The 90,136-nt window shown below is 54.7% G+C and carries 86 protein-coding genes and 2 tRNA genes (1 of these 88 only partly in view); 53 read left to right on the forward strand and 35 right to left on the reverse strand.

The window, feature by feature from the left end; translation table 11 throughout:
* On the forward strand, positions 1-530 hold the 3' portion of the coding sequence (locus ACRBB0_RS07760; RefSeq protein WP_431373836.1) for a sel1 repeat family protein. Its footprint begins 31 nt before the window's first position; only the last 530 of its 561 coding nucleotides appear in the window; its start codon lies beyond the left edge, outside the window; it ends in the stop codon at positions 528-530.
* Between the two features lie 22 nt (positions 531-552).
* Here the strand turns inward: ACRBB0_RS07760 and ACRBB0_RS07765 are convergent, their stop codons facing one another.
* Positions 553-1,320, reverse strand: coding sequence for a polysaccharide deacetylase family protein (locus ACRBB0_RS07765; RefSeq protein WP_431373837.1), 768 nt, complete (start codon positions 1,318-1,320; stop codon positions 553-555).
* 22 nt (positions 1,321-1,342) lie between these two features.
* Here ACRBB0_RS07765 and ACRBB0_RS07770 point away from each other — a divergent pair, with 22 nt between their 5' ends.
* The 3 genes from ACRBB0_RS07770 to ACRBB0_RS07780 all read left to right on the forward strand — a co-directional run bounded on the left by ACRBB0_RS07770 (position 1,343) and on the right by ACRBB0_RS07780 (position 1,778).
* Positions 1,343-1,492: a hypothetical protein gene (locus tag ACRBB0_RS07770; protein WP_431373838.1), complete on the forward strand. Its 150-nt coding sequence runs from the start codon at positions 1,343-1,345 to the stop codon at positions 1,490-1,492.
* 98 nt (positions 1,493-1,590) lie between these two features.
* Positions 1,591-1,667, forward strand: a tRNA-Asp gene (locus ACRBB0_RS07775).
* Between the two features lie 34 nt (positions 1,668-1,701).
* A tRNA-Asp gene (locus tag ACRBB0_RS07780) sits at positions 1,702-1,778 on the forward strand.
* Positions 1,779-2,295: 517 nt separating this feature from the next.
* On the opposite strand, the gene ACRBB0_RS07785 is transcribed toward ACRBB0_RS07780, so the two are convergent.
* Positions 2,296-2,865: a YcbK family protein gene (locus ACRBB0_RS07785; RefSeq protein ID WP_431373839.1), complete on the reverse strand. Its 570-nt coding sequence runs from the start codon at positions 2,863-2,865 to the stop codon at positions 2,296-2,298.
* Positions 2,866-3,204: 339 nt separating this feature from the next.
* Here ACRBB0_RS07785 and ACRBB0_RS07790 point away from each other — a divergent pair, with 339 nt between their 5' ends.
* The 4 genes from ACRBB0_RS07790 to ACRBB0_RS07805 all read left to right on the forward strand — a co-directional run bounded on the left by ACRBB0_RS07790 (position 3,205) and on the right by ACRBB0_RS07805 (position 7,696).
* The gene (locus ACRBB0_RS07790; RefSeq protein ID WP_431373840.1) at positions 3,205-4,926 is read left to right on the forward strand and encodes a L,D-transpeptidase family protein; all 1,722 of its coding nucleotides are present in this window, start codon (positions 3,205-3,207) and stop codon (positions 4,924-4,926) included.
* A gap of 174 nt (positions 4,927-5,100) precedes the next feature.
* Entirely contained in the window at positions 5,101-6,192 is a 1,092-nt protein-coding gene (gene lpxD / locus ACRBB0_RS07795; RefSeq protein ID WP_431373932.1) for a UDP-3-O-(3-hydroxymyristoyl)glucosamine N-acyltransferase, read from the forward strand.
* Positions 6,193-6,230: 38 nt separating this feature from the next.
* A complete protein-coding gene (locus ACRBB0_RS07800) occupies positions 6,231-6,491 on the forward strand; it encodes an acyl carrier protein (RefSeq protein WP_431373841.1) in 261 nt (86 codons plus the stop codon).
* Positions 6,488-7,696, forward strand: coding sequence for a beta-ketoacyl-[acyl-carrier-protein] synthase family protein (locus tag ACRBB0_RS07805; RefSeq protein ID WP_431373842.1), 1,209 nt, complete (start codon positions 6,488-6,490; stop codon positions 7,694-7,696). The genes ACRBB0_RS07800 and ACRBB0_RS07805 overlap by 4 nt, the downstream gene beginning before the upstream one ends.
* 340 nt (positions 7,697-8,036) lie before the next feature.
* Here ACRBB0_RS07805 and mnmA read toward each other — a convergent pair whose 3' ends face one another.
* Positions 8,037-9,179: a tRNA 2-thiouridine(34) synthase MnmA gene (mnmA, locus tag ACRBB0_RS07810; protein WP_431373843.1), complete on the reverse strand. Its 1,143-nt coding sequence runs from the start codon at positions 9,177-9,179 to the stop codon at positions 8,037-8,039.
* 122 nt (positions 9,180-9,301) lie between these two features.
* Here mnmA and ACRBB0_RS07815 point away from each other — a divergent pair, with 122 nt between their 5' ends.
* The 4 genes from ACRBB0_RS07815 (at position 9,302) to recG (ending at position 14,665) form a co-directional block, all read left to right on the forward strand.
* A complete protein-coding gene (locus ACRBB0_RS07815) occupies positions 9,302-9,580 on the forward strand; it encodes a DUF1153 domain-containing protein (protein WP_431373844.1) in 279 nt (92 codons plus the stop codon).
* A 92-nt stretch (positions 9,581-9,672) separates the two neighbouring features.
* Positions 9,673-10,389 (forward strand): response regulator transcription factor CtrA, encoded by a 717-nt coding sequence (gene ctrA / locus ACRBB0_RS07820; protein WP_431373845.1) that lies wholly within the window; start codon positions 9,673-9,675, stop codon positions 10,387-10,389.
* A 74-nt stretch (positions 10,390-10,463) separates the two neighbouring features.
* Positions 10,464-12,578 (forward strand): NAD-dependent DNA ligase LigA, encoded by a 2,115-nt coding sequence (gene ligA / locus ACRBB0_RS07825; protein ID WP_431373846.1) that lies wholly within the window; start codon positions 10,464-10,466, stop codon positions 12,576-12,578.
* The gene (recG, locus tag ACRBB0_RS07830; protein ID WP_431373847.1) at positions 12,575-14,665 is read left to right on the forward strand and encodes an ATP-dependent DNA helicase RecG; all 2,091 of its coding nucleotides are present in this window, start codon (positions 12,575-12,577) and stop codon (positions 14,663-14,665) included. Before ligA ends, recG begins: the two co-directional genes overlap by 4 nt.
* A gap of 388 nt (positions 14,666-15,053) precedes the next feature.
* Here recG and ACRBB0_RS07835 read toward each other — a convergent pair whose 3' ends face one another.
* Both ACRBB0_RS07835 and ACRBB0_RS07840 read right to left on the reverse strand, forming a co-directional pair.
* Positions 15,054-16,457 (reverse strand): methyl-accepting chemotaxis protein, encoded by a 1,404-nt coding sequence (locus tag ACRBB0_RS07835; RefSeq protein ID WP_431373848.1) that lies wholly within the window; start codon positions 16,455-16,457, stop codon positions 15,054-15,056.
* 57 nt (positions 16,458-16,514) lie between these two features.
* Positions 16,515-16,967 (reverse strand): iron-sulfur cluster assembly scaffold protein, encoded by a 453-nt coding sequence (locus ACRBB0_RS07840; protein ID WP_431373849.1) that lies wholly within the window; start codon positions 16,965-16,967, stop codon positions 16,515-16,517.
* 68 nt (positions 16,968-17,035) lie between these two features.
* Here ACRBB0_RS07840 and hisI point away from each other — a divergent pair, with 68 nt between their 5' ends.
* The gene (gene hisI, locus ACRBB0_RS07845; protein WP_431373850.1) at positions 17,036-17,392 is read left to right on the forward strand and encodes a phosphoribosyl-AMP cyclohydrolase; all 357 of its coding nucleotides are present in this window, start codon (positions 17,036-17,038) and stop codon (positions 17,390-17,392) included.
* Here hisI and gluQRS read toward each other — a convergent pair.
* The 3 genes from gluQRS to ACRBB0_RS07860 form a co-directional block, all read right to left on the reverse strand.
* A complete protein-coding gene (gene gluQRS, locus ACRBB0_RS07850; protein WP_431373851.1) occupies positions 17,389-18,240 on the reverse strand; it encodes a tRNA glutamyl-Q(34) synthetase GluQRS in 852 nt (283 codons plus the stop codon). The genes hisI and gluQRS overlap by 4 nt on opposite strands.
* 8 nt (positions 18,241-18,248) lie before the next feature.
* Positions 18,249-19,613, reverse strand: a complete 1,365-nt coding sequence (gene trmFO, locus ACRBB0_RS07855; protein ID WP_431373852.1) for a methylenetetrahydrofolate--tRNA-(uracil(54)-C(5))-methyltransferase (FADH(2)-oxidizing) TrmFO — start codon at positions 19,611-19,613, stop codon at positions 18,249-18,251.
* A 69-nt stretch (positions 19,614-19,682) separates the two neighbouring features.
* The gene (locus ACRBB0_RS07860) at positions 19,683-20,468 is read right to left on the reverse strand and encodes an enoyl-CoA hydratase (protein WP_431373853.1); all 786 of its coding nucleotides are present in this window, start codon (positions 20,466-20,468) and stop codon (positions 19,683-19,685) included.
* A 56-nt stretch (positions 20,469-20,524) separates the two neighbouring features.
* Here ACRBB0_RS07860 and ACRBB0_RS07865 point away from each other — a divergent pair, with 56 nt between their 5' ends.
* Positions 20,525-20,947, forward strand: a complete 423-nt coding sequence (locus ACRBB0_RS07865; RefSeq protein WP_431373854.1) for a PaaI family thioesterase — start codon at positions 20,525-20,527, stop codon at positions 20,945-20,947.
* A gap of 59 nt (positions 20,948-21,006) precedes the next feature.
* Here the strand turns inward: ACRBB0_RS07865 and speE are convergent, their stop codons facing one another.
* The 3 genes from speE to ACRBB0_RS07880 form a co-directional block, all read right to left on the reverse strand.
* Entirely contained in the window at positions 21,007-21,873 is an 867-nt protein-coding gene (gene speE / locus ACRBB0_RS07870) for a polyamine aminopropyltransferase (RefSeq protein ID WP_431373855.1), read from the reverse strand.
* Positions 21,870-22,379, reverse strand: a complete 510-nt coding sequence (gene speD / locus ACRBB0_RS07875; protein ID WP_431373856.1) for an adenosylmethionine decarboxylase — start codon at positions 22,377-22,379, stop codon at positions 21,870-21,872. The genes speE and speD overlap by 4 nt, the downstream gene beginning before the upstream one ends.
* Positions 22,380-22,639: 260 nt before the next feature.
* Positions 22,640-22,867 carry a DUF1127 domain-containing protein gene (locus ACRBB0_RS07880; RefSeq protein ID WP_431373857.1) on the reverse strand — a complete coding sequence of 76 codons (228 nt, stop codon included), beginning with the start codon at positions 22,865-22,867 and terminating at the stop codon, positions 22,640-22,642.
* Positions 22,868-22,962: 95 nt separating this feature from the next.
* Between ACRBB0_RS07880 and ACRBB0_RS07885 the strand changes: the two genes are divergently transcribed.
* The 4 genes from ACRBB0_RS07885 (at position 22,963) to ACRBB0_RS07900 (ending at position 26,627) form a co-directional block, all read left to right on the forward strand.
* A complete protein-coding gene (locus ACRBB0_RS07885) occupies positions 22,963-24,375 on the forward strand; it encodes a PLP-dependent aminotransferase family protein (RefSeq protein ID WP_431373858.1) in 1,413 nt (470 codons plus the stop codon).
* Positions 24,376-24,558: 183 nt separating this feature from the next.
* A complete protein-coding gene (rplM, locus tag ACRBB0_RS07890; RefSeq protein ID WP_431373859.1) occupies positions 24,559-25,017 on the forward strand; it encodes a 50S ribosomal protein L13 in 459 nt (152 codons plus the stop codon).
* A gap of 3 nt (positions 25,018-25,020) precedes the next feature.
* Positions 25,021-25,509: a 30S ribosomal protein S9 gene (gene rpsI / locus ACRBB0_RS07895; protein ID WP_431373860.1), complete on the forward strand. Its 489-nt coding sequence runs from the start codon at positions 25,021-25,023 to the stop codon at positions 25,507-25,509.
* Between the two features lie 164 nt (positions 25,510-25,673).
* The gene (locus tag ACRBB0_RS07900; protein ID WP_431373861.1) at positions 25,674-26,627 is read left to right on the forward strand and encodes a hypothetical protein; all 954 of its coding nucleotides are present in this window, start codon (positions 25,674-25,676) and stop codon (positions 26,625-26,627) included.
* Here ACRBB0_RS07900 and ACRBB0_RS07905 read toward each other — a convergent pair.
* From ACRBB0_RS07905 to ACRBB0_RS07945, 9 genes are all read right to left on the reverse strand, one after another.
* Positions 26,624-27,241 carry a TetR/AcrR family transcriptional regulator gene (locus ACRBB0_RS07905; RefSeq protein ID WP_431373862.1) on the reverse strand — a complete coding sequence of 206 codons (618 nt, stop codon included), beginning with the start codon at positions 27,239-27,241 and terminating at the stop codon, positions 26,624-26,626. The genes ACRBB0_RS07900 and ACRBB0_RS07905 overlap by 4 nt on opposite strands.
* 24 nt (positions 27,242-27,265) lie before the next feature.
* Entirely contained in the window at positions 27,266-28,135 is an 870-nt protein-coding gene (ppk2, locus tag ACRBB0_RS07910) for a polyphosphate kinase 2 (protein WP_431373863.1), read from the reverse strand.
* Positions 28,136-28,201: 66 nt separating this feature from the next.
* The gene (locus tag ACRBB0_RS07915) at positions 28,202-29,152 is read right to left on the reverse strand and encodes a homoserine O-succinyltransferase (RefSeq protein ID WP_431373864.1); all 951 of its coding nucleotides are present in this window, start codon (positions 29,150-29,152) and stop codon (positions 28,202-28,204) included.
* Positions 29,153-29,212: 60 nt separating this feature from the next.
* Entirely contained in the window at positions 29,213-30,076 is an 864-nt protein-coding gene (locus ACRBB0_RS07920) for an ATPase (protein WP_431373865.1), read from the reverse strand.
* 55 nt (positions 30,077-30,131) lie between these two features.
* Positions 30,132-31,037, reverse strand: a complete 906-nt coding sequence (locus ACRBB0_RS07925) for a DMT family transporter (protein WP_431373933.1) — start codon at positions 31,035-31,037, stop codon at positions 30,132-30,134.
* Positions 31,038-31,149: 112 nt separating this feature from the next.
* Positions 31,150-32,403, reverse strand: a complete 1,254-nt coding sequence (locus ACRBB0_RS07930; protein ID WP_431373866.1) for an OmpP1/FadL family transporter — start codon at positions 32,401-32,403, stop codon at positions 31,150-31,152.
* Positions 32,404-32,511: 108 nt separating this feature from the next.
* Positions 32,512-33,387, reverse strand: coding sequence for a DMT family transporter (locus tag ACRBB0_RS07935; RefSeq protein ID WP_431373867.1), 876 nt, complete (start codon positions 33,385-33,387; stop codon positions 32,512-32,514).
* 65 nt (positions 33,388-33,452) lie between these two features.
* Complete coding sequence (locus ACRBB0_RS07940) at positions 33,453-35,327, reverse strand: phosphatidylglycerol lysyltransferase domain-containing protein (RefSeq protein WP_431373868.1); 1,875 nt, start codon at positions 35,325-35,327, stop codon at positions 33,453-33,455.
* Positions 35,328-35,535: 208 nt separating this feature from the next.
* The gene (locus ACRBB0_RS07945; protein WP_431373869.1) at positions 35,536-35,847 is read right to left on the reverse strand and encodes a DUF1476 domain-containing protein; all 312 of its coding nucleotides are present in this window, start codon (positions 35,845-35,847) and stop codon (positions 35,536-35,538) included.
* A gap of 219 nt (positions 35,848-36,066) precedes the next feature.
* Between ACRBB0_RS07945 and purC the strand changes: the two genes are divergently transcribed.
* The 7 genes from purC (at position 36,067) to ACRBB0_RS07980 (ending at position 45,817) form a co-directional block, all read left to right on the forward strand.
* The gene (gene purC / locus ACRBB0_RS07950) at positions 36,067-36,828 is read left to right on the forward strand and encodes a phosphoribosylaminoimidazolesuccinocarboxamide synthase (protein WP_431373870.1); all 762 of its coding nucleotides are present in this window, start codon (positions 36,067-36,069) and stop codon (positions 36,826-36,828) included.
* A gap of 69 nt (positions 36,829-36,897) precedes the next feature.
* Positions 36,898-39,069, forward strand: coding sequence for a trypsin-like peptidase domain-containing protein (locus ACRBB0_RS07955; protein ID WP_431373871.1), 2,172 nt, complete (start codon positions 36,898-36,900; stop codon positions 39,067-39,069).
* Between the two features lie 146 nt (positions 39,070-39,215).
* Positions 39,216-41,396 (forward strand): right-handed parallel beta-helix repeat-containing protein, encoded by a 2,181-nt coding sequence (locus ACRBB0_RS07960; protein ID WP_431373872.1) that lies wholly within the window; start codon positions 39,216-39,218, stop codon positions 41,394-41,396.
* Positions 41,397-41,601: 205 nt separating this feature from the next.
* Entirely contained in the window at positions 41,602-41,832 is a 231-nt protein-coding gene (gene purS, locus ACRBB0_RS07965; RefSeq protein ID WP_431373873.1) for a phosphoribosylformylglycinamidine synthase subunit PurS, read from the forward strand.
* A 164-nt stretch (positions 41,833-41,996) separates the two neighbouring features.
* Positions 41,997-42,662: a phosphoribosylformylglycinamidine synthase subunit PurQ gene (purQ, locus tag ACRBB0_RS07970; protein WP_431373874.1), complete on the forward strand. Its 666-nt coding sequence runs from the start codon at positions 41,997-41,999 to the stop codon at positions 42,660-42,662.
* Between the two features lie 46 nt (positions 42,663-42,708).
* Positions 42,709-44,475: a sensor histidine kinase gene (locus ACRBB0_RS07975; RefSeq protein ID WP_431373934.1), complete on the forward strand. Its 1,767-nt coding sequence runs from the start codon at positions 42,709-42,711 to the stop codon at positions 44,473-44,475.
* Between the two features lie 7 nt (positions 44,476-44,482).
* The gene (locus ACRBB0_RS07980) at positions 44,483-45,817 is read left to right on the forward strand and encodes a sigma-54-dependent transcriptional regulator (RefSeq protein ID WP_431373875.1); all 1,335 of its coding nucleotides are present in this window, start codon (positions 44,483-44,485) and stop codon (positions 45,815-45,817) included.
* A gap of 95 nt (positions 45,818-45,912) precedes the next feature.
* Here the strand turns inward: ACRBB0_RS07980 and gap are convergent, their stop codons facing one another.
* Positions 45,913-46,917, reverse strand: coding sequence for a type I glyceraldehyde-3-phosphate dehydrogenase (gene gap, locus ACRBB0_RS07985; protein ID WP_431373876.1), 1,005 nt, complete (start codon positions 46,915-46,917; stop codon positions 45,913-45,915).
* Between the two features lie 293 nt (positions 46,918-47,210).
* Here gap and ACRBB0_RS07990 point away from each other — a divergent pair, with 293 nt between their 5' ends.
* Positions 47,211-48,176, forward strand: coding sequence for a DUF808 domain-containing protein (locus ACRBB0_RS07990; RefSeq protein WP_431373877.1), 966 nt, complete (start codon positions 47,211-47,213; stop codon positions 48,174-48,176).
* 86 nt (positions 48,177-48,262) lie between these two features.
* Here the strand turns inward: ACRBB0_RS07990 and ACRBB0_RS07995 are convergent, their stop codons facing one another.
* A complete protein-coding gene (locus ACRBB0_RS07995) occupies positions 48,263-48,883 on the reverse strand; it encodes an invasion associated locus B family protein (RefSeq protein WP_431373878.1) in 621 nt (206 codons plus the stop codon).
* A 451-nt stretch (positions 48,884-49,334) separates the two neighbouring features.
* Between ACRBB0_RS07995 and ACRBB0_RS08000 the strand changes: the two genes are divergently transcribed.
* Both ACRBB0_RS08000 and ACRBB0_RS08005 read left to right on the forward strand, forming a co-directional pair.
* Complete coding sequence (locus ACRBB0_RS08000; RefSeq protein ID WP_431373879.1) at positions 49,335-50,876, forward strand: helicase HerA-like domain-containing protein; 1,542 nt, start codon at positions 49,335-49,337, stop codon at positions 50,874-50,876.
* 40 nt (positions 50,877-50,916) lie between these two features.
* Entirely contained in the window at positions 50,917-51,804 is an 888-nt protein-coding gene (locus tag ACRBB0_RS08005) for a hypothetical protein (protein WP_431373880.1), read from the forward strand.
* Positions 51,805-51,891: 87 nt separating this feature from the next.
* Here ACRBB0_RS08005 and ACRBB0_RS08010 read toward each other — a convergent pair whose 3' ends face one another.
* Complete coding sequence (locus ACRBB0_RS08010) at positions 51,892-53,652, reverse strand: PQQ-dependent methanol/ethanol family dehydrogenase (protein WP_431373881.1); 1,761 nt, start codon at positions 53,650-53,652, stop codon at positions 51,892-51,894.
* 210 nt (positions 53,653-53,862) lie between these two features.
* Here ACRBB0_RS08010 and ACRBB0_RS08015 point away from each other — a divergent pair, with 210 nt between their 5' ends.
* Positions 53,863-54,408, forward strand: coding sequence for a hypothetical protein (locus ACRBB0_RS08015; RefSeq protein WP_431373882.1), 546 nt, complete (start codon positions 53,863-53,865; stop codon positions 54,406-54,408).
* 68 nt (positions 54,409-54,476) lie between these two features.
* Here the strand turns inward: ACRBB0_RS08015 and ACRBB0_RS08020 are convergent, their stop codons facing one another.
* Positions 54,477-54,899, reverse strand: coding sequence for a c-type cytochrome (locus ACRBB0_RS08020; protein ID WP_431373883.1), 423 nt, complete (start codon positions 54,897-54,899; stop codon positions 54,477-54,479).
* A gap of 162 nt (positions 54,900-55,061) precedes the next feature.
* Between ACRBB0_RS08020 and ACRBB0_RS08025 the strand changes: the two genes are divergently transcribed.
* Positions 55,062-56,036 (forward strand): ABC transporter substrate-binding protein, encoded by a 975-nt coding sequence (locus tag ACRBB0_RS08025; protein ID WP_431373884.1) that lies wholly within the window; start codon positions 55,062-55,064, stop codon positions 56,034-56,036.
* A complete protein-coding gene (locus ACRBB0_RS08030) occupies positions 56,036-56,674 on the forward strand; it encodes an ABC transporter ATP-binding protein (protein ID WP_431373885.1) in 639 nt (212 codons plus the stop codon). The genes ACRBB0_RS08025 and ACRBB0_RS08030 overlap by 1 nt, the downstream gene beginning before the upstream one ends.
* Positions 56,675-56,692: 18 nt before the next feature.
* On the opposite strand, the gene ACRBB0_RS08035 is transcribed toward ACRBB0_RS08030, so the two are convergent.
* From ACRBB0_RS08035 to ACRBB0_RS08055, 5 genes are all read right to left on the reverse strand, one after another.
* Complete coding sequence (locus tag ACRBB0_RS08035; protein WP_431373886.1) at positions 56,693-57,484, reverse strand: ABC transporter permease; 792 nt, start codon at positions 57,482-57,484, stop codon at positions 56,693-56,695.
* On the reverse strand, positions 57,481-58,194 hold the full coding sequence (locus ACRBB0_RS08040; protein ID WP_431373887.1) for an ABC transporter ATP-binding protein: 714 nt from the start codon (positions 58,192-58,194) through the stop codon (positions 57,481-57,483). Before ACRBB0_RS08040 ends, ACRBB0_RS08035 begins: the two co-directional genes overlap by 4 nt.
* Positions 58,195-58,250: 56 nt before the next feature.
* Positions 58,251-58,700, reverse strand: coding sequence for a hypothetical protein (locus ACRBB0_RS08045; protein ID WP_431373888.1), 450 nt, complete (start codon positions 58,698-58,700; stop codon positions 58,251-58,253).
* Between the two features lie 49 nt (positions 58,701-58,749).
* On the reverse strand, positions 58,750-59,712 hold the full coding sequence (locus ACRBB0_RS08050) for a YVTN family beta-propeller repeat protein (protein ID WP_431373889.1): 963 nt from the start codon (positions 59,710-59,712) through the stop codon (positions 58,750-58,752).
* A 68-nt stretch (positions 59,713-59,780) separates the two neighbouring features.
* Positions 59,781-60,944, reverse strand: a complete 1,164-nt coding sequence (locus ACRBB0_RS08055) for an ABC transporter substrate-binding protein (RefSeq protein WP_431373890.1) — start codon at positions 60,942-60,944, stop codon at positions 59,781-59,783.
* 176 nt (positions 60,945-61,120) lie between these two features.
* Here ACRBB0_RS08055 and pedF point away from each other — a divergent pair, with 176 nt between their 5' ends.
* From pedF to ACRBB0_RS08085, 6 genes are all read left to right on the forward strand, one after another.
* Complete coding sequence (gene pedF, locus ACRBB0_RS08060; protein ID WP_431373891.1) at positions 61,121-61,819, forward strand: cytochrome c-550 PedF; 699 nt, start codon at positions 61,121-61,123, stop codon at positions 61,817-61,819.
* Positions 61,820-61,937: 118 nt separating this feature from the next.
* Positions 61,938-62,819, forward strand: a complete 882-nt coding sequence (locus tag ACRBB0_RS08065; protein WP_431373892.1) for a substrate-binding periplasmic protein — start codon at positions 61,938-61,940, stop codon at positions 62,817-62,819.
* Positions 62,820-62,906: 87 nt separating this feature from the next.
* Entirely contained in the window at positions 62,907-63,425 is a 519-nt protein-coding gene (locus tag ACRBB0_RS08070) for a CoxG family protein (RefSeq protein ID WP_431373893.1), read from the forward strand.
* Positions 63,426-63,503: 78 nt separating this feature from the next.
* Complete coding sequence (locus ACRBB0_RS08075; RefSeq protein ID WP_431373894.1) at positions 63,504-63,989, forward strand: (2Fe-2S)-binding protein; 486 nt, start codon at positions 63,504-63,506, stop codon at positions 63,987-63,989.
* 97 nt (positions 63,990-64,086) lie between these two features.
* Positions 64,087-66,450 carry a xanthine dehydrogenase family protein molybdopterin-binding subunit gene (locus tag ACRBB0_RS08080; protein ID WP_431373895.1) on the forward strand — a complete coding sequence of 788 codons (2,364 nt, stop codon included), beginning with the start codon at positions 64,087-64,089 and terminating at the stop codon, positions 66,448-66,450.
* Between the two features lie 104 nt (positions 66,451-66,554).
* Positions 66,555-67,340 (forward strand): FAD binding domain-containing protein, encoded by a 786-nt coding sequence (locus ACRBB0_RS08085; RefSeq protein WP_431373896.1) that lies wholly within the window; start codon positions 66,555-66,557, stop codon positions 67,338-67,340.
* Positions 67,341-67,432: 92 nt separating this feature from the next.
* Here the strand turns inward: ACRBB0_RS08085 and ACRBB0_RS08090 are convergent, their stop codons facing one another.
* Entirely contained in the window at positions 67,433-69,544 is a 2,112-nt protein-coding gene (locus ACRBB0_RS08090; RefSeq protein WP_431373897.1) for a 4Fe-4S binding protein, read from the reverse strand.
* A gap of 99 nt (positions 69,545-69,643) precedes the next feature.
* On the opposite strand from ACRBB0_RS08090, the gene ACRBB0_RS08095 reads away from it, so the two are divergent.
* On the forward strand, positions 69,644-70,405 hold the full coding sequence (locus tag ACRBB0_RS08095; protein WP_431373898.1) for an ABC transporter permease: 762 nt from the start codon (positions 69,644-69,646) through the stop codon (positions 70,403-70,405).
* Positions 70,406-70,526: 121 nt separating this feature from the next.
* Here the strand turns inward: ACRBB0_RS08095 and ACRBB0_RS08100 are convergent, their stop codons facing one another.
* Positions 70,527-71,291, reverse strand: a complete 765-nt coding sequence (locus ACRBB0_RS08100) for a PAS domain-containing protein (protein WP_431373899.1) — start codon at positions 71,289-71,291, stop codon at positions 70,527-70,529.
* Between the two features lie 201 nt (positions 71,292-71,492).
* Between ACRBB0_RS08100 and ACRBB0_RS08105 the strand changes: the two genes are divergently transcribed.
* The 5 genes from ACRBB0_RS08105 (at position 71,493) to ACRBB0_RS08125 (ending at position 75,835) form a co-directional block, all read left to right on the forward strand.
* Positions 71,493-72,383 (forward strand): YicC/YloC family endoribonuclease, encoded by an 891-nt coding sequence (locus ACRBB0_RS08105; protein ID WP_431373900.1) that lies wholly within the window; start codon positions 71,493-71,495, stop codon positions 72,381-72,383.
* Positions 72,384-72,386: 3 nt separating this feature from the next.
* Positions 72,387-73,040, forward strand: a complete 654-nt coding sequence (gene gmk / locus ACRBB0_RS08110) for a guanylate kinase (protein WP_431373901.1) — start codon at positions 72,387-72,389, stop codon at positions 73,038-73,040.
* Positions 73,037-73,558: a gamma carbonic anhydrase family protein gene (locus ACRBB0_RS08115; RefSeq protein ID WP_431373902.1), complete on the forward strand. Its 522-nt coding sequence runs from the start codon at positions 73,037-73,039 to the stop codon at positions 73,556-73,558. Before gmk ends, ACRBB0_RS08115 begins: the two co-directional genes overlap by 4 nt.
* Before the next feature lie 64 nt (positions 73,559-73,622).
* Complete coding sequence (locus ACRBB0_RS08120; RefSeq protein WP_431373903.1) at positions 73,623-74,798, forward strand: trans-sulfuration enzyme family protein; 1,176 nt, start codon at positions 73,623-73,625, stop codon at positions 74,796-74,798.
* Positions 74,798-75,835, forward strand: coding sequence for a sensor histidine kinase (locus tag ACRBB0_RS08125; protein WP_431373904.1), 1,038 nt, complete (start codon positions 74,798-74,800; stop codon positions 75,833-75,835). Before ACRBB0_RS08120 ends, ACRBB0_RS08125 begins: the two co-directional genes overlap by 1 nt.
* 14 nt (positions 75,836-75,849) lie before the next feature.
* Here the strand turns inward: ACRBB0_RS08125 and ACRBB0_RS08130 are convergent, their stop codons facing one another.
* Together ACRBB0_RS08130 and ACRBB0_RS08135 are read right to left on the reverse strand one after the other, a co-directional pair.
* Positions 75,850-76,599, reverse strand: coding sequence for a DUF6065 family protein (locus ACRBB0_RS08130; protein WP_431373905.1), 750 nt, complete (start codon positions 76,597-76,599; stop codon positions 75,850-75,852).
* A gap of 81 nt (positions 76,600-76,680) precedes the next feature.
* Positions 76,681-77,781, reverse strand: coding sequence for a VCBS domain-containing protein (locus tag ACRBB0_RS08135; protein WP_431373906.1), 1,101 nt, complete (start codon positions 77,779-77,781; stop codon positions 76,681-76,683).
* A gap of 449 nt (positions 77,782-78,230) precedes the next feature.
* Between ACRBB0_RS08135 and ACRBB0_RS08140 the strand changes: the two genes are divergently transcribed.
* The 8 genes from ACRBB0_RS08140 to tsf all read left to right on the forward strand — a co-directional run bounded on the left by ACRBB0_RS08140 (position 78,231) and on the right by tsf (position 86,485).
* Complete coding sequence (locus ACRBB0_RS08140; protein ID WP_431373907.1) at positions 78,231-79,271, forward strand: PstS family phosphate ABC transporter substrate-binding protein; 1,041 nt, start codon at positions 78,231-78,233, stop codon at positions 79,269-79,271.
* 111 nt (positions 79,272-79,382) lie between these two features.
* Entirely contained in the window at positions 79,383-80,870 is a 1,488-nt protein-coding gene (pstC, locus tag ACRBB0_RS08145; protein ID WP_431373908.1) for a phosphate ABC transporter permease subunit PstC, read from the forward strand.
* Positions 80,870-82,234 (forward strand): phosphate ABC transporter permease PstA, encoded by a 1,365-nt coding sequence (gene pstA / locus ACRBB0_RS08150; RefSeq protein ID WP_431373909.1) that lies wholly within the window; start codon positions 80,870-80,872, stop codon positions 82,232-82,234. Before pstC ends, pstA begins: the two co-directional genes overlap by 1 nt.
* Positions 82,235-82,249: 15 nt before the next feature.
* Positions 82,250-83,053, forward strand: a complete 804-nt coding sequence (gene pstB / locus ACRBB0_RS08155; protein ID WP_431373910.1) for a phosphate ABC transporter ATP-binding protein PstB — start codon at positions 82,250-82,252, stop codon at positions 83,051-83,053.
* Positions 83,053-83,787 (forward strand): phosphate signaling complex protein PhoU, encoded by a 735-nt coding sequence (phoU, locus tag ACRBB0_RS08160; protein ID WP_431373911.1) that lies wholly within the window; start codon positions 83,053-83,055, stop codon positions 83,785-83,787. The genes pstB and phoU overlap by 1 nt, the downstream gene beginning before the upstream one ends.
* A 2-nt stretch (positions 83,788-83,789) precedes the next feature.
* On the forward strand, positions 83,790-84,479 hold the full coding sequence (gene phoB, locus ACRBB0_RS08165; protein WP_431373912.1) for a phosphate regulon transcriptional regulator PhoB: 690 nt from the start codon (positions 83,790-83,792) through the stop codon (positions 84,477-84,479).
* Between the two features lie 233 nt (positions 84,480-84,712).
* Entirely contained in the window at positions 84,713-85,486 is a 774-nt protein-coding gene (gene rpsB / locus ACRBB0_RS08170; RefSeq protein WP_431373913.1) for a 30S ribosomal protein S2, read from the forward strand.
* Positions 85,487-85,609: 123 nt separating this feature from the next.
* On the forward strand, positions 85,610-86,485 hold the full coding sequence (gene tsf, locus ACRBB0_RS08175) for a translation elongation factor Ts (RefSeq protein ID WP_431373914.1): 876 nt from the start codon (positions 85,610-85,612) through the stop codon (positions 86,483-86,485).
* A 1,231-nt stretch (positions 86,486-87,716) separates the two neighbouring features.
* Here tsf and ACRBB0_RS08180 read toward each other — a convergent pair.
* Both ACRBB0_RS08180 and aroQ read right to left on the reverse strand, forming a co-directional pair.
* Positions 87,717-88,478: a helix-turn-helix transcriptional regulator gene (locus ACRBB0_RS08180; protein ID WP_431373915.1), complete on the reverse strand. Its 762-nt coding sequence runs from the start codon at positions 88,476-88,478 to the stop codon at positions 87,717-87,719.
* Positions 88,475-88,918, reverse strand: coding sequence for a type II 3-dehydroquinate dehydratase (gene aroQ, locus ACRBB0_RS08185; protein ID WP_431373916.1), 444 nt, complete (start codon positions 88,916-88,918; stop codon positions 88,475-88,477). Before aroQ ends, ACRBB0_RS08180 begins: the two co-directional genes overlap by 4 nt.
* Before the next feature lie 328 nt (positions 88,919-89,246).
* On the opposite strand from aroQ, the gene ACRBB0_RS08190 reads away from it, so the two are divergent.
* Together ACRBB0_RS08190 and ACRBB0_RS08195 are read left to right on the forward strand one after the other, a co-directional pair.
* Complete coding sequence (locus tag ACRBB0_RS08190; protein ID WP_431373917.1) at positions 89,247-89,444, forward strand: helix-turn-helix domain-containing protein; 198 nt, start codon at positions 89,247-89,249, stop codon at positions 89,442-89,444.
* Positions 89,431-90,072, forward strand: coding sequence for a hypothetical protein (locus ACRBB0_RS08195; protein WP_431373918.1), 642 nt, complete (start codon positions 89,431-89,433; stop codon positions 90,070-90,072). Before ACRBB0_RS08190 ends, ACRBB0_RS08195 begins: the two co-directional genes overlap by 14 nt.
* Positions 90,073-90,136 lie beyond the last annotated feature (64 nt).

Here is a 90,136-nt window from a genome sequence, read left to right on the forward strand (position 1 = left end):
CTGGGCCCGTGGCCGCCCAAACCTTCACCACAGAAAACTATGATCCAGGTGATGACGCCGGTGTTCTCAATCCCGAGGAGCTCTCCTTGCGCGGCGCGCTTGATCGCATGCGATACGGGGAAACCCATCCGATGATGGGCGTCATCGGCTATGGTGCCGCCAAGGAGGGAAATCACGCCGTCGCGCGCGAGATTTTTGACGAACTCTCACAGCAAGGCGACGTCCAGGGCATGACCTGGTTGAGTTGGATGGAGGACAATGGGCTCGGCGCGCCCGAAAATCCCGAAGCCGCCGCTGCTTTGGACCGCCGCGCCATGGAGCTTGGCTCCGAAGTGGCAGCCTTTAACCATGGGCTCAATCTTTTGCGCGGTCGCGGTGTGCCGATGGATCAGGATGCCGGACGCCAAGCCATTCGCGATGCCGCCGCTATGGGCGACACCTCGGCGCAACATCTCATCGACAATGACTACGACCTGGATTCCGTTACCCCGGATGCGGATAACTGGAAATACGAACAGCGCTATTTCTGATGCCCAATGGCAAAAGGGCGGCTTAGCCCTTTTTTGCCACCCGGCGGAATTTGCGTTTTTGCCAAAGCGGCCAGCCCATCATTTGGCTGACCGTGCCAAACTTGAGCCCGCGCGCCGTTAGCCCGTCAAAAGTACTGGGCATGGCGCGTACGGTGCCTTTTTGGATGTCATGGCTCAGAATAATCGCGCCGGGGCGCGAATGTCTCAGGATTCGCTTGGCCACAACGCTCGATCCGGGGCGACGCCAATCTTCGGGATCCACCGACCACAGAATCGTTGGCAAGTTGCGCTCATTATAAAGCATCAGGCGCTGGCGCTTGGTGAACGAGCCATAAGGCGGGCGAAAAGTAACCGGAGGGCGCCCGGTGACTTTGAAAATCGCATCGGTGGTGCGGTCGATCTCTGACAAAACCGATGTATTTGATCGTTTTGCAAGATTCGGATGCGACCAGCTGTGATTGCCTATCTCATGGCCTTCATCAGCGATACGTTTGACGATATCAGGCCAGGTCACCACACGATTGCCGATCAGATAGAACGTCGCGCGCAGGTTTCGCGCTTTGAGCATATCCAAAAGTTTTGGCGTCAGGCTGGGATGGGGCCCGTCGTCAAAGGTCATAGCGACCACAGGTGTGCTGGTCTTAACGGCCATCACTGTGGCGGCGTCTTTGCGCGCCACGTCTTTGGGCAACGAAATCGCAGGGGCTGCGGCTTCGGCCATGTGGGGCTGCGCCAATACGCACGCAGCCGTTCCTGCGGACACAAAGGCCCGGCGGGAGAAGTCAGTCATAAGGGGCCATCCTTGGCAGAAAATGGCAGAAAAAGCAGATGAAAAGACCAAAGCCTGCCATGCGCTTGATGCGCAAGGTAAATTTGTCAAAAATGTGGCGGAGGGTGACTATCGTGACACCGATGACACGGTGTGTAAGGGGCGGTTTTTGGCCCAACAGACGTCCAAGTGAAATTAGCTGCAAAAAGGTTGGGAAATCTGCTTGACGGCACATCGGCCTAACCCTAAAAGCGCTCTCACGCCACGGCCAATACGGTCAGGCGGCAGTGAGCGGTTGTAGCTCAGATGGTTAGAGTACCGGCCTGTCACGCCGGGGGTCGCGGGTTCGAGCCCCGTCAACCGCGCCACCACTGCCTCCGAAACCGGGCCAACGCATTGAGTGCGGTTGTAGCTCAGATGGTTAGAGTACCGGCCTGTCACGCCGGGGGTCGCGGGTTCGAGCCCCGTCAACCGCGCCACTTTCTTCGGAAAGTTGTCAAAGCACCCTTCGGGGTGCTTTTGGCGTTTTAGGGGGAATTTCTCGCCTAAGGCGGGATTCGGTCCCGCACCGAGGGCAAAGGGGCAGGAATACCTGACTGTCTCAGATCGGGCTGCATGGGATAAGACTATGTTCAAGTCTGCTGCTGCCTCTATCCCTTCTCCCGTTCGGCTCTCTTTCTGGCAGGCTGATTCTAACGCCGGGTTTTTGCCCGACATGCGACCCCGATAGGCGACTCGGAAACGATCGCAAAAGAACCATGTGTTGGTCATGCGCCGCCACAGGGGCTTGGCAATACGCATGCCAAAGCAAAAGCGCCCCGAAATATCGAGGCGCTTGTGAGACATGTGTCTATAGGGCATGTGCCAGCTCAGGCATGTGTGGGGTCAGGCAGGTGTTCGCACATCGGTCAGGCAGGACATCGGGCAGATGTCGTTAAAACAGGCTCTGTTCGGGGCTTGCTCGGAGTTTCCTGGTCAAAGTATCCTGGTCAGAGTTTACCGGCCCCAGCTGCGGACAGGGCCGCAATCCATATGGACAAAGTTTGACTTGGAATACCGGCCAACGCCGCCACCGCCGCAAGACTTCGCAGCTTGGTAGATTTGGTTTACCGAACGGGAGGCCAAACGCAGATCAGCAGCCTGACCGCGTAGGTGACGCGAGTTCTTGGCAACACCGCTCGAGCGCGAGCGCAGCATCGCATTGGTTTTCGGGCTGCGGTAGCCGGAAATTAGCATGTAGGGCTCAGACACATCCATAAGGTTGTGGGCCGCTGCCATGATATCGACGGTGCGCAGGTCGATCTTCTTGACGTCATTGGTGCGCCAATCGCGCATGAAGTAGTTGATTTCTTTGACCGCGTCGGCAAGGTATTTGCCTTCGATCCAATAGATCATGTCGATCCGTTCACCGGTGCGGCCCGAATACATGCGCACGCGGCGAATATCGCCACCGCCGCGCAGAAAACCCGCCGCATTGGTATATGTCGGTGCTGCTGCAACTGTCGTGGCGGCGAATGCGCCAAGAATGCCACGCCGCGTAAAGCTGCCCAAAGTGTTATCTGCCATGTTCGAAGCGCCTGTCCCGTCGCTATTACCTGTTCCGAGCCGGCCTGCGCACTTTGCGTACATCAGGCTGACCACCTGCCATCTATCCCCAGATGTCGGCAAAGGTATGACACGAATCGGATTGCCAAAAAAGAAACATTTGGGAGGTTTTTCATTTTCAAGGGGAAATGAGCAGGTTTCTGCCAGATCACTCTTGAACTGTGGCGAGAATGTGCGAACCGTGCTCGCATCGTCTCGGATACAATTCGTTTCGGCTCCTGTCACAAATGTGAGTAGACAGGGCAGGGCTTTGAATACAAAACAGAATAGATAAAAAGGCGCGTGTGACAGGGGTTTTTAATGAATTTTTCTAGGAATGCGACAGAGCGGAGACCAACCCGAGGATCAGCTCGGAACTTAAACCGGGGCTCAAACGGGGGCTCAACTCGGGCATCGAGACGTGGCTGGACAACAGCCCTCATCGCGGCGGGGGCGATTTGGCTCGCGGCGGGAACGTCTCAGGCCCAACAAAGCGTTGCGCAAACAACAGGGTTCTCCTTTCAGGTCACCGCCTACAAACAGGCCGTCGCAGAACAAATCGGTGAAAATGGCCAAATGGCTGCGTTTTATCGGGGCAGGGGATTCGAACCCATCTGGACCGGCGCCGGGCAAGAGGATCGCACCCGCCGATTGGCGCTGATCGAAGCGTTTTCCATGGCCGATGATCACGGCCTGCCGGTTCAACGCTATAATAAGGACATTTTGCTCGACAAAATGGCCCGTGTCCAAACCGATCGTGACCGCGGTTTGCTTGAGGTTGAGCTGTCCCAGACCTTCCTGCGCTTTGCCCGTGATCTGCAATCGGGCATGTTGGTGCCTTCGCGGATTGATTCGGACATCAAGCGCAAGCTGCCACATCGTGATGCGCAGGTTCTGTTGGAGCGTCTGATCACCGAAGATCCGCGCGCCGTGATGCGCAGCCTTGCGCCCACAAGCCCTGAATACGCTCGCTTGATGCGCGCCAAGCTCAAGCTTGAGCACCGGATCGAACATGGCGGTTGGGGCTCGGCCGTTCCATCGGGAAGCCTGAAACCCGGCAGTACGGGCAATGCGGTTGTCGCTCTTCGAAACCGTCTGACCAAAATGGGCTATATGCGCCCGTCGCTGTCCTCGAGCTATGATGACGCGCTGCAAACCGCCGTTCAGGATTTTCAGGCGGATCATGGTCTCAAACCTGACGGCGTCGCCGGGTCGGGCACCATGCGCCAGATCAACACCGATCCGGTCACCCGGTTGAAATCCATCATGGTTGCGATGGAGCGCGAGCGGTGGCTCAACCTCCCCGAAGGGCTTGGCAAGCGTCACGTCAAGGTCAATCTGGTCAATTATCACGCTCAGATTTTTGATGATAACAAACTGACCTATCAGACAAAATCAGTGATCGGCCATCAGGATCACGACCGTCGCACCCCAGAGTTTTCCGACGTGATGGAGCATATGGTCATCAACCCGTCATGGTATGTGCCGCGCTCGATCATCGTCAACGAATACCTGCCATTGCTGCGTGGCAACCCGGGTGCTGTGGGCCATCTCGAAATCATTGATGCGCGTGGCCGTGTGGTCAGCCGGGGCCATGGCTTTGCCAAATACTCCGCAAGCACCTTCCCATTTTCGATGCGCCAGCCACCCGGTCCGCGCAATGCGCTTGGGACGGTCAAGTTCATTTTCCCGAACAAATACAACATCTACCTGCATGACACCCCGTCGCAGCATCTGTTTGCGCGCGAAGTCCGCACCTTTAGCCACGGTTGTATCCGCCTCGATGATCCGCATGACTTTGCCTATGCGCTCTTGGCCAAACAAGAGGGCGATCCGGTCGGTTATTTCAAATCTGTGCTGAATTCCGGTCAGGAAACCCATGTGCCTCTGGTGGAGCAGGTGCCGGTGCATTTGATCTATCGAACCGCCTTTACGCAGGCCAAAGGTCAGATGAACTATCGCCCGGATGTCTATGGTCGCGATGGAAAAATCTGGAATGCGCTTGTCCAGGCCGGGGTCAATCTGCGCACGGGTAGCATCTAACCTGACGTCTCAATTGTGGTGACATTGTCGTAACAACGAACAGGCCCTCGGCGCATGCTGGGGGCTTTTTCTTTGCCGGGGCTTACATGCCAAAGGGGTTTCCACTTGGCCAAGAGAGGCTTACATCTGCCTCAGCACATCCCAAGCAAGTCGGAACCGCCCGTGTCTTATACCATGTCTTATACCATCGCAGAAATCGCAAAATCCTTGGGTGTCAGCTTTGAAGGCGACGGGGATCTGCGCGTCAAAGGCGTTGCCGAACCCGCTTCGGCCGGGCCAGATCAGCTCGCGATGGCCATGAAAGCGGAGTATGCGGCGGGTTTGCCCGAGGGCACGGCCCAAGCTGCCATGCTCTGGCAAGGCGCGGATTGGCAAAGCTTTGGTCTCAAGGCCGCGATTTTCGCCTCCCGTCCACGGTTTGTGATGTCGGGCCTGTCGGCCATGATGGATCACGGCCCCGGCTTTGGGGGCGGCATTCACCCCTCGGCGATCATCGACCCAAGCGCGCAAATTGGCGACAACGTCACCATTGGGGCGCTGAGCGTTATTGATGCCGGTGCGCAAATTGGCGACGGCTGTGTTATCGGCCCGCAATGCCATATCGGTTGGAACGCCACCCTCGGTGCCAACGCCTTGCTCCATTCCGGTGTCAAGATTTGCGCCCGTGTCAGCATCGGCGACGCTCTTATCGCCCATCCCGGTGTGGTTATTGGCTCCGATGGTTTTTCATTTGTCACCCCGGAAACCTCCGGCGTTGAAAAAGCCCGCGCCAGCCTTGGCGAAGAGGGCAATGACACCCCGCAATCCTGGGCGCGTATACATTCACTTGGTTCTGTAACCGTTGGAAACAACGTTGAAATCGGCGCAAACGCCTGTGTTGATCGCGGCACTGTGCGCGACACTGTCATCCATGACGGTTGCAAGCTCGATAACCTGGTTCATGTCGGCCATAACGTCGTGGTCGGAGAAGACACGCTGCTGTGTGGTCAGGTTGGGATTGCAGGATCATCCGTGATCGGAAGCAACTGTGTTCTTGGCGGTCAGGTCGGCATTTCTGACAATATCATCATTGGTGATCGTGCCATTATCGGCGGTGGTTCTGGCGTGCTTACCAATGTGCCGGCGGGCCGTGTGATGCTGGGCTATCCTGCGATCAAAATGGACAACCATGTCGAAAGCTACAAAGGCTTCCGCCGCCTGCCGCGTCTCTTCCGTGATGTTGCCGAGCTCAAAAAAGCTGTTTCAAAACTGACTGGGAATGACTAAGTCATCACAGACGCGAATTTAGGTGCAGGACGGGGACTATGAACGTCAAAGACCAAGTGATCGCAATTGTTGCTGAGCAGGCGCTCCTTGAGCCAAGCGACGTGACACTCGACAGCACGCTGGACGATCTGGGGATCGACAGCCTCGGCCTTGTCGAAGCGATTTTCGCCATCGAAGAAACCTTCGATATATCAGTACCTTTCAACGCAAATGACCCAAGCGAAAGCGACTTTGACATCTCATCGGTGGCCAAAATCATCGCAGGCATCGAAAAGCTGAAAGCCGAGCAATCGTCGTGAAACGTGTTGTTATCACCGGAGCAGGAACCATCAATGCTCTGGGCTGTGACGTGCCAAGCACGCTGGCAGCCATGCGCGACGGCCAATGCGGCATTGGCCCGCTCGACTTCCAGGACGTTGATCGTTTGGCGATCAAGATCGGTGGTCAGGTGCAGGGCTATGATCCCAAAAACCATTTTAACCGCCAACAACTGTCCCTCTATGACCGCTTTACCCAGTTCACATTGCTGGCGGCGCGTCAGGCTATGGCGCAATCGGGCATCGAATTTCACGGCGAACTGGCCGACCGCTCCGGGGTTATTCTCGGCAATTCCGGCGGCGGGTTGACCACACAGGATGAAAACTTCCGCGCCGTCTACGAGGATGGTAAAAACCGGGTGCATCCCTTTGTTGTTCCTAAACTCATGAACAATGCCGCCGCCAGCCATGTCAGCATGGAATTTAACCTTCGCGGCCCGACCTTTACGGTCTCAACTGCCTGTGCCAGCTCGAATCACGCCATGGGGCAGGCCTATCAAATGGTGCGCTCGGGCATGGCGCCTGCGATGATCACCGGCGGTTCCGAAGCGATGTTGTGTTTTGGCGGCGTCAAAGCCTGGGAAGGTCTGCGCGTCATGTCCAAAGACGCCTGCCGCCCGTTTTCGGCCACCCGCAACGGCATGGTTCAGGGCGAGGGAGCCGGTGTCTTTGTGTTCGAAGACTATGACCACGCCCATGCGCGGGGGGCTGACATTCTTGCCGAAGTTGTTGGATTCGCCATGAGTTCCGATGCGGCCGATATCGTTATGCCCTCCAAGGCTGGCGCGGCGCGGGCCATTGCTGGGGCGCTCAAAGATGGCAATATCGACAAGGAACGTGTCGGCTATATCAATGCTCATGGCACCGGCACCGCAGCCAATGACAAAACTGAATGCGCCGCTGTTGCAGATGTGTTTGGCGCCCATGCCGACAATCTGATGATCTCATCGACCAAATCTATGCATGGCCATTTGATCGGCGGCACGGGCGCGGTAGAGCTTTTGGCCTGTCTCATGGCCCTGCGTGACGGGGTTATCGCCCCGACCATCAATTACGAAGAGGCCGATCCCGAATGTGCGCTGGATGTTGTCCCCAACCAAGCCCGCGATGCCGAGGTTGATGTGGTCATGTCCAATGCCTTCGCCTTTGGCGGCTTGAATGCGGTGATGGCTCTGGCGCGGCCCTAGTGTCCAGACCCCGAGTTAGCCAACTCCACCTTTGCTCATCGCAGTTGCATTGGGCGGCAAATAGCGCGTTTCGGCCCCTTTTTTCAAACCGTTAAGCACATTCCCCAATCTCCCCCAAACTCGGGGTGTTTTGTACAGATTGCCAGAATCACCTCGAAAACTGAGGCAGTTTGGCCCCTAAGCAATCTCCCCCAAACGCAGAGGGTTTTGTACCAATTGCCTCGGGGAATGTTGCGCGTGCGCTTGGGTGACACTGTGGTAACCCAGCGGGCGTTGCGCCAAAGGTGTCATTCACAGGGGCAGAGTAGACACGTATAACGTGTCTACTCAACGTGGCGTTTTACTTCCCGCGCCAAATCCAGCCGCCGCCAAAAATACGAGAGCTGTCCGTATCATAGAAGACGCAGGCCTGACCGGGGCTGACGCCTTCTTCGGGGGTGAAAAGCTCAACCTCGGCTTCGGTATCCGAAATAGGCCGAATGATGGCCTCCCGTGGGGGGCGGGTTGATCGCACTTTGACCGCCACATGCCATTCGGGGCGTGACGTAAAAGGTTCGTCCCCTAACCAGTTGATTTCTCTAACAGGAATCGTTCTGGTCGACAGCATGCTTTTGGGGCCAACAACCACCTGTTTGGCGTCCACATCCAGACGGACCACATATAATGGGTCCGCCAGCCCGCCAATCCCAAGGCCTCGGCGTTGTCCAATCGTATAATGAATCACACCATTGTGCTGGCCCAACACTCGGCCATCCGCATGCACGATTTCACCCGGTTCCGCCGCGCCGGGGCGCAGTTTTTCGATCACACCGGCATAATTCCCATCGGGAACAAAGCAAATGTCCTGACTGTCCGGCTTATCCGCCACCGCCAGCCCATATTTCGCCGCCAGTTCACGCGTGGCATCCTTGGAAGGCAAATGCCCCAAAGGGAACCGCAGATAATCGAGCTGATCAGGCGTGGTCGAGAATAAGAAATAGCTCTGATCGCGATTCGCATCCGCCGCCGAATGCAACTGCGCGCCGTTTGCGCCCATTTTGCGCTGAATGTAGTGGCCCGTGGCCATGCAATCGGCGTCCAGATCTTTGGCCGTTTCCAAAAGATCCTTAAATTTGACTCTTTCATTGCAGCGAATACAGGGCACCGGAGTGGCCCCGCCAAGGTAGCTATCGGCGAATTCTTCGATCACGGCTTCTTGGAAAATGTTCTCATAATCCAAGACGTAATGCGGGAAATTCATCTCTTCTGCGACGCGGCGCGCATCGTGAATATCAATGCCTGCGCAACAGGCCCCTTTTTTGGCTAAAGCTGCACCATGGTCATATAATTGGAGGGTTACGCCCACCACATCATAGCCCTCATCCTTGAGCATGGCGGCCACGACGGAGCTGTCGACACCGCCTGACATGGCGACAACGACGCGGGTTTCCGAAGGGGGCTTGGGCAGGCCCAGCGAGTTGAGCGGGCTTGGATCGAGGGGCATTACGATTCTCCTGAAGACGCACAAGAATATAGGAAAAATCGAACTACTCTCAAGGGGCAGCTTTAGCCCCCGTTAAACTGCTCATGTCTTGATGACCTTAAATCGAGACTTGGAGTACAACAATGTTTCTCAAAAAGATTGAGGGGCCGCGCGCAGTTAAGCTTCCGGATGGCAGCATGATGACACGCGCCGATCTGCCTCCCGCAGAAACGCGCCGCTGGGTGGCGTCCCGCAAGGCATCTGTGGTAAAAGCAGTGCAATGTGGACTTTTGACACCAGATCAGGCGCAAGATCGCTATGGCTTGAGCGAAGAAGAGCTATTGGAATGGGTGCGTGCGGCAACCGAATACGGCGAAGACGCGCTCAAAGTGACGCGGGTACAGAAATATCGGCAACCATAGGTAGAATTTCGCAAGATCTGATCTATGTTAGTGGCGCGTTAACCTTTTTCTCTCAGAGTATTCTTAACACGTACTAATTTTGGAGACAGCACATGCGAATTCTTTTGGTGGAGGACGATCCGACAACCTCCAAGAGCATCGAATTGATGCTGAGCCATGCAAACCTAAACGTCTATTCGACGGATCTGGGCGAGGAAGGTATCGACCTCGCCAAGCTCTATGATTACGACTTGATCCTTCTGGATCTGAACTTGCCCGATATTAATGGGCACGAAGTTCTACGGCAGTTGCGAGTGGCTCGGATCGAAACACCGATCCTGATTTTGTCTGGTGATGACGATACCCAAAGTAAAATCAAGGGTTTCGGCTTTGGCGCAGATGACTATATGACCAAACCCTTTCACAGGGATGAATTGGTCGCACGCATCCACGCGATCATCCGACGCTCCAAAGGGCATTCGCAGTCTATCATTCGGACCGGCAAGATTTCCGTCAATCTTGACGCCAAAACCGTTGAGGTTGCAGGCAAGCCTGTACATCTGACTGGCAAAGAATACCAAATGCTGGAGCTGTTGAGCCTGCGCAAGGGCACAACACTCACCAAAGAGATGTTCTTGAACCATCTTTACGGCGGCATGGATGAGCCTGAACTTAAAATCATCGACGTGTTTATCTGTAAGCTTCGCAAGAAACTCTCGGAAGCGACAGGGGATGACAACTATATCGAAACTGTTTGGGGCCGTGGTTATGTTCTGCGCGACCCAGAGCCTTCGATGGATGAGACCAAGGCGATTGCCGCCAACGCCTGATTTCAGGCGCTGGACCTCTGCCTCGTGCATGCCTATCACAGTGTTTGTGAACGCGTGACCAAAGGGGCAAGGCGATGTCTGCAACACCGCTAGAGATGCTGAACGAAACAGAAGCGCGCGCCGAATTGGCGCGCCTTTCTGCTATTCTGGCGAAAGCAAACCGAGACTACCACGGACTCGATACGCCTGAGTTGTCAGATGCAGAATATGATGAATTAAAACGTCGAAATTCTGCAATAGAAGAGCGATTCCCCAATTTAACAAGGTCTGACAGCGCAAGTCATCAGATCGGGGCAGCTCCTGTTGATGGGTTTGGCAAAATCCAGCACGCCGTCCGCATGTTGTCTCTCTCTAATGCCTTTGACGACAACGATGTGTTTGATTTCGACGAGTCCATTCGCCGTTACCTTGGGCTAAGCGACGAAGCCGAATTACCCTATACGGCGGAACCTAAGATTGACGGGTTGTCTTTGTCGTTGCGCTATGAAGAGGGCCAATTGACTCAAGCCGCCACCCGCGGTGATGGGAGTATCGGAGAGAACGTGACGGAAAACGCTCGGACGATTTCCGATATTCCGCATGTGTTAGAAAACGCGCCTAAAGTGTTGGAAGTGCGCGGCGAAGTTTATATGAGCCACGCGGATTTTGCAGAATTAAACACACGACAAGAGGCCCGTGGCGGCAAAATCTTCGCAAATCCACGCAATGCGGCAGCCGGATCATTGCGCCAGTTAGATGCCGAAATCACCCGGAGCCGACCGTTACGGTTCTTTGCCTACAGTTGGGGCGAGTTGTCTGAGCCGATTGGTGAAACGCAACAGGAAGCCGTAGGTCGTCTCCTGGAATTGGGGTTTCAAACCAACCCATTGACCAAATTATGTAATGATCCTGAAAAACTGATAGCTCACTATCGCACGATTGAAGATCAACGCGCCACCTTAGGCTACGATATTGATGGCGTTGTTTACAAAGTGAACGACTTGGCGCTGCAATCGCGCCTTGGATTTAGGTCCACAACGCCAAGATGGGCGATTGCGCATAAGTTTCCGGCGGAACTGGCTTGGACAAGGCTCGAGGCCGTCGATATTCAGGTCGGTCGCACAGGAGCACTTTCTCCTGTTGCGCGATTGGCACCGGTTACCGTCGGCGGAGTTGTCGTCTCCAACGCAACGTTGCACAACGAAGATTACATCGCGGGTCAAGATTCTCAGGGAAACGACATTCGCGATGGGAAAGATATCCGGGTCGGTGATTGGGTGCAGGTCTACCGTGCCGGAGATGTGATCCCCAAAATCGCAGATGTCGATTTGTCCAAACGTGTCAACGGAGCTCTTCCGTTTGAATTTCCGACCAAATGCCCGGAATGTGGCTCTGATGCCGTCCGAGACGACGGCGATGCGGTTCGACGCTGTTCGGGCGGAATGATATGCCCAGCCCAAATTGTTGAACGGCTAAAGCATTTTGTGTCGCGATCTGTTTTTGACATTGACGGGTTGGGGGCCAAGCAGGTCGAACAATTTCATATTGATGGTTGGGTTCATGAACCGGCGGATATCTTCACTTTGGAAGATCGGTTTGGCACTGGGATACAACAACTCAAAAACCGCGAAGGCTGGGGTGAAAAGTCCGCGCTGAACCTTTTCAAGGCTATTCAAGAGCGGCGGAAAATTCCGTTGGGACGATTCATTTTTTCGCTCGGAATTCGCAATGTTGGAGAAACGGCGTCTAATTTGTTAGCGAGGCATTACGGGTCATGGGCAAAATTTGAGCAGGCTATGGTCGATGCAAAAGATCCAGAAAACCCTGCCTGGGAAGACGTGTTGTCTATTGATGGCGTGGGGCAGATTATGGCGCACTCTTTGGTGACGGCCATGAACCAACCTGCCGAACGTGCATCAATTGACCGATTGGTTGCGCATTTAGATATTCAGGAGGCTGCAAAGCCAGACACTGAAGGAAGCCCTGTGGCAGGAAAAACCGTTGTATTTACCGGATCGCTTGAGAAAATGACCCGTGCCGAGGCGAAAGCCCGCGCAGAGGCTTTGGGGGCAAAAGTGTCGGGATCGGTGTCCAAGAAAACGGATATCGTTGTTGCCGGGCCTGGTGCGGGGAGCAAGGAGAAAAAGGCAGTTGAATTGGGGCTGATGGTGCTGGACGAAGATGCTTGGCTGGAGTTGATCGCAACATGAGCGGGCGCCCCGAGGTTCTTTGGCCTTTGTTTGCCGATCTCAAGGGGCTTGATGGCATTGGCCCTAAAACGGCCCAGATTTTTGAGCAACTGGATATCCATGCGCCTCGCGATCTGTTGTTCACCTTGCCGCATTCTGGCATCGACCGCCAAGTTCGGGCCTCGGTTTTAGATGCCGATTTACCCGGTGTGGCCACTGTTATCGCGCAGATCGGTGACCATCGCCCGGCGCGTAACCGTGGCGGTGCGTACCGAATTGAAGCGACGGATAATAATACACGCTTTCAATTGGTATTTTTCCATGGTCGGAGTGATTATCTGAACAAAGTTTTGCCGAAAGGATCCACAAAACTTGTGTCTGGAAAGGTGGAATTATTTGATAACGTTCCACAAATGGTTCATCCCGACCATATTGTCGATCCAGAAGCGGCCGACACCCTGCCTCAGTATGAGCCGGTCTATCCGCTCACCTCTGGGGTCACTCAAAAACTTATGGTGCGCGCCATGCGGGATGCCCTTTCTCGCGTACCCAATTTGCCCGAGTGGATTGACGCGTCGCAGCTCAAACATGAAGACTGGCCAAGCTGGTCTGACGCAATGTTCCATGTTCACAACCCGGATGACGCAGGTGATCTTGCTCCGACGGCCTTAAATCGTGCGCGCTTGGCCTATGATGAATTGATGGCGCATCAATTGACTTTGGCATTGGCGCGCGCTGTGCAGCGAAAATCAAAAGGCGTTGAAACCAGCGGCACCGGAGTTTTGCGGGCCCGTGTTCTAGGTAACTTGCCGTATACGCCGACGGGCGCGCAACTGCGAGCAATGGAAGAAATTGCATCGGATATGGCACTGCCGGAAAAGATGAACCGGCTGTTGCAAGGTGATGTCGGTGCTGGAAAAACGCTCGTTGCGTTCATGGCGTTATTAGTCGCTGTCGAAGCTGGGGGGCAGGGGGTGATGATGGCCCCAACCGGCATTTTGGCTCAGCAACACTTGGAAGGTTTACAGCCCTTGGCAGAGGAAGCTGGGGTCGTTTTGGAGTTGTTAACCGGGCGAGACAAAGGGAGTGAGCGGCAAGCCAAGCTAAAAGCCTTGGAACGCGGGGATATTCAGATTTTGGTTGGAACCCATGCGGTGTTCCAAAAGGACGTGGCGTTTAACGATTTGAGGCTAGCTGTTGTAGATGAGCAGCATCGGTTTGGTGTGCGGCAACGTTTGGAACTGGGCCAGAAAGGCAAGGGGGCGGATGTGTTGGTGATGACCGCCACGCCCATCCCGCGATCGCTCGCTTTGGCTCAATATGGTGACATGGATGTGTCCGTTCTGGACGAAAAACCGCCAGGTCGAAAACCGATAAAGACCGCGCTGATTTCGACGGAACGTCTTGACGAAGTTATCGGGCATATGCGCAGGGCCGTTGATGAGGGACGCCAAGCCTATTGGGTCTGCCCCTTGGTTGAGGAAAGCGAAAACAGTGATTTGATCGCGGCAGAAGCCCGATTTCAAAAGCTGCGTGCGGCGCTCGGCGACGACAATGTCGGTTTGGTTCACGGCCAGTTGCCGCCCGCGGAAAAAGACGCCGCGATGGCTGCATTCGTGTCTGGAAAGACATCTGTTTTGGTGGCGACAACTGTGATTGAGGTCGGGGTAAACGTGCCCAATGCCACGATCATGGTGATTGAACGCGCGGAAACCTTTGGTTTGGCACAGTTACATCAGTTGCGTGGTCGTGTCGGGCGCGGAAGCGCAGAATCGACATGTTTGCTTATGTACCAACCGCCCTTGTCTGAAACAGGTTTACGTCGCTTGACCACGATGAGGGAAACGGAAGATGGGTTCCGGATTTCTGAAGTGGATCTGGAAATGCGTGGGGCTGGCGATTTGATCGGTGTTGCTCAATCCGGTTTGCCGAGGTTTCGCATCGCCGATCTGGAGCGCCAATCTAGCTTGATGGCCATCGCCCAAAGCGACGCCCGCAAGCTTCTCGCTGAAGATCCTGATCTAACCAGCGAGAGAGGCAAAGCCGCCCGATTGTTGCTTTGGTTGATGCGACAGGATGAGGCCATTGGGTTGATCAGCGTCGGCTAGAGATGCCTGAAACCTTATTTGTTCCCCTTTGTTCTCATTTGGTTCTTTACACATGGTTAATTGTGTGAGAACAAAGGTGCAACAAGATGGCGCGAACGGAGGACACACCATGCTGGAGACAGTTAAAACTGCAATGATCCGACAGCAAAATACACTTTGGAAAGATGGCCTTGGGGCCTTGTGTTTGGTGGTGATCCTTTACGGTGCGTTGCATCTTCCTATGCTTTGAATTTCTGCCTGCGTATTCTCATCCAAGGTTCATGCATCACTGTCCCGATGCCTGCCTGTCCCCTTTTCGGTTTCCTGCCTGTCACCGAGAAATCACCTTGGGTTTTGAATAAGACGCATGACTTGCCGCCACCTCCATCCCCGGAGCGTGGCGGCTTTTTTATATCTTATATCCGATGCGAAAACCGCCCCAATGACGACCACGAACCGTAATCGGAGCAGACAAATCCTTCATGAGCACAAAGTTTCCACCGCCCATATCCCGGCGGTAAACTTGCAAAAGGAAAGGAGCCTGGTTTTGACCGGCTTTCAAGCCAACACGATCATTAAAGATGCGCCGGTTTCGACAATTCCCAGCATTCCAAACCGGATCATTGCTCTGCGGTTGTGAAAACTTTTGGTTGTGGGTCGGAAGGTACCCGTTACGGTCAATCGCCGCGCAAAACGCGATATTGGGGTCGTTTTGCAAAACGGGTTCCTGGATCGCCGGTAGGAGGCTATCAGTCAATTTGGTGAAGGCTGTTGTCACTTGTTCGGGGTTCGTTCCGGGAATCGGCTGATAGGATTCATCAAATAATTGCTCAAAGCTGATGCGGCCGCGTGACAACGCAGATTCAAACACCTCGGAAATTCTTCCTGCCAAGTCCTGCACATGGGTAATCATTTCTGAATCGTCGCCATCCCCACCAAGCGCGACGGAGTGTTGTAGGATGTTTTCAGAGGTATCAACCAGCGTATTACAGCGCCGCGTCGCTTCATCGACACCATTGGTCACATCTTTGACCGACGTTATAATGGTTTGAATCGCGCCGCCGACCTGATCAACAGATTCTTTGGCCGCATCCGTTTCCGATGACAGCCCATGCGCGTCATCGCGTAGGCTTCCCATTCGCTGTTCGATTTCAGACAAGGCGTGGTCTGCCTCTGCTGAACGATCCAACACTTCGTCCGCTTTTTGAGACGTGGTTTGCGCCCCTTGATGTAAACGCGCCATCCATTCCGACAATCGGGCAACCGTTGCGGAAATCGTGTCTGCGGCATCGGCGGTCTTTTGACTCAACTCACTGACCGAATCAGCAACTATTGAAAACCCTTTGCCGGCTTGTCCGGCTCGGGCCGCTTCAATTTTGGCGTTCACGGCCAGGATGTGAACCTGCCAGGCAATATCCGAAATCTCGGTATTGGACAGGCGCACCGCCTGCAACATTTCTTCAACTGTCGTACTCTCGGAATGCACCGAGCGGACCCATTCAGCGAGCTCTTGGGCATTTTGACCGTTCCTTGCGATAAACGAGGTCGATTTCTCAACCCGGTCAATAGCTTCGTCCGCAGTTTCAGTCATACGTTGTACGGCCTGAACCATACGTTCGCTATTGGTAGCAAGGTTTTTGGTGTGATTTTGCACCCCGCCCAAACTGTCCAATTGGGCGTGGCACCGATCGTCTAAGTTCTGCAAAAAACCGCCGATATCAACGGTCTCCCGGCCTAGGGATGTCGCCGCGCGTGTTAAATGGCCAAGTTCCTCCGCTGCATTTGGCGCAGCGAGTTCCGGGGTGTGTTGCATGTAACCGCCTCAATTCACATTCACCGCTTTTGATAGACGATCTTTGCAAACGGAGGATTAAGCAGTTTTCGTTTCTTCAGCCTGACTTGCGGCTTCTGTCGCAGCATCCAGCGACAGAAGGATCGACGCGTGCCGGTTTTTATAGGCCGCTGCAGGGCGCAAGACTTCGAGACCTTCAAAGGGGGCTGGTGGCGTTGGCCCATCCTCTTTTAGCATGGCGCGAAGCGCATCTCGGGCCGAGGCAATCTGCTCCGCGCTACACCCCAGGATAGCCGCGCCGACAAGAGACGCCGCCGCCTGACCCAAGGCACAGGCTTTGACATCTTGGGCATAGTCAGAAACTTTGCCGTCCTGCATGCTCAGATCAACCGTTACGGTCGATCCACACAGCGGCGCACGTTTTTTCACCGAGGCACCTGGCGCATCCAATCGGCCGAGCCGCGGAATATCTGCCGCCAATTCCAAGATTTGGCCCGAATACAGCTTGATCAGATCGTTTTCGCCGGACATGGCTTTTCCTTTATCGTTATTCTCCATAAATAGGGGCCAAAGCGGCTCATGCAAAAGGTTTTTCGCCCATGTCCTTCGATCCTTCGACCTTGGTCTATGATGAACGCGGGTTGATACCCTGTATCGCTCAGCAAGAGGGGACCGGCGAAGTGCTGATGATGGCGTGGATGAACGCCGCTGCCGTGGCCAAAACTCTTGAAACCGGCCGGGTCACCTATTGGTCTCGCTCTCGCCAGGCGTATTGGATCAAAGGTGAGACATCGGGGCACACACAAGCTTTGGTCGATTTGCGTGTTGATTGTGACCGTGATTGTCTTTTAGCCATTGTTGATCAACAAGGCCCGGCCTGTCACACCAATCGGCGTTCCTGTTTCTATACATCTGTTGTGGATGGAGAGACCGAATTGATGGCACCCATGGTCTAAAGGCCGACCATGTGTCTGATATCGCCGGGGGTTGCCCCTTCGGCACGGTACTTGGCGATGGCGCGGGCGTCGTCGCGTTTGGCCAGACGTTTGCCAGCCTCATCTCGGATCAGTTTGTGGTGATAATAGGTGGGGCTCTGCACTCTCAGATGCCGTTGAAGCATGCGTTGAATAAACGTCGCCTCAAAGAGATCGGCACCGCGAATGACATGTGTCACCTGGGAAGCGGCATCGTCCAAAACCACAGATAGATGGTAAGAGGCGGCCATCTGGGCGCGGGCAATAACCGGGTCGCCAACCTTGGACTGAAGATAACCCATGGTCAGTTGGTGTTCACCGGCGTGCAATGGGCCAATTTCGGTGAAAGACGGCAATGGATCCAATTCGGCCTTGTCGATGTCAAAGCGTAGGGCATCCGTCGGGAGGCGATCTTCGTAACGCCTACCTTTACATGTACCGGGATAAACAAGCCCATCGGGGCCAAACCTGGGGGTGTTCCGGGAGCCGTCTTCCTGGGGGGCAGACAGCGCAGCCTCGATGTCCCTTCGTTTGCAGCGACAGGGGTAGATAACGCCTTGTTCGGCCATGCTTGCGATGACGGCTTTGTAGTCATCAAAGTGTTCCGACTGTCGGCGGACCGGTCCATCCCATGAAACACCCAACCAATCCAAGTCTTCGAAAATCTGATCTTCCCAAGACCTACGGGATCTTGATTGGTCCAAATCATCTATTCGCAACAGAAACGTACCACCGGCAGCGCGGGCTTGGTCATGTGCCAAGAGGGCAGAAAATGCATGACCAAGGTGAAGCGGGCCGGTGGGAGATGGTGCGAAACGGGTGACAAACATATTGTATGTCAGTCTGGTGCGCTGTGTTGTTCAGGTGATGGGTTAAGCCATTCAGACCAGACGTTTTTTGCACGATCCGTATAGGCTTTGTAGCGATCTTTGCGTCCTCGCCGTCCACCTTTGAGGCCATCAACCGGACGGAACAAACCGAAATTCACATTCATAGGTTGAAAGGTTTTCGCGTCAGCACCGCCAGTGATGTGATGGATCAAAGCACCATGGGCGCTGTCTTGTGGAACCTCACTCAAGGCGGCCCCGTTCAACTCAGCAGCGGCCATCCGCCCGGCCAATAGCCCCATAGACGCCGACTCGACGTATCCCTCAACGCCGGTGACCTGTCCAGCAAAGCGAATATTAGGTTTGGAGCGCAGACGCATTTGTGAATCCAACAGGGTCGGAGAATTCAGAAATGTGTTGCGATGAATGCCGCCCAAGCGCGCGAAAGACGCATTCTCCAAGCCGGGAATCATTTTAAAAACATCAGTTTGAGCGCCATACTTCATCTTGGTTTGGAAGCCGACAATGTTGAACAAGGTCCCCAGAGCATTGTCGCGACGCAGCTGCACAACCGCATAGGCTTTTTCATCCGGCTTGTGTGGATTGGTCAACCCGACGGGTTTCATCGGGCCAAATCGAAGGGTTTCACGACCGCGTTCTGCCATGACTTCTATCGGCAAGCAGCCATCAAAGTACTTGGCGGTTTCACCGTTGTGAAATTCGGTCTTGTCCGAGGCCAAAAGCGCGTCAATGAACGCCTCATATTGGTCTTTGGTCATCGGACAGTTTAGATAGGCTTTTTGCTCATCTTCGGTCTCGCCTTTGTCATAGCGTGATTGCATCCAAGCCACTGACATATCTACGCTTTCTGCGTATACAATCGGTGCGATGGCATCGAAAAAGGCCAAGCGATCCGCTCCGGTTTCGGCTTGTATCGCAGCGCCCAGTGCCTCAGAGGTCAACGGGCCCGTGGCGAAAATCCAAGTCCCTTGGTCAGGCAGCTCAGTGATTTCCTCAAAAGATGTCTCGATATTGGGATGGGCGTTTATGCGGTCCGTAATGGTTTGCGCAAAAGGATCACGATCAACAGCCAGCGCCCCGCCTGCGGGCAAGCGATGCGTCTTGGCGCTTTGCATGATCAAACTGTTTGCGGCCCGCATTTCCCAGTGCAAAAGCCCAACGGCATTTTGCTCATCATCGTCACTTCGGAAGGAATTGGAACACACCATTTCTCCAAAGTTTCCAGTACGATGCGCGAAGGTTTTCACCTGCGGTCTCATCTCATGCAGGACAACCTGCACACCCATTTCAGCGGCCTGCCAAGCTGCTTCGGATCCGGCCATTCCACCGCCGACGATATGTAACTTTTCTGTCATAACGCGGATGTAGAGCAGAGCGCGGCGGCTGCCAAGAGGGCGCAGGCCACGGCGCGAATTTCATCGTGATTATTCAGGCCAGTCTGGCGCACGTTTCTCCAAAAACGCAGAGATACCTTCGTTGGTGTCGCGCCAAAGCATGTTCTCTACCATAACGTCACCTGTGTATTCATAGGCTTGATCAAGAGACATAAGCGATTGTTCATAAAAGGCTTCTTTGCCGATGGCGACAACGGAACCCAGTTTTGACGCAACCTTTTCAGCCAAGTCCTGAGCTGCCGTTGCCAGGTCAGAGGCGGGCACGCTTTGGTTGATCAATCCGAAATGTACTGCTTGGTCGGCAGAAATAAACTTGCCTGTGGTCAGCATTTCAAAGGCTTGTTTTCGCGGAATATTCCGGCTTAGGGCCACCATGGGCGTTGAACAAAATAGCCCAATGTTAACGCCGTTGACGCCAAACCGGGTGTCATCTGCTGCGACGGCCATGTCACAGGTCGCAACAAGCTGGCAACCCGCGGCGGTCGCAATACCATGCACTTGGGCAATCACCGGTTGGGGCAGGCGTTGCAACCCTTTCATAACCTTTGCACAGCGGGTGAACAGGTCTTGAAAATAGGCGCGACCCTTGTCTTCAGCCGCCCGTCCAGCCTGCATCTCTTTGAGATCATGCCCGGCGCAAAACGCTTTGCCCGCGCCGGACAGAACGACAACTTTGGCGGTTTTGTCGGTTTTGAGGCTGTCAATTTGGCTTTGTAAGGCGGCCAGCATGTCGTCAGACAAGGCATTTAACCGCCCTGGCGCATTCATGTGCAGGTGAACAATTCCATTTGTGTCGCGACGTTCCAACATTTCCATCTTGTCCTTGCGCTGCCTCAGGGTAAGCCTATCGGTTCACGCACAAGGAGGAAAGTATGCAGATAGTCATTGATGCCGCACAGATGGATAGCTTCTTGAAGGAGGTTTTCCCACAGGTTGATGGGATGTTTGGCATTGATCGCCTTGATGAAGATCTGCTGGTTATGCGGCTTTTTGCGCATGAAAAACATCTGCGTCCGGGCGGCACTGTATCGGGACCCGCGATGTTTTCGCTGGCGGATGTGGCGGCATATGTTGCGACCATGGCCCGTGTTGGGCGCGAAGCGTTGGCTGTGACGACCCATTGCAGCATTGATTTTATGCGTAAACCGGTTTCGGGTGCGGATGTGCTGGCCGAGGCTCGGGTTTTGAAGCTGGGCAAAACCTTGAGCGTCACAGATGTGTTGTTGTTCAGCGAAGGCAAACCGGAGCCGGTGGCGCATGCGTCGCTGACTTATTCCCTCCCGCCAAAGCGATAAACTCCGACGTGGCTCCCTCCCAAGAGTGGCAGTCACCCGCAGCTCTTGGGAGGGATGTTTTAGGGGATCAGTTTCAGGACATAGCCGGGCAGGGCGAAGGCCCCTTGATGCACCTGTGGCGTGTAATAATCCGGCGCGAGGCCCGATTCCGAAAACCGTGCTTGCAAGGTCTCCAACGGCACTTGGCGCGCGGCGCTGTCTGTGCCCCAACCAAAGGCCATTGGGCCTCCTGCATAGGTCGGCACAGTCGCCAAATAACAGGTCGCATCCGAAAACAGGGCCTGAAACGCGCGCATTGTATTGGTAAGCTCATCCCCTTGCATAAAGGGAACGCCGTTTTGCGTAACCAGAATACCGCCGTCAGTCAGGGCGCGTTTGGCATGACCATAGAAGCTATCGGTGAACAAAACTTCGCCGGGCCCAATGGGATCGGTGCTGTCGACGATGATCACATCAAATTTGGCGTCGGTCTGTTTCATGAACGCCGCGCCATCATCAATCACCAGGTTAAGTCGCGGGTCGTCAAACGCGCCCTGTGATAACATCGGCAGGTAGTCTTTGGAGAAGGTCACAACACCGGCATCAATTTCGACCATGGTGACATGTTCAACGGTCTTATGGCGCAGAACTTCACGCGCCATGCCGCCATCACCACCGCCGATAATCAAAACACGCTTGGCCGCACCATGGGCCAGGATCGGCACATGGGTGAGCATTTCGTGATAGACAAAATTGTCGCCCTCGGTGGTTTGCACCACATCATCTAACGTCAGAATGCGGCCAAAGGTGCCGTTCTGAAAAACCCGCAGGCGTTGATGATCGGTCTCGCTGTCATAGAGCATTTCGTCAATGCGTAGACTTTGGCCGTAATCCGCATGCAGGGGTTCGCGCACCCATGTGCCGTTGCTCTTGGCGTCTGTGCTCATGCTGCCACCACATCGGTGATCAAGCCTTCGCCGCGGCGTAGGGATTTGGTCCGCACATCCTGGGTGCAGAACGCCTCTTTGAGAACATCAATCGCTAACCAAGGCTTGGCATCGCCACACATAAACACATCAAACGCGCCATACCCGATTTCGGGCCAGGTGTGGACCGAGATATGGCTTTCAGAGAGCACCGCAACTCCGCTCACCCCTTGGGGGCTGAACTTGTGGGTGTGGATATGCAAGAGCGTGGCCCCGCAAACCTCAATGATCTTACGAAAGGCGTTTTGGATGCGCGTTTCATCATCAAGACCGTGGCCATTGACCACTTCGATGATCACATGGTTGCCGGCAAAGATGCTGTCGCCTTCGCGAATAAAATGGTCATGCCTGTTCTCATCAAGAACATCGCACGCGTGATCGTTTGCAGGGACGGGTCCCTGTGTGTCTTCCTCTTGGGCGCCTGTCGCCAGACCGTACCCCAGTTGGAAGAGGCCTGCGTCTTTCATGGCGCTCCCCTTCGTTACCAGCAGTTCGTTCCAGTCGGTTCCTTAGCGCCCCCCAAAAGACTAATCGGGTTGGGATCGGTTCCGAAAGTGAGGCCCACTTAGGGCCTAGTTTTGAGTCGATCAAGGGATTTCATTTACCAAAACCCAAAAATCCGGATGTGGGGGACACCACATCCGGAAGTGACGCGCCGGGGATACGACGCGACGGGCGGTCCAACTGGAGATGAAGTGCCGCCCTAAATGCTGTTATCCCTGAGGAATTACCCTTGCCAGAAATGGCGTTGCGCTTCGGTCTTGGCTTGATCCAGAGACACGCCGATATCGCGCAATTGGTGATCGTTCAGGTGATGTAGCGCCGTTCGTGTGCGCTGTCGGATGGTCCACTTCGTCAACAGCACTGCCGCTTTGACCGCGAAACCAGCAAGTGTCGGCACATTGCGTGTCGATTCAAGATAGGCGAGGGCGGGGCGTAGTGATGTCTGTGTCATGGTTTCATCCTTTGAATTGTATTGACACAATGATGATCATTGCAATAATTGTTCTGATACATATTGAAGAACAAAAGGTCGATAGAAACATTGTAATGGATACAATTCAGCGATCATATGAATCCCAAAGCGATGGCCCCAAGTATCGGGCCGTTGCAAATGCTATCCGACAGTCAATCTCAGACGGGGCTTTGGCGATCGACGAAAAGCTACCGCCCGTGCGCGATTTGGCGTGGCGTTTGCAAATCACACCGGGCACCGTGGCGCGGGCCTATACTTTGCTGGTCGAAGAGGGGGCCCTATACGCCGAAGTCGGGCGCGGCACCTTCGTTGCCAAACCGACCCGGGTTGCCGCCTTGCGTGATGTGCATCGTGACCGCCAGTTTCAACGCCACGTTGATCCAATCGAAACCGGAACCGTTAGTATGTTCGCCCCCAAACTTCCCAATCTGGGGCAGGCGGGGTTGATCCATGACAGTTTCGCCCGGATGAGCCAGCGGCCCGAAGCTGAGTTGCTGTCCTATCCGGGGCGCAGCTTGTCGCTTGGTGCGCAAAAAGCCTCGCTGCGGTGGTTGTCGGGGGTCGAATTGGGGCCGGTGAACGAACAGGATTTGATTCTGTCACACGGCAGTCAAAACGGGATCGTGTTAATCCTACAGGCCGTTCTCAAAGGGGCCAATCCGGTCATTTTGGTCGAAGAACTGTCCTATCCTGGGTTCCGCCGAGCTGCACAATTGATGCGCGCCGAGGTGGTGGCGGTGCCGATGGATGATCACGGCGTTATTCCTGCCGAACTGAACCGATTGGCGCGAAAACACAACGCGCAGGTGTTTTGTACCTGTCCCGAGGTGCACAATCCGACCAATTTGGTCACACCAGCCTCCCGCCGTCGAGAAATTGCCGAGGTCGCCAAAGCGACAGGGCTGCATATCATTCAAGATGAATCCTATCAGCTCAGGCAACCCAGTGCGCCAAGCTATCGCGCGCTTGTGCCGGAAACCGGATGGTACGTCACATCGATCTCAAAGTCGCTGACACCCGCATTGCGTGTCGGCTTTGTCTTTGCCCCAAAACCGAATCGATCCGCGGTGCGCCAAGCGGCAGAGCATGGGTTTTTCGGTCTCGCAACGCCTCTGACCTTTGTGATCGAAGACATTCTCAGCCGTCCAGAAACCCAAGTTATGGCAGATGAAATCAGGGCAACCCTGCGCAATTATATCCATGCAGCCGTCAATGCGCTTGGCGGCTATAAAATAAGCTGGCATCCAGAGGTGCCATACATTTGGCTGTGTTTGCCCGAGGGCTGGCGCGCCTCGGCGTTTGCCCAAGCGGCCGAAGCCCATGGCGCTCAGGTTCGAACCGCTGAGGATTTTGTTCCGCGCAATGGCTTTGCCCCTCATGCGGTGCGTTTGTCGATCAATGCCGAAGTGTCGCTGGCCAGCTACGAATCCGCTCTTGCGCGGCTTCGGGAGCTTTTGGATCATCCGCCAGAAGCGATCATGGTTTAAGTCAAAACATAAGAGAAATATGTGGGGTATATAGATACCATATTTGTAAGCTATTGAAATGGAACTAAAAATACGGAAAACTTGTGATTGACTGTGCTGGTGAGGCGTTTATAACCCGTCCATCGGATTTCGGGCCGGGCCATATGTGGCGCGGCCTTTACTAATCAGACTGGAAACAGACCCATGAAAACCTTCTCTGCTACACCAGCAGATATCGAGAAGAAGTGGATCATCATCGACGCCGAAGGCGTGGTGCTGGGCCGTCTTGCCTCGATTATTGCTATGCGCTTGCGCGGTAAGCACAAGCCATCCTTCACGCCTCACATGGATTGTGGTGACAATGTCATCGTTATCAATGCTGAAAAAATCCAGATGACTGGTAAAAAGCGCGAAGAAAACTTCTACTGGCACACCGGCCACCCGGGCGGGATCAAATCGCGCACCAAAGCCGAGATCCTCGAAGGCAAGCACCCTGAGCGCGTTGTCACTCAGGCGGTCAAGCGTATGCTGCCAGGCAACCGCCTTTCGCGTCAGATCATGACCAACCTGCGCGTCTATGCCGGCACCGAGCACCCCCACGAGGCCCAGAGCCCCGAAGTGCTTGACGTCAAGTCGATGAACAAGAAAAACACGCGGGTATAAACCATGTCAGATCAGATCAATTCCTTGGAAGAGCTGGCCGGTGTTGCAGGTGTCGAAACCGCAGAAGCCGAAGTTGTTGCTCCTCGTGAGCCTGTTCGTGACGAACTGGGCCGCTCTTATGCCACTGGTAAACGTAAAGACGCGGTTGCCCGTGTTTGGATCAAGCCAGGTTCCGGTAAAGTCACCGTAAACGGCCGCGACATGGACAAGTATTTTGCCCGTCCGGTTCTGCAGATGATCCTGCGCCAGCCGTTCACTGTTGCCGGTCGCGAAGGCGAATTCGACGTTTATGCAACCGTCAAAGGTGGTGGCCTCTCAGGTCAGGCCGGCGCGGTTAAGCACGGCATTTCCAAAGCCCTGCAACTGTACGAACCCTCCTTGCGCGGCGCGCTGAAAGCGGCAGGCTTCCTGACCCGCGACAGCCGTGTTGTTGAGCGTAAGAAGTACGGTAAGCGCAAAGCGCGTCGTTCGTTCCAGTTCTCCAAGCGTTAATTTTGGCCCTTGGCCAGAAATTGCGAAAGGGCCCGTGATTCACGGGCCCTTTTCTTATGTGGCCTTTCGTTTTGGCGAGGTCGGTCTGTGGTTTTCTTTTGAGGCCAAAGGGGTTAAGTCAGCTGAGCCGCCCCAGTCATTCTCGCGCGAGGAAGCCGTCCCAGATGTCCGATCACTCTATCAATTTGGAACTGGTCTATCTCTCTAGGCAAAAGAATTACGGCAGTGTCGAGCTGCGGGTATTTCAACTGGCCAAGATTATCGAGCAACACACCAAAGGGGCTGTGTCGGTCAAGCTGGTCACATTCCCGTCTAAATGGCGGATTCGTCAGTTGATTTGGGCCATGACGCGGCCTAAGGGCTCGGTCCTGCTGTTTTCTAAATCCTGTTTGAAAGTGTTGAAACCGTCCATCTTGGCGCTGTGCAAAAGGCGCGGCTGTCAGACGATCATGGATTATGTGGACGGGGATTTGGACAATGCCCGCGACCTTGCGCCGGACATTCATCTGGCCTGCTCCTTTGAGGCGAAAGAAGAGCTAGAGCGGATCATCTCAGAAAAGAATGTGGGTGTCGGCGAAAACGTAGGGCTTCTGCATCATAACACCGACACGCGCCTCGAGCACGCCCGGGTCAAGCCAGCGAAACGCCTTTCACCAGCCTATATCGGCGATCTGGCCAATACCGTTCACGGGGCCGAGTTGGACGGGCTTATTCGCTATGTCCCGTTTGAGCGCGCGACCGAGATTTCTGATGTTGAAAAAGTCATCGAGGATACGAATTTCCACATCTGCGTACGCAACCCGAATGCAAAATATAAGGGCAATGTCCGCAAACCCTTTACCAAAGGGTTTCTTGCTGCCCATGTTGGCGCGCCGGTTCTCGCTTGGCGGTGCGATGTTGAGGCGCATAGTTTCCTAGGCGAGGATTATCCATTCTACGTGGACGAGCCGACGCCGGAGGCAATCGTCAAAACCATTGATTTAGCAAGGCAAAGCTTTGGCGGCCCGGTTTGGGCGCGCGCGCTTGATCGTATGGAAGAGATCCGCCAGCACGTGAGTAATCAGCAAATCGCGATGAGCCTGGTCGCTTTGTTGGCCAAGGATGAGTATCGGGATTAACTATCTGGCTCGATCAGTCCAAGCCCACGCAGATAGACGCCGATGCCTGTCTCAAGCAGATCTTCGGGGGGAAACGGGGCCTGGGTGCCGGGGGAATTTCTGGCGAAAAGCTCGACAACGCCGTGGCTCATCGCCCATATATGAGCAGAGAACATCGCCGGGGGCGGGCGTTTTTCGGGTGGAATATGCTCTGACAGTTCGGTGGCGGCCCGTTCCAAAACGCCACGAGCCTTGGCAGACACCGCAGCCAATTCTGGCGAATGCTGAACGCTGATGCCGCTTTCAAACATCGCAATATAGTGACCGGGATATCGGCGGGCAAAGGCTAAATAAGCGCGTCCGGTTGCTTCAAACGCGGCCAAAGCCGAAGGTTGGCCGCTGTCATAGGCGAATTTCATTACATCGGCGAAGATCTCATAGCCCTGACGCGCCGCCTCAGCGATCAAATCTTCACGGCCTGCGAAATGGCGGTATACGGCCGCCGGTGTGACGCCGGCCTGTTTGGCCGCTTCGGATAGGGTGAAGCCTGTTGGCCCCTTGGTTTCGATCAGGGTCAAAGCGGATTCAACAAGCGCCTGTCTGAGATTTCCGTGATGATATCCGCGCTTAGACATTGATCTTAATGTTCCACATCATCGTCATGCACCCCAAATATCCGGTCCGCCACAGATTTTGGGATCACGCTTTCCAACTGATTTTTGATCTTTGCGGGCATAGTCGATTTGGTTCAGAACGTGGCGAATAGCCTCAAGGCGCGCGCGTTTTTTGTCGTCTGAGCGGATCACCGTCCAGGGGGCGGTTTCTGAATGGCTGCGCTCAAGCGTTTCTTTGATGGCGTCTGAATATGCATCCCATTTCTTCAGACCTTCGACATCAATCCAACTGAGTTTCCACTGTTTGAGCGGATCGCTCTCCCGTTTTAGAAATCTACGCAATTGCTCAGCCCGGCCGACGTTGAGCCAGAACTTAAAGACAAGAATACCTTCATCAACCAGCATGTTTTCAAAGTCATTCACTTGCGCGAAGAAATGCTCGCGTTGCTTTGGCTTGCAAAAACCAAAAACATGCTCAACAACTCCGCGATTGTACCAGCTGCGGTCGAAGAAGACGATTTCACCACCTGATGGCAGGTGGTCGACGTACCGCTGGAAATACCACTGAGTGCTTTCGGTCTCGGTTGGTTTTGAAAGGGCGACCACACGGGCTCCGCGCGGATTTAGATTCATTCGAAATCGACTGATCGTGCCGCCCTTGCCGGCAGCGTCGCGCCCTTCAAAAACCACGGCGATGCGGGCGCCACTTGCCTTGGCCCATGCCTGCAACTTGACCAATTCAATCTGCAACGCATCCATTTCGCGCTCATATTCTTTGCGCTTCATCTGGTTTTCATACGGGTAGGTCGCGTCCAAGATGTCGTCTTTATCAGCAGCCGAAATCGCTGCCTGAACAGCTGACGGCGCTGCATCCTTTGAAAAGGCTGAGATGGCTCCATCGAATGGGAGGGTCATAACTGCTCCTTGTTATATCTGCCGTTCACTATGTGATGTTAAGCGGATTAACGCAAATCGTGCAGCTCACGCCCCGGATGATCGGCGATCTTTCGTTTTCTTCCCGATATCTGACATTTGGTACGGTGTGGTCTGATAAATTTCGTTGATCCAGTTGCCATATAAAAGATGTGCATGACTGCGCCACCTGTTCTGAGGGTCTCGGCTTGGATCGTCCTCAGGATAATAATTGGCAGGTACATTTATCGGCTTGTCCGCAGCAATGTCGCGATCATATTCCTCTTTTAACGTACCGCTGTCGTATTCCAGATGGTTGAAAATATAGAGCGCCCGATGCTCAGGATCCTCTACCAGACAGGGGCCGGTCTCTTCGGAATCGATTAGGATCGGAAGCCCCGCTTGGGCGATTTCATCACGCCGCAATTCGGTCCAGCGCGATACGGGAATAACCATATCATCCGAAAATCCGCGCAGGTAAGGAGACGCTGGCGAGTTGTTGCGATGGCGAATGCACCCAAAGGCCTTGGCATCAAGGTCATGTTTAGCGACACCATGGAAATGGTTAAGCATCGCCATTCCGCCCCAACACACGCCAAACGTCGACAGGACATGGGTCTGTGTCCAGTTAAAGACCTGCTTTAACTCTTCCCAGTAAGTTACTTCTTCGAAAGGCATATGTTCAATCGGCGCACCGGTGATGATCAGCCCGTCGAACTTTTCACCTGTTGCCAGTACTTCGGAAAACGGGCGGTAAAACGCTTCCATATGCTCAGCGGCAGTGTTGCGTGTTTGGTGTTCGCTCATCCGGATCAGCGATAGCTCGATCTGCAAGGGGGTAGCCCCGATCAAACGCGCGAATTGGTTCTCGGTCTGAATTTTCTTGGGCATCAGGTTCAACAGACCGATACGCAAAGGGCGAATATCCTGCCGCGAGGCTGCGTCCTCGGACATGACCATCACGCCTTCGTTCGTGAGAACGTCAAAGGCGGGCAAGTCAGAGGGCAGTTTAATGGGCATGGTTTCTTCCTATGAAAACGAGAGCTTTAGATAAGCGAGGGTAGGGTGGTGAACAAGGTGCTAGTCCGTTTTTGCTATGGCGGCACCAATGACTGAGGTAAAATCCTTGGCATCGCGAAGTGTCGCTATGTCTGAGGCATCGACTGTTATGCCCCAGTTTTTCGCCATTGATGAATACAAGGGGGCGCGATGTGCCAAAGCTTTGGCATAGGTCCACCTGATAAACGCATCCGGGTCAACATCCGCCTCATTTAGGGCGTTTTGCGCAAGATATTCCGCCCATGCAGACTGCAAAAACGCAGGCTGATAAGCCATTGGCTTGGGATCTTTGTCAAAACGTTTGATCAACTCATCGGTATGCTCGTCGCTTCCCTTGATCCACACCATCAGGGACTGCTCAGACAAAGCAGTCAGGATCGGATCTTTGGGATCTTCTGGATTTACCCACTCACAGATTGAACCACCGGTGTCGCAGACAAAATGTGGGTAGCCATAGAGCGCCTCGGCGCGTGAGATGAAGTATTCCGTATCGAGGAGCGCTTGGCGTTCCGCGCGTTCAAACTGGGCCTGACGGCGGCGATATTCTTCGATTTCCAGACCGCCACGATCCGGGCTTCCGGGTTTTCCCAAATAGGCCGAAACAGGGGTCAGGTTATTAAAGCTGATATTTGATCCGATATAGATGGAGTCTGACATCAACAGGTCGCGCAAAAACGGGTTTTTCATCGCTTCGCGTTTGGCATTATCGGCGATGTATTCGCCCATATAACGGGTGCCGATGCGATAATCGATCGAATAGTGGAACCAATCCCCACTGTCGCGCAGCATGTTTGAAACCGTGGTTTTCCCAAGACCGGACATTGCAAAAATGACCACGCGTTTTTGCGCGGCATTCGACCATTCTTGTTCTGTGTTATATCGCATTCTCAACCCCTTGCGACCTGTCTGCCTTCTGACCTACGCGCCAAAGGCAGTAAGGTCAAACCATGCGTTTGCGACGGGTCAAACGAGGGTCCAAGATGGCCAAGCCAAGCGCGAGCAGGGCAAAACCTAAATAGGCTGACGGCATGAGGTTTTCCCCGCGAACAAGTGCGCCTAAAACGATGGCCACTGGCGGAATAAGAAGTGTCACCAACAACAAATTTCCCGCACCAGCGAGCGCTAAGACTTTGTAATACAGAAGATAAGCTGCAGCCGTGGCAATCAACGCAAAATACAACACGCCCATCCAAGTGGACACCGCCAAGTCAACAGATGGGACGCCTTCGAATATCAACATGAGCGGGGTCATCATGATGCTAGAGGCGGTCAACATGCCCGCGCTGGCATGCAAGGCTGAGAGGCCACCTAGACGCAACCGTCCCCAGGCTCCGGCAAGGGCGTAGCTGAATGTTCCTGCAATAACAGCAAATTGCGCGGTTGAGGTGATGTCAAACGTTAAGAGATTTGACGGCCCAATGGCAACCACGACACCGATAAAACCAACGCCCACCCCCAGAGTCTTGCGGAGAGTTAGCTTTTCGTCAGCAAAGACCAACGCTGCAACCAGCACCCCAAAAATGGCGGTTGATGCATTCAGAATGGAGGTCAGACCAGTCTCAATGTACAATTGCCCCCACGCCATTAAGCAAAATGGTATGACGTTGTTGAGCAAGCCCATGCCCCCAAAGCCGATCCAAAGCGTTGACGAAATCTTTGGAACATCGTGTCTAGCCAGCATGACAAGCCACAAAAACACGGCGGCGATGCTGGTGCGATAGAAAACTGAGGTCAGGGGGCCAATTTCATCCAGCGCGGTTCGGATGGCCAGAAAACTGCCGCCCCAAATAGCCGCCAGTAAGAGTAATGCGCCCCATGTGTAGGGGGTGAGTTGTGTTTGCGTCATAGCCAAACCGATATCGAATTTCCAGTCGATCAGGCGACCCGAAACTTGCGCTTTTCGCAAAGAAAAACGCCCAGCACATGGCCGGGCGTTTCCAAAAAATTTGTTGATGGATTTAGAAAGAAACGGTCAATGCAAGACCAAAACCGATGGCTGAGTTGCCTTCGAATTTTGCGCCGTCCGAAACTTCCGCATCGCCAAGTTTGACATATTCCATGCCACCGCGCAGGCTCACGTTGTCTTTTGTGAACTGGCCGCCAATACCAAAGGCAATCATGCCATCAGTTGGGGCAAGACGGGACGCTTCGCCACCATGGGCTTTTTCATAGCGCACTTGTGCAAAGCCCGAGGCGTTTTCGTTAAACTTGCGGCCAACACCAATACGCCATGTGGTTGTGTCGTTTTCATAGCCAGTGATTTCTTGGCCGGTGAGGGCGTCAAAGCTATCAGGGCGCACTTCCCATTTTGACCATTCTGTCCATTTGACGCTACCAAACACCAAAGTGTCTTTTGCTACGCCGGATTGGAAATCCAGGGTGACGGACTGAGGCATTTCAACTTCGGTCTTAGAGTTTGTATCGATACCCAAGCCCCGCAAGACTTCGTGTGTGTCAAACGTATGCGTGATGGAAGATTCCCAAGTGACACCCACGCGCAGCGCAATGTCGGGAATCTCATAGGCGGCACCAAGAATGAAACCCCAGTCACCGGTTTTTTTGCCTTCAGCGGTGTAATCGAGAATATCCGAACCACTGTCATAAGACGCCAAAACGAGCCCCAATGTGGCTGCATTGGTTGCTTTTTTTACATATTCGGCATGGTAGGGGCTCGATGGATCGGCACCACCAAGTGCCGCGAGTTGGGCCGCATCAGCAGTTTCTCGGGCCTGTCCATCTCGGGCACCATCAACAAAAGCAAGACCAGGAATTGTGATGTCAGCAGAGGAGGTTACGTAGCGCGCGCCCCCATAAACCGAAACGCGATCAGTGATGCCATAGCGCAAAACTGCGGCGATTTGCTGACTGTCCCATTCGGCGGCCAAGCCGGTGTAATATTCGTCAGAGTAGGCCGCGTCCGCGCCATAAGGGGTGTTCAAAAACAAACCGAACGACATTTTTTCGCCGAAATCGCGTTTGTACACGGCGGCGAGCGATGTGTAATCATTGGCGACATTGCCGGAATCCTGAGAGCCTGCGCCAGTGTCAAACTTGCCGGTTACGGTTGGGTTGACCAAGCTGACTGACACGCTCGCGACATCGCCCTCTTTGAACAGCAAGCTGTAGTCATTGGTCGCGCGTTCAATTCCACCGGCGCTTGCGATGGACGCCGTCATTGCGACCGCGCTCGCGGTCATGAGTGTCTTTTTCATTTTATCCCTCGTCCCGTTTTCGGGTTGTCTCCATGCATTATGGTAAGTGTAGGCTTTAACTCCGGTCAATTTTGACCGAGCGTCAAGGTGACGTGATTGGACGCTGCGTCACGTTTTTGTAACAGTTGTTCGGCGCGCCTCTAACCAGATGTTGGTATAGTTGGCCGCAAAGATCACCGCTGCGCCCAAGAACACGAGGCGATCAAGCTGTTCTTGATAGACCAACATCCCCACCAAAGCGACAACGGGCAGGCGGGTGAAATCGATTGGAATGACGACCGTTGCGGGGGCCAACCCAAGGGCTGTGGTCAAACAAAAATGCGCCACGAGACCGGCCAGAGATATCAACACAACCCAGGGCCAACTGCTCAGAGATGGCAGGGCGATATCACCATCATAGCCGGCGCAAATCAAACCCATCACCGCTTGCATAGCCGTCAGCCAAAACATGATGTTGGTGATTTTTTCGGTTCGGGTCAAAAGCCGGGTAAAAACAGCGGATCCGGCAAATCCGATCGCAGCCGTTGCCGCTGCGATTTGACCAAAACTCAGGCTTTCGGCGCTGGGGCGGGTGACGATCAAAATGCCGATAAACCCAAGCACAGCCGCGAAAATTCGGTTGAGCGTGAGGCGTTCATTCAAAACCAGGGGGCTTAGAAGCAAGACCCAGATGGGGGATGTAAATTCGAGCGCAAACACCTGAGCTAGCGGAATGACCGTGATGGCATAAAACCAAAGGTTTTGCCCGGTGAAATGTGAGATGTTACGCAGCCAATGCAGGCCAAGCCGGGTTGGTGCAATATCGCGGCGCGTGCCAGCAACATGAGAAATTGTGAGAACAAGGACCACGCCGATAAGCGAGCGGTAGAGCATGATTTCAAATGTATCGAGATCAAGGCTTATGGCGCGTCCGGCAATGGCCATGCCGGTAAAGGACACAATGGCGCCGATCATCCAGAAACAGGCTTTCAAAATATTGTTCACTATGCCTGATCCTTAGCCATCTTGCGCCGGATCACTGTGCAGAGCGGGCGCATGAAGGCAAGGTGTTATGCGCGGATTTTCAAATCTTGTTCTTCAGATTTCGCCAAATAGTCTGCCGGGGTTTCGCCGGTCAGCATGGCATCAAGGTACCAGGCATCCTGTTGAGAATAGGGAATCGACGGCGGATTTTTGATATGGACCCACAGATCAATTGCCCCGAGCAGCAAGGATATCCTATTGGGTGCAGCGATATACAAGCTCCGCCATGAGGGGGAAAAACTGGCCTTGAAACGGCTCAGGCCCGACGACACTTTCAGGCGTTTGGCGAGGTGCGGGTGGGGAACCGCCGCGAGATTGAATTCTCGTATCCCGTCTTTTTGGGCCTCTCCAATCATAAAATGAATGAGACCATGCATGGTTCCGGTTGGGAGGTCAGTGATGTGACGCATGATGTCGAGGCTTTGAACATCGGGTGCTGCGACTGTGGATGCAAAGGCCACCAAAGTGCCATTGTCAAAGGCCCCGAAAACCGCCTTGTCCTGCAAAAACAGGGGGCAAAATCGCCCCATGGTCAGCCCGCGTTCGGCGCCGTGGTTTGCTTCCCATTCATGGTGTATATCGGCCATTCGGGCCCAATCAGGGGTCTCAATTCGGGCGAATTTCAAACCGGCTTTATCGGCTTTTCGCAAGAATCGGCGCAATTGGCGGCGATTTGGCCCGTCGGTTGAGTAGGTCTGTGGGTCGATCACGGCTTCTTGTGCGAGGGCGGCAACCTTCCACCCGGCATGTTTGGCAAGAACAGCGTCGCGTCCGGTAATTTTGTACAATGTCGCGAAACGGTTTTGCTGCGCGGCTTCTTTGGTCAACTCCGGCAAAAGCTGGGACAGGCATCCGCAAATGGGCCCCAGAAACAGGGACAGGGATTGAGGTGTTTCAAGCACTGTCGCGTGGCTACGTCCGGCCGTTAAGCTTTGGCATACCGCTTGTTTGGTGATCACATGTTCCGCCCGCGGACCCGAATGACAGGCAGGTAATCTCTCAGTCGGATGAGGCACGATTGGCGGCGCAAGGCCCGCATAGGTAAACCCGATCAGGCAGGGGCCAACGTAATACACCAAACGAAACGCAATCAATGCGGCGGTCACAGCGGCAACATCAGATGTCGGGACCAAAGTCACAAGCGCAAGTTCAAAAGGGCCCACACCGCCGGGGGTCCCGCCGATCATGCCCGCGCCCAGAGCGACCGAAAATGCCGCCACCAGCATCAGGAAGGAAGGGGCAAGCTCGGATGGCAGCAAGATATAGAGTGCAAAGCCCGCAAATAATAAATCGCAAGCTGCAAGCCCAGACATATGCAACATTGCCCGAAGGCTGGGGAGGGTGAAACGCATCCCAAACAGCCGGTGGTTTGGGTATCGCATAAGGAACGCGACCGCCAACAATGCCAGGGCAGGACACAAAAAGAAGGCCAACACCGGCACGCCGGTTAAGATTGGCAACCCGATGCTGATCGTGAGAAGCGCCCAGGTGGCGAAGAACCCCAAGGTGACGAATCCGGTGATTTTCGCAATGGTTTTATGGCCGATTTCAGGCATCATCCGCCATCGGATTGCCCCGCCGATAATCGGCCCGAATCCAGTGGTTTGACTGACCGCGATAGCGCATCCGCCAGCGGCCCGTGCCGCGCGAGCGGGGATGCCTGTTTGAAAATGGCGATGCGCAATCACGTCATATTGAGCGATGGCCCAAAAGCTGACCGCAGTGGCGCAGGCCGCCGTAAGCCAGCGCCACCGGGGAATGGCATCAAACGAGGCCTGAACGGACTGCCAATCAAGCATCTGCGCCTTGGTCCAAAGAAGCCAGAGAAATCCAGCCCCGATAAGCATCGGAACAACCCGGCGCATCGCCTCAATCGGTTGATAAAAAACAGCTTTGACCACCACAATCCCCACTCTTTGCTGTTAAGAGTTTAAGGAGAGTTTGCTGCCTGCAAGTTAATGCTACACTTTGAATATATGGAATTGTCTTCAAAACGGTCCCGGCGTGGCCAGACCCGGTTTCGGCGCGTGCGCCCTTTAAGGCCCTATTTTACATAGAAAAAGGGCACCCAAACAGGTGCCCTTGCGTTCTTTGTCACTCAGCCGACTCTTAGGCTTCGTTTACGATCTGGCCTTTGGCTTCGATCAAAAACGCAGCGGCCGTGGCGCGGATTTCGTCTGCGGTCACATTGCCCAGATCGCCAACAACTTTGCGCACCACGTCTTCGTGGCCGGCTTCTTCGAAGTCAGATTTAACAACTTCGATCGCATAGGCTTCGGCCTCATCACCGGTTTTGCCAAGCTTTTCAGCCGCCCAAAGCCCCAACAGCTTGTTACAGCGTGCCTGTGCTTTGAAGTTCATTTCTTCGTCATGGGCGAATTTGTTTTCGAATGCGCTTTCGCGATCGTCAAAGGTGGTCATGGGATCATCCTCCTCATTGTCTTTGTCTGACAGATAGAAAAGCCCCTAGGAATTGTATAGGGGAAAATCGGGTGCGCGACTTTTTGCGCTGTAATATTAGTATCTACACAGCTATGCAGGCTGCCGCCTTGCGACAAGTCAAGCCTTGCAGTATGACCACCTCAACCAATCCACGCGCGCGATCCTGCGCGCGTTCTGTGTTTTTTGGAAAGGGCCCCGATGGCACGGCGCAAAAAGATCTACGAAGGCAAAGCGAAAACTCTGTACGAAGGCCCCGAGCCGGGAACAATCGTTCAGTATTTTAAGGATGACGCCACCGCCTTTAACGCAGAGAAAAAAGATGTGATCGAAGGCAAGGGGGTTCTGAACAACCTGCTGAGCGAACATTTTATGGTAGGTCTTGGCGCGGTTGGCGTTCCGACGCATTTCATCAAGCGTTTGAACATGCGCGAACAATTGGTCCGCAGCTGTGAGATCATTCCTCTGGAAGTGATTGTGCGCAACTATGCTGCTGGATCAATGACCAAGCGTTTGGGGATCGAAGAAGGCACCGCGATGCCGCGCCCGATTGTTGAATATTGTTATAAGGACGACAAGCTGGGTGATCCGCTTGTCACCGAAGAGCACATCGCCGCCTTTGGATGGGCCAGCCAGCAGGATATGGATGACATCATTGCCTTGGCATTGCGGGTCAATGATTTCCTCTCTGGTCTGATGTATGGTGTCGGCATTCGCCTGATTGATTTCAAAATCGAAATTGGTCGCGTCTTTGATGGTGATTTCCAGCGCCTTGTTGTCGCCGATGAAATCAGCCCGGATAGCTGCCGTTTGTGGGATATCGAAACGGGTCAAAAGCTCGACAAAGATGTGTTCCGTCGCGATTTGGGAAGCTTGACCGACGCCTATACCGAAGTGGCCAATCGTCTTGGTGTGATGCCAAAGCAATCCACTCCGATGACCAAACCCACGTTGATCAACTGATCTTTTCGCCAGTTTGGTAAAATTCAACGGCTTTGTTAGACTAAGCGCATTGAACCTGAGGAGGGTCCGATGCGCTTTTTCTCTGTTTTGGCTTTTTTTATGGCTCTGTCGTCGCCCGTTTGTGCACAAGCCCCAGTGTCCAACTCCGAAGTCGGGCCGGAAGTTGGGCCAGAAGCTGGGCCGGAAGTTGGGCCGGAAGTTGGGCCAGAATATCTGCAAGAATACGACCCGGCGGATTTCGGCAAGATTGTCATAGCCCCGCGCCAATCCACCGGGAATTTGGTGTTTGAACAGGCCTTTGGATCGTATCAGAACGAACCGGTCGCAACCTATTCTGAAAACAGTACCGCGCGGGTTTTGGGGCGTCCCATCGGTCGGCTTGACTTGCTCTCTGTCCAGGACCGTCTCGGGTTTTGCACGGCTTTTCTTGTTGATGCCAAGCATATCGTCACCAATCATCATTGCCTTCCACAAGAGGGGCCGGCGCGCGTCAAAGCTGCACAGCTTGTCATGGGATTTACCGATCAGGGGTTGGGCGAAGGTGCTGAAAAGTTTCAGGTTTTGATTGAACCGATCGAAAGTGATAAGGCGCTCGACTACGCAGTGCTCGAAGTTTTCGGGAACCCGTCGCAGAGGTTTGGCACGGTCACCTTGTCAGATGATGCCCCCGAAGACGGCAGCTTCCTCTGGATCATTGGCCATCCGCATGGGTTGGCCCAGCATATCAGCCGCGAAGGCTGTGCGGCCTCTGATCCTGCGGTGTCTTCCGAAGGAAAGCTTGTCCACACATGTGACACCCTGCGCGGCAATTCCGGCTCGCCGGTCTTTGATATCCATGCGCGCGCCGTCATTGGCCTGCATCACGCGGGCGATCGGCGGACCGGGTTCAACTATGCCATTCCGATGCGGCAGATCCTTGAACACAGCAAAGTATTACGCGCCGCTCTCCCCAAAGCCGAGCAAACAGCGGCCGCCCCGGTCATCGACACGGTTTGTGCGGCGCAATGGAACGAACTGTCCAAAACAAAATGTGCCGACCTAAAAGGCTTTGCCGCAAGCTGCGCGCTCCATCCCATGGCCAATGTTGCTAAAGAACTGGCCAAGCAAATGTGCCAAATCGAAGATGAACAACGTCTGGTGCAAGAGCAAAAGCAAGAGTTGCGAAGGATCAGAGCCGCGATGCGCGAGCGCCAAAGTCAGGCCGAACGGCTGAAACTTGTGCTGGATAGCGTCAAAGATCGCACCGGAGACATCAGTCAATCCATCACCGAGCGCCTGTTTTCCAGTGACCAAATGGCGGTCAAAATGGTGTGGTTTGATGTTGAAGCGGACATCAGACCGCTGGAACGCGCGTTGTTTGACCAAGCCTTTGATGCGGAGGCACGCTTAAGGGACGTCAAATTTCTTGCACAAGACATGTCCTATTATGAAACGCCACATTTTCTCAAATACCATCCTGAAGAAATGGATGCGCTTTTGAAGACAGCCCGTGATCATTTGGCGGCCATCGAGACGCAGTACGACAAGATTACAAAACCCTATTTTTACGCCAACTCAGAGGCAAACAAAGCCAAGTCTTTGACGCGCAGTTTGGAAGATGCGCGGGCCGTGGCCCTTGAATGGAGCGGGCTTCGCATTGCCGGGGCGCAACTGGATTTCACGTTTCTAAAGGCCCTGTCGGCGGAGTTGGATAAACTCCTGACGGACATCACCGTTTTGACGCAGGATGTGCAGGCGCGTGATCAAAAACCGCGCTTTGTGCTCGGGAATCTTGAGTCGGCACAGTCCAACGTCATGTTTCTCCAAGAGCTTTTGCAATCTGGTGTTGCTGCCACGGAAAAGCAGCTGAGCGCAATGGAACGCGATTTTGACCTGATCACGTCGGTTACGTCTGACAAGGATATGGCCCAGATGATCCAAACTGTTGGCAATGGGGCGCAGATGACGCGAAACGAATTGCAGCGCGTCAGAAAACACATCGCAGACGCGCGCGCGGATTTGAACGAGGTCACGCGTGAATTAGACGCGGACGCAGGCGCGCTAAAAGACGGCTATCACGCAGACATCCTTCTCCGCCCGGAAAATTTTGACATCACCTTGTTGCCAAAACTGCTGGCGAATGCGCCGTATTCTCGTGTCCAAAAGGAAGACATGCTGACCTATGCCCAAGAGGCATTGGCCCATCCCAGCACCCTTCCTGCGGTTCTAGAGGAGCTACGGCTCGCCCTCAGCCCGTATTGAGACCGGGGAATTGATCAGGGTATTGATTGGGGTATTGATACTGGGTTTGGCTCACATCCTGCACGAGGCATGGTATTCTTTACTTGGCGGAACCCAAGGCCACAGTCTAGGCTTGTGGCAACTTTTTGCTATCCGGGGACATTGCCATGCGTCGTTTGATTTCTGCTATCGCATTGATAACAAGTTCGACTGTTTTTGCTTCACAGGCTGTGGCTCAGGCCCCGGCTGAATTTGATCCCAACGATTTCGGGAAAATCGTCATTCAACCCCGTCAGGTTGCCGGTGGTGGTGGCGGCGGGGGCAGTGGTTTTGTCCTGGAACAGGCCTTTGGGGATTACCAAAACGAGCCGATCATCGAATATGGTGAAAACAGTCCGGCGGTTCGCCTGGGGCGTCCGATTGGGCGGTTGGATATGCTGTTTCAAAACGGCAAGACCGGATTTTGCACGGCGTTTATCGTGGATGACAAACATATCCTGACCAACCATCACTGTATTCCAGGAATGGATGGCGATCCGAGCGGGCAGGTCAGCGGTGTGCAGGCGGCGCAGTTTGTTGCCGGGTTTATCAAGCCGGGCCGGGCCGAGGGCACTGACCGCTTTACCGTTTCGCCTCAGATCGTCGAAACAAACCGCGAGCTGGATTACACCGTGCTGCGGGTGTTCGGAAATCCGTCGACCAAATATGGCAAGCTGGAACTGGCGATGGCCGATCCTGAAGATGCCGAATTCCTGTGGATTATCGGCCACCCGCAGGGGCAATCCCAGCATATTTCGCGCGAAGGCTGTGCCGCAGCGACCCCCGCGATTTCCGAAGAGGGCAAGCTCGTCCATAGCTGCGATACACTGGGCGGCAATTCAGGCTCTCCGGTGATCCGTTTGAGCGACAAACGCGTGATTGGTCTGCACCATGCCGGCGACAACCGCACCGGGTTCAACATGGCGATCCCGATGACCCGCATCTTGCCGCAAAGTCAGGTTCTCAAAGCAGCCGTCGGGGCGCAAGCGGTTGCGGCCGCACCGGCTCCTGTGGCTCCGACACCGCCTAAAACGGCACCTGTCGCGGCCCCCGTGGCACAAGGCAGCGCGTGTTCAGCGCTTTGGAATGAGGCCAAGGCAGTCGGATGTGCTGGCTATGAAGCCTATGTCGCCGAATGTGGAAGCCACACATTTGCGTCGATGGCGCGCCGGGTGATTGAGCGCGAATGCACGGTGCCCACTGTTGCGCCTGTCGAAAAAAGCGACGGCGCTGTGTTGACGGTCAAAGCCAATGGCGGCGGTGATTATTTTGAAATCGCCGATGCAATACAGGCCGCCGGTGAGGGTGCGCGGATCAATGTTTATCCGGGCCGCTATAGCAAAGGCCTTGATGTGACCCGGCCGGTAGAGGTGATTGGCGTTGGGGACAAATCAGACATCATTCTGGAAGTTGCAGACGATAACATTATCGAATGGACGGCCAGCGCAGGTCGGGTGTCTGGTTTGACCATGATCCAAGCCGGGGGCAAGTATTTCGGCATTCACCTCGCGGGTGGCTCGATGATCCTTGAAGACAATGACATCACCTCGCAAGGTCTTGGTATCATTGCAATTCGCGGCAATGAAGGCGGCACCATTCGGCGCAACACGATCCATGATGGTGTTCAGGGCGGCATATTTATCTTTGAAAAGGGCAAGGCCACAATCGAAGACAATTCGATTTCCGGCAATGGTCTTGCTGGGATCGAAGTCAAAGGAGGAGCAGCACCAATCGTACGTGGCAACACGCTGTTTGATGGCAAAGGGAGCGGCATTTTTGTCAACGAAGGCGGGACCGGCCGCTATGAAAACAACACGATCTACAACAATGCCTATGCCGGGATCGAAGTCAAAGGCGCTGCTGATCCGCTGATTACCAACAATATCGTGCGTAACGGGTTGCAAGGCGGTGTGATGATTTCCGACAAATCCACGGCGCGGATCGAAAGCAATACGATCTATGCCAATACCTTTGCCGGGCTTGAGATCAAATCAGGGGCCAATCCGGTGGTTTGGAACAACGTTTTGCGCGACGGTCAACAAAGTGCGGTCTATATCCACGAGGGCGGCAAAGGTGTGCTTGAGGAAAACAAGATCCACAATAATGCGTTTTACGGAATTTCGGTGCGCGACGACAGCCGCCCGATCATCCGGGAAAACAGAATTTTCGACAATGTCTATGAAGCGATACGGATTCGGGCCGGGGCTTCGGGCACCTACGAAAACAATGACCTGAGCGGCAATACCGCCGGGGCCTTTCTGATCGAAGATGATGCCGGAGAGGTTCTGCGCATGGGCAACAAAGAATAAGCCAATAGCGCGATCCAATCCAAAGGCGCACCCCTCTGTGCCCACCAACGCCCCGGCTCACAACCGGGGCGTTTTGTGTTTTGCGCGTGTTTTTGTGCTTAATTCCCAAGAACAGCGGCCAGAGGGCTTGCAATTCCCGGCGCAATCGGGTTCCTCCGCAGCCAAACAGCGACGACTGTATTAGACGTCAATCAGGAGGACGATCATGAAGGTTCGGGTGCATGTGATGCTCAAGCAAGGTGTTCTTGATCCACAAGGTGAGGCCGTGCGCCACGCGCTTGGGGCTCTGGGGTTTGAAGGTGTATCTTCGGTCCGTCAGGGTAAAGTGATCGAGATGGATCTGGCCGACGGCACCTCTGAGGCCACAATTGGAGAGATGTGTGAAAAGCTGCTCGCCAATACCGTGATCGAAAGCTACCGGATCGAAGCGCTGTAGGTCAGCCTTCGACACGACGATGTGAGTGTCTTGGGCGCGCAAATACTGCGCCCAAATGACCGCCAAACGAACCCGCCCTTGATCCGATCCCAACTCATGGGTAGGCACGGGCCACACCCAGATTTCGACCCAGATTTCGATCACATTTCGACAGGAGCCAGCCCATGAAAGCCGCCGTCATTGTCTTTCCCGGATCCAACTGCGACCGCGACATGGCCGTTGCCTATGAACAGGCCGGTTTTGAAGTTGAGATGGTCTGGCACAAAGAGACCACCTTGCCATCGGGCATTGATATGGTCGGTGTTCCGGGCGGTTTCTCGTTTGGCGATTACCTGCGTTGTGGCGCGATTGCGGCCAATGCGCCGATTGTTCGCGATGTAAAAGCCTTTGCCGATAAGGGCGGGTATGTCTTGGGTGTCTGTAACGGTTTTCAGGTGTTGACCGAAACCGGATTGCTGCCGGGCGCATTGTTGCGCAACGCTGAGCTGAAATACATCTGCCGTACCATTGGTCTCAAGGTTGACGGTCAGAGCGTCTTTACCCAAGGCTATGAGCAGGGCGAAGAGATCGCGCTTCCGATTGCGCATCACGACGGCAACTATCACGCAGACGATGCGACGCTGGACATGCTGGAAGCCGATGGCCGGGTTGCGTTCCGCTACACCGACAATCCGAACGGATCGGCGCGCGACATTGCCGGGATCGTTTCCGCCAATCGTCGGGTGCTTGGCATGATGCCTCATCCCGAACGTGCGTCAGAAGCCGCTCATGGCAACCAAGATGGTGCGCGCCTTTTCGCCAATTTGACCGAATTGCTCGCCAACGCCTAAACACCATGGCTTGAGACTGGGGCAGGGCGCGCGTATCCTGCCTGATATGTCAGTGACATCCACCACAACCTCTGCGCGCCCTCGGCGCTCTGGCCCTTTGTCGGGGCGCGTCCGTTGGGCGTTGCTCTTGCTTGTAGTGGTCGCTGTTGTGACCGTGTGGTTTACCAACCGCCTGCTGACTCAGCGCTTTACAGAAACCACCCAAAACCGTGCCGAACTGCGGCTGGCGCTTTATTCTGGCAACCTGATTTCAGAGCTGCGCCGCAACGCCATTGTGCCCCAGCTGTTGGCCCGTGACCCGGCGTTGATTGGCGCTCTGAACTCTGGTGAATACACCCAAAGCTCGCAGCGTTTGATCTCCTTTGTTGATGAAATCGGGGCCGAGTCTCTGATGCTGATGGATCGTGACGGGCGGACCGTCGCTGCAACTGACCGCAGCCGTCTGGGCGAAAATCATCGCCAAGATGGCTATTTCGTTGATGCGATCCGCTCAAATGCAACCGTCTTTACCACCAATGAGCGTGAAGCCGGCGGCTACAGTTTCACCTATTCCCGCCAGGTCGAAAGCGGCAATGAAACCGTCGGCGTGATCATGATCGAAGTCGATCTGGCCAAGTTTGAACGCGCCTGGGCCGGCATTTCCGATGCTGTTTTTGTGACCAATTCCGAAAGCACGATTATTCTGGCCACAGAACCGCGTTGGCGCGGCCTCACACCTGAGGTCGCTCTTGAACGTCAACCGGCGGATAGCGCCATTGAACGCGCCATTCAGGTGACAACGGATTGGACCGCCAAAGAGGCCGACGCCTATCTCAGGGGCGAAGCTGTGATGCGCATTGACGGCCGCATTCCGTTTCGCGGTTGGACTTTGACGACATTCACAACCTATGCCTCGGTGCGTGAACGGGTAAACGCATTTTTAGCGATTGAAATCATGGGGTTCGCCATTTTGGCCGCTCTGGTATTTTATGCATTGTCGCGTAAAACAGCCGTACGTATGGCGCTGTTTCAACGCGAATCCGCAGAGCTGCGCGCCCTAAACGCCCGCCTCCAGCGTGAGATTTCTGAACGGGAAAAAGTGCAAAAGAACCTCGCTGTGGCCGAGCAATCCTTGGCGCAAAGCTCAAAACTTGCGGCCTTGGGGGAAATGTCCGCGGCCGTAAGTCATGAGCTGAACCAACCGCTGGCTGCGATGAAAACCTATCTGGCTGGCGCACGGCTTTTGCTGCGCCGAAATCGCCCGGACGAAGCCCTTAGCGCCTTTCATCGCATTGACGATCTGATCGAACGCATGGGGGCGATCACCAAACAGCTGAAATCCTATGCGCGCAAAGGCCAGGAAACCTTTAGCCCGGTCGATATGGGCGCGGCCTTGGGCAGTGCCATGTCGATGATGGAACCGCAGCTCAAGGTGCGCCGTGTGCGTATTTCGCGCATCCTGCCGGATAATCCGGTTTTGGTGATGGGGGATCGGATGCGCATTGAGCAGGTTTTGGTCAACCTCTTGCGCAATGCCCTTGATGCCACCAAATCAGTAGATGACCCCAAGGTGGACATCATTTTGGCGGCCGGGGAAACGGCGACGCTGAGCGTGCGCGACAACGGCCACGGGATCGAAGATTTGGATGCTCTGTTTGAGCCATTCTATACGACCAAACAGCCCGGTGATGGGGTTGGTCTTGGGTTGGCGATTTCCTCGGGGATCGTCTCGGAATTGGGGGGTCGTTTGACCGCTCGCAACGGTGAAAACGGAGGCGCGGTGTTCGAAATGCAGCTTCCGGTTCTAAATGAAAATTCGCAGGCAGCGGAGTAAGGGTATCATGGCAAACGCAATGAAAATCGCCATCGTGGATGACGAACAGGACATGCGGCAATCAATCAGCCAGTGGTTGGCGCTGTCTGGTTACGACACCGAAACCTTTGCGTCGGCCGAAGAAGCGCTTGGCACGCTTGGGCCGGAATATCCGGGCATTGTGATCTCTGACATCAAGATGCCGGGGATGGATGGCATTCAGCTGTTGAAGAAGCTCATGGGGGCCGACAGTTCCTTGCCGGTTATTATGATCACGGGCCATGGCGATGTGCCGATTGCGGTCGAAGCGATGCGCATCGGTGCGTTTGATTTCCTTGAAAAGCCGTTCAATCCTGATCGCATGTCCGAGCTGGCCAAAAAGGCCACAAATGCCCGTCGTCTCACCTTGGACACGCGGGCGTTGCGCCGCGAATTGTCGGATGGTGGCCAGATCATGAGCAAACTGATCGGTGCGAGCCCGGTGATGGAGCGTTTGCGCGAAGACATTCTTGATCTCGGTCAGGCTGACGGCCATGTTTTGATCGAAGGGGAAACCGGTACTGGCAAAACATTGGTCGCCCATGCTTTGCATTCGGTGGGCGCGCGCGCCGGTAAGAAATTCGTGCTGATTTCCTGTGGTGCCCATGATGAAGATGCGCTGATGCAGCGTTTGTTTGGCCCGATGCAGCCCGAAGACACCCGCCTGCCAGCCATAGAAGAAGCGCGCGGCGGCACTCTGGTGCTCGAAGACATCGAGGCGTTATCAGATGCGGCTCAGGCCCGGTTGCTGAGCGTTATCAACGATCAGGGCAACCCGCCCGAAACCCGTATCGTTGCTATCTGCAACCTTCAAGACGAAGGCCGGACCTGCGAAAGCGTGTTGCGCTCTGATCTTTATTATCGCTTGGCGGCGCTCAAAATTGTTGTTCCGCCGCTGCGCTCGCGCGGTGAAGATATCCTGACCCTGTTCACCCGTCTCTCGGAACAATTCTCAGAGGAATATGGCTGTGACGCTCCAAAAGTGTCGGCCCAAGAGGCGGCGCAATTGCTCCAGGCTCCATGGCCCGGCAATGTCCGTCAATTGATCAATCTGGCCGAACGCGCGGTGTTACAAGCGCGACGCGGGCAAGGCACAATCGCGTCCCTTCTCATGAGCGATCACGATCAAATGCAACCGGTCATGACCACCGAAGGCAAGCCGCTCAAGGAATATGTTGAGGCCTTCGAACGCATGCTGATTGACAACACCATGCGCCGGCACAAAGGATCTATCGCCTCGGTGATGGAAGAGCTGTGCCTGCCGCGCCGGACTTTGAACGAAAAGATGGCCAAATACGCATTGCAACGGGCCGATTATCTGTAATTGCGCCCGTCAACGCGACAATTGAAATCAAAAAGGCCCGGCGATTAAACCGGGCCTTTCTTAAATCTGCATCACTGCCGAATGGTGACTGTCGATTAGTGCAACAAACGGCCCATAGCTGCGGCCACATCGGCCATACGCGCCGAAAAGCCCCACTCGTTGTCATACCACGCCAGAACACGAACCAGACGGCCGCCGGTGACCTTGGTCTGATCGGGTGCAAAGATCGAGCTTGCGGTTGTGTGGTTGAAATCAATCGAAACTTTTTGCTCAGGATCGTAGTCCAGAACCATGCCCATATGGCCGTTCGCGGCCTCGGCCATCACTTCGTTCACATCGGCCACGGTGACGTCTTTCTTGGCATAGAACGTCAAATCAACGGCCGATACATTTGGCGTCGGAACGCGCACAGCAGAGCCGTCAAGCTTGCCTTTTAGGTTGGGCAACACTTCTCCTAGCGCCTTGGCGGCACCTGTGGAGGTCGGGATCATCGCCATCGCCGCAGCGCGCGCGCGGTACAGATCATCATGGCGGCGGTCCAATGTTGGTTGGTCGCCAGTATAAGAGTGGATCGTCGTCATGATGCCGCTCTCGATGCCAATCGCTTCGTCCAGAACTTTGGCCAGCGGAGCAAGACAGTTGGTGGTGCAAGAGCCGTTTGACACCATGACATCACCCTTGACCATGTCGCGGTGGTTCACGCCATAAACGACGGTACGCTGTACGTTTTTGGCCGGTGCCGAGATCAAAACAGACTTGGCGCCTTGGTCCAAATGCCGGTTTGCCTTGGTGCCGTCGTTGAACTTGCCGGTGCATTCCAGAACCACGTCACAGCCGGTCCAGTCCAGCTCATCCATTTTATAGGTCGACATCACATCAATCGGGCCGCGGCCCAGATCAATCGAATTGCCCGACACCTGAATATTGCCAGGAAAACGACCATGGACGCTGTCATAGCGCAGCAGGTGCGCGGCGGTTTCAATCGGGCCTGTGGCGTTGATTTTTACCACCTGAACATCATTGCGCGCGGATTCCGCAATGTGGGACAAGGTGCAGCGGCCGATGCGGCCAAATCCGTTGATGCCTACAGTAACAGTCATGAATGCGGTCTCCTGGCTGGTGATCTTGAGGTGTGATCCTTGGCGATGCGTATACGGTGGGCTACAGTGGTGGCCAAGCAAAAAGTGTTTTCTGACAGTATGTTAGCGGTAAACCTGCCGATCGTGTCCTTGGTTGCGCTAACGAAGTCACAGGGTTTGCGTTAACGGAAAATCAATCCTTTGGGAAAAGACAGAATCGTTTCCCTGTTAACACCCGGCACGCGACGGGATAGGGTCGGCTCAACAGGAAATCTGAGGGTCCTTTGGCCCGACAGGACAAAGGACATGCGACTATGAGCGGATTGCTGGCTCTGCTGGACGATGTTTCAGCGATTGCAAAAATTGCGGCGGCTTCGGTGGATGATATTGGTGCGGCGGCGATGAAGGCTGGATCAAAGACCGCAGGTGTTGTGATCGACGACGCTGCTGTGACACCTAAATATGTTCAGGGTTTTGCCCCAGCCCGCGAATTGCCGATCATCTGGCGGATTGCGCGCGGCTCCTTCATCAACAAGCTTGTCCTGTTGATGCCTGCCGTCTTGCTGATGGCGGCCTTTGCGCCATGGCTGGTCTGGCCATTGTTAATCATGGGCGGCTGTTATCTGTGTTTCGAGGGGGCCGAAAAGATCGTGCACGTCTTAATGCCCCATGATGCGCATTCCGGCGGGCCGGATGGAAGCCATGACGTCAAAGATCCTGAACACCTCGAAGAAGAAAAGATCAAGGGCGCGATCAAGACCGATTTCATTTTGTCGGCTGAAATCATGGTGATCTCGCTATCGGCAATCGAGGCCCCGAATTTCTTCATGCAGGCGGCGACCTTGGCGGTTGTTGCTGTGATGATCACCGCTGTTGTTTATGGGGCCGTCGCGGTCATTGTCAAAATGGACGATATCGGCATGTGGATGAACCAGAACAGTGGTATTGGGGCCATCCGCGCCCTTGGCCGAATGATTGTGCGGTTTATGCCCTGGCTGCTTAAAGCGCTGACGGTGATCGGCACCGCCGCCATGCTTTGGGTCGGTGGGTCGATCATTGTGCATTCCCTGCATGAAATGGGTTGGCATTTTCCCGAAGAGCAAATCCACCACATCGCGGTCGCCTATGGGCAGCAAAATCCAGGGTTGGAATGGGGCATCACGGCCGCCATTGATTTCGTTCTCGGATTTTTGATCGGTCTGGTTTTGATCCCTGTCGGCACCAAAATAGTCGCACCGATTTGGGGCAAGCTCTTTGGAGGCGCGGCCCAAGCGCACTAACCCTTTCGCTCATTCAGGGCACTATACATGTAAAAGGGCGCGTCTGATCAAACAGACGCGCCCTTTTGTCATGAAGTCGGCGACGGTTACTGAGCGATAGTTGAGGCCGCTTTATAAGCCGCTGTGAAGCCTTTCAGAGACATCTCAACCGACACTTTCTTGTTGGCCGCAACAGCAGGCACAAGCGTGATTGTGGCCTTGGCACCGGCTTTAAAGCGCTGAATGTCTTGAGCCGTCAGACCGACACGGGCGTAACAGCCAATCTGGCTACAGAAGGAATAATCATAGCGACGTGCTGAGCCACCATCGACTGTCACAGTCAGTTTCTGAGGCAGGAGGGTTTCCAATGGAACAATAAATGTCCCGCCGGCAACCGCTTGGCCACCGTCTTGGATTTTAAAGATGTTCACTTCGGCGACGCTGGTGCCGTTGGCGTCCTTCAACAGCTGATACATCTGACAGACGTCATCACCCTCAGGGACTTCCAGACATTGCAGGACCCAATCACCAAACCCGTCTTTGACATAGGTCTTGGGGCCGGTTGGCTTGGGCGCGTTTGGATCTTCACCCATATCCAACTCTGGTACATCGGCTTTGATAACCGCGCCTTCGGCAACATCCTCTGCGGATGGCTCTTCGCTTTGTGCGAAAACGGGCGCAGCCGACAGGGCTGCAATCAAAGATATGGTAAGAAGCGATTTGTTCATGGAAATCCCCTGAAATCCGATCATTGCTGAACGACCGATTAACACGCCACGCGCCCAGAGTCAGGGGAGAAAAACCCGACCTTGCAGGAAGATGCGCGATTTGCCGCCCGTTTTTTGAAAAGCTTGGGAAACGGAAAATTTGCAACGCGCAAAGGAAAGGGGCCAGTGCGGCCCCTTTCCATTTCACTCCCTGTCGGACTGGCCGACTTTGTCATTGAGGGGACGCTACGAAAGTCTTGGCCGGTGGTCAACAGGTATTTCGCAGAATTTTCTATGTGAATTTCGAAGGATAGCTGGAACAAAAAAAGCCGCGCCCAAGGGCGCGGCCAGTCTGACAGGGAGGAAGTCTGTCCAGGGCAGGAGAGGACATGTCGCCCCGGAACTGCAGATCACTCTGGCAGCTATAAGTTAAGGATGTATGTTTGGCTCCGAACGGTTGCGGAGAACTTTGATGACAAATGGAACTTTCCTAGGTGGTGGTGGCCCGAATTACGGTGAAAAGCAGTGGTTAAACCACAAATACGCCAATCGGCACGGTCTGATTGCTGGTGCCACAGGGACCGGGAAAACAGTGACGCTGCAAATCCTTGCCGAAGGGTTTTCCAATGCGGGCGTGCCTGTGTTTATGTCTGACGTCAAAGGTGACCTATCGGGTTTGGCTGTGGCTGGATCAGAGGCACATAAATTACATGGCCCGTTTATGGAGCGCGCCAAAACCATTGGGTATGACGATTTCACTTACCAATCCTTTCCGGTCACGTTTTGGGATCTGTTTGGAAAACAGGGCCATCCTGTCCGCACGACCGTTGCCGAAATGGGCCCTTTGTTGTTGTCGCGCCTTCTTGATCTGTCGGACGCGCAAGAGGGGATTTTGAACATCGCTTTTCGCCTCTCCGACGAAGAAGGCCTGCCGTTGCTGGATCTTGCCGACATCCGCGCGATGTTGGTGTGGATGGGGGAGAATCGCAAAGATCTTTCGCTGCGCTATGGCAATATCTCGACCGCTTCCATTGGGGCGATCCAGCGCCGTTTGTTGGTGATTGAGAATCAGGGCGGGGCCAATTTCTTTGGCGAACCGGCGCTGGCGTTGTCTGACCTGATGCGGGTGAACGGAGAAGGGCGCGGGCAAGTCAACATCCTGGCGGCGGATGAGCTGATGTCGTCGCCCCGGCTCTATTCAACCTTCCTTTTGTGGCTGTTGTCCGAGCTGTTTGAAGAGCTGCCGGAGGTCGGCGACCCGGACAAACCCAAGCTGGTCTTCTTCTTTGACGAGGCACATTTGCTGTTTGACGGGGCGCCCAAGGCTTTGATCGACAAGGTTGAACAGGTGGCGCGTCTTATTCGCTCCAAGGGGGTTGGCGTCTATTTCATCACGCAAAATCCTGATGATGTGCCCGAAGACATTCTCGGCCAGCTTGGCAACCGCATCCAACACGCGCTGCGGGCCTTTACGGCGCGGGACAAGAAAGCCCTGCGGATGGCGGCCGACACCTATCGGCCCAATCCAGACTTTGACACAGAATCTGCGATCCGCGAAGTGGGCGTCGGCGAAGCGGTTACCTCAATGTTGCAGAAAAAAGGTGTGCCGGGAATCGTCCAACGCACATTGATTCGGCCACCGTCATCGCAATTGGGGCCCATTACCCAAGCGGAACGCCGCGCCGTGATCGCCGGATCGGACATGGTCGGCAAATACGATAAAACGCTGGATCGGAAATCCGCATACGAAATTTTGCGCGCCCAAGCCGAAGCCGCAGCCCGCGCCGCCGAAAAGGCCGAGGCCGAAGAAGAAGAGCTTGAGACCGCACAGCGCGAATACCGGGCAGGGCGGCGCTATTCGGGAACCCGCGTCGCCCGGTCATCATCGCGGCGCACTCGCAAAACCCAAAGCTTTGGCGATGCGATGACCAAAATGGTGGTCAAAGAGTTGACCGGAACAACCGGGCGGCGCATTGTCCGTGGTATTTTAGGTGGACTTTTTAAGGGCCGGTAAGGAGACGTGCAGGGGAAACCCCTGCACAAACTAGTTTTTTATGATTGACGTATTCTTTTTTAGGTTGCTCTTGCTGAGCGAAGTTCAATTGATTTTACTCGTGGTGGCCTTGGTTTATTTCGGCGGTTTTCTAGGCTTTTTGTTCGCAAAACCCAAAGCACCTATGCGCCGAGTTAACTTTTGGCTCTATCTTGCTGGCTGTAATTTTTTATTCTCGGCGGCGCAGCTTGGCTGGTTGTACATTGGCCTCGCAGCCGAATATGGTTTGTTTTCCGCACTTTCGCTTGTGATTTGGGGAACGGCTGTTTTGTTTGGCTACTTGGTGTACCACATCAGTGCCGCAAGGAGCCTGAATATTACCGGCAGTCCCAAGAAAGCTTGGGCTGCCTTTGTTCCGTTTGGCGTTTTCTGGCTGCTGTTTGCGCGGGGGAGGCATTGGTCCGAAGATGATGAACCTATAAAGTCCGGTTTTAGTAAATATGTGAATGATCCTGCGGTTTTGCTAACGGCCATAGCATTGGCTATTACAGGCCGTTCGATGGAAACATATTTGGAGAAATTTGAGCACCCTGAGCACGCTCCAGAGGCCGCCATTGTGAAACTGGCTGAACGTGCCCAAACGATCGAAGAAATTTTTGCGCAAGAAGTCCTTTTATCGAGTCCCGGACTTCCTGAGCAAATCGACTATGGTTTAACGCTCCAATCCTTGTCGAACAGCGGTCAGAAATTGTATTTTCGCTTTGTCGTCGACGGCCCAATGGATGATTTCCAATATGGCCACTTTCCTTGGCTGTTGGAACAGTATTGCCAGCCAGAAGTGTTTGGCGCCGTTGTTGACAAAGGCGGGAGCCTGATCTTTTCTGTTTCCTCAAAAGAGGATCGCCGCGACAAGAATTACACGATTTCCAAAACGGATTGTTCGATCTGACAGATTCGTCACATTGTGCGACATCACCAAAGGAAAAACGCCCGGAGCAAGGCCCCGGGCGTTTTCATTTCTAAATGCTGGTGCGCTTTAGTTCGCGGCCATTTCCTTTGGCAGACGGAATGTCCAGAGCAGGCCACCCTGGTTCAGGTAGTTGACTTTTTTGGCAACTTCACCACCCCAAAGTGGAACAGCGCCACCCCAACCGGACATGATCGAGACATATTGTTCGCCGTCTTGTTCCCAGGTCACAGGCTGACCAACGATGCCGGACCCGGTTTGGAAGGACCACAGTTTTTCACCGGTGGCGTCATCAAGTGCGATGAATTCACCCTCAGGTGTGCCAAAGAAGACAAGACCGCCCGCGGTGGTCATCACACCGGACCAAAGTGGCGCGTCGTTTTTGTATTCCCAAACCCAGTCGCCGGTGGCCGGATCAATCGCCTTGAGCGAACCGATGTGGTCTTCGTAGTTGGGTTTGATGGTAAAGCCAGCCCCGAGATAGGCCGCGCCCTTTTTGTAGGAAATCGGCTCATTCCAGATGTCCATACCCCATTCGTTCGAAGGGACATAGAAATTGCCGGTGTTCTGGCTAAACGCCATCGGCATCCAGTTTTTGCCACCAAGGAAGGACGGCGAGGCAAAGATCACGTCACCTTTCTTGCCATCGGCCGCTTCGGATGGATCGCCGGGGCGGTTGTCTTCGTTAAAGATCGGACGGCCCGTGTCATCAATGCCCGACGCCCAGCTGATGTCTTTGACGAATGGGCTTGCAGAGACAAATCCGCCATCCGCCGCATCCAGAACATAGAAGAAACCGTTGCGGTCGGCGGTCGCCAAGCGCTGGTTGCCATCTTTGTCATCAAAGGCCACAACTTCGTTCACACCATCATAGTCCCAGCCTTCGCGCGGCGTGGTCTGATAGTGCCATTTGATCTCACCGGTGGCCGGGTCGATCCCGATGCGGCTGGCGGCATACAGGTTGTCACCCTTGCCAGAATTGTCCTGCCCGGCGTCCCGCAGCCAGCTGTTCCATGGGGCAGGGTTCCCGGCACCAAAGATCAGCGTATCGGTGCGCGCGTCATAGGACCCGCCCAGCCACGTAGCACCGCCACCGGTTTTCCACATATCACCTGGCCATGTCGCATTTAGCTCTCCCGTCATGGTCGACGGTTCGCCATTCAACGTTCCCATGTGACCTTCGATGACGGGGCGTTCCCAAACCATATCGCCAGTGTTAACGTCACGGGCCTGAACCGTACCAACGATGCCAAATTCACCACCCGAGTTCCCGGTGATCACCAAGCCATTCACGATCAAAGGCGCTGCAGTATAGGAATAGCCCGCCTTATAGTTGGCGATCTTGTCACGCCACACCACGTCACCGGTTTTGGAATCCAATGCAACAATCCGCGCATCCAGAGTGCCAAAGATGATCTTGTCACCATAGATGGCTGCACCGCGGTTGATCACGTCACAGCATGGCAAAATACCTTCGGGCAGGCGTGCATCATACTGCCAGAGCTCCTTGCCGGTTTTGACGTCAATCGCGTACATCCGCGAATACGAACCGGTGATATACATCACGCCATCATAGATCAGCGGCTGGGTTTCCTGTCCACGTTGCTTTTCTCCTCCAAGGCTAAACGCCCAGGCAGGCACAAGACTTTTGACGTTTTCCTTGTTCAATGTGTCAAGCGGGCTATAGCGCTGAAGGTGGCGGCCCATGCCGTTTGTAACAACCTGATCCGTGATCGTTTGGTCATTGGCAAGCATTTCTTCGGTCACATTGGCCATGGCGCTGGTGGCACCCATTAGGCTTACTGCGACAGCGGCGACGAATTTGTTCATATCAGTCCTCCCGTGAACATCTGTCGTGATGAGACCGCATTGCTAAAGTTCAAAGCGGTCCTCTCCCTGCGCCAACAGTATAAAGAGAACGTGATCACCCGGTACGCGCCATAGGTCGTACGACCCTTGCAGACTTGACAGGACCCGGGTGATTCGTCCCAGCCTAGGGGGATTCGCCTTGACCGAAACCACCGCGCCGAAAGGACCCGCATGCAAAACCCGATTCTAACAGGAGTTGTCTGTTTCTGGATCGCCGCCGGCCCGGCCGCTGCGCTCGAGGATGGACAACATGGTGTATGGCTTGTTGATCAGAGTGGCACGCGTCTTCATATCGCGACGATTGATTTGCGCGACGGGGCGTATGAGCTGGCGATGGAGGATGCGGCCTTTGGGGACCAATTCTTGTCTATGCGGCCCTTCAAATGTGTCGAGGGGCCAGAAATGATTTGGTGTCATGTCCCATACCCATATGAAATAAAACGCGAAATTTCCGATGATCTGACCGACCTTGAATACGACTTTCTGTTTCTTTGGAAAAAGGCTGGAAGCTACGGGATCGATATGTGGAACGGCATTTATTATGAGCTGCAGGACCAAGGCAGCGCCTTGGTCGGTGACATTCATGAACTTGATATGAACGTTCTCTCGGTGCCACCGGAGGCGGGCAACTTGCGTCCTCTTTTGTCCAAACATCTTGAACCGGGTGATCCAGACAGCCACTGGTTGCCAAAACTGGTGATTGGCCCCAGCGGTTAATCCACGTTTGACACAGCAAAGGCCGCGCAGGGGTTTCCCGCACGGCCTTGTTCAAAATGGTCCTGAAATCACTCGGAAATTTGCGTGTTATCCTGAGTGCTGATGGAGCCAAGATAGGCGAGAATAAAGTCCTGTACTGTGCGGTCTTCGATGCCGACATGGCGCATTTTGGTACCGGGCATAAAGCCGTCATTGTCTTCCATCCAGGCACGAACCGCGCCCGGTGTCCAAACAATGCCCGAGGCTTCCATAGCGATTGAATAGTCATAACCGTCATAGGATCCGGCAGCGCGATACAAGATGTTTTCCAGCGGTGGACCATATGAGGCATCATCGGAATCTGGCGCATGGCACCGGCGACAGGACCGATCATACAAGGTCTGTCCGGCCTCTATTTTGACCTTTTCGAAAATTTCGGACGCGGTTGCCGGGGCGGCGGAAAAGCCGACAAGTGGTAAACAAGCGACGGCCAGTGTCATGTAGCGGTTCATTCGCATTCTCCTTTTGATAAGCTTGGTGCAATCATAAATCTGGGCCGGGTGTGCTCACTTGATGCAAATCAACCGGGGCGGCGTGGTGGGCCTGTCCAATGGTCGTATACCTATCGCTCGGGTGGCTGTTACGATTATGGGAACAAGCCTAGGGAGGTTGGCATGTCATTTACGAAGGTTTTGCGCACAAGCGCGGCTGCATTGATCACGCTCGCGGGGGCCGCATGGGCGGATGCGCCAGTCTTGCGTGCTGCAGTATTGGAATACGGGACCGTCAACTGGGAACTGGACGTGATCAAACATAATGAGTTTGATGCGCAAAACGGTTTTTCCTTAGAGGTTCAGGGGGTTGCAGGTGGTTCTGCAGCCAAAGTTGCCTTTCAAGGTGGCGAAGCAGATGTGATCGTCTCTGACTGGCTTTGGGTGGCGCGTCAGCGCGCGGCCGGGAAGGACTTCGTATTCATTCCATATAGCCTCGCGGTTGGTGCCCTGATGGTGCCCGCCGATAGCACTGCGGAAACATTGGCCGATCTTAAGGGGCAGAAAATTGGGATTGCCGGGGGACCTTTGGACAAGTCTTGGTTGATTTTGCAAGCCTATGCCGAGCAAGAACATGGTGTCGATCTCGCCGCTGAGACAGAGCAGGTGTTTGGGGCTCCGCCATTGATTTTCAAAACCGCGCTTCAGGGCGACCTGGGCGGGGCCATCAACTTTTGGCATTTCCTTGCCAAAATGGAAGCTGGCGGCATGAAACCCTTGGTAACTGTTGATGACGCCGCCAGCGCGCTTGGCCTTGATCCGCAAACGCCGCTTTTGGGTTATGTCCTCAAAGGTGAGATGCTCAAGACCAATCCGGAACTGGTAGAAGCCATGGCAAATGCGTCGCGTAACGCCAAGGAATTGCTGAAAAAAGATGAAGCTGAATGGGATCGGCTGCGCCCACGGATGAAGGCCAAAACCGATGCGCAATTTGACGCCCTCAAGGCTGGTTTTCGGGCTGGTATCCCTGCGGTGGGGCCTGTGGATGAAGCGGCTGCAGCCAAAATGTTGGAGCTGATGGCGCGTCTTGGCGGCGAAGAGTTGGTTGGAAAAGCTCAGGAATTGCCCGAGGGTGTTTTTGTTCAACCCGGCTCGTGATGGCGCTGCAGCTTGTGCATAACACCGACAAAAACGGGCGGCCTGTGGTCGCCCGTGTGGCCTTGCAAGGCTTGACGCTCGCCGGGCGCGACGTGCTCGGCAAGGTTGCGTTTGAGCTGCGCCAAGGAGAGACAGTGGCGCTGACGGGCCCGTCGGGTGTTGGCAAAACCAGCCTCTTGCGGGTTATGGCCGGGCTTGAGAAACGCAATCGGGGTGACGTCGATTGCCCCAAGAATATTGCCTTTGTTTTTCAAGAACCTACCTTGCTTTTGTGGCGAAACCTGTTGGATAATCTGTGTATCCCACTGGGTATTTCGACAACCAAAGCTGAGAAGGCGTTGGACGAGGTTGGACTCGCTGGGCGCGGTGATACCTTTCCCGGTCAACTTAGCCTCGGCCAACAACGGCGTTTGTCATTGGCCCGTGCATTTGCTGCCGATCCTGAGTTGCTCTTGATGGACGAGCCGTTTGTCTCTCTGGACGATTCATTGGCGGATGACATGATGACCCTGTTCGAAGATCTGCGAACCGGCCGGACGATAACAACAATGATTGTGACCCATTCCAAACGCGAAGCGGCTCGGCTCAGCGATCGGGTTTTGACCTTGACTGGATCTCCGGCACAATTGGGTCAATAACTCTCCATAAATACCTGTTTATGTTGATTTAGATCGAGATGGATCATAGCCCCATAGCGCCAATCCCAAAAAGAATCCAAGTGCCAAAATAGTCCATCCTAAGGCTGGCAGGTTGGTCTGTTGATAGAGGGCAAAACGAATAAGCTCGACAGAATGGGTAAACGGATTTGCCGCACAAATCGCGTAAAGCACCTCAGAAGATTCTGCCATTTTCCAAAGGGGATAAAGGGCTGAACTCAGGAAAAACATCGGAAAGATAACAAAATTCATCACACCCGAAAAGTTTTCCAACTGGCTGATAAAGCTAGACAAAGCCAATCCCAACGCCCCGAGCATAACGCCGGCAAGCATCAAAGCGGGCAGGGCTGCGAGGTAGCCCCAAACTGGCAATGTGATGCCAAAAGCTGCGGCGATTCCTAAGAAAGCGTAACACTGAAGAATTCCGATGAAGGTCGCGCCGCAAAGCTTTGAAATCAAAAGGAACCATCGTGGCAGAGGCGCGGTCAACAGCAATCGCATTGACCCCATTTCACGATCATAGACAAGGGACAAAGAGCTTTGCATCCCATTGAAAAGAAGGATCATTCCACAAAGACCGGGCAGGATATAAGTCTCGTAGGTAATGTAGGTTTGATATGGGGCTGAGATCGAGAGCCCCAAGGCGGCGCGAAAGCCTGCTGCGAAAACCAAAAGCCAGACCAAAGGGCGCACCAGAGCGGCGATAAAGCGCTCTCTTTGATGAACAAACCGCAATATCTCGCGGGCAGCGATGGCCGAAAACGCGGCTTGGTAATGCTGGCGGGTGCTCATGGTTGTACCTTTGTCTGGGCCAAAAACCAGGTTTGAAGGTCGTGATCAGCACATAGGTTTTTCGCCGTTCCATCTTGTAACACATTGCCCTGATGTAACAAAATGAGCTGATCGGTCTCCTCGATTTCATCTGTGAGATGCGTGGCCCAAAGCACCGTCAAACCCTCTTTTGCAAGGTCATGAACATGGGTGGTGATGGCCTTACGGCTGCGCGCATCCAATCCAACCGTTGGTTCATCTAAAAGCAAAACAGACGGGTCATGCACAAGAGCGCGGGCCAATTCGGTCCTTCGCCGGTGACCGCCATTCAAAGACCGGACTTTCTCGGCGGCGCGATCTGAAATCCCAAGACGCTCAAGCGCTTTATCTATGCTGTTTCTGCCGGTTTTTCCCGACAAGCCATGTAAGGCGGCGAAATAGGTCAGGTTCTGCCGGACCGTTAAATCAAGGTCCAAGGTGGGTTTCTGGAACACGATCCCCATTTCTGCCAAAGCGGCCTGTGGGGCGGTTGCCAGATCGTTACCCGCGACGTTGATTTCACCACCTTTTGCCGTCAACAACCGCGTCATTAGGGCAAATAACGTTGATTTTCCCGCGCCATTCGGGCCAAGCAGAGCGGCAAAACAGCCCTTCTCGACCTCGAAACTGACATCGGTCAAGGCTTGCTTTGGGCCATATGAAAACGAAAGATGAGAAACGTTAAGAGTCATTGGAAACCTGATTTGGGCGACCATTTTGACCGCCCATCAGACCCTTGAATTGTCGGTTATTCAATGGTGATTTCCAAACGCTGGGTCTCTCCGGTCGAGCCTGGAATTTTCAGGTAATAGGACCCCGGTTTGATGGCCAAAAACCCGATCTCCATTTCGCCAGCTTCGTCAAACTCAACGGAATCGAGGCCAAGGGGACGGATCTCCAATCCTTCAACGACAATTTCGTCTATCCAAATGGCCCGGAAAAACTCGGGTCCCACCAGTGCCAATTCCTGGCTGCCATCTCCTTGGATTTCGAACTCATAATAGGTGCCTGATTTCAAGTGCCAGGGGGCGGATGTCAGCGGAATCCCGGCACCCAATTGGATCGGTTCAAGGTCTTCTTTATTTTTGGCAGACAAGACCCCGGCCAAGCCGAATTTGGATTCGTCATCGTCATTGTCGGCCATTGCCCCAAAGGGCAGGGCGCATGCGAGCAGCGCGGCCAGTAGCGGTCTATGCATTGTTTTGGTCCTTTTATGCACGAATTAGTCAGGTATTGGTCAGTTGGCGTTAGTTTGTGGGCCGAAACGCGGCCCCCCACGGAAAACGCCCAACTTTGATGGTTTTTTCGGCCTTGCGACTGGCAACATCGACCATGGTGACGTCGCCGGACACGCCGTTGGTGGTGAAAAGCTTGCTCCGGTCGGCGTTGAACGCCATATGCCAGACCCGGCGGCCCACCAGAACGTACTCTTCGACCTCATAGGTGTCGGCATTGACCACCGCCAAATGATTAGATGGCCCGAGCGCGACAAAGGCATGGGTGTCCCCATTGCTCAGTTCGAACCCGACAGGCTGGACACGGTCGGGATGCACCCCCTTGACTGCAAATTCAATTTTGCCTTTTTCGGCTTGGGTTGCGACGTCAAACACCGTGATGGTGCCGCCAATCTCTGAGCTCACCCAAAGTTCGCTTCCACCTTTGACGAATTCCGCATGACGGGGGCGGGAATCAACCAAAGTATTGGCAAAGAGTTTCTGCGTTTTGGTGTCGATCCAATGCGCCATATTCGTGGTTTCAGACGTGGTGATGGCGATTGTCCCATCGGGGGACACTGTCATGCCTTCCGGTTCAATCCCCACATCAATCTGTGCGACCACGGTGCGCGATTGCGTGTCGACCACGGTCGTGATCGCATCGTCTTCGTTGGCGATATAGAGATGACGATCATCAGGGTGCAAAACAAATTGCTCAGGGTCTTCGCCCGACGGCAAATCATGCAGAATTTCGCCGGTGTCGGGGTTCATGACTTGCACAGAATCGCTGTCTGAGGCGCAGATATAGACCACCGAAAAATCCTTGGAAAAGGTGATGCCGCGCGGGCGTTCTCCGGTGTCGATGGTGCGTGTTACTTCCAGACTGGTCAGATCAATCACGCTGATCGTGTCATCCTTTTCATTGGTGACCCAAATCTCATCGGCCTGCGCGGCGGTTGTCAGCAACAAAGTCGCAATGAGGGAGAGCTTTTTCATGGTGAGCTTCCTTGTAGTCGGTCAAAATATTGGCGCGAAATCGGTCGCATTCGGGTGAGGTCAGTGTCTTAGTCGAAGACCGAACAAGCCGATTCCGGCTTGTCGAGGCCGAGCGTGTCCAGTTCGTTGCGTTGATGCAAAAAACCTTCGAGAGGCGCAGAGGCAACGAGCGCGCCGCGGTGGGCAAGAGCGATGGGTTGACGCATTTGGCCGTTCCAGGCGCGATAAGTAAGCGGTCGTCCTTTGAACCCGGCAAGTTCAAACGCGTCGGATAGAATGAAGGCCCGCAGGGTTGGCGCATCACCGGCTTGGGTGCGGGTCACGGCTTCACCGATGGTACGGATCGCGGCCCAGGCGGCATAATCTCGGTCTTGCATGGCGCGCCCTGAATGCTCGGTGAAGCGCGATTGCAACTGCGCCGCTCCCCATTGTTCAACAACCCGATCCCAGGCCTTGGCAGTTAGGCCTTCCGCCCCGGCAACCGGGCGCGGGTGCCATGTGTTAAACGGAATATAGCGGGCAAAATCATTGGCTTCGTCGGCCACCAAAAGCACGTCGTATTTGCCAAGATCTTGGGTGAAAATCGGGACTTCTTGGGCCGCGTTACGACGCATGTCCGCATCAAAGGCCCAGGTTTTTTGCGCGCCAAGCGACAAACCAAATTTTCGCGCGGATGTGTCAAGCGCGCTGGCAAACGCCTGATCCTCCGGTTGGGTGCCTTTGATCATCGCGATATCAGTCCAACGCCGTTTGACGAAAAACTGCATGAGTGCGTCGGCCCGCATGGCGCGGCTGGGCAGGGTGTGCAAAACATTGGCGCGGCAGGCCTTATCGCGCAAATGCCGTTCGGGGGCTGAGACATTGAACAGCAGCGCATCTGTGGCTGCGGGTAAATCGGCGGCCAATGTGATGAGCTCAGCCGGGGCGTCCAGAACGATCAGATCAGTGTCGCTCAACGCCTGCGCCACTGCACCGGCAAAGTCACCGTCCTCCGGGACCGTCGTGACCTCAATCTCATAGGAATGCCCCAAGAACCGACCGGTTGTTGTGTTGTCCTCAAGCGCAAGTTGCGCGCCTTGTCTGCCAAGGTCATCCGCAACCGGATCCAGATTCGAGAGGGTGGGAAGCGCCTTAACCTCTTGCTGTATATAATGAATCGTAACGTCTAATGCGCTCGCAGAGGTCGAAAACCCAATGATCGCAGCGCAGGCTGCGGCCAGATACTTGTTCATAATGTCCTCCCGCTACCGCTTACCCTACGCGCAACGAGAGGGGGCTCAATACGACCTATGTCGGAAATCACGGGGGCTGTTTGGGCTGTGCGCGCCACGAAAGTCCAATGGTGTTTGGCACCGGGCTTGTCCTACTTCTTAGGCAACGGGAACGGAGACGATCCGGAGGAGACATCATGACCAAACTGACACAGAGCGCCGCAGCCCTAGCGATCACAGCGGCGGCAACCACACTTGTATTGACCCCAAGCCTGACACGGGCCCATGGCGACGTTGCACCCCAAGCGGTTGACACGACCGGGCTGCCTGAAACCGGCGATGAATGGCTGACGGAAAACCCATACCGTGCCGCCGATGTTGGCGAAGAAACCTGGGCGCTGGCGATCACCATTGGCTCATCTGGCTACAACCAGAACTGCGCACGCTGCCACGGGCTTGAAGTGATTTCCGGTGGTCTGGCCCCCGATTTGCGGTTTCTCGAAGCCGAAGAATATGGCGACGAGTGGTATGTGGAGCGGTTTCAAACCGGCTACACCCAGAACGGCATCACCAAAATGCCGGCCTTTGGTGAATTGCTGGGACAGGATGCGGCCTGGGCGATCAGAACCTATATCGAAACACGCCCCGACGATGATTCCCTTGCCGATGTGGCGGGCGAATTGAAAGGGATTCGCGATACGTTGGCAGCGGGGGGCGCAGATTTGGACGCCACCAAAGCCCGCCTGAGCGACATCGCCGCCAAGATCGAAACTGTTTCAGGCGCGCCGGTCGCTGATAGCGCCGCCAGCCGGGCCGCAGCATTGCTGGATGGCACCGAAGATGGCACGATCCGTGCCACCGAGGCCTTGACCATTGGTCTGTCAGCGGCAAACTGATCGTATTCTGCGGAGGGCCGGACATTTGGCAAGACATTTGGCAAGACATTTGGCAAGCGCACCAAATCTCATGCATGAGATTTGCAAAAGTTTAGCAAAGCTTTTGCGCGGGCGGCTCATGGTCTGCGCCACAGTTTTGGCAGCACCCGGTGCGGGCTATGCTGCCGATCCCTGTGCCGATCACATCCCGCAGGCAAAACCGCAAAACGCCAGCCGCGATATCGTCGGACAGGAGCTTGATCAGATCATCGACCAAGGCTTCATGAGCTTCGCGCTTTACTCCGAATACCCGCCCTATTCGTGGGAGGACAAGGGGCAGGCGCGTGGCGTTGACGTCGAGATTGCACGTCTCATTGCCGATTATATCGGGGTTGAACCGCGCTTTCGCTTTGTAGAGGCCGGTGAAAACCTTGAGGCCGATTTGCGTCACCACCTGTGGAAAGGGCCTATCGTCGGCGGAGCGGTCAGCAATGTGATGATGCGCGTGCCCTATGACAGCGCCTTTCGCTGCCGGGTCGAACAGGTCGTGTTTCCTGGCCAATACCATGTGGAAGGTATCGCCATTGCCTATTCGACCCAAGCCTACGACGAGGATGACAAACCGGTTCCGGCCTATTTCCGTTTTGATACGGTTGCGGTCGAAAATGACTCCATCGCCGATTTCTATTTGACCAGCCTGGGGCGGGGCCAAACCGCCAAAGGTGTTCGCCGCTTTGAGACCATGTCCGACGCGATGGATGCGCTCAACAATGGTGAGGTCATGGCAGCCATGGGGCAACGGGCGCAGCTTGAATATCACGCTGGCGACACGGTCGCGATTCACGAACCACCCCTGCCGGGGTTTTCCCGTGGGTCTTGGGTCTTGGGCACAGGCGTACATTTTGCTTACAGGCCATTGGCTTATTCCGTTGGTGATGCCATTTCAGCAGGTCTGTCAGATGGTCGGATCGAAGCGATTTTCACTTCCTACGGCCTAAGCTTTCATCCACCGCAATGGTGAAATTCAACCCATGGCTTAGGCCATTAGTCTAATATGCCCTTTGGGGCAGTGCGCCTAGTCTTGGCGCTAACACAGAGGACAAACATTATGCATATGAGCGATTCCCGTGAGATCAACGCACCCACATCCGAAGTGTGGGCCGCGATCTTGGACGCCGAGGTGCTGAAGCAATGCGTTCCCGGATGTACCGAAATGGCGGGCAACGCCACAGATGGGTTCGACGCAACCGTTGTGCAAAAAGTGGGCCCGGTCAAAGCGACTTTTAAAGGGCATGTCACCCTGTCTGATTTGGACGAACCCAAAAGCCTGCATTTGGCCGGTGAAGGCAAAGGCGGCGCTGCGGGGTTTGCCAAAGGCGGTGCGGATGTCACCCTGAGTGAAACCGAAAATGGCGGCACATTGCTGCATTATGAGGTCGAAGCCAAAGTGGGCGGCAAGCTGGCTCAATTGGGCAGCCGGATCGTGGATGGCTTTGCCAAAAAGATGGCAGATCAGTTTTTCACCAACTTCAAGGAGGCCGTCGAAGGCCCTGCACAAGAGGGTGAGACCACCGAAGAAGAGTCCGGTGAAAAGAAAAAGGGCTGGCTCAAACGTATCGTGAGCTAAACCAACCAATCCAAAGGTAACAGCCTCGGGGCAGGTGCGTCGGGGCACATAAAACAAAGAGTTTTAGGGAGGAGAGAAATGACAGAAGTGACCATGGTGGTGAACGGCAAGTCCGTCACCAAATCGGTTAAGGGCAATACGCTCATGACTGAATTTCTGCGCGACGATCTACGGTTGACCGGCACCCATGTGGGCTGTGACACCTCGCAATGCGGCGCCTGCGTAATCCACGTCAACGGCGAAGCGGTCAAAGGCTGCACAATGTTCGCTGCCGAAGCCAATGGCGCCGAAGTGAGCACCATCGAAGGCATGGAAAACCCAGACGGTTCGCTTGGTGTGATTCAACAAGCCTTCCAAGACCACCACGGCCTGCAGTGCGGTTTTTGCACACCCGGCATGGTGATGTCCGCCGCGGCGCTGCTCAAGGACAATCCAAAACCGTCCGAAGCAGAAATCCGCGATTACCTCGAAGGCAATATTTGCCGCTGCACCGGCTACCATAACATTGTGAAATCGATCATGGCCGCAAGCGGTCAGGATGTTTCCAATATCGCGGCTGAATAAGCCCCAAAAGATTTGAATGCGCGGCGAGGAGGCTCGCCACGGGAACGAATTCCGTAAGATGGGGCTCACCTCATCGACCCAAGGGAGGGAACAGACCATGCCCAAGGATCATGGCATCGGCGCAAGCCCAAAGCGGCGCGAAGACGTCCGCTTTTTGACTGGCACCGGCAATTACACCGACGACATTAATGTCTACGGCCAAGCCTACGTTTATTTCCTGCGCTCTGACATGGCGCACGGCACAATCAATTCAATCGACACATCCGCCGCCGAAGCGATGTCTGGTGTGGTGAAAATCTTCACCGGCGCTGATTTCGAAGGCGTTGGTGGCATCCCCTGCGGCTGGCAGATCACCGACATCAAAGGTGAACCCATGCAAGAACCGGCCCACCCGGTTTTGGCACAGGGCAAAGTCCGCCACGTCGGGGATCCCATCGCCGCTGTTGTGGCCGACAGTCTCGAAGAGGCGCGCAACGCCGCCGAAGCCATCGACGTCGATATTAGCGAACTGCCCGCAGTTGTTGATATGAAAGCCGCGCTCGAAGACGGGGCGACCAAGGTTCACGACGATCTTGCCAACAACCTGTGCTACGAATGGGGCTTTGTCGAAGACAACCGCGCCGCCGTAGATGAGGCGATCAAAAACGCCGCACACGTGACCACATTGGAATTGCGCAACAACCGTCTGGTTGCCAACCCAATGGAACCGCGTGTCGCCGTTGGCCAATATAACCGCGCCGATGACCACAGCACCCTGCACACCACCTCGCAAAACCCGCATGTGATCCGTCTTTTGATGGGGGCGTTTGTTCTGGGTATTCCTGAGCACAAGCTGACGGTTGTCGCACCTGACGTTGGGGGTGGTTTTGGCACCAAAATCTTCCACTACGCCGAGGAAGCTTTCTGTACCTTTGCGGCCAAGGCCGTCAATCGTCCGGTCAAATGGACCTCGAGCCGGTCTGAGGCGTTCATCTCGGATGCACATGGTCGCGACCATGTCACCAAGATTGATCTGGCGCTGGATGCGGACAACAACTTTACCGCGCTGCGCTGTGATACCTATGCCAACATGGGCGCTTACCTGTCGACCTTTGCGTCGTCGGTTCCGACATGGCTGCATGGCACGCTTTTGGCCGCCAACTACAAGACACCCTTGGTCTATACCAACGTCAAAGCTGTGTTTACCAACACCGTTCCAGTGGATGCATATCGCGGGGCCGGTCGTCCTGAAGCGACCTTCCAGGTTGAGCGTGTGATCGACAAAGCCGCGCGTGAACTTGGTGTTGATCCAATCGCTCTGCGTCGTCAAAACTTCATCACCGAATTCCCTTATGCGACACCTGTTGCAGTGGAATATGACACCGGTGATTACAACGCGACGATGGATAAGCTTGAAACCATCGCAGACATCGCAGGCTTCAAAGCCCGCCGGGCTGAGTCCGAGAAAAAGGGCATGCTGCGCGGTTTGGGCGTTAACTGCTACATTGAGGCTTGCGGCATCGCGCCGTCGAACCTTGTGGGTCAGCTGGGTGCGCGCGCCGGTCTTTATGATGCGGCAACGGTACGCGTGAATGCGACTGGGTCGATTTCGGTCATGGTTGGGGCGCATTCGCATGGCCAAGGGCACGAAACGGCCTTCCCACAAGTTGTGGCCGAGATGATCGGTATCGACGAATCTCAGGTCGACATCGTGCATGGTGACACCTCCAAAGTACCGTTTGGTATGGGGACATATGGCTCGCGGTCGCTTGCTGTTTGTGGGTCCGCCATGGTGCGCGCCACTGAGAAAATCATCAACAAAGCTAAGAAGATCGCCGCCCATCTGCTCGAAGCAGCGGATAGCGATATTGAGCTGAAAGATGGTCAATTCTCGGTTGCAGGTACCGATAAATCGGTTGCTTGGGGCGATGTAACGCTGGCTGCCTATGTGCCACACAACTATCCGCTCGAAGACATCGAACCGGGCCTCGAAGAGACCGCGTTTTATGATCCGGCCAACTTCACCTATCCATCAGGTGCCTATTGCTGTGAGGTCGAGCTTGACCCAGAAACCGGCAAGGTTACCGTGGAGCGGTTCTCGGCTGCGGATGACTTTGGCAATATCGTCAACCCAATGATCGTCTCCGGTCAGGTCCACGGCGGTATTGGCCAAGGGATTGGTCAGGCGCTGTTGGAAAACGCGGCCTATGATGACGAAGGTCAGCTGCTGAGCGCATCCTATATGGATTACGCCATGCCACGCGCCGACGATGTACCGTTTTATGCGGTGGATCATTCGGCCTGCACCCCTTGTACGCACAACCCGTTGGGCGTGAAAGGCTGCGGCGAAGCGGGGGCCATTGGCTCTCCTCCGGCGGTGATCAATGCGGTGATTGATGCCATGCAATCGGGCGGTCATGATGTGACCCATATCGATATGCCAGCATCGCCATCGCGCGTCTGGGATGCCATGAACAGCTAAGTCGAGAGGTGCGGTCTGGGGGCAGCAGCTCCCGGACCCCGGATGTATTTTTGGCCACACGAAACCCAAAGTGGTTTTGACGGCTAAGGAGGAGAAACAAAAAGATGTATTCTTTTGATGTAGAAAACCCAAGCACCGTTGCAGAAGCCGCAACCGCATTGGGCAAAGACGAAGCGCAGGCGCTGGGGGGCGGTCAAACGTTGATCCCCACGTTGAAACAGCGCTTGGCCGCTCCGTCGGTTCTGGTCAGCTTGACCGGTATCGATGAGATGAAGGGCGTATCTGTCGATGGCGGCACCGTCACCATTGGCGGCGGAACAAACCACGGCACCGTCGCCGCCCAAGCGGGTGCTTATGCGGCGCTGGCGGCTTTGGCAGGCAATATCGGTGATCCAGCGGTGCGCAACCGGGGGACAATTGGGGGCTCTCTGGCCAACAACGACCCATCGGCCTGTTACCCGTCTGCGGCTTTGGCGTCTGGTGCGACCATCGTCACCAACAGCCGTGAAATCGGTGCGGACGACTATTTTCAGGGGATGTTTGAAACGGCCCTGAATGAAGGTGAGATCGTCACAGCAGTCAAATTCCCGATCCCAGAAGCGGCGTCTTATCAGAAGTTCGAACAGCCTGCCTCGCGCTTTGCGCTGGTTGGTGTGTTTGTTGCCAAATACGCAGATGGTGTGCGCGTTGCTGTTACGGGCGCGTCCGAAGAGGGCGTGTATCGTTGGAGCGAAGCCGAAGCGGCCCTCAGTGGTAACTTTAGCGCCGATGCCTTGGATGGATTGTCGGTCTCAGGTGACGGTATGATCTCCGACCTGCATGGGTCCGGCGATTATCGCGCCCATCTTGTCAAGGTCATGACCAAGCGCGCGGTTGCTGCCGCAGGCTAAGAGCCTTGAAATTCCAAAAGAAAGCCCCGCAGGTTTTGCGGGGCTTTTTTTTATTTTACAGATGGTTGTGTTTGGTTTTTCATGCGGTTCTTTCACTCGGCAGGCATGTGATTGGGGTGCCCGGAAACTGGCGTCGCGCGCTTGGAGCTCTTCTTGGCTTTGAGGATAAGTGGCACGCATTGGCTGTCATCGTCATGGATCGCTACGCAATCAAGACATTGAAAACACTCATCATATTGAATGTCTCCGTTTTGCCGGATGGCCCCGTAGTTGCACTTGACCTTGCAAAGTTGGCACGGGCTTCCGCATTCGATCCGACGCGGAATCCATTTGCGCAAACGCAGGAGACCGCCAATCGCCATCAAGGCCCCAAGAGGGCAAAGATAGCGGCAGAACCCTTTGAAAACAAACAGACCTAGGACAAGCCACAGGGTCGCATAGGCGGCATAATACCACTCACGAATAAAGAATGTTGTGATCGCGGTTTTGAACGGTTCAATCTCTGCGGCTTTGTCCATGTGCTGCGGCGCAAAGAGAGTGATCGCAACCAAACCTGCCAGGGCGACATATTTGAGTTTTTTGAAGTGCTGATCCCAGCGGCGCGGCACCTCGACTATGGGAATGTGCAGCAAACGCCCGATATGATGCAAAAACTCCTGCATTGCGCCAAAGGGGCACAGCCAACCGCAAAACAAACCACGGCCCCATAACAAAAAGCCAAGGATCGCTGCGCCCCAAATCAACAATGAAAATGGATCATATAGCAAGAATGCAAAGCTGCCTCCGGCCATCGCGGTTTGGAGACCGGCCAAGGGGGTCACAATAGAGAGTTGCCCCTGACCCCACCAGCCAACAAACCCCAAAACAACCGCAAGACAGCCAAGCCGCACCGACGTAAAGGCGCTTAGCCCAGCAAGACGAGACTGCCCCGCAAGCAAAGTTGCAAGCAGGGCAATCAGTACAAAACTCAGCGCAATTAGGTCAGATTGCCTATTTCGGATCGCCTCTTCGAAAGGCGACAGGCGTTCGATTTTGCCAGGGCGGACAAAGAAACGGTCATCGGTGCTATGCTCGGTGCTTAGGATCACAGATCCCATTTCGGGTTGGAACATACCATGTTCACGCACGGCGGTGACATTCAGCATCCAAGGCGCGGCCGGATCAAACCCCAATCGTCGATCGGTGCGCAAGATCAACGCGGTGCCGTCGTGAAGCGCCTCTGGCGCATCTTCGTGCAGCTCAACAAACAGATCGGCATCCCGCAGAGCAATGGGGAAACCACCTTGCTCAATTCCGATCCAGGCAGGGGCGGTATTTCGGACAAACTCCGGCGAGACGAGCCCGTGGCGAGCTGTTTCGATCACCAAAATCGGTTCGTCAAAGGTCGAGATCGTGGTGAAAAGATCAAGCTCTTGGAGCGTATCTTCTGATAACAACGCCCGCGCGATGGAGTTGGGGCCAAGATCTGCAAACCAAAGATCAAGGTAAGGTTCCTCTGGGAAATCAAGGGCATCTGGGTCATCGTCTTCCCAAATCGTGCCATTGAAAAGGGCTTGGACCTCGGCGTTACTCACCTGATGGCGGGCGATCAGACCTTGATCGACAGCCTCTTGCCAGCGGATGTTTTCTTGAATGTCAGGGTTTGGAAAAGCTGGCGGACCCGAGGCGATCCCGCCCATTTTTTCACGCGCAACTTGCAGCGCTGCGGCCAGAATGGATTCATGGGCAATCCGAACCGAAGCCGTGGCCTTGGTCACCCCGTCAAGATACACCAATCCCCCGCCGTCGGACCCGGCACCGTATGGCGTGCCGACAACCAAACTATCGGTGATGGAATGACCGCGATATTGTTCAAAAAACGCATGAAACGGCGCTTCGCCAAGGCCTGAGACAAAGATCGGTTCGTTATGGGTGATCAGCTGAACATCCAAAAACCGCCCTTCGAGATCAAGCACCACCAAGATGTTGATCGGAGCGCCCGAAAAGCCGGGCAAAGGTGCCATGGGTTCGGTTTGAAACACATAGCCCGCATGCGCACCGCCGGAATTAAGCAGCTCATAAATGCCATCATCAGACAGCTGGTCACCCAGCGACATAGGCGCGAAAATGCGGGCGGCCATGTCCTCATGGCTGGCAGGATCGGCCGCTAAGCCGAACGCGCTCAGGCACCATAGTAGGGCGGCAAAAACAAATCTGAAAGTCATGTCAAAAATCTAAGCGGGTCGCGGCGCGTCAGATATGCGACCTTGGTGCAGGGGGCAGGCCGGTTGGGGCAGGGTAGACTGATGCCGAGGGAGGCCAACATGACCCATGACACCCGCGCCCCGGCGCATATCACTGCCTTGTCCCTGCTTGGGCTTGGGGCTGTTTGGTTCATTGCCGCGAGACTTGGGAATGATCCGGACATTTTGCCCAGCCCGTTGGTTGTTTGGGACGTTATCGTCGCTGAATCGCAAAGTGGAAAATTGTGGTTTCATATGTCTCAGACGTTCGTCCGAGTGATGGCGGCATTTTGTTTAGCGATGAGTGTGGGCTCGGCACTGGGGATTTGGCTTGGAAGCCGTCCGCGCGTCAATCGGTGGCTTGATCCCTGGGTGACCGTGATGCTGAATCTGCCGGCTTTGGTGATTATTGTTCTGTGTTATTTATGGATTGGTCTCAATGAGATAGCGGCCATAGTTGCCGTGGCTTTGAACAAGACCGCCATGGTCACTGTCACCATTCGCGAAGGTGTGCGGGCCTTGGATCGGGGCGTCGCGGATATGGCACAGGTGTATCGCATGTCGTTTTGGACGCGCCTGAGACATGTGATTTGGCCGCAACTGGGGCCGTTTGTGGCGACAAGCACCCGAAACGGGCTGGCGGTGATCTGGAAAATCGTTTTGGTCGTTGAATTTTTGGGCCGTTCAAACGGGGTCGGTTTTCAGATCCACTTGTACTTTCAACTCTTTGATACTGCGACGGTTTTGGCCTATGCGATCAGCTTTACAGCCGTGATGCTATTGGTCGAATATCTGGTTGTCCAAAAATGGGAAACGCGGGCCAATGCGTGGCGATCGGCCTAAGGTCGCATGGCTTTGTGAGACCAGAAAAACGCCCACACAGGGCGGGCGTTTCTCAGACGGGCTCTTGGTGGCCCTGACTTCCTCTGTTTGTCAGGCTGGCGTGGTGGCCAGTCTCAAACGATCAATCGTCGTTTGAGACAACCAAACGCAGATGGCCGCGTTTGATCTCCGGGGTTTCTGACTTGCCCCGAATGATTTTGCCAAGACTTGGTTTGGCAGGTTTGTCGGCGGTTTTGTTGCTCATCATGCCGCGAAATGGAGTCGCTGGCTCTTGGAAGGCGCGAACGGGTTTTGGTGTTGGCTCGGTGACCTTGACAGGACGGCGGTCAATGATCCCCGAGGAAACGGCCTGTTTCACCTCGACATTTGTGATGGTGAACCGGCGGGGTGTACGGCCAATTTTGCCATTTGTTACAAAGACTCCCAAGGCGCGGCTCATATCACCGAAATCAGAACGCAGGGGCAGCAAAAGCATGTGACCTTCGAGGTCGGGCTTGCCAAAACCGCCTTCGGCTTTGAGTTCGATTTTGATGATCGCGGGGTCGCCGAATAATTTTGTGACCGCCTGACCAAAACGATCCCGATCCGATGGTGCGATCAAGCTGGACAGTGGCATTCCAGCGATCTGCATGCCCATAAGGTCAGACAGATGCGACCCGGCAACGCGAATTTTGGCCATCGACGGGGCGATGCGTTCCATGAGAAAGGCATATTCAAGCGCGTTTTCCATACCACGCGGGTCAATCTGGCTGCGCAGCGGCACCTGATTGTCTTGGCTCAAACCATGCCAATAGGCCTCAACGCTGCGAAGAGGTGCCATTTTTCTGTTTTTGTCGCGTTCAGACATCTGCACGATATCCCGACCGTTTCCACCATTGCCCAACATATGTCCGCTCCTGACTTTGGCGCGTCGTTGGAGGGCCCCCGTCCACCAATTCTGCGTAATCTTCGTTACTGAATTATTACTATCAGACGTTTAAGGCAAATTCGCCTTAATTGTGTCCTATAGGTTAACGCAACCTTCAGACGCTTGCCTTGGAGGCGAGGAGCCGATACCCCAATTCAAACACAAGTGGAGGCTCCTTACATGCGTCAATCAATGACAGGTTTCGCCAGCAAACAGGGCTCAGGGCATGGCTTTGTTTGGGGGCTGGAAATGCGGGGCGTCAATGGCAAAGGCCTTGATCTGCGCCTGCGCATGCCAGACTGGATTGAGGGCCTTGAGATCGAGGCGCGCAAACGTTTGAATGCTGCGTTAAGTCGCGGAAATGTACAGGTTTCTTTACGATTGAATGCCGAAGGGGCCGAGGGGGCTGTGCGGCTTGATACAGCACAGCTTGAAGCGGTTTTAAACGCGATGAACGAGATCGAAACTCAGGCGATGAACAAGGGGCTGTCACTGGCCCCGTCAACGGCTGCCGATATCGTTGGATTGCGCGGTGTTTTGACAAGCGAAACGGGCGATGTGGACCACGCGACCCTGCGTGCCTCAATTTTGTCCGATTTCGATGAAGCACTGACAGATTTCGTGAAAATGCGCGATTCTGAGGGCCAAAAACTCACTGAAATCCTTAATCGGCAGCTCTCTGAAGTCGATTCATTGGTAAATAAGGCAGAGATTTTGGCGCAGGAGCGCGCGCCGGAACAGGCCCAACGGCTCAAAACGCAATTGGCGCGGGTTTTGGACAATACCGACAGCGTTGATGACGCGCGTGTCGCCCAGGAATTAGCAATGTTGGCGGTCAAAGCCGATGTGACAGAAGAGATCGACCGGCTGCGTGCCCATATTGCCGCCGCCCATGAGCTGATGGAGACCAAGGGCTCGGTTGGGCGCAAGTTCGATTTTCTGATGCAGGAATTTAACCGCGAAGCGAATACACTGTGCTCAAAATCTGGGGACGCTGAGTTGACGCGCGTTGGGTTGTCGCTCAAGACCTTGATTGATCAGATGCGCGAACAAGTTCAGAATGTGGAGTAAGACATGAACGATCAGCCGACCAACCGCCGCGGCCTATTGATTATTCTGTCGTCACCGTCGGGGGCTGGCAAATCGACCTTGTCACGCCGGTTGTTGGAATGGGATCCGAGCCTGAGTTTCTCGGTGTCGGCCACCACGCGTGAACCACGCCCCGGCGAAGTTGATGGCGAGCATTACCATTTCCTCAAGGAAGACGAATTCAAACGTCAGGTTTCTGAGGACGGTATGTTGGAACACGCGCATGTGTTTGGCAATTTCTACGGATCGCCCAAGGCCCCGGTGAAAAAAGCCATCGAATCCGGGCGCGATGTGCTGTTTGATATTGATTGGCAAGGGGCGCAGCAGATTGTGAATTCGTCGCTGGGCCAGCACACCTTGTCGGTGTTTATCCTGCCGCCATCTATTGTCGAGCTGCGCCGTCGTCTGGTGGGACGCGGGCAAGACAGCGATGATGTTATTTCCAAACGGATGCAGAAAAGCTGGGACGAAATCAGCCACTGGGGCAGTTATGATTACGTTCTGGTGAACGATGATCTCGACAAAACCTTTGCCGATCTGCAAACCATTGTCACCGCCACCCGTCTGCGCCGCTTGCAGCAACCCAAACTTGTTGAGCATGCGCGCGGGCTTCAGGCTGAATTTCAGGAGCTGTCATGACCATTTACCAATTGGCTGGGATTGCCCCAGATATTGCCGAAACTGCTTGGGTGGCCCCGGATGCCAATGTGATTGGCCGGGTTGTGATGGAAGACAAATCCAGCATTTGGTTTGGGTGCACCATCCGTGGTGACAACGAAGAAATTCGCATCGGTGCGGGCAGTAACATCCAAGAAAACGTCATTTGTCATACCGATCTCGGCTTTCCTTTGCAGATTGGCGCGGGGTGTACGATTGGTCACAAGGTCATGCTGCATGGCTGCACCATTGGTGAAAACAGCCTGATTGGTATGGGGGCGACGATCCTGAATGGCGCGAAGATCGGCAAGAATTGCCTGATTGGTGCGGGGGCTTTGGTCACGGAAGGCAAAGAGATCCCTGATGGCAGCCTGGTGATGGGCATGCCGGGCAAGGTGGTGCGCCAAATGGATGAGGGGGCGATTGAGAAAAACAAATGGTCCGCCGTGCATTATCAGCAAAACGCGGCCCTGTTTGCCAAAGAACTGCACGCCATCTGAGTGTCATCGCGACGTTACAAACTCCCGATAAGGCCGTCTGCGGCCCCTATAAGAAGGTCTTGAAATGAAACCCACCTTGCAACGTCCCGTCGCGATCCCGGTCAGTCAATCTATGACGGTGGCCACGCCGATTATGCCCTCTGTTGTCTATGCCTCGCAGACGCCAGATGAGCTTGATGCGCAATATAGTGGTGAGATTCAGGGCTATACCTATGCACGCGAAGGCCATCCCAACGCCGATGTTCTAGCGCGCCGGATTGATGCGCTGGAAGGCATGTCAGGCGGGATCATTGTAGGATCAGGCATGGCGGCGGTCAGCTCGGTTTTGATGGGGCTTTGCGAGAGCGGGGATCATGTGATTGGCGGCAATCAGCTTTATGGTCGGTCCTTGCGCATGCTGGCCGAAGACCTGCCTCGCTATGGGATCGAGACATCTCTGGCCGATACCACCGATGCACAAAAGGTGGCAGAGGCGATCAAACCAAACACCAAACTGGTGCTGGTGGAAGTCGTGTCCAACCCAACTATTCGCATTGCCGATCTGGATGGGATCGCGGCGGTTTGTGCCGAAAAAGGCGTTTTATTGGTAGTCGATAACACGTTTACCACCCCTGCGGCGTTAAAGCCTGTCGAACATGGGGCCGATATTGTTTTGCATTCGGTGACCAAGCTTTTGGCGGGGCATGCGGATGTGACATTGGGCTGGGTTGCGGCCAAGGACCCCAAGGTGATGGAACGGATGACCATTTACGCGGTCACCCATGGGCTGACCGGAAGCCCGTTTGATTGCTGGTTGGCGGAGCGTGGATTAGCGACCTTTGAATTGCGGTATGATCGCGCTGAAAAAACCGCTCAGCGATTGGCGGATTTTCTGGCTGAGCAATCGGGCGTCAAACATGTGGCCTATCCAACCCGCCCGGATCACCCTGAAAGCGCGCGGGCCCAAAGCCTGTTGCGTGGCAAGGGGGCTAATATGGTCAGTTTCGAAATCGAGGGTGGGCGGGCGCAAGCCAACGCGTTTACCGCTGCGGCGTCTGAATTGGCCTTTGCCCCGACGTTGGGCGATGTGGGCACAACAATTTCACACCCAAATTCATCATCGCACCGAAACATTTCCGAAGATGAACGGCTTGGGAATGGGATCACAGAAGGGTTTTTTCGGGTCTCTGTTGGGCTAGAAGACCCGGATGCTTTGATCGCAGCCTTTGACAAAGGCCTGGAGGCCGCAAGGAAGATTTGATGCAATCGAGTGCTGCCCTGTTTGTAAATGCCGTGCCTTTGCCGGCGCTTTTTATCAGTCAAAGCGAGCGGATCGAAGCTGCGAATGCGGCGGCGTTGTCGCTCTTGGGGACGGGGATTGAGGGGCGGCACTTTATCACCGCTTTGCGTCAACCGATGTTGATCGAAGCGATTGAAGCCTCGCTGCGGGATGGCAAACCGCGCAAAAGCGAATACCTGACCAATGACGGCCAGCAAGACACCACTTATAAAGTGTCAGTGCGCTATGTCGACATGACGCCTGAGGCGGCGGTTTTGGTGTGTTTTGAAGATGTGACCGCCTTTGAACAGGCCGGGCAAATGCGCCGGGATTTTGTAGCCAATGTCAGCCATGAATTGCGCACGCCTTTGACGGCGCTGATCGGGTTCATTGAAACGCTCAAAGGCCCGGCGCGCGATGACGACGTGGCCCGGCAGCGGTTTTTGGACATTATGGATGATGAATCCAAGCGGATGAACCGATTGGTCGGAGACTTGTTGTCGCTGAGCCGGGTTGAGGCCGAAGAACGTGTCCGCCCGACTGAAATCATGTCACCGGGCGACGTGATCAAAACCACGGCGCATAGTTTGAATGCGCTGGCAAAAGAATCCGATGTGATCTTGAAAACCGATTTGCCGGACCATGATGTGGTGATGGGCGGGGACCGCGATCAGATCAGGCAGGTTTTGACCAATCTGGCGGAAAACGCGATCAAATATTCGGGGGCTGGTTCGGTTGTGACCATGTCCTTGACCGGGCCAGCCTATGAGCCGCGTCTTAGGTCGCAAGCGATCAGATTGATTGTGAGCGATACGGGGCAGGGCATTGATGTACACCACATCCCGCGCTTGACCGAGCGGTTTTACCGTGTCGATAGCCACAGGTCACGCGAAATGGGGGGCACCGGTTTGGGATTGGCGATTGTGAAACATATCGTCAATCGCCATCGCGGACGTCTGGAAGTCGAGAGCGCAAAAGGCCAGGGGGCCTGTTTTACCGTGATTTTGCCCGTCAGCTGACCGCCAAATCGCCTCTAAGACCCCTCCTGAGATTTCGCGTTTTTGGGCTGGGCGAGTTTCAACGAAGTGATATGCCGATCTGGTGAAACGCCGTCTGCCTTGCCCTGAAAGTAATGCTTCTGCCAGCGGTCTTTGTTGGGGGTATCGGGCAGCGCATCCAGGTTGCTCAGAAAATCGGAACGGCTTTGGGCGAATGCATCAAACTGCGCCGAGAGGGTCGGATCATCGGCTAAATCCGTGATCTCAATCGTATACTCTTCGATCTCGGCCAGCTTGACCGGAAAGAACATGCAAATCGGATCGTCTTTTTCAAAGCGGATCCAAGCGTTTTTGAACATCACGCGCCAGTTCATCGTAAAGGTAAAGGGCAGCCAATCGGTTTCTACGATACCTGCAAGGGGGCTGACCCCCTGTTTTGGAGAGTTCGCAGGGCCTGTGGCATAAATCGACACACCGGGCGCCGTGGTGAACAGGGCGTGGATGTGAAACGTGACAATGCCATTGCCAAAATGGGAAACCGCGGGCGGGTCATTGGGGGTGTCATAGGCAAATTCGAGGTCGGGGCCATGCTCGGTGTCAACCATCCGCACGTTGAATCCCGAGGGATTGAGAATTTGCCAGCCATATGTGTTGGCCATGTTCAGCGGCAAACAGCGATAGGCAAATTTTTCGTGGGTTGCATCCATCCAGGCACGTTTGACCGGCGCGGGTTGGATTTTGATGTCACGATGGGGGAGGCGATGGATTTTGATCAGAGATGTCATAGGTCTGTAGTTGGTTTGAACCCTCAGCGAAGAAATGGCGCGCCCAAGTGATTGGACGCGCCATAAATATAGGCCAAAAACTTAGGCGATATCATCCACAAACGCCGCTGGCGGCGGCGGCGGCGGCGGCGGAACGCTGGAGCCAACGTTTCGCACGTTAACGCTTGCATCAAGGTCGCTGACTGTCCCGTCGTCCAATGTGACTTGCAGCGTGAAGTCGACCATTTCATCACCGATGACAATGCCTTCGCTCGCGGCGAGATCCATGTCGACCGACAAGCGACCGCTATTTAGGTCAAAGACCAAAACGTCGTCATAAGGGTTGGTCGGATCATCAATAAGGACCGCAGACACGACGTCGTTGTCGGGGTCTATGACAGACGCACTTGTAGAAGGCTCGTATCCTGCGTCATAGATGCTACCGTTTACCCGTATGTAGGTTGGATCGTTCACACCTTCGACGACCAAAGAGACCGTGGCTGTGGTGCCATCAACATTGGTGTATTCTCCTGTGAAGGTGAGCTGTTCGCCTTCTTGAAGATCATCAATGCGTTCATGGCCAGTAATCCCTTCATAGGGGGCGAACGACAAGGTTCCGTCTGGCAAAAGGTCAGCATGGCCCCACGAGTTGTCGCCGTTTTCGTCAAACAACCTGATTTGACCAGCGAGGGCGGCTCCTTCGCCGTCGTTGTCCAGAACATTGCCAACGTTCACGATATTGGGGTCAGTAGACCCAACGGCATGAGGGTTAATTAAATCGGCGCTGACAACAAACACATCGTCCTGCGCGCCGGTTTCTATCACTGGCGGGTCGCGCGGGTCAAAGGTGACACCGTCAATGCTGACCGTCAGGTTTTCAACACGGCGCACCGAAATGTCGATGGTTTCAAAATGAAACGGGCGTTGGAACATGCGGCCCCACCATGAAGAGCCTGTGTGTTCGACATGATCATAGAAGGCGACAAATTCCTCCTGAACCGCCGGGTCATCCCATTGGGCCTGGGTTAGCTCTACAACCAGCGTGTCATCGCCGCGACCACCGTTAAAGTAGCGGCGCATGCCACCATCTTCGTCGTGATTATATGTGAGCGTATCGTCACCTTTTCCGGTGAAAATCCGACGGTCGCCATCATCGACGGTCAAGTCGTCATCTCGACGGGTTCCAAATTTAAAAAATCTCAAAGGATGTCCCCTCCAATTGGTTTTTGAGCACAAAAGACCAGCAATCGTAAAACTTGGTCAAAAACCTGAGTGGAGGGATTGCCCATTGGCAAGGAAATTCACTGTTTCGGGTTCAAATAAGGCGAAAACTCACTCGTTCGGGTGAGTGGTTTCGTGGTAAAGTTCAGGAAAATCAGTGTGTTCGCCTAACGGATGTGGTGGGTTTTGCTGATGATTCTCACCCAATCACTGTGCAAGCACGGAGGATGCGTGATTGGGGGTACGCTCGGGCTGGGGCCGCGTGTCACTCCGGTTTGGCGGGATAAATTTAACCAAGTCGCACACAAAATGCCGCCTTTCATAAAACTGTTACAGTTGTGTCACAAAAGCATTGCGAGAGGTTAATACCTCGGGCCTCGGAGATCATCACAGGGATGATCGTTCTAAAGTAAACTTTTCAGGAGTTCACCATGACCGTGAAACTGACCGCCTCCGTGCTGGCAATTGCCGCCGTTTCTGCTTCTGCTGCTTTTGCCCGTGACAACGTGCAGGTTGCCGGTTCTTCGACCGTTCTGCCCTACGCCTCGATCGTAGCTGAAGCGTTCGGCGAAAACTTCGACTTCCCAACACCTGTTGTTGAATCTGGTGGCTCTTCGGCTGGTCTTAAGCGCTTCTGCGAAGGCGTTGGCGAAAACACCATCGACGTTGCAAACGCGTCGCGCAAAATCAAAGACAAAGAGATCAAAGCCTGTGCCGAAGCTGGTGTGACTGACATCATCGAAGTGCGCATTGGCTATGATGGCATCGTATTTGCGTCGCAAATCGACGGCCCAGCCTACACAGAATTCCAGCCGGTTGACATCTTCAACGGTCTGGCCGCCAAAGTTGTCAAAGACGGCGCATTGGTTGAAAACACCCACAAGCAGTGGGCGGACTTCAACGCCGATCTGCCAGCGGCCGACATCGCAGCCTTCATCCCAGGCACCAAGCACGGGACACGCGAAGTTTTCGAAGAAAAAGTACTGGTTGAAGGCTGTAAAGAAGCCGGCGCATTCGACCTGTACATGGCTGCAAACGGTGGCGACAAGAAAGCCGCTGGCAAAGCCTGCTACGAAGTGCGTACCGATGGCGTTTCTGTCGACATCGACGGCGACTACACAGAGACCCTTGCCCGTGTTGACGCCAACCCGAACGGCATCGGCGTATTCGGTCTGGCCTTCTATGAAAACAACACAGACACGTTGAAAGTGGCCACAATGGGCGGCGTTGCGCCTTCCACCGAGAGCATCTCGACCGGTGAATACCCTGTGTCTCGCCCACTGTTCTTCTACGTCAAGAAAGCCCACATCGGCGTTATTCCTGGCCTGAAAGAATATGCTGAGTTCTTCGTTTCCGAAGAGATTGCTGGCTCGGACGGTCCTTTGTCTGAGTACGGTCTGGTGTCTGACCCAGAGCTGGAAGCAACTCAGGCCGCAGTTGCGGACGAGAAAACAATGATGGAAGGCATGTAAGCCTTACACTAAGGACAGGGGCAGCATATTTCGCTGCCCCTTTTCCCCTTTTAGGTTCTTTCGTAAGACCACCTTTCAAGATCACTTCAAAGACAACCCGCAGGGGGGCAGATGCCTGTTTACTGGCTAGTTTTCATTGTGCTCGGGCTCGCGGTTGTCGGCTATATACTTGGCCGCCAACGCGCCTTAGCAAACGCAGGGGGCGATAGCCGTCTCTTGCATTCACTGCCGTCTTACTACGGCTCTAACGTTGCAATCAAAACGGCAGTTCCAGCATTCTTGCTGTTGGTTGTCTGGCTGCTCGCGCAGCCTTTCGTCGTTGAAAATCGTGTCATCGGTATGATCCCCGACAGCGAGATCCGCGAAGGATCAAGCGCGGGTCTGGTGATGGCAGAGGTGCGCCGCGCCTCGGTCGCTTTGGAAAACACGGTTCAATCGGGTCTCATGACCGAAGAGGACGCGCGCAACGTGCGTGCCGAACTCACCGATATAACCAAACGCCTCAAGGATGCCGGCCAGATCATCACATCGACGATCACACAGCCGATCCTGCGCGCCGCCCAAGCCCATCGTTCGATGAGCAATAGCGGTAAATTCTATATGGGTATTGCGGTCGTTGCGATTGCCTTGGCAGGGCTGGCCTGGGGCATGACGGGTACGCATCCGGATTACCGGGCACGTAATGTTGTGGAAAAGTCGGTACGAATGCTTTTGGTGGCGGCCGCGTCTATTGCGATCTTGACCACCATCGGGATTGTCCTGTCGCTGATCTTTAACACGGTCGAATTTTTCCGCCTGTATCCGATCAAGCTCTTCTTCTTTGAGCCGACATGGCTGCCGAGCTTTGGCGGTGGTACTGATCATGATGGCAATCCGCTGTCAAAACTGGGTATTTTGCCACTGCTCTGGGGCACGATCTATATCTCGATCATCGCCCTTGCCGTGGCCGTGCCGATCGGACTGTTCGCTGCGATCTTCTTGTCGGAATATGCCGGTCCAAAAGTCCGGGCCTTCGCCAAGCCGACGCTGGAAGTTCTGGCCGGTATCCCGACCATCGTTTACGGTCTCTTCGCTTTGCTGACTGTTGGCCCCTTGTTGATCAGTGTCTTTGGCAATGACGGGCTTGGCTGGATGCAAGCCGGGACAGCGGTGATGACAGCTGGATTGGTGATGGGCATCATGTTGATCCCATTTGTCAGCTCTCTGTCGGACGACATCATCAATGCGGTGCCACAGGCGATGCGCGATGGGTCTTATGGTTTGGGGGCGACCAAATCCGAGACAATCAAACAGGTGGTTTTGCCTGCGGCCTTGCCCGGTATTGTGGGGGCGATCCTATTGGCGGCCTCGCGCGCCATTGGTGAGACCATGATCGTTGTTCTTGGGGCAGGGGCCGCGGCCCGTCTGAGCCTCAACCCATTCGAAGCCATGACCACAGTCACCGCCAAGATCGTCAGCCAGTTGACCGGTGACGCCGACTTTGCCTCGCCCGAGGCGCTGGTGGCCTTTGCCCTTGGTATGACCCTCTTCATCCTGACGCTCGCTCTGAACGTCTTTGCCCTTTATATCGTGCGCAAATATCGGGAGCAGTACGACTAATGACCGATGCAAGCATTCAGACCCCGCAACCGGGGCAAGAGCCGCGCCGCAAGTCATCGCTGATGACTTTGGACGCCCGCACCAAACGCCGAAATGCCTCAGAGGCCCGCTTTCGCTACTACGGTATGGCCGCTGTTGGTGCCGGTGTGTTGTTCCTGGTGGTTCTTCTCACCGCGATTTTGTCAAACGGTGTTGGTGCCTTTCAACAGACCTTTATGACTGTTGAGGTCTACCTTGATCCTGCCAAGCTCGACAAAAAGGGCGCGCGCAATATTGATGACATCAAGAAAGTGTCGACCTTTGGATACACACCGCTGATCCAACAAGCGGTCTTTGATGAGATCGAAGCCAATGGCATTGAAACGCCTCTGGCCAAACGCAAAGATATGAAAGCGTTGATTTCGGCCTCTGCGGCGGCGCAGGTTCGTGACTATGTCATCGCCAACCCGTCTCAAATCGGTGAGCGTGTGTCGTTTCAGGTTTTGTCATCGTCACGGGTTGATGGATACCTCAAAGGCCGCGTGACGCGCGAGTCAGTGGCGCGTGACAAGAACATCAAAGCCGTTCACCTTGATTTGGTGGATGAGCTGAAAGACGCAGGGATTGTTGTCAAAAAATTCAACATGTCCTTTATCACCGGGTCAGACGCCTCCGAGAGTCGCGCCGAACAGGCGGGCATGGGTGTCTCGATCCTGGGATCGTTCTTTATGACCCTGGTTGTTTTGGCCATGGCCTTGCCAATTGGTGTGGCGGCCTCAATCTACCTTGAGGAATTTGCCCCACAAAACCGCTGGACCGATCTGATTGAAGTCAACATTTCAAACCTCGCGGCGGTCCCGTCGATTGTGTTTGGTATTCTTGGCTTGGCTGTGTTCATCCAATTCGCCCACCTGCCGCAATCGGCACCTTTGGTTGGGGGCTTGGTTCTGACCTTGATGACCTTGCCGACGATCATCATCTCGACCCGAGCCTCTTTGAAATCGGTGCCTCCGAGCATTCGTGACGCGGCTTTGGGGATTGGTGCTTCCAAGATGCAGGCGGTGTTCCATCACGTTCTGCCTCTGGCGATGCCGGGTATTTTGACCGGGACAATCATTGGTCTGGCGCAGGCCCTTGGTGAAACGGCACCGCTGCTGTTGATCGGGATGGTTGGCTATATCGCCACCAACTATCCAAGCGGTATCGGCTCTGGTTTCATGGATCCAAACTCGGCCATGCCGGCTCAGATCTACGAATGGGCCAAACGTGCCGACCCCGCGTATTATGAGCGTGCCTGGGGTGGGATCATCATTTTGCTGGTGTTCTTGCTGACCATGAACATCATCGCAATTATCCTGCGCCGCCGCTTTGAGCGCCGGTGGTAAGAAGGAAACCGACCTATGTATGACGTACAAAAAACGCGCGCGGAGACAGACGTGGACCTACTTGATCACAAAATTAAAGCCCGCAACGTTCAGGTTTTTTACGGCGACACCCATGCCATCAAGGACGTGGATGTCGACATTGAGGCCAAATGCGTGACGGCGTTCATCGGCCCATCAGGATGCGGTAAATCGACCTTTTTGCGCTGTTTGAACCGGATGAATGACACCATCGACATTTGTCGGGTTCAGGGCGAAATCTTGCTGGATGACGAAAACATCTATGACAAGAAAGTTGACCCCGTACAGCTGCGCGCCAAGGTTGGTATGGTGTTCCAAAAGCCCAACCCATTCCCAAAGTCGATCTATGACAATATCGCCTATGGCCCGCGCATTCATGGTCTGGCCCGCAACAAGGCCGATCTCGATGTGATCGTTGAAAAAAGCCTGCGCCGCGGGGCGATCTGGGAAGAGGTCAAAGACCGCTTGCATGCGCCCGGCACGGGTCTTTCGGGCGGGCAGCAACAGCGGCTGTGTATTGCCCGCGCGATTGCGACCGAACCCGAAGTTCTGTTGATGGACGAGCCATGCTCGGCTCTTGATCCGATTGCTACGGCTCAGGTTGAGGAATTGATCGACGAGCTGCGCCAAGACTATTCGGTGGTTATCGTGACCCACTCGATGCAACAGGCGGCACGTGTCAGCCAAAAAACAGCCTTCTTCCACCTTGGTAATTTGGTGGAATTTGGTGAAACGGGCAAGATTTTCACAAACCCCGAAGACCCGCGTACCGAGAGCTATATTACAGGACGGATTGGCTAATGACCGAGCTAAAGAACCATATTGTCACCTCATTTGATCGCGATCTGGAAGGCATTCAGGCCCAGATCATGAAGATGGGTGGGCTGGTCGAGGCCTCGATCATGGAAGCCGCGACATCGCTGGAAACCCGTGACGTTGAGCTGGCCGAAAAAGTGCGCAAGGGCGACAAGGTTGTCGACGCCTTGGAAGAAGTGCTGAACGATGAAGCGGCGCAGGTGATTGCCCTGCGCGCGCCGACCGCCTCGGATTTGCGGGTTGTGCTGTCGGTCATGCGGATGTCTGCCAACCTTGAGCGGATCGGTGATCTGTCCAAGAACATCGCCAAGCGGACGGATGTTTTGGTTCAGGTGCCACCAGTGGGTGACACCGCCACTTCGCTGCGCCGGATGGCCCGTGAAGTGGAGCTGATGCTTAAGGATGCGCTGGATGCTTATATCCAGCGTGACGATGCATTGGCGCTTGATGTGATTGCCCGCGACGAAGACGTGGACAAGATGCACAACACCCTGTTCCGCGAGCTTTTGACATACATGTTGGAGGATCCGGGCAATATCACCGCCTGTATGCACCTTCATTTCATCGCCAAGAATATCGAACGTATGGGCGACCATGTGACGTCGATTGCAGAACAGGTTGTGTTCATGGCAACCGGCTCCATTCCGCATGGCGATCGCAACAAAAGCGATGAAACCTCGTCCGAGCTTGGCCCGCAGCACATTGGTAACGGAGTCTGATCATGTCGTCAGATCACCCCACAGTATTGGTGGTTGAGGACGAGGCTGCACAACGTGAAATCCTGGCCTACAATCTAGAGGCGGAAGGGTTTCGCGTGGTGCGCGCTGAGAATGGCGAAGAAGCGCTTGTGATGGTGTCCGAGGAAAACCCGGATATCATCGTTCTTGACTGGATGATGCCCAATGTGTCGGGCATCGAAGTGTGTCGCCAAATCAAGACGCGGCCTGAAACACGTAACGTTCCGATTATTATGCTGTCGGCGCGGTCCGAAGAAGTTGACCGGGTGCGTGGCCTTGAAACCGGGGCGGATGACTATGTGGTCAAACCTTATTCGGTGGTCGAGTTGATGGCCCGTGTTCGGGCGCAACTGCGCCGGACACGTCCAGCTTCGGTTGGGGTACAGCTGGATTATCAGGATATTACGCTTGATCCCGAAACCCATCGTGTCACGCGCGGCGGCTCTTCGCTCAAGCTGGGCCCGACGGAGTTTCGTCTGCTGAGCACCTTTATGGAGAAGCCGGGCAGGGTGTGGTCACGCGATCAGCTCTTGGATCGGGTTTGGGGGCGCGACATCTATGTTGATACGCGCACTGTCGACGTCCATATCGGCCGCCTTCGCAAGGCGCTGTGCCAACACGGCGGCGATGATCCACTGCGCACGGTACGCGGTGCGGGATATGCGCTGGGATAACCTTGGAAAAGGGTTGTCCACTCACACAATTCGGGCAGAAGCCCAAGAAATAATGCGTTTTTGAACTTTCAGTCTTGCGGTGCGGCGCATCGCAAGTTAAAGCGCGCCCACGAACCCCACAGGCGGGGGCGGGCATTTGGGGGAGACATCCTCAAAGTCCACCGGTTGAAGCATACCTGAATGATGGTGCTTTGATCCCCCGCTGAGGATATGAAACCGGAAAGGATAAAGACATGGCTCTTCCTGAGTTCACCATGCGTCAGCTGCTTGAAGCAGGCGTACACTTTGGTCACCAAACCCAGCGCTGGAACCCCCGTATGGGTGAGTTCATCTACGGTTCGCGTAACGGCATCCACATCATGGACCTGACGCAAACTGTTCCTATGCTGGACCAAGCGCTCAAAGCGATCCGCGATTGTGTTGCCAAGGGTGGCCGCGTTCTCTTTGTTGGGACCAAGCGTCAGGCTGCGACACCTGTTGCTGAAGCCGCTGAAAAATGCGCCCAGTACTACATGAACCACCGTTGGCTCGGCGGCACGCTGACAAACTGGCAGACTGTTTCCAAGTCCATCCAGCGCCTGCGCACCATTGACGAGCTGATGGAAACTGGCGCCGAAGGCCTGACCAAGAAAGAGCGTCTTGGCATGGAACGTGACCAGACCAAATTGCAGGCATCGCTGGGCGGTATCCGCGAAATGGGCGGTGTTCCTGACATGCTCTTCGTCATCGACGTGAAAAAAGAAGCGCTGGCCGTTGCCGAAGCCAACAAACTGGGTATCCCAGTTGTTGCGATCGTTGACACCAACTGCTCGCCCGATGGTGTTGATTACATCATCCCAGGCAACGATGACGCGGCCCGCGCCATCACACTCTATACAGATCTGGCATCGCGCGCTGCTCTGGACGGTATGACCGGCCAAATGGAAGCGGCAGGCATCGATCTGGGTGCGTTGGAAGACGCTCCAGAAGAAGAAGTTGTTGCCGAAGAAGCACCAGCCGAAGGGTAAACCCTTGGGCCATGCGCGGGTGTCACTTTGGTGACATCCAAGCCTGATTTAAACGGGCGCGCATAACAAGATCGGGTGGCGACAGGCCACCCGCATTGCATTTTCAGAAGAGGAAGCCAAATCATGGCGATCACTGCTGCACAGGTAAAAGAACTGCGTGAAATCACTGCCGCTGGCATGATGGACGCGAAAAAAGCGTTGGTAGCAACCGACGGTGACATGGAAGCCGCCATTGACTGGCTGCGCACCAAAGGTCTGGCCAAAGCCGCCAAGAAATCGGGCCGTACGGCTGCCGAAGGTCTTGTTGCTGTTGCGGTTTCCGGCGGCAAAGGTGTTGCTGTTGAAGTGAACTCGGAAACCGATTTCGTTTCCAAGAACGCTGAATTCCAAGAAATGGTCGGCGGTATCGCTGCTGCGGCTCTGACCGTTGCGGACATCGATGCGCTGAACGCGGCTGATCTGGGCGGCAAATCCGTTGCAGACACCATCACGGACAAAATCGCCACCATCGGCGAAAACATGTCTGTGCGCCGTATGTCGACCGTCGAAGGCGACGTTGTGACATCCTATGTCCACAACGCGGCCACCACTGGCATGGGCCAGATCGGTGTTTTGGTTGCGCTCAAAGGCGGTGACGAAGCTTTTGGCAAGCAGGTTGCCATGCACATCGCTGCGGCCAACCCACAGTCGCTGTCCGAAGCGGATCTGGATGCTGCCGTTGTTGAAAAAGAACGTCAGGTTCAAATCGACATCGCCCGTGAATCAGGCAAGCCTGAGCAGGTTATCGAAAAGATGATCGTTGGCCGTATGAAGAAATTCCTGGCTGAAGTCACACTTTTGGGCCAGCAGTTCGTCATGAACACCGACCTGACCGTTGAGCAAGCTGCCAAAGAAGCCGGTGCGGAAGTTGTCGGCTATGTGCGCATGCAGGTTGGCGAAGGCATCGAGAAAGTCGAAGAAGATTTCGCAGCAGAAGTTGCGAAAGCTGTTCAGGGCTAAGGTCTGGTCCTCTTCATGATCAAACGGATGGCGCGGGATACTCTCCTGCGCCATTTCGCGTTTTTATGCTCGACGGTTTGGGAGAGATCGACGATGGATGCAAAGCCTATAGCATTGGCCGGGCGGTCATTCTGAAGGGCAAAGTCCTGAACTCACGCAACAGACCCGTGGCACGCTTTGGCTGCCTCTTGGGGGCGTGCCACATCACGCTGCGGACCAGGGTGACGCTCACACGGTTTTTGCCGCGCAACTCGAATGGGAGAGGCCGGAGCTCTCTGAACAGCTGGCTTTGACGATCTGTTCGCGGTTCTATGACAGTGGCGAATTAGAAGGGGGATCAGGGCCGTTGCTGTCTTTCTCTTGGCGGAGTTCTTGCGGTTTCGCGTCTGTCGACGTTCGGATGTCACCGAGGTCAATGAACAAGCGCTGAAATTCGGTTTCGTCTAAAAGGACCAGATACGCTCATTCGAAGATGCAATTCAGCTTTGGCGGGCCCAGGCCGCGCGACGCTTTTATTGCATGGCGTTTATCCTCGCGGCGAGCGCATGTGCTGAAGGCAAAAATTCGGTCATTTGCGTTCCACGATTCCCGATCCGCACATATACAGTGTCACGTGATTAACTGGACCTTGCCTCGTTGGAAAAGAACCGCGATTTCGACGCCCGCTATTGTGTGAAGCACGTTTCAGAGCCGGATTGTGACCCTTGCACCGCTGCAGCGGCTGTCTTCATCAGAAGAATACCCCAAGACACCTAGGCGGGCCGGGGTCGTCTCATGAAAACGGCGTTTGAAAGAAGGCCGTGGCGGGGGTCGGTTTCCATCGGAAGGGATGAGGTGAAGGTCAGCTGTTTGAATATATCGACGAGGAAACCGCGAATTTGGTTTGGTTCGTGACCGACGAAGACATATTCCGTGAAGTCTGATTGCAGGTAACCCAAAGGGCAGGGGTGGCGCGTCGGGGCCCCAACCAGAGACATTGGGGATGAAGGTTGAAGCCCCGACGGTTTGCAAGCCGGAAGATGCCTAAAACACATCCCCAAACCCGCTCGGCAATTGCCGAAGAAAAGCAGAGCCCGATAATCTTCGGGTTACGATTCCCTTGGTGTTCCATGGCCTAAACGGCCACCACTCACGGAACATCAGTACCGTCGCAAGAATGGCCATAGTCCGTAAGTCTGGATTTCCAGACCTTACGTCACTTTTGGATCGAGATTTTGGTAAAGCGCTGGATCTAAGCGTGAATCACATACATCTGATTGTGAAACGCCGCCTTGGCCACGGCCTGTGCCGTGGTTTCCACGTTGAGCGTATCTCGGGCCAGACGTAGGTGTTTTTCGATCGTGGCCTGCGTCAGCCCCATGATCTGAGCGATATCCTGCATTGTTTTGCCGTCACCAACCCATTCCAACGCTTCACGCTGGCGCGGTGTTAGGTTTTGGTTCTGCAAGGGGATGGGCAACGTCATGATCTTGAGGTGAACAAGGTTGTTCATCAAAACGATATCACCACCATGTTCTTCCCAAATCTTGTCAATCTGATCCTGATTCATATCTGCGCGCGCGCTTAGGGAAATCGCGCCCTTGGCGCGGCTGGAAACTGATTTGAAGCTGATGGTGTAACCAGCATGCACTTTGTGCGACAGGTTAAAGGCCACAACCTGTTTGGCGCGCTCGTCAAGATCGCCCAAAGAGATCCTCTCAGCCATAACGCGCCAGCTGCAATGACCTTCGTTCTCAAGCGCCCAACGCACCATCGGAGCGTTGCGATACAAACCATCTTCGACAAATCCCTTGCGGTATTCGGGCGTGTGGTTGCTCAGAACAACAAAGTCATTGGGGTCGCCAAAAGAGGTGGGCGTCATGAATTGGGTGAAGCCATAAATTAGGCGATCAAACCCGAATTCTTTCATTTTGTCACAATGCAGCGCCCAAAGGTCTTCTACCGTTTCGACATTTGTCAGCTCGGTCAGGTAAATCCGCAAGTTGGCCTTCATGATCCGGTCTCCAAATGGGTTTGTAGCGCATCCATGGCAAGAATATATCCATGCGCTCCAAATCCACATATCAGACCGATGGCCACAGGGGAGATATATGATTTGTGTCGAAAGCTTTCGCGCGCATGAATGTTGGAGAGATGCAACTCAACCACCTTGGCCTCGCAGCCTTTGATCGCATCCATGAGCGCAATCGACGTGTGCGTATAGGCTCCGGCGTTTAAAATGATGCCATCATGTGTGCCACGCGCGTCCTGAATGAGATCAACAAGAGCACCTTCGTGATTGGATTGCGCGCAGGTCACTGAGACACCGATTTTTTCGCCATGCGTGCGGCACATGTCCTCAACATCGGACAATGTGGTGTGGCCATAAATCTCCGGTTGCCGTGTCCCAAGCAAGTTAAGATTAGGACCGTTGAGTATCAGAAACGAGCGCATAAAACCTCCCAATGCTTGACCATTTGGTTAAAGGTGACTTGGGTATGCTGTCCAGCGTTTCCTGCCATCAACTTGCTGCACCGGGGTGTTTTCATGATGTTATCCAGCAAATAGCAGATCATCTATTTACATAATACTGACTAGGCGCGGGTGCTTGGAAACAATTGGGATAAAAGGGGAAATTTCCCCGTCTTGTCCGCAAAGGTTTACCAAAAGAAACGCGACCAAGACGGGGGAGAAGGGTGCTCGAACACCCTTTGATTCGCAAAGTACATTGTTCGCGGACACATGACAATGATTGCCCACTACCAAATAAGGTAGATGAGCAATGCGTGGAAAAAATTTCACAGAGGAAGAACGGGACGCGATTCGCATCCTGTTTGAACAAGGCTACACGGTCAGGCGAATTGCCAAACTCATTAACCGCGGGAAATCAGGCGTACAGGGCCAGATAGACCGGATGCGAGCCGATGGCAGCATCAAGCAAACGGTAATGAATTTGGGGCAGTTTGATGAGCAAGGGTAAGCCATTCGGGGGCCGGTACCGGGAAGCTGTTGAAGGCTATGCCGCAGGTTGCGGCCTGACCAGAACACAAGTTGACATTGCATCAGCGGTTGCGTCTTTCGCCAATATAGACACGGGTTTGGCATGGCCGGGAAACCCCAAAATTGCCGCCCGCGCGAGAATATCAGAAAAGACCCTTGAGCGGCACTTGCCAGTTTTGAAGCAGGCGGGCGTTCTTATCCCTCATGCGTACCCTAAAGGCGGGGCGGGTAAGGCCGTCGAATACCGCTTTCCCGTCAAGCAGTATTCGGGACATCAGCGAGACCCTTGGCAAGCTGGTTTCGAACAGGCTGAAAACCACCGACAAAATGATGGGGGTTCAGATGTAGAAAACCACCGACATTCTGTCCCAAAACCACCGACATTCAGTCCCAAAACCACCGACAAATTGACGGAACCAAGTAGAGAGAAGAAGAAAGAAGAAGAGATTAGGGGCACGGCTGGTCGCCGTGAAGCTTTACAGGAGGGTGACGCAACGCGCCGGGAAGAACTCAGGCTTTTGAGCCAATGGACGGATCAGCACGGTTTTGGAGAGGCGCAGCGGATGGTTGACGCGTGGAAATCAAATCAGACCGTAGCGGCTGAGTAATTCCAAAAGAGGAAGGGGGGCCTTCGGCCCGCTGAGAAAAGATGTGGGGGAAAAAGGTGTTGCG

The sequence above is a fragment of the Pelagimonas sp. genome, assembly GCF_050633425.1.
GTDB lineage: Bacteria > Pseudomonadota > Alphaproteobacteria > Rhodobacterales > Rhodobacteraceae > Pelagimonas.

What these genes read in the sequence shown, in the direction of transcription:
- ACRBB0_RS07765 (WP_431373837.1), bottom strand. Translation starts at nt 1,320, where the DNA reads ATGACTGACTTCTCCCGCCGGGCCTTTGTGTCCGCAGGAACGGCTGCG.
- ACRBB0_RS07770 (WP_431373838.1), top strand. Translation starts at nt 1,343, where the DNA reads ATGGCAGAAAAAGCAGATGAAAAGACCAAAGCCTGCCATGCGCTTGAT.
- ACRBB0_RS07785 (WP_431373839.1), bottom strand. Translation starts at nt 2,865, where the DNA reads ATGGCAGATAACACTTTGGGCAGCTTTACGCGGCGTGGCATTCTTGGC.
- ACRBB0_RS07790 (WP_431373840.1), top strand. Translation starts at nt 3,205, where the DNA reads ATGAATTTTTCTAGGAATGCGACAGAGCGGAGACCAACCCGAGGATCA.
- lpxD (WP_431373932.1), top strand. Translation starts at nt 5,101, where the DNA reads ATGTCTTATACCATCGCAGAAATCGCAAAATCCTTGGGTGTCAGCTTT.
- ACRBB0_RS07800 (WP_431373841.1), top strand. Translation starts at nt 6,231, where the DNA reads ATGAACGTCAAAGACCAAGTGATCGCAATTGTTGCTGAGCAGGCGCTC.
- mnmA (WP_431373843.1), bottom strand. Translation starts at nt 9,179, where the DNA reads ATGCCCCTCGATCCAAGCCCGCTCAACTCGCTGGGCCTGCCCAAGCCC.
- ACRBB0_RS07815 (WP_431373844.1), top strand. Translation starts at nt 9,302, where the DNA reads ATGTTTCTCAAAAAGATTGAGGGGCCGCGCGCAGTTAAGCTTCCGGAT.
- ctrA (WP_431373845.1), top strand. Translation starts at nt 9,673, where the DNA reads ATGCGAATTCTTTTGGTGGAGGACGATCCGACAACCTCCAAGAGCATC.
- ligA (WP_431373846.1), top strand. Translation starts at nt 10,464, where the DNA reads ATGTCTGCAACACCGCTAGAGATGCTGAACGAAACAGAAGCGCGCGCC.
- recG (WP_431373847.1), top strand. Translation starts at nt 12,575, where the DNA reads ATGAGCGGGCGCCCCGAGGTTCTTTGGCCTTTGTTTGCCGATCTCAAG.
- ACRBB0_RS07835 (WP_431373848.1), bottom strand. Translation starts at nt 16,457, where the DNA reads ATGCAACACACCCCGGAACTCGCTGCGCCAAATGCAGCGGAGGAACTT.
- ACRBB0_RS07840 (WP_431373849.1), bottom strand. Translation starts at nt 16,967, where the DNA reads ATGTCCGGCGAAAACGATCTGATCAAGCTGTATTCGGGCCAAATCTTG.
- hisI (WP_431373850.1), top strand. Translation starts at nt 17,036, where the DNA reads ATGTCCTTCGATCCTTCGACCTTGGTCTATGATGAACGCGGGTTGATA.
- gluQRS (WP_431373851.1), bottom strand. Translation starts at nt 18,240, where the DNA reads ATGTTTGTCACCCGTTTCGCACCATCTCCCACCGGCCCGCTTCACCTT.
- trmFO (WP_431373852.1), bottom strand. Translation starts at nt 19,613, where the DNA reads ATGACAGAAAAGTTACATATCGTCGGCGGTGGAATGGCCGGATCCGAA.
- ACRBB0_RS07860 (WP_431373853.1), bottom strand. Translation starts at nt 20,468, where the DNA reads ATGGAAATGTTGGAACGTCGCGACACAAATGGAATTGTTCACCTGCAC.
- ACRBB0_RS07865 (WP_431373854.1), top strand. Translation starts at nt 20,525, where the DNA reads ATGCAGATAGTCATTGATGCCGCACAGATGGATAGCTTCTTGAAGGAG.
- speE (WP_431373855.1), bottom strand. Translation starts at nt 21,873, where the DNA reads ATGAGCACAGACGCCAAGAGCAACGGCACATGGGTGCGCGAACCCCTG.
- speD (WP_431373856.1), bottom strand. Translation starts at nt 22,379, where the DNA reads ATGAAAGACGCAGGCCTCTTCCAACTGGGGTACGGTCTGGCGACAGGC.
- ACRBB0_RS07880 (WP_431373857.1), bottom strand. Translation starts at nt 22,867, where the DNA reads ATGACACAGACATCACTACGCCCCGCCCTCGCCTATCTTGAATCGACA.
- ACRBB0_RS07885 (WP_431373858.1), top strand. Translation starts at nt 22,963, where the DNA reads ATGGATACAATTCAGCGATCATATGAATCCCAAAGCGATGGCCCCAAG.
- rplM (WP_431373859.1), top strand. Translation starts at nt 24,559, where the DNA reads ATGAAAACCTTCTCTGCTACACCAGCAGATATCGAGAAGAAGTGGATC.
- rpsI (WP_431373860.1), top strand. Translation starts at nt 25,021, where the DNA reads ATGTCAGATCAGATCAATTCCTTGGAAGAGCTGGCCGGTGTTGCAGGT.
- ACRBB0_RS07900 (WP_431373861.1), top strand. Translation starts at nt 25,674, where the DNA reads ATGTCCGATCACTCTATCAATTTGGAACTGGTCTATCTCTCTAGGCAA.
- ACRBB0_RS07905 (WP_431373862.1), bottom strand. Translation starts at nt 27,241, where the DNA reads ATGTCTAAGCGCGGATATCATCACGGAAATCTCAGACAGGCGCTTGTT.
- ppk2 (WP_431373863.1), bottom strand. Translation starts at nt 28,135, where the DNA reads ATGACCCTCCCATTCGATGGAGCCATCTCAGCCTTTTCAAAGGATGCA.
- ACRBB0_RS07915 (WP_431373864.1), bottom strand. Translation starts at nt 29,152, where the DNA reads ATGCCCATTAAACTGCCCTCTGACTTGCCCGCCTTTGACGTTCTCACG.
- ACRBB0_RS07920 (WP_431373865.1), bottom strand. Translation starts at nt 30,076, where the DNA reads ATGCGATATAACACAGAACAAGAATGGTCGAATGCCGCGCAAAAACGC.
- ACRBB0_RS07925 (WP_431373933.1), bottom strand. Translation starts at nt 31,037, where the DNA reads ATGACGCAAACACAACTCACCCCCTACACATGGGGCGCATTACTCTTA.
- ACRBB0_RS07930 (WP_431373866.1), bottom strand. Translation starts at nt 32,403, where the DNA reads ATGAAAAAGACACTCATGACCGCGAGCGCGGTCGCAATGACGGCGTCC.
- ACRBB0_RS07945 (WP_431373869.1), bottom strand. Translation starts at nt 35,847, where the DNA reads ATGACCACCTTTGACGATCGCGAAAGCGCATTCGAAAACAAATTCGCC.
- purC (WP_431373870.1), top strand. Translation starts at nt 36,067, where the DNA reads ATGGCACGGCGCAAAAAGATCTACGAAGGCAAAGCGAAAACTCTGTAC.
- ACRBB0_RS07955 (WP_431373871.1), top strand. Translation starts at nt 36,898, where the DNA reads ATGCGCTTTTTCTCTGTTTTGGCTTTTTTTATGGCTCTGTCGTCGCCC.
- ACRBB0_RS07960 (WP_431373872.1), top strand. Translation starts at nt 39,216, where the DNA reads ATGCGTCGTTTGATTTCTGCTATCGCATTGATAACAAGTTCGACTGTT.
- purS (WP_431373873.1), top strand. Translation starts at nt 41,602, where the DNA reads ATGAAGGTTCGGGTGCATGTGATGCTCAAGCAAGGTGTTCTTGATCCA.
- purQ (WP_431373874.1), top strand. Translation starts at nt 41,997, where the DNA reads ATGAAAGCCGCCGTCATTGTCTTTCCCGGATCCAACTGCGACCGCGAC.
- ACRBB0_RS07975 (WP_431373934.1), top strand. Translation starts at nt 42,709, where the DNA reads ATGTCAGTGACATCCACCACAACCTCTGCGCGCCCTCGGCGCTCTGGC.
- ACRBB0_RS07980 (WP_431373875.1), top strand. Translation starts at nt 44,483, where the DNA reads ATGGCAAACGCAATGAAAATCGCCATCGTGGATGACGAACAGGACATG.
- gap (WP_431373876.1), bottom strand. Translation starts at nt 46,917, where the DNA reads ATGACTGTTACTGTAGGCATCAACGGATTTGGCCGCATCGGCCGCTGC.
- ACRBB0_RS07990 (WP_431373877.1), top strand. Translation starts at nt 47,211, where the DNA reads ATGAGCGGATTGCTGGCTCTGCTGGACGATGTTTCAGCGATTGCAAAA.
- ACRBB0_RS07995 (WP_431373878.1), bottom strand. Translation starts at nt 48,883, where the DNA reads ATGAACAAATCGCTTCTTACCATATCTTTGATTGCAGCCCTGTCGGCT.
- ACRBB0_RS08000 (WP_431373879.1), top strand. Translation starts at nt 49,335, where the DNA reads ATGACAAATGGAACTTTCCTAGGTGGTGGTGGCCCGAATTACGGTGAA.
- ACRBB0_RS08005 (WP_431373880.1), top strand. Translation starts at nt 50,917, where the DNA reads ATGATTGACGTATTCTTTTTTAGGTTGCTCTTGCTGAGCGAAGTTCAA.
- ACRBB0_RS08010 (WP_431373881.1), bottom strand. Translation starts at nt 53,652, where the DNA reads ATGAACAAATTCGTCGCCGCTGTCGCAGTAAGCCTAATGGGTGCCACC.
- ACRBB0_RS08015 (WP_431373882.1), top strand. Translation starts at nt 53,863, where the DNA reads ATGCAAAACCCGATTCTAACAGGAGTTGTCTGTTTCTGGATCGCCGCC.
- ACRBB0_RS08020 (WP_431373883.1), bottom strand. Translation starts at nt 54,899, where the DNA reads ATGAACCGCTACATGACACTGGCCGTCGCTTGTTTACCACTTGTCGGC.
- ACRBB0_RS08025 (WP_431373884.1), top strand. Translation starts at nt 55,062, where the DNA reads ATGTCATTTACGAAGGTTTTGCGCACAAGCGCGGCTGCATTGATCACG.
- ACRBB0_RS08030 (WP_431373885.1), top strand. Translation starts at nt 56,036, where the DNA reads ATGGCGCTGCAGCTTGTGCATAACACCGACAAAAACGGGCGGCCTGTG.
- ACRBB0_RS08035 (WP_431373886.1), bottom strand. Translation starts at nt 57,484, where the DNA reads ATGAGCACCCGCCAGCATTACCAAGCCGCGTTTTCGGCCATCGCTGCC.
- ACRBB0_RS08040 (WP_431373887.1), bottom strand. Translation starts at nt 58,194, where the DNA reads ATGACTCTTAACGTTTCTCATCTTTCGTTTTCATATGGCCCAAAGCAA.
- ACRBB0_RS08045 (WP_431373888.1), bottom strand. Translation starts at nt 58,700, where the DNA reads ATGCATAGACCGCTACTGGCCGCGCTGCTCGCATGCGCCCTGCCCTTT.
- ACRBB0_RS08050 (WP_431373889.1), bottom strand. Translation starts at nt 59,712, where the DNA reads ATGAAAAAGCTCTCCCTCATTGCGACTTTGTTGCTGACAACCGCCGCG.
- ACRBB0_RS08055 (WP_431373890.1), bottom strand. Translation starts at nt 60,944, where the DNA reads ATGAACAAGTATCTGGCCGCAGCCTGCGCTGCGATCATTGGGTTTTCG.
- pedF (WP_431373891.1), top strand. Translation starts at nt 61,121, where the DNA reads ATGACCAAACTGACACAGAGCGCCGCAGCCCTAGCGATCACAGCGGCG.
- ACRBB0_RS08065 (WP_431373892.1), top strand. Translation starts at nt 61,938, where the DNA reads ATGGTCTGCGCCACAGTTTTGGCAGCACCCGGTGCGGGCTATGCTGCC.
- ACRBB0_RS08070 (WP_431373893.1), top strand. Translation starts at nt 62,907, where the DNA reads ATGCATATGAGCGATTCCCGTGAGATCAACGCACCCACATCCGAAGTG.
- ACRBB0_RS08075 (WP_431373894.1), top strand. Translation starts at nt 63,504, where the DNA reads ATGACAGAAGTGACCATGGTGGTGAACGGCAAGTCCGTCACCAAATCG.
- ACRBB0_RS08080 (WP_431373895.1), top strand. Translation starts at nt 64,087, where the DNA reads ATGCCCAAGGATCATGGCATCGGCGCAAGCCCAAAGCGGCGCGAAGAC.
- ACRBB0_RS08085 (WP_431373896.1), top strand. Translation starts at nt 66,555, where the DNA reads ATGTATTCTTTTGATGTAGAAAACCCAAGCACCGTTGCAGAAGCCGCA.
- ACRBB0_RS08090 (WP_431373897.1), bottom strand. Translation starts at nt 69,544, where the DNA reads ATGACTTTCAGATTTGTTTTTGCCGCCCTACTATGGTGCCTGAGCGCG.
- ACRBB0_RS08095 (WP_431373898.1), top strand. Translation starts at nt 69,644, where the DNA reads ATGACCCATGACACCCGCGCCCCGGCGCATATCACTGCCTTGTCCCTG.
- ACRBB0_RS08100 (WP_431373899.1), bottom strand. Translation starts at nt 71,291, where the DNA reads ATGTTGGGCAATGGTGGAAACGGTCGGGATATCGTGCAGATGTCTGAA.
- ACRBB0_RS08105 (WP_431373900.1), top strand. Translation starts at nt 71,493, where the DNA reads ATGCGTCAATCAATGACAGGTTTCGCCAGCAAACAGGGCTCAGGGCAT.
- gmk (WP_431373901.1), top strand. Translation starts at nt 72,387, where the DNA reads ATGAACGATCAGCCGACCAACCGCCGCGGCCTATTGATTATTCTGTCG.
- ACRBB0_RS08115 (WP_431373902.1), top strand. Translation starts at nt 73,037, where the DNA reads ATGACCATTTACCAATTGGCTGGGATTGCCCCAGATATTGCCGAAACT.
- ACRBB0_RS08120 (WP_431373903.1), top strand. Translation starts at nt 73,623, where the DNA reads ATGAAACCCACCTTGCAACGTCCCGTCGCGATCCCGGTCAGTCAATCT.
- ACRBB0_RS08125 (WP_431373904.1), top strand. Translation starts at nt 74,798, where the DNA reads ATGCAATCGAGTGCTGCCCTGTTTGTAAATGCCGTGCCTTTGCCGGCG.
- ACRBB0_RS08130 (WP_431373905.1), bottom strand. Translation starts at nt 76,599, where the DNA reads ATGACATCTCTGATCAAAATCCATCGCCTCCCCCATCGTGACATCAAA.
- ACRBB0_RS08140 (WP_431373907.1), top strand. Translation starts at nt 78,231, where the DNA reads ATGACCGTGAAACTGACCGCCTCCGTGCTGGCAATTGCCGCCGTTTCT.
- pstC (WP_431373908.1), top strand. Translation starts at nt 79,383, where the DNA reads ATGCCTGTTTACTGGCTAGTTTTCATTGTGCTCGGGCTCGCGGTTGTC.
- pstA (WP_431373909.1), top strand. Translation starts at nt 80,870, where the DNA reads ATGACCGATGCAAGCATTCAGACCCCGCAACCGGGGCAAGAGCCGCGC.
- pstB (WP_431373910.1), top strand. Translation starts at nt 82,250, where the DNA reads ATGTATGACGTACAAAAAACGCGCGCGGAGACAGACGTGGACCTACTT.
- phoU (WP_431373911.1), top strand. Translation starts at nt 83,053, where the DNA reads ATGACCGAGCTAAAGAACCATATTGTCACCTCATTTGATCGCGATCTG.
- phoB (WP_431373912.1), top strand. Translation starts at nt 83,790, where the DNA reads ATGTCGTCAGATCACCCCACAGTATTGGTGGTTGAGGACGAGGCTGCA.
- rpsB (WP_431373913.1), top strand. Translation starts at nt 84,713, where the DNA reads ATGGCTCTTCCTGAGTTCACCATGCGTCAGCTGCTTGAAGCAGGCGTA.
- tsf (WP_431373914.1), top strand. Translation starts at nt 85,610, where the DNA reads ATGGCGATCACTGCTGCACAGGTAAAAGAACTGCGTGAAATCACTGCC.
- ACRBB0_RS08180 (WP_431373915.1), bottom strand. Translation starts at nt 88,478, where the DNA reads ATGAAGGCCAACTTGCGGATTTACCTGACCGAGCTGACAAATGTCGAA.
- aroQ (WP_431373916.1), bottom strand. Translation starts at nt 88,918, where the DNA reads ATGCGCTCGTTTCTGATACTCAACGGTCCTAATCTTAACTTGCTTGGG.
- ACRBB0_RS08190 (WP_431373917.1), top strand. Translation starts at nt 89,247, where the DNA reads ATGCGTGGAAAAAATTTCACAGAGGAAGAACGGGACGCGATTCGCATC.
- ACRBB0_RS08195 (WP_431373918.1), top strand. Translation starts at nt 89,431, where the DNA reads ATGAGCAAGGGTAAGCCATTCGGGGGCCGGTACCGGGAAGCTGTTGAA.